General features: G+C 48.4%; 77 protein-coding genes, 2 tRNA genes and 2 pseudogenes. 44 read left to right on the plus strand and 37 right to left on the minus strand.

The window, feature by feature from the left end; translation table 11 throughout:
• On the plus strand, window positions 1–319 hold a 319-nt coding region (locus tag KO512_RS15320; protein WP_215953230.1), incomplete at its 5' end, for a transposase.
• A gap of 272 nt (window positions 320–591) precedes the next feature.
• Here KO512_RS15320 and KO512_RS15325 read toward each other — a convergent pair.
• A complete protein-coding gene (locus KO512_RS15325; protein ID WP_215953231.1) occupies window positions 592–2,568 on the minus strand; it encodes a methyl-accepting chemotaxis protein in 1,977 nt (658 codons plus the stop codon).
• A gap of 274 nt (window positions 2,569–2,842) precedes the next feature.
• On the opposite strand from KO512_RS15325, the gene carA reads away from it, so the two are divergent.
• From carA to greA, 3 genes are all read left to right on the plus strand, one after another.
• Window positions 2,843–3,976 carry a glutamine-hydrolyzing carbamoyl-phosphate synthase small subunit gene (gene carA / locus KO512_RS15330; RefSeq protein WP_215953232.1) on the plus strand — a complete coding sequence of 378 codons (1,134 nt, stop codon included), beginning with the start codon at window positions 2,843–2,845 and terminating at the stop codon, window positions 3,974–3,976.
• A gap of 88 nt (window positions 3,977–4,064) precedes the next feature.
• The gene (gene carB, locus KO512_RS15335) at window positions 4,065–7,271 is read left to right on the plus strand and encodes a carbamoyl-phosphate synthase large subunit (protein ID WP_215953233.1); all 3,207 of its coding nucleotides are present in this window, start codon (window positions 4,065–4,067) and stop codon (window positions 7,269–7,271) included.
• Window positions 7,272–7,282: 11 nt separating this feature from the next.
• Window positions 7,283–7,759, plus strand: coding sequence for a transcription elongation factor GreA (greA, locus tag KO512_RS15340; protein ID WP_215953234.1), 477 nt, complete (start codon window positions 7,283–7,285; stop codon window positions 7,757–7,759).
• Between the two features lie 62 nt (window positions 7,760–7,821).
• On the opposite strand, the gene KO512_RS15345 is transcribed toward greA, so the two are convergent.
• On the minus strand, window positions 7,822–8,124 hold the full coding sequence (locus KO512_RS15345) for a YhbY family RNA-binding protein (protein ID WP_215953235.1): 303 nt from the start codon (window positions 8,122–8,124) through the stop codon (window positions 7,822–7,824).
• 109 nt (window positions 8,125–8,233) lie between these two features.
• Here KO512_RS15345 and rlmE point away from each other — a divergent pair, with 109 nt between their 5' ends.
• From rlmE to KO512_RS15425, 16 genes are all read left to right on the plus strand, one after another.
• Complete coding sequence (gene rlmE, locus KO512_RS15350; protein WP_252735062.1) at window positions 8,234–8,866, plus strand: 23S rRNA (uridine(2552)-2'-O)-methyltransferase RlmE; 633 nt, start codon at window positions 8,234–8,236, stop codon at window positions 8,864–8,866.
• Window positions 8,867–8,955: 89 nt separating this feature from the next.
• Window positions 8,956–10,932 (plus strand): ATP-dependent zinc metalloprotease FtsH, encoded by a 1,977-nt coding sequence (ftsH, locus tag KO512_RS15355; protein WP_215953237.1) that lies wholly within the window; start codon window positions 8,956–8,958, stop codon window positions 10,930–10,932.
• Window positions 10,933–10,997: 65 nt separating this feature from the next.
• A complete protein-coding gene (folP, locus tag KO512_RS15360; protein WP_215953238.1) occupies window positions 10,998–11,882 on the plus strand; it encodes a dihydropteroate synthase in 885 nt (294 codons plus the stop codon).
• Window positions 11,875–13,209 (plus strand): phosphoglucosamine mutase, encoded by a 1,335-nt coding sequence (gene glmM / locus KO512_RS15365; RefSeq protein ID WP_215953239.1) that lies wholly within the window; start codon window positions 11,875–11,877, stop codon window positions 13,207–13,209. Before folP ends, glmM begins: the two co-directional genes overlap by 8 nt.
• A gap of 86 nt (window positions 13,210–13,295) precedes the next feature.
• Complete coding sequence (gene tpiA / locus KO512_RS15370) at window positions 13,296–14,060, plus strand: triose-phosphate isomerase (RefSeq protein ID WP_215953240.1); 765 nt, start codon at window positions 13,296–13,298, stop codon at window positions 14,058–14,060.
• 12 nt (window positions 14,061–14,072) lie between these two features.
• Complete coding sequence (secG, locus tag KO512_RS15375) at window positions 14,073–14,438, plus strand: preprotein translocase subunit SecG (protein ID WP_215953241.1); 366 nt, start codon at window positions 14,073–14,075, stop codon at window positions 14,436–14,438.
• Window positions 14,439–14,450: 12 nt separating this feature from the next.
• Window positions 14,451–14,537, plus strand: a tRNA-Leu gene (locus KO512_RS15380).
• Between the two features lie 628 nt (window positions 14,538–15,165).
• Window positions 15,166–15,242: transfer RNA gene (locus KO512_RS15385), tRNA-Met, on the plus strand.
• A gap of 288 nt (window positions 15,243–15,530) precedes the next feature.
• On the plus strand, window positions 15,531–15,986 hold the full coding sequence (rimP, locus tag KO512_RS15390) for a ribosome maturation factor RimP (RefSeq protein ID WP_215953242.1): 456 nt from the start codon (window positions 15,531–15,533) through the stop codon (window positions 15,984–15,986).
• A gap of 36 nt (window positions 15,987–16,022) precedes the next feature.
• Window positions 16,023–17,510 carry a transcription termination factor NusA gene (nusA, locus tag KO512_RS15395; protein WP_215953243.1) on the plus strand — a complete coding sequence of 496 codons (1,488 nt, stop codon included), beginning with the start codon at window positions 16,023–16,025 and terminating at the stop codon, window positions 17,508–17,510.
• A gap of 23 nt (window positions 17,511–17,533) precedes the next feature.
• Entirely contained in the window at window positions 17,534–20,119 is a 2,586-nt protein-coding gene (infB, locus tag KO512_RS15400) for a translation initiation factor IF-2 (RefSeq protein ID WP_215953244.1), read from the plus strand.
• A gap of 20 nt (window positions 20,120–20,139) precedes the next feature.
• Window positions 20,140–20,535 (plus strand): 30S ribosome-binding factor RbfA, encoded by a 396-nt coding sequence (gene rbfA / locus KO512_RS15405; protein ID WP_215953245.1) that lies wholly within the window; start codon window positions 20,140–20,142, stop codon window positions 20,533–20,535.
• 3 nt (window positions 20,536–20,538) lie between these two features.
• Window positions 20,539–21,495 carry a tRNA pseudouridine(55) synthase TruB gene (truB, locus tag KO512_RS15410; RefSeq protein WP_215953246.1) on the plus strand — a complete coding sequence of 319 codons (957 nt, stop codon included), beginning with the start codon at window positions 20,539–20,541 and terminating at the stop codon, window positions 21,493–21,495.
• 131 nt (window positions 21,496–21,626) lie between these two features.
• Window positions 21,627–21,896 carry a 30S ribosomal protein S15 gene (rpsO, locus tag KO512_RS15415; protein ID WP_126159729.1) on the plus strand — a complete coding sequence of 90 codons (270 nt, stop codon included), beginning with the start codon at window positions 21,627–21,629 and terminating at the stop codon, window positions 21,894–21,896.
• 218 nt (window positions 21,897–22,114) lie between these two features.
• A complete protein-coding gene (pnp, locus tag KO512_RS15420) occupies window positions 22,115–24,217 on the plus strand; it encodes a polyribonucleotide nucleotidyltransferase (RefSeq protein ID WP_215953247.1) in 2,103 nt (700 codons plus the stop codon).
• A gap of 95 nt (window positions 24,218–24,312) precedes the next feature.
• Entirely contained in the window at window positions 24,313–24,780 is a 468-nt protein-coding gene (locus tag KO512_RS15425) for a CreA family protein (protein WP_215953248.1), read from the plus strand.
• A 4-nt stretch (window positions 24,781–24,784) separates the two neighbouring features.
• Here the strand turns inward: KO512_RS15425 and KO512_RS15430 are convergent, their stop codons facing one another.
• Window positions 24,785–25,135: a hypothetical protein gene (locus KO512_RS15430; RefSeq protein WP_215953249.1), complete on the minus strand. Its 351-nt coding sequence runs from the start codon at window positions 25,133–25,135 to the stop codon at window positions 24,785–24,787.
• Window positions 25,136–25,521: 386 nt separating this feature from the next.
• On the opposite strand from KO512_RS15430, the gene KO512_RS15435 reads away from it, so the two are divergent.
• The gene (locus KO512_RS15435) at window positions 25,522–25,905 is read left to right on the plus strand and encodes a nuclear transport factor 2 family protein (RefSeq protein WP_215953250.1); all 384 of its coding nucleotides are present in this window, start codon (window positions 25,522–25,524) and stop codon (window positions 25,903–25,905) included.
• 108 nt (window positions 25,906–26,013) lie between these two features.
• Here the strand turns inward: KO512_RS15435 and KO512_RS15440 are convergent, their stop codons facing one another.
• The 3 genes from KO512_RS15440 to rsuA are packed head-to-tail and all read right to left on the minus strand — an operon-like array spanning window position 26,014 to window position 28,444.
• A complete protein-coding gene (locus KO512_RS15440; protein WP_215953251.1) occupies window positions 26,014–26,691 on the minus strand; it encodes a hypothetical protein in 678 nt (225 codons plus the stop codon).
• 20 nt (window positions 26,692–26,711) lie between these two features.
• Entirely contained in the window at window positions 26,712–27,755 is a 1,044-nt protein-coding gene (locus KO512_RS15445; protein ID WP_215953252.1) for a methyltransferase, read from the minus strand.
• Entirely contained in the window at window positions 27,755–28,444 is a 690-nt protein-coding gene (rsuA, locus tag KO512_RS15450; protein ID WP_215953253.1) for a 16S rRNA pseudouridine(516) synthase RsuA, read from the minus strand. Before rsuA ends, KO512_RS15445 begins: the two co-directional genes overlap by 1 nt.
• Window positions 28,445–28,573: 129 nt before the next feature.
• Here rsuA and KO512_RS15455 point away from each other — a divergent pair, with 129 nt between their 5' ends.
• Entirely contained in the window at window positions 28,574–29,410 is an 837-nt protein-coding gene (locus KO512_RS15455) for a 6-carboxytetrahydropterin synthase (protein ID WP_215953254.1), read from the plus strand.
• Between the two features lie 95 nt (window positions 29,411–29,505).
• On the opposite strand, the gene KO512_RS15460 is transcribed toward KO512_RS15455, so the two are convergent.
• The 10 genes from KO512_RS15460 to dksA form a co-directional block, all read right to left on the minus strand.
• The gene (locus KO512_RS15460) at window positions 29,506–30,687 is read right to left on the minus strand and encodes an acetyl-CoA C-acetyltransferase (protein WP_215953255.1); all 1,182 of its coding nucleotides are present in this window, start codon (window positions 30,685–30,687) and stop codon (window positions 29,506–29,508) included.
• A 323-nt stretch (window positions 30,688–31,010) separates the two neighbouring features.
• Window positions 31,011–31,859, minus strand: coding sequence for a pantoate--beta-alanine ligase (panC, locus tag KO512_RS15465; protein ID WP_215953256.1), 849 nt, complete (start codon window positions 31,857–31,859; stop codon window positions 31,011–31,013).
• A 2-nt stretch (window positions 31,860–31,861) separates the two neighbouring features.
• Window positions 31,862–32,656, minus strand: a complete 795-nt coding sequence (gene panB / locus KO512_RS15470) for a 3-methyl-2-oxobutanoate hydroxymethyltransferase (protein ID WP_215953257.1) — start codon at window positions 32,654–32,656, stop codon at window positions 31,862–31,864.
• A 130-nt stretch (window positions 32,657–32,786) separates the two neighbouring features.
• Window positions 32,787–33,287, minus strand: coding sequence for a 2-amino-4-hydroxy-6-hydroxymethyldihydropteridine diphosphokinase (gene folK, locus KO512_RS15475; RefSeq protein WP_215953258.1), 501 nt, complete (start codon window positions 33,285–33,287; stop codon window positions 32,787–32,789).
• Entirely contained in the window at window positions 33,280–34,692 is a 1,413-nt protein-coding gene (gene pcnB / locus KO512_RS15480; protein ID WP_215953259.1) for a polynucleotide adenylyltransferase PcnB, read from the minus strand. Before pcnB ends, folK begins: the two co-directional genes overlap by 8 nt.
• Window positions 34,693–35,250: 558 nt before the next feature.
• Window positions 35,251–36,642: a sigma-54-dependent transcriptional regulator gene (locus tag KO512_RS15485; RefSeq protein WP_215953260.1), complete on the minus strand. Its 1,392-nt coding sequence runs from the start codon at window positions 36,640–36,642 to the stop codon at window positions 35,251–35,253.
• A gap of 64 nt (window positions 36,643–36,706) precedes the next feature.
• Window positions 36,707–39,604, minus strand: coding sequence for a sensor histidine kinase (locus KO512_RS15490; RefSeq protein WP_215953261.1), 2,898 nt, complete (start codon window positions 39,602–39,604; stop codon window positions 36,707–36,709).
• Window positions 39,594–39,770: a hypothetical protein gene (locus tag KO512_RS15495; protein WP_215953262.1), complete on the minus strand. Its 177-nt coding sequence runs from the start codon at window positions 39,768–39,770 to the stop codon at window positions 39,594–39,596. Before KO512_RS15495 ends, KO512_RS15490 begins: the two co-directional genes overlap by 11 nt.
• Window positions 39,770–40,645 (minus strand): tRNA glutamyl-Q(34) synthetase GluQRS, encoded by an 876-nt coding sequence (gene gluQRS / locus KO512_RS15500; protein WP_215953263.1) that lies wholly within the window; start codon window positions 40,643–40,645, stop codon window positions 39,770–39,772. Before gluQRS ends, KO512_RS15495 begins: the two co-directional genes overlap by 1 nt.
• 36 nt (window positions 40,646–40,681) lie before the next feature.
• Window positions 40,682–41,110 (minus strand): RNA polymerase-binding protein DksA, encoded by a 429-nt coding sequence (gene dksA, locus KO512_RS15505; protein WP_215953264.1) that lies wholly within the window; start codon window positions 41,108–41,110, stop codon window positions 40,682–40,684.
• 367 nt (window positions 41,111–41,477) lie between these two features.
• Here dksA and KO512_RS15510 point away from each other — a divergent pair, with 367 nt between their 5' ends.
• Window positions 41,478–42,635 carry a pyridoxal phosphate-dependent aminotransferase gene (locus KO512_RS15510; protein ID WP_215953265.1) on the plus strand — a complete coding sequence of 386 codons (1,158 nt, stop codon included), beginning with the start codon at window positions 41,478–41,480 and terminating at the stop codon, window positions 42,633–42,635.
• Window positions 42,635–43,339, plus strand: a complete 705-nt coding sequence (gene sfsA, locus KO512_RS15515; RefSeq protein ID WP_215953266.1) for a DNA/RNA nuclease SfsA — start codon at window positions 42,635–42,637, stop codon at window positions 43,337–43,339. The genes KO512_RS15510 and sfsA overlap by 1 nt, the downstream gene beginning before the upstream one ends.
• On the opposite strand, the gene KO512_RS15520 is transcribed toward sfsA, so the two are convergent.
• Entirely contained in the window at window positions 43,340–43,663 is a 324-nt protein-coding gene (locus KO512_RS15520) for a Rieske (2Fe-2S) protein (protein WP_215953267.1), read from the minus strand.
• Between the two features lie 159 nt (window positions 43,664–43,822).
• Here KO512_RS15520 and KO512_RS15525 point away from each other — a divergent pair, with 159 nt between their 5' ends.
• Genes KO512_RS15525 through KO512_RS15535 form a run of 3 tightly spaced genes read left to right on the plus strand, consistent with a single transcriptional unit; the run spans window position 43,823 to window position 46,376 of the window.
• Window positions 43,823–44,629 carry an energy transducer TonB gene (locus KO512_RS15525; protein ID WP_215953268.1) on the plus strand — a complete coding sequence of 269 codons (807 nt, stop codon included), beginning with the start codon at window positions 43,823–43,825 and terminating at the stop codon, window positions 44,627–44,629.
• Window positions 44,629–45,618, plus strand: a complete 990-nt coding sequence (locus KO512_RS15530; protein WP_215953269.1) for a FecCD family ABC transporter permease — start codon at window positions 44,629–44,631, stop codon at window positions 45,616–45,618. The genes KO512_RS15525 and KO512_RS15530 overlap by 1 nt, the downstream gene beginning before the upstream one ends.
• Window positions 45,615–46,376 (plus strand): heme ABC transporter ATP-binding protein, encoded by a 762-nt coding sequence (locus KO512_RS15535; protein WP_436792280.1) that lies wholly within the window; start codon window positions 45,615–45,617, stop codon window positions 46,374–46,376. The genes KO512_RS15530 and KO512_RS15535 overlap by 4 nt, the downstream gene beginning before the upstream one ends.
• Before the next feature lie 18 nt (window positions 46,377–46,394).
• Here the strand turns inward: KO512_RS15535 and KO512_RS15540 are convergent, their stop codons facing one another.
• On the minus strand, window positions 46,395–48,050 hold the full coding sequence (locus tag KO512_RS15540; RefSeq protein WP_303493271.1) for an AAA family ATPase: 1,656 nt from the start codon (window positions 48,048–48,050) through the stop codon (window positions 46,395–46,397).
• A gap of 19 nt (window positions 48,051–48,069) precedes the next feature.
• On the opposite strand from KO512_RS15540, the gene mrcB reads away from it, so the two are divergent.
• From mrcB to KO512_RS15555, 3 genes are all read left to right on the plus strand, one after another.
• Window positions 48,070–50,415 (plus strand): penicillin-binding protein 1B, encoded by a 2,346-nt coding sequence (gene mrcB, locus KO512_RS15545; RefSeq protein ID WP_215953271.1) that lies wholly within the window; start codon window positions 48,070–48,072, stop codon window positions 50,413–50,415.
• 4 nt (window positions 50,416–50,419) lie between these two features.
• On the plus strand, window positions 50,420–51,022 hold the full coding sequence (locus KO512_RS15550) for a tetratricopeptide repeat protein (protein WP_215953272.1): 603 nt from the start codon (window positions 50,420–50,422) through the stop codon (window positions 51,020–51,022).
• A gap of 129 nt (window positions 51,023–51,151) precedes the next feature.
• A complete protein-coding gene (locus KO512_RS15555) occupies window positions 51,152–51,835 on the plus strand; it encodes a Crp/Fnr family transcriptional regulator (protein ID WP_215953273.1) in 684 nt (227 codons plus the stop codon).
• Between the two features lie 79 nt (window positions 51,836–51,914).
• Here the strand turns inward: KO512_RS15555 and KO512_RS15560 are convergent, their stop codons facing one another.
• The 8 genes and pseudogenes from KO512_RS15560 to KO512_RS15590 all read right to left on the minus strand — a co-directional run bounded on the left by KO512_RS15560 (window position 51,915) and on the right by KO512_RS15590 (window position 59,074).
• The gene (locus KO512_RS15560; RefSeq protein ID WP_126159703.1) at window positions 51,915–52,124 is read right to left on the minus strand and encodes a cold-shock protein; all 210 of its coding nucleotides are present in this window, start codon (window positions 52,122–52,124) and stop codon (window positions 51,915–51,917) included.
• Between the two features lie 258 nt (window positions 52,125–52,382).
• Window positions 52,383–53,567: a DUF2157 domain-containing protein gene (locus tag KO512_RS15565; RefSeq protein WP_215953274.1), complete on the minus strand. Its 1,185-nt coding sequence runs from the start codon at window positions 53,565–53,567 to the stop codon at window positions 52,383–52,385.
• Entirely contained in the window at window positions 53,564–54,145 is a 582-nt protein-coding gene (locus KO512_RS15570; protein WP_215953275.1) for a hypothetical protein, read from the minus strand. The genes KO512_RS15565 and KO512_RS15570 overlap by 4 nt, the downstream gene beginning before the upstream one ends.
• A gap of 262 nt (window positions 54,146–54,407) precedes the next feature.
• Window positions 54,408–55,307: a delta-class carbonic anhydrase gene (locus tag KO512_RS15575; RefSeq protein WP_215953276.1), complete on the minus strand. Its 900-nt coding sequence runs from the start codon at window positions 55,305–55,307 to the stop codon at window positions 54,408–54,410.
• A 461-nt stretch (window positions 55,308–55,768) separates the two neighbouring features.
• Window positions 55,769–56,026, minus strand: a pseudogene (locus KO512_RS20230) (transposase); the annotation flags it as partial.
• A gap of 172 nt (window positions 56,027–56,198) precedes the next feature.
• Entirely contained in the window at window positions 56,199–57,506 is a 1,308-nt protein-coding gene (locus KO512_RS15580; protein ID WP_215953277.1) for a TRAP transporter large permease, read from the minus strand.
• Window positions 57,503–57,988, minus strand: a complete 486-nt coding sequence (locus KO512_RS15585; RefSeq protein WP_215953278.1) for a TRAP transporter small permease — start codon at window positions 57,986–57,988, stop codon at window positions 57,503–57,505. Before KO512_RS15585 ends, KO512_RS15580 begins: the two co-directional genes overlap by 4 nt.
• Window positions 57,989–58,069: 81 nt before the next feature.
• Window positions 58,070–59,074, minus strand: coding sequence for a DctP family TRAP transporter solute-binding subunit (locus KO512_RS15590; RefSeq protein ID WP_215953279.1), 1,005 nt, complete (start codon window positions 59,072–59,074; stop codon window positions 58,070–58,072).
• Between the two features lie 260 nt (window positions 59,075–59,334).
• Here KO512_RS15590 and KO512_RS15595 point away from each other — a divergent pair.
• Window positions 59,335–59,891 (plus strand): annotated as a pseudogene (locus tag KO512_RS15595) (IS30 family transposase); the annotation flags it as partial.
• A 31-nt stretch (window positions 59,892–59,922) separates the two neighbouring features.
• Here KO512_RS15595 and KO512_RS15600 read toward each other — a convergent pair.
• The 6 genes from KO512_RS15600 to KO512_RS15625 form a co-directional block, all read right to left on the minus strand.
• Window positions 59,923–60,897, minus strand: coding sequence for a sensor domain-containing diguanylate cyclase (locus KO512_RS15600; protein ID WP_215953281.1), 975 nt, complete (start codon window positions 60,895–60,897; stop codon window positions 59,923–59,925).
• Window positions 60,894–61,871, minus strand: a complete 978-nt coding sequence (locus tag KO512_RS15605) for a response regulator (RefSeq protein WP_215953282.1) — start codon at window positions 61,869–61,871, stop codon at window positions 60,894–60,896. Before KO512_RS15605 ends, KO512_RS15600 begins: the two co-directional genes overlap by 4 nt.
• Window positions 61,872–62,254: 383 nt before the next feature.
• Window positions 62,255–62,869 carry a hypothetical protein gene (locus KO512_RS15610; RefSeq protein WP_215953283.1) on the minus strand — a complete coding sequence of 205 codons (615 nt, stop codon included), beginning with the start codon at window positions 62,867–62,869 and terminating at the stop codon, window positions 62,255–62,257.
• Window positions 62,870–62,872: 3 nt separating this feature from the next.
• Entirely contained in the window at window positions 62,873–64,162 is a 1,290-nt protein-coding gene (gene hemL, locus KO512_RS15615) for a glutamate-1-semialdehyde 2,1-aminomutase (RefSeq protein ID WP_215953284.1), read from the minus strand.
• A gap of 11 nt (window positions 64,163–64,173) precedes the next feature.
• The gene (gene thiE, locus KO512_RS15620; RefSeq protein ID WP_215953285.1) at window positions 64,174–64,824 is read right to left on the minus strand and encodes a thiamine phosphate synthase; all 651 of its coding nucleotides are present in this window, start codon (window positions 64,822–64,824) and stop codon (window positions 64,174–64,176) included.
• 21 nt (window positions 64,825–64,845) lie between these two features.
• The gene (locus KO512_RS15625) at window positions 64,846–66,591 is read right to left on the minus strand and encodes a chloride channel protein (protein WP_215953286.1); all 1,746 of its coding nucleotides are present in this window, start codon (window positions 66,589–66,591) and stop codon (window positions 64,846–64,848) included.
• A gap of 197 nt (window positions 66,592–66,788) precedes the next feature.
• Here KO512_RS15625 and argC point away from each other — a divergent pair, with 197 nt between their 5' ends.
• Window positions 66,789–67,820 carry an N-acetyl-gamma-glutamyl-phosphate reductase gene (gene argC, locus KO512_RS15630; RefSeq protein WP_215953287.1) on the plus strand — a complete coding sequence of 344 codons (1,032 nt, stop codon included), beginning with the start codon at window positions 66,789–66,791 and terminating at the stop codon, window positions 67,818–67,820.
• An 84-nt stretch (window positions 67,821–67,904) separates the two neighbouring features.
• Window positions 67,905–68,255 (plus strand): iron-sulfur cluster insertion protein ErpA, encoded by a 351-nt coding sequence (gene erpA, locus KO512_RS15635; protein ID WP_126159688.1) that lies wholly within the window; start codon window positions 67,905–67,907, stop codon window positions 68,253–68,255.
• A 195-nt stretch (window positions 68,256–68,450) separates the two neighbouring features.
• Here the strand turns inward: erpA and KO512_RS15640 are convergent, their stop codons facing one another.
• On the minus strand, window positions 68,451–68,651 hold the full coding sequence (locus tag KO512_RS15640; protein WP_215953288.1) for a hypothetical protein: 201 nt from the start codon (window positions 68,649–68,651) through the stop codon (window positions 68,451–68,453).
• A gap of 129 nt (window positions 68,652–68,780) precedes the next feature.
• Between KO512_RS15640 and KO512_RS15645 the strand changes: the two genes are divergently transcribed.
• The 3 genes from KO512_RS15645 to KO512_RS15655 all read left to right on the plus strand — a co-directional run bounded on the left by KO512_RS15645 (window position 68,781) and on the right by KO512_RS15655 (window position 71,103).
• Window positions 68,781–69,164: a hemerythrin domain-containing protein gene (locus KO512_RS15645; protein ID WP_215953289.1), complete on the plus strand. Its 384-nt coding sequence runs from the start codon at window positions 68,781–68,783 to the stop codon at window positions 69,162–69,164.
• A gap of 75 nt (window positions 69,165–69,239) precedes the next feature.
• On the plus strand, window positions 69,240–70,445 hold the full coding sequence (hmpA, locus tag KO512_RS15650) for an NO-inducible flavohemoprotein (RefSeq protein ID WP_215953290.1): 1,206 nt from the start codon (window positions 69,240–69,242) through the stop codon (window positions 70,443–70,445).
• Window positions 70,446–70,674: 229 nt separating this feature from the next.
• Entirely contained in the window at window positions 70,675–71,103 is a 429-nt protein-coding gene (locus KO512_RS15655; protein WP_215953291.1) for an Rrf2 family transcriptional regulator, read from the plus strand.
• Window positions 71,104–71,110: 7 nt separating this feature from the next.
• Here KO512_RS15655 and KO512_RS15660 read toward each other — a convergent pair whose 3' ends face one another.
• A complete protein-coding gene (locus tag KO512_RS15660) occupies window positions 71,111–72,220 on the minus strand; it encodes an anhydro-N-acetylmuramic acid kinase (RefSeq protein ID WP_215953292.1) in 1,110 nt (369 codons plus the stop codon).
• A 22-nt stretch (window positions 72,221–72,242) separates the two neighbouring features.
• Window positions 72,243–73,625, minus strand: a complete 1,383-nt coding sequence (locus KO512_RS15665) for an OapA family protein (protein ID WP_215953293.1) — start codon at window positions 73,623–73,625, stop codon at window positions 72,243–72,245.
• A gap of 293 nt (window positions 73,626–73,918) precedes the next feature.
• On the opposite strand from KO512_RS15665, the gene tyrS reads away from it, so the two are divergent.
• Entirely contained in the window at window positions 73,919–75,217 is a 1,299-nt protein-coding gene (gene tyrS / locus KO512_RS15670) for a tyrosine--tRNA ligase (RefSeq protein ID WP_215953294.1), read from the plus strand.
• 154 nt (window positions 75,218–75,371) lie between these two features.
• Complete coding sequence (locus tag KO512_RS15675; protein ID WP_215953295.1) at window positions 75,372–76,901, plus strand: peptidoglycan-binding domain-containing protein; 1,530 nt, start codon at window positions 75,372–75,374, stop codon at window positions 76,899–76,901.
• Window positions 76,902–77,141: 240 nt separating this feature from the next.
• On the opposite strand, the gene KO512_RS15680 is transcribed toward KO512_RS15675, so the two are convergent.
• Window positions 77,142–77,408, minus strand: a complete 267-nt coding sequence (locus tag KO512_RS15680; RefSeq protein WP_126160119.1) for a hypothetical protein — start codon at window positions 77,406–77,408, stop codon at window positions 77,142–77,144.
• Window positions 77,409–77,841: 433 nt separating this feature from the next.
• On the opposite strand from KO512_RS15680, the gene KO512_RS15685 reads away from it, so the two are divergent.
• The 4 genes from KO512_RS15685 (at window position 77,842) to KO512_RS15700 (ending at window position 81,458) form a co-directional block, all read left to right on the plus strand.
• Window positions 77,842–79,563, plus strand: a complete 1,722-nt coding sequence (locus KO512_RS15685; RefSeq protein WP_215953296.1) for an acetolactate synthase 3 large subunit — start codon at window positions 77,842–77,844, stop codon at window positions 79,561–79,563.
• A gap of 2 nt (window positions 79,564–79,565) precedes the next feature.
• Entirely contained in the window at window positions 79,566–80,057 is a 492-nt protein-coding gene (gene ilvN / locus KO512_RS15690) for an acetolactate synthase small subunit (protein ID WP_126160121.1), read from the plus strand.
• A gap of 365 nt (window positions 80,058–80,422) precedes the next feature.
• Window positions 80,423–81,007: a phosphonate metabolism protein/1,5-bisphosphokinase (PRPP-forming) PhnN gene (gene phnN / locus KO512_RS15695; RefSeq protein ID WP_215953297.1), complete on the plus strand. Its 585-nt coding sequence runs from the start codon at window positions 80,423–80,425 to the stop codon at window positions 81,005–81,007.
• Window positions 81,008–81,068: 61 nt separating this feature from the next.
• Window positions 81,069–81,458, plus strand: coding sequence for an acyl-CoA thioesterase (locus KO512_RS15700; protein WP_215953298.1), 390 nt, complete (start codon window positions 81,069–81,071; stop codon window positions 81,456–81,458).
• A gap of 224 nt (window positions 81,459–81,682) precedes the next feature.
• On the opposite strand, the gene ilvY is transcribed toward KO512_RS15700, so the two are convergent.
• The gene (ilvY, locus tag KO512_RS15705) at window positions 81,683–82,555 is read right to left on the minus strand and encodes an HTH-type transcriptional activator IlvY (RefSeq protein WP_215953302.1); all 873 of its coding nucleotides are present in this window, start codon (window positions 82,553–82,555) and stop codon (window positions 81,683–81,685) included.
• Window positions 82,556–82,780: 225 nt separating this feature from the next.
• On the opposite strand from ilvY, the gene ubiM reads away from it, so the two are divergent.
• Together ubiM and pssA are read left to right on the plus strand one after the other, a co-directional pair.
• A complete protein-coding gene (gene ubiM, locus KO512_RS15710) occupies window positions 82,781–83,986 on the plus strand; it encodes a 5-demethoxyubiquinol-8 5-hydroxylase UbiM (protein WP_215953299.1) in 1,206 nt (401 codons plus the stop codon).
• Window positions 83,987–84,164: 178 nt separating this feature from the next.
• Complete coding sequence (gene pssA / locus KO512_RS15715) at window positions 84,165–84,944, plus strand: CDP-diacylglycerol--serine O-phosphatidyltransferase (RefSeq protein ID WP_215953300.1); 780 nt, start codon at window positions 84,165–84,167, stop codon at window positions 84,942–84,944.
• Window positions 84,945–86,091: the final 1,147 nt, after the last annotated feature.

An 86,091-nucleotide genomic window follows, 5' to 3' on the forward strand; every position in this document is an offset into this window, starting at 1 on the left:
TCTATTTGCTGCGAAGCGATTTAAAACGGCAAAACAGGTCGCGGCCTATATGGGGCTAATCCCGAAGCTGAAGGAGTCAGGAAAGATCAAGGGGTATACAGCTTTGAGCAAAACAGGCCCCTCACATCTGAGAGCCAAGCTCTATATGGCGACAGTATCAGCCAAGCAGCATAATCCGGATATTCGAAGGCAATATGAGCGACTACTGGCGGCGGGTAAAGCGAAAATGTCCGCTTTAGGAGCGGCAATGAGAAAGCTGGTTCAGATATGTTTTGGCGTGGTTAAGAACCAAAGTGAATTCCAGGTTCAAACAGCTTAAAAAACTGTTTGAACCCGGTGGTGAGAGATGGTATCTACGGGAGGTCCTGCGGCGATTGGTTAAGAGGCGTATGTTCGACCGCCTTAGTACGGTTGCCAGAGCTGTGGAGTCAGCAATTAATACAGGTGACGTGCAACTAGTCATAGATTGAACTAAGTCGCTGTAAATTGCCACACGTGAGGCCCCGTTAGCAATAAAGACAGTTCTGTCATTGCTTATGCTTTATCAAAAAGTTCTTCTGCATGATCTTAGTAAATATAGTTTAACTGTTACTATTTCTGAGAGAACTGCTGCAGTAGTTGCATCAAGCCATTACTTGTATGGTCAATTTGGTGGGCATGTTGTTTATTATTTTTAGCTTCCAGTGCCGATTCTTGAGAGTAGGCGAGAGTCATGTTGATTACTTCTGAAATTTGATTGGTGACCGCCGATTGTTCTTCTGTTGCTGAGGCGATCATGCTGCTCATGCTATCGATTTCACTAATCGATAAGCGGATCTGCTCAACGCTGTGACGAGCATTTTCAGCGAGTGTCACGGTATTATGTACATGTCCTGCTTGTAGCTCGATTTTCTCGGACATTTGGTCGATGGCGCCATTTAGCTTTTTTATAATTAAACCGATATTGTCTGCTGCCTTTGCCGTGTTGAGTGCAAGGGAGCGTACTTCATCGGCGACAACTGCAAATCCGCGGCCACTATCACCCGCCCGAGCGGCTTCAATGGCAGCGTTCAGGGCGAGTAAGTTGGTTTGTTCGGCAAAGTTTTGGATAACATGCAGCGCCGAGCCAATCTCTTTACCATCATCTTTTAGTTGTTGGAGTGTTATGTTGGTGGCGTCGGTTTCTGCTTCAAGTTGACGGATACTTTCACTGGTATTTTGCATTTCGGTTACGCCGTGAATCGCTGTCTCGGTCGCGCTTCGGGTGGCGGCTGATGTTTTAACTGCGTTTTCGGCAACTTCCTGATATGAGCAACTGAGCTGTTGTATTTGTACCGAGGTTTGTTCCGTTGAATGTTGTTGTTTGGTTACTATGTGGGTGAGTGTGTCAGCACTTTGGTTCAAGTTTTTACCCAGTTGGTCAAGGGTTCTGCTTTCGGTATTGATTTTTTCGATCAAGGTAGTGAAGTAGTTTCGTAGGCTATCGATGGAGTTGTTAAGAATCTCAATTTCGATGATACGGCTTGCTTGGGGGTTGTTGTCAGTTAAGCGTCCCTTAGCCAAGGCGTCCAGTTGTTGGCAGGTTGCGCTAATAACGCGACTAAGCTTGGTGTTAAGAATACTCATTACCAGTCCGATGATCGTGATGAGTGATAGGCTAATAATTAATAAGATATTGACCAGGTGGGCTGTCACGTCATGGTGCTTTTGTAAGCGGTTTTGGTTTTCCTGTAGCCGGTTATTGAGTTGATCAATAAGTGTTGTGGTTGTCTTTATGGTGTCGGCTCTGCGCGCATAGATCTTTTCGATATTGATGAATTCTTTGTTGTAACGTTTAACAAGGGTATTTAGCTCTTGGATATATAGATCGCCAACTTCATCCTTAGGGCGTTCTGTGTCATCTATAGCATTGCCAAGTAATGCGCCAAGCGTATCGTCGTTGTCAGTTGCTTCATAAATGCCAAAGCGAGGGAGCGAGGTTAATTCATCCGCCATCGCGGCTAGTGCAGTTAGACGGTGATCAATGTTCGATTTGTTGGGTTGTGCAGCGGAAAAAAAGTGTTGCCGACTGTGGGCTAGTTCAGCGATAACCGGGTTTATTTTTGCCAAAATTGTTGCGTAGCGTTGCTGCAATACCGCTTGTTGTTGGCCCCCTTCGAGGGCGTAATCGTTCAGTTGGCTGAGGTTGCCGAGTAGTTCACGTTCATTATTAATTAACAGTTCTTGTGGTTGGCGTAGTTTACCGGCGGCGCGTAGTTTGAGAAGAGCGGCTGTTTGTAGCTCTATGAGCGTGTTCTGTACAGCAGGCATCTGCCTATCGGTTAACGCTTTGACTCGTGAATCCTCATGTATTAACCGAGTGAGTGCACTGTCAATCTCGCTTAACAAAGAGGCATCACCTGAACTCAAGTAGGTCAAGGTTGGGCGGGTTACTTGGGTATCTATTTCCTCCTGAAGTTGTTGATAGTTTCGGGTTTGATCGAAACTATTATTTAACCGGTCAAGGGACCAGAGCATTAAGCTAGCCATAACGATAACAACGAGGAGTAGCGTTGCGCCGGCCATTACATTTATCTGAGATATTTTCATCGTTTACAGCATCGAATGTTTAAAGGGGTTATTTATATGTCTTTTTTGTTACAGGCGTGTTTCAGTGTTTTCTGCAGATACTCATAATGGGAGGTCGGGTTACATAGACAAGCTAGACGAGATGGATTAAAATATCGCCGATTTGCATCCTAGATATGCGCAATAAGAATTCTCTATAAAAAAGCGAGGTGGGCATTTTGTTCTACCTCGCTTTTTTGCAACTTACAGTTTATTAATTCTGTTTAGATTTTCGCACGAAGCGGGGAGGTTAATTTTGACAAGACCAGCCATTCTGGCCCTTGAGGACGGCAGTATCTTCCGGGGAGTAGCGATTGGCGCGGATGGCCAGTCCAGCGGAGAAGTCGTATTTAATACTTCCATGACTGGTTATCAGGAGATTCTGACGGATCCATCGTACTGCCGTCAGATTGTGACCCTGACCTATCCACACATCGGTAACGTGGGAACCAATAAAGAGGATGAAGAGTCCTCTCAATCATGGGTTGCAGGTCTTGTGATCCGCGATCTGCCACTAGTAGCCAGCAACTGGCGTAGTGAGCAGAACCTGGATGAATACCTGAAAGCGAATAATATTGTCGGTATTGCGGATATTGATACCCGTCGTCTGACTCGAATTTTACGTGAAAAAGGCTCGCTGAGCGGCTGTGTGATGGCTGGCGATATCGATGAAGATAAAGCACTTGCCGCAGCTAAAGCCTTTCCGGGCTTGAAAGGAATGGATTTGGCAAAAGAGGTTACGACTGACGCCGCCTATCCGTGGACATCAACGACTTGGCACCCTGTTAATGGGCATCAAGAGCGTGCAGAAGCCGAGCTCCCACACCATGTTGTAGCCTACGATTTTGGCGTTAAACGTAATATTCTGCGGATGCTGGTTGAACGTGGCTGTCGCTTGACGGTTGTACCGGCGAAAACCACGGCGGCTGACGTTTTGGCGTTGAATCCTGATGGTGTTTTCCTATCGAACGGCCCTGGGGATCCAGAGCCTTGCGACTATGCTATTGATGCCATTCAAGCGATCTGTAAGACCGATCTGCCTGTGTTTGGGATCTGCTTGGGTCATCAGTTGCTTGCGTTGGCGTCCGGTGCTCAGACGATGAAGATGAAGTTTGGTCATCATGGTGCAAACCACCCAGTACAGGACCTAAACAGTAAGCAGGTTATGATTACCAGCCAAAACCATGGTTTTGCGGTCGATGAAGATACCTTGCCGTCGACGTTACGGGCGACTCATAAATCGTTGTTTGATGGGTCGCTACAGGGTATTGAGCGAACAGATCGCGCGGCCTTTAGTTTTCAGGGACACCCTGAAGCAAGCCCTGGCCCTCGCGACGTTGCGCCACTGTTTGATCGCTTTATTCGCGACATTGAAGCGCGTAAGGCTTAACGGGCCTGATTTAAGATCAATACGTACTGCCCGTGAGATATCTCCGGGTAGTTTTTAAAGAATTAAATTTTCGATCGGTTGTTTACACATGCCAAAACGTACGGACATACAAAGTATTCTGATCCTCGGTGCGGGTCCTATCGTTATCGGTCAGGCCTGCGAGTTTGATTACTCCGGTGCCCAGGCCTGTAAAGCTCTGCGAGAAGAGGGCTATCGCGTCATTCTGGTTAACTCTAATCCAGCCACCATCATGACGGATCCATCGATGGCTGATGCCACTTACATCGAGCCGATTCAGTGGAAAACGGTTGCTAAAATCATTGAGCAGGAGCGCCCTGATGCGCTGCTGCCAACGATGGGTGGCCAGACCGCATTGAACTGCGCCCTCGATCTCGAACGCGAAGGCGTGCTTGAGCAGTTTGGCGTAGAGATGATTGGTGCTAACGCCGATACCATTGATAAAGCGGAAGACCGTGATCGGTTTGATAAGGCGATGAAATCAATCGGCTTGGAATGCCCTCGTGCTGCGATTGCTCACAGCATGGAAGAGGCGTTGCAGGTTCAGTCTCAGCTCGGTTTCCCTTGTATTATTCGCCCCTCTTTCACCATGGGCGGCACCGGCGGCGGTATTGCTTATAACAAAGATGAGTTTATTGAGATTTGCGAACGTGGTCTCGACCTGTCGCCAACCAGTGAGTTGTTGATCGATGAGTCTTTGATCGGTTGGAAAGAGTATGAGATGGAGGTGGTTCGTGACAAAAACGATAACTGCATCATTATCTGCTCAATCGAAAACTTTGATGCGATGGGTGTGCACACTGGTGACTCTATTACGGTGGCTCCAGCACAGACCCTGACCGATAAAGAATATCAGTGGATGCGTGATGCTTCTTTGGCGGTATTGCGTGAAATCGGCGTTGAAACCGGTGGTTCAAACGTACAGTTTGGTCAGTGCCCCGAAACCGGTCGATTTGTCATCATTGAGATGAATCCACGGGTATCTCGTTCATCTGCTTTGGCTTCTAAAGCGACTGGCTTCCCGATTGCTAAAGTCGCAGCGAAGTTGGCGATTGGTTACACCCTTGATGAGTTGCAGAACGACATCACAGGCGGTGCTACACCTGCTTCCTTTGAGCCGGCAATCGACTATGTTGTTACGAAGATTCCACGTTTCACTTTCGAGAAATTCCCGCAAGCGAATGACCGCCTGACCACGCAGATGAAGTCTGTGGGTGAAGTGATGGCGATTGGCCGTACGCAGCAAGAATCTCTGCAGAAAGCGTTGCGTGGCCTCGAGGTCGGTGCGTCTGGACTCGATCCTATCGTCGATCTGAAAAGTGAAGATGCCCGTGCTGAAATCGTCCGTGAGATGAAACAGCCGGGTGCTGAGCGAATTTGGTATCTGGGGGATGGATTCCGCTTGGGGATGTCCGTTGAAGAGCTGTACGAGCTCTCCGGTATTGATCCATGGTTCTTGGTTCAGGTTGAAGATCTGATCAAAGATGAGCTGCGGGTGTCTGAAATGACTCTGTCTGAGTTAGATGCGACCGAACTTTATCGCCTGAAACGCAAGGGCTTTTCTGATACTCGTTTAGCAGTGTTGCTGGGTGTGTCTGAGAAACAGGTGCGCAAGCAGCGTCATAAATTGAATATCCGTCCGGTGTTTAAGCGTGTTGATACCTGTGCGGCTGAATTTTCTACCGATACGGCTTATATGTACTCAACCTACGAGGAAGAGTGCGAGGCGAATCCGTCTGATCGTGAAAAGATTATGGTTATCGGCGGTGGTCCTAACCGTATTGGTCAGGGTATCGAATTTGACTACTGCTGTGTACATGCGGCTTTGGCGGCTCGGGAAGAGGGTTACGAAACCATTATGGTTAACTGTAACCCCGAAACCGTTTCAACCGATTACGATACCTCCGATCGCCTCTATTTTGAGCCGATCACTTTGGAAGATGTGCTGGAAATTGTGCATGTCGAGAAGCCTAAAGGGGTCATCGTTCAGTACGGTGGTCAAACACCATTGAAATTGGCCTTGGCGCTAGAGCAAGCGGGTGTGCCGATTATTGGTACTTCGCCAGAAGCGATCGACCGTGCGGAAGATCGTGAACAGTTCCAGCAGATGCTTAAGCGTCTAGGACTGAAGCAGCCTGAAAACGCTACAGTACGGTCATTGGAAGAAGCGGTGATTGAAGCTGATAAGCTAGGATATCCGCTGGTCGTGCGTCCATCTTATGTCTTGGGTGGTCGGGCGATGGAGATCGTTTATAAAGAGTCTGAACTGCGTCAATACATGACCTCTGCGGTTAAGGTCTCTCACGATGCGCCAGTATTATTGGATCACTTCCTGAATGCTGCGATTGAAGTCGATATTGATGCTGTTTGTGATGGTGAAACCGTGGTTATCGGCGCCATTATGCAGCATATCGAACAAGCCGGTGTTCACTCCGGTGATTCCGCCTGTTCTTTGCCGCCTTACAGCCTGTCAGCTGAGCTGCAGGACAAGATGCGTGACATGGTGCGTAAAATGGCACTGGAGTTGGGTGTAATCGGTCTGATGAATACTCAGCTGGCCTATCAGGACGGTGAAGTGTATGTCATCGAAGTGAACCCGCGTGCTTCTCGTACCGTTCCTTTTGTGTCTAAGTGTATCGGTGTGTCCCTAGCGAAGATTGGTGCACAGGTGATGACTGGCCGAACGCTGAAAGAGATCGGCTTTACCCAAGAGATCGTGCCAACACTGTTTAATGTTAAAGAAGCGGTGTTCCCGTTCAATAAATTCCAGGGAGTTGACCCGATTCTTTCACCAGAAATGAAATCGACTGGTGAAGTGATGGGGGTCGGCGAAACCTTTGGCGAAGCCTTTATGAAAGCTCAGTTGGGTGCCGGTGAAAAAATGCCAGCAACCGGTAAAGCATTTATCTCTGTACGTGATGTTGATAAGCATAATGTGCTGCCAGTTGCCCGTGATCTGGTTGGTCTAGGCTTTACGCTAGTCGCTACCCGTGGCACTGCTGACTTATTGAAACAGGATGGGCTGGATGTCCAGATCGTCAATAAAGTGATGGAAGGTCGGCCAAATGTTGTCGATATGTTGAAAAACGACGAAATTGTTTACGTTATCAACACCACGGAAGGACGTAAGGCGATTGCAGATTCTGCTGAGATTCGTCGATCCGCCCTGCAGCATAAAGTGCCGTATAGCACGACGCTGGCGGGTGCTGAAGCGATGACAAAAGCGATGCAGTATGGCGAAGAGAAAGTTGTCCGCCGTCTGCAAGATCTTCATTAAGGAATAGTATTATGCAAAAGTTTCCAATGACCGTGGGTGGTGAAAAAGCATTGCGGGAAGAACTGGACGATCTGAAAACCGTTCAGCGCCCAACTGTAATTGCTTCTATCGCTGAAGCCCGTGAACATGGCGACCTGAAAGAAAATGCGGAATACCATGCGGCACGTGAGCAGCAGGGGTTTATCGAGGGACGGATTCAGGAGCTGGAAGGCAAACTGGGTTCGGCTCAGGTAATTGATGTCACGCAGATTCCGCACACCGGCAAAGTTATCTTTGGTACTACTGTTGAACTACTCAATCTGGATACCGATGAAACGGTCACTTACCAGATTGTTGGCGATGATGAGGCCAATATTAAAGGTGGAAAAATCTCGATCAGTTCCCCTATTGCCCGCGCATTAATCGGCAAGGAAGAGGGCGATGTGGCGGTTGTTCAGACCCCCGGTGGCGGTGTTGAATATGAAATTGATCGGGTTCATCATATTTGACCCTGTAGGATAAAAAAAACCGCCTTACGGCGGTTTTTTGTTGTTGATCTGTTCCGGCTAGATTAACGTAGCAGGTTAGATAGCTTAGGGTCTGGGGTTTTTGCCGCCCGATAGAGCAGGGCGACATTACCGATCTCTTGAACGATGGTGGCTTCTACGATCTTAGCCATTTCACTGATCAGTTGTTTCTTTGTCTCGCGGTCGCCCACGGCAAATTTAATTTTGATCAGTTCGTGGTCTTCTAAAGCGCGATCAGCTTCCAGGAGAATATTTTCACTCAGGCCATTACCGGCAACAGTGATGATTGGGTTGAGGCCGTGACCGATAGTTCGGAACTGCTTCTTTTGCGTAGGGGTTAAGCTCATACTAAAATACTTGACCTTTGAATTTTGGAGCGGAAGACCCGCTCAGAATCATAATTAACCGATTTTACCTGAGTTAGTGTGCAGAAAGTAGACATTGACTCAAATTCCAATGGGGTTGTTGGTGGCAAGATCAAAAAGCAGCGGTCGTTGGCTGCAAGAACACTTCGACGATCAGTATGTAAAGAAATCCAGAGAACTTGGATATCGCTCCAGAGCAAGTTTTAAGCTGCTGGAATTGAATGAAAAAGATAAACTAATTCTCCCAGGCATGACGTTGATGGATCTTGGTGCTGCGCCTGGAGGGTGGTCTCAGGTGGCGGCAGAACTGGTGGGTGATGAAGGTCGGGTGGTTTCGTCGGACATCCTGCCAATGGATCCATTACCCGGTGTGCAGTTTGTTCAGGGCGATTTTACTGAGGAGTCTGTGCTCAACGAAATCTTAGAAACATTAGGAGATACGTTAGCAGACCTTGTAATTTCCGACATGGCCCCCAATATGAGTGGTATGAATGCTGTTGATCAGCCGGCGGCGATGTATCTTGTAGAGTTGGCGTTGGATATGGCTCGTCAGGTTTTGAAGCCCGGAGGTGATTTTGTCGCCAAAGTTTTTCAGGGTGAAGGATTTGACGAATATATGAACGATATGCGCAGCAGCTTTACTAAGGTATATACCCGTAAGCCGGACTCATCGAGGGCCCGTTCGCGTGAAGTCTATTTGATTGGACGAAATTTTCGTCCTTGATATAGTCAACACGGTATAAGTACTGTAGCTTTGTTTGTTTTCGGACGGACACTAATTTTGAGAAAACAGAGGGTTTTCCTTTGAACGATATGGCAAAGAATTTAGTACTGTGGCTGGTTATCGCAGCAGTGCTGTTAACCGTTTTCAATAATTTTAACAGCGAAGACACCTCGCAGAACCTCAATTACTCTGAGTTTATCAGCGCGGTGAAGAGTGATCAGGTTCGGCGTGTTGTTATTGATGGTTATACTATTGAAGGCGAGCGACTCAACGGCGAGCACTTTTCGACAGTGCGTCCTGCCCTACAGGATCCTAAACTGGTAGATGACCTGTATAACCACAAAGTGGTTATCGAAGGCAAACAGCCTGAAAAGCAGAGTGTCTGGACTCAGTTATTGGTTGCTAGCTTCCCAATCTTGATCATTCTGGCCATCTTTATGTTCTTTATGCGGCAGATGCAAGGTGGTGGGGGCGGTAAAGGCGGCCCGATGTCATTTGGTAAGTCTAAAGCCAGAATGATGAGCGAAGATCAGATTAAAACCACCTTTGATGATGTGGCTGGCGTAGAAGAAGCTAAAGAAGAAGTTAAAGAATTAGTGGATTATCTGCGCGACCCGGGCAAATTCCAGCGGCTAGGTGGGCATATTCCCCGTGGCGTGTTGATGTCTGGTAGCCCAGGTACCGGTAAAACTCTCTTGGCGAAAGCGATTGCGGGTGAAGCAAAAGTGCCGTTCTTCACCATCTCTGGTTCTGATTTTGTGGAGATGTTTGTCGGTGTCGGTGCATCCCGAGTACGGGATATGTTTGAGCAGGCGAAGAAAAATGCGCCTTGTATCATCTTTATTGATGAGATCGATGCCGTAGGTCGTCACCGTGGTGTTGGTATGGGTGGTGGTAATGATGAGCGTGAGCAGACGTTGAACCAGTTGCTGGTTGAGATGGATGGTTTTGAAGGTACGGAGGGCGTTATCGTGATTGCAGCGACTAACCGACCTGATGTACTTGACCCTGCATTGTTGCGTCCGGGCCGTTTTGACCGTCAAGTACATGTTGGCTTGCCTGATATTCGAGGTCGTGAGCAGATCTTGAAAGTGCATATGCGTAAAGTGCCGCTGGGTGATGATGTTAAACCTGATCTCATCTCCCGTGGTACGCCAGGCTTTTCTGGTGCCGATCTAGCTAACTTGGTGAACGAGGCGGCACTGTTTGCTGCTCGCTCCGGTAAGCGGACTGTCGGGATGGAACAGTTTGAGCGCGCTAAAGATAAAATCATGATGGGCGCTGAGCGTAAATCGATGGTTATGTCGTATGAAGAACGCCGGAATACTGCTTACCATGAATCCGGTCATGCGATTGTTGGTCGCTTGATGCCTGAGCATGACCCAGTTTATAAAGTATCGATTATTCCTCGTGGACGGGCGTTGGGTGTCACCATGTTCCTGCCGGAAGAAGATCGTTACAGTCATAGCCGTAAGTTGCTAATCTCCAATATCTGCAGCCTATATGGTGGCCGTATTGCTGAAGAGATGACCTTGGGTAAAGATGGTGTGACCACTGGTGCATCTAACGATATTCAGCGGGCAACTAGCCTGGCACGTAACATGGTGTCTCGCTGGGGCTTGACCGATGAGCTTGGCCCTATCCTGTATGATGATGAAGAACAGGATCCGTTTAACCGGGGTTATGGGCAGCCAAGTAAAGTGATGTCTGAAGAGGTGCAGCGTAAAATCGATGCTGAAACCCGTAAGATTATCGATGAGTGTTACGCTAAAGCTTATAAAATGCTGGAGGATAATCGCGATATTCTTGATGCGATGACTGAAGCGCTGTTGAAGTATGAAACCATCGATAGCAAGCAGTTGGATGAGCTAATGGCGCGTAAGCCAGTTAGCCCGCCAGAAGGCTGGCAGGAATCCGATTCTAAAGCTGCTGAAGAAGAAGCTGCCGCTGCGAAAGAAGAAGAGTTCGAACTCAATGAGGAGCATCAGAATGAGGCTAAAGATGATGACAAGCCGTCATCTGATTCAGATGCTGACACTGATGCGCCGGATCAAACTCCGCGTTGATCCATTGATTTGATGTAATGCCATAAGGCCGGTCTCTGACCGGCTTTTTTAATAATCTGTCTGCGATGGGCTCTGCAGTGATCGATTTATCTAGCTACCGTTTTGGTTCCCATACCCTTGATTTAAGTCGTCCTCAAGTAATGGGGATTGTGAATGTCACTCCCGATTCATTCTCTGATGGCGGCACGCTGTATGAGACTCGTAATCTCTGTGTCGATCAGGCGGTTGAGCGAGCAAGGCAGATGGTTCTTGATGGCGCTGCGATTATTGATATTGGTGGTGAGTCAACTCGTCCAGGTGCGGCTGCGGTCTCGTTGCAGGAGGAGTTGGATCGAGTTCTGCCGGTAGTGGAAAGAATCAATGCAGAGTTGGATGTTATTATCTCGGTGGATACCAGTACGCCAGAAGTTATCACTGAGGCGGCTTTCTTAGGCGCAGGCCTAATTAACGATGTCCGTGCTTTAGGTCGTGAAGGGGCATTAGAGGCAGCCGTAGCGACCGGTTTGCCCGTCTGTCTTATGCATATGCAGGGTAGCCCAGCAACGATGCAGAATGCGCCAGAATATGACGATGTATTGGATGATGTCAGCCACTTTTTGCAACAGCGCATTGAGGCTTGTCACAGCGCGGGTATAACAAGTGATCAGATTATTTTGGATCCAGGTTTCGGTTTTGGTAAAACGGTAGAGCATAATCTGCGTCTGCTTAATAATTTGCGCCAACTGCTTAAGTTTGATCTACCTTTGCTTGTGGGCACGTCGCGTAAAAGTATGCTGGATCATGTACTGAATCGATCAGTGGATCAGCGTTTAGCCGGTGGTTTAGCGACCGTCGCGATCGGCGTGCAGCAGGGCGGCCATATTTTCAGGGTTCATGATGTCAAAGAAACAGTCGACGTGGTGCGGATGACCGAAGCGATCTTGAATGAAAGGAAGGTTGATAATGACTAAGCGGTATTTTGGCACGGATGGTATTCGCGGCAAAGTTGGCACGGCGCCGATCACTCCAGACTTTATGTTGAAGCTGGGTTGGGCGGCAGGGAAAGTCTTTGCTCGGGAAGGGCGTAGTAAGATTATCATTGGTAAAGACACGCGAATCTCTGGCTATATGTTTGAGTCAGCACTGGAGGCGGGGTTATCGGCGGCTGGTGTTGATGTGTTGTTACTTGGACCTATGCCGACACCTGCGATTGCTTATCTAACACGTACCTTTAGGTGTAATGCGGGCATCGTTATCAGTGCATCACACAACCCTTATTACGATAATGGGATTAAGTTTTTCTCTGAGCAGGGTACTAAGCTGCCAGATGCCATTGAGCATGCGATTGAAGCGCAGATGGATATGGCGATGACGACGGTGGATGCCGCTGAGTTGGGTAAGGCGCGAAGAATTGAGGACGCCGCAGGGCGTTATATCGAATTTTGCAAAGGCACGGTCTCGGGTGATCTCAGTCTCAAAGACCTGAAAATTGTAGTCGATTGTGCCAATGGTGCTACCTATCATATAGCGCCTAAAGTGTTTCGTGAGTTGGGCGCGTTAGTGGTTGAGATTGGCTCATCACCCGATGGTATTAATATTAATGAAGCTTGTGGTGCAACCTCGACTGCGTTGCTGCAGCAAACGGCTGTTGAGCAGCAGGCTGATCTGGGGATTGCACTGGATGGAGATGGTGATCGCCTTATTATGGTTGATCACCTAGGCCAGCAAGTCGACGGGGATGAGTTGCTGTTTATCATAGCGATGGCCCAATACAAAAAAAATCAGCTTAATGGTGGTGTGGTAGGCACTCTGATGAGTAACTTCGGCTTAGAGCAGGGGCTGAAACAAGCGGGTGTTCCTTTCATCCGGGCGCAGGTTGGCGATCGCTATGTATTGGAGCAGATGATTGCTAATGATTGGTTTCTCGGCGGCGAATCGTCAGGTCATCTGATCTGTCGTCAGTTGACCTCAACTGGGGATGGTATCGTTGCGGCACTGCAGGTGCTGAAAGCGGTTACCGATGAGGGGAGTTCATTACATGTGCTTAAATCGGCGATGGGTAAAATGCCGCAAACAATGATTAATGTGCGTTTGACTAGCAAAGTCGACGTACTTTCGCTGCCTGACGTGCAATTGGCTGTAACTGATATTGAGTCTCGCTTAGGTGATCGTGGACGGGTATTATTACGTCCTTCGGGCACTGAGCCGTTAGTACGAGTGATGGTGGAAGGGGATGATGAGGCTTGGGTTGAGGCCTTGTGTCAGGAGTTAGCCGAGGTTGTGCGACAAGCACTCTGAATTTTTATCATTTTGTGCGCGCTAGTTGCTTGTAACTTATCAGGAAACTCGTTACTATGTGCGCCGCTTTGCACAGAGGGGAACTCATGCGTAAGACGATAGTCGCCGGAAATTGGAAGATGAACGGAACCAGTGAGTCGATCAAGACGTTGCTGGAAAGCCTCACCGCAGGTGTGCCTGCTGTTGATGGGCTGGTGACATTAGTCTGTCCGCCTGCTGTCTATCTGTCTCAGGTTAAGCAGTTATTGGGTGATGCGCCGATCGCATTGGGTGCGCAAAATGTTTCTTCGCAGCCAGCAGGTGCTTTTACCGGTGAATGTTCGTTGGCGATGCTGCAAGATCTAGGATGTGAGTATGTTATCCTTGGTCATTCTGAGCGGCGTAGCCTGTTTGCTGAGACAAATAGTGATGTGGCCGATAAAGTAGCGGCAACACTAGCGGCAGGATTGATTCCAATACTCTGTGTTGGTGAAACTCTGGAGCAGCGTGAAGCGGGTGAGACGCTAAAGTTGGTTGCTGCGCAGATAGATCCAGTATTGCAGCGAGTGGGTGTTAAAGGTTTTGCCTCTGTGGTAATTGCATACGAACCTGTCTGGGCTATTGGTACAGGTTTGACAGCAACCCCAGAGCAGGCGCAGGAAGTACATGCTGCTATCCGTGCGCAACTTGCTGAACGTGATGCTGACATCGCTGATCAGCTATCAATTTTGTATGGCGGCAGTATGAATGCTGGCAATGCAGCTGAGCTTTTGGCTCAACAGGATATTGATGGTGGTTTGATTGGTGGCGCATCGCTGAAAGCTGACGAATTCCTGACGATCTGCGCTGCGGCGACAGAGAGTCGTAAGTAAGTGGAAAAATAGATGGAAACTCTGGTTCTTGCTGTACATGTTCTGCTGGCTGTTGCCATTATTGCTCTGGTGTTATTGCAGCAGGGTAAAGGCGCTGAAGCCGGTGCTTCGTTTGGTGCAGGTGCATCTCAGACAGTATTTGGTAGTCAGGGATCTGGTTCATTCCTGAGTCGTATGACTGCGATTATTGCAACCGGTTTATTTATTACCAGCTTTGTGTTGGCGGTATATGCAAAAGATAAGGCAGTTTCAGTGAATGATGCAGGTATTCCTTCTGCTGCGCTGATTCAAAGTGCCGCAGAGCAGGTTGATCAAGTGCCTGTTTTGGAAGAGCAAAAGTTACCTACAGGTGATGCGGACGTACCGCCTGCAGAGTAAACCTCGTTTTATGCCGAAGTGGTGGAATTGGTAGACACGCCATCTTGAGGGGGTGGTGACCTAATGGTCGTGCGGGTTCAAGTCCCGCCTTCGGCACCATATTTAAAGAAGCGCTCTATGAGCGCTTTTTTTTCGTCTATGCCTTGGCGGGACTATCGTCCCGCGTTGGTTCATCTGCGATGAAGTCCTTCGGACCGCCGTCGCAGGCTCCTGCGCCCAATGAAGAGCGCATAGTCGGCACCTTGTTTAAAGAAGCGCTCTAGAACGCTTTTTTTCGTCTATGCCTTGGCGGGGCTATGGTCCCGCGTTGGTTCATCTGCGATGAAGTCCTTCGGACCGCCGTCGCAGACTCCTTCGCCCAATGAAGAGCGCATTGTCGGCACACTGTTTAAAGAAAGGCTGTAAGTTTTTTTCGTCTATGCCTTGGCGGGACTATCGTCCCGCGTTGGTTTATCTGCGATGAAGTCCTTCGGGCCGCCGTCGCAGGCTTCTTCGCCCAATGAAGAGCGCATTGTCAGCACCCTGTTTAAAGAAAGGCCGTAAGTGTTTTTTGTTTATGCCTTGGCAGAGTCGTACTTGTTGTTTCTAGCCCTTCCGGTTGGTGTTCGAGTTGGCTGTTGTTCTTTTTTGAGTGGTGATAACGGCTTTTCACTGTTTGTTGGGTAATCAGTACAAGCTGTCCTTGAACTAGAATGGTAGCGGGAGTATAATTCACCCCGATTTCTGATGCGGGGTGGAGCAGCCTGGTAGCTCGTCGGGCTCATAACCCGAAGGTCGTCAGTTCAAATCTGGCCCCCGCTACCATTTTTTAATGGTCAATCAGAAACAAGAGTTTTATTACGAACTCTTGAAGGTTATAAGGAATCTGATCAGGTATAGCTTGCCTGTCAGTCTATATCCTTCGGGAAGGGTTCCCGCTACCAATTTCAGAAGACTGTTCAATCAGTGATGGATCTGAAATTGTCGATCAAGTAGTACGTTGATTGGCCCCTTTTTAGGGGCTTTTTCGTACTTGCGGCCCAGAGGTCGTATGTGGAATGGGTCTTTGACCCATTTTTTGTTTGCCTAAAAAGTAGGTTTAGAGGTTTTTGCGTGTCAGCAAAGTTGAGTGTGTTACAGGAACTGATTGAGCCATCCGTGGTGGCTCTCGGTTATCAGTTATGGGGTATCGAAATGGTATCTCAGGGGCGTCACAGTATGCTGCGGATCTATATCGATGCTGAAAATGGTATCGGTGTCGATGATTGCGCCAATGTGAGTCGTCAGGTGAGCGGTATTCTGGATGTGGAAGATCCGATTAGCGGAGAATATACATTAGAAGTGTCCTCGCCGGGGATGGATCGCCCGCTGTTTACGCTGGAACAGTACAAGGCGTTTGTCGGGCATGTTTTGCAGGTGAAATTGCGAATGCCATTTGATGGTCGCCGCCGGTTTAAAGGCGTCCTGAAAGGCTTTGAGGATGAAGATATTGTGCTGGTTGTCGATCAGGAAGAATACCTGTTACCGATTGACCATATTGAAAAAGCAAACATAGTTCCTCAGTTCTGAGCGTAAAGAATTGAATTTTGAGGTTGGGGCAGTTGTATGAATAAAGAAATTCTACTGGTTGCAGAAGCAGTATCTAACGAGAAAGACGTTTCTAAAGAGGTCATCTTTGAAGCGATTGAATTGGCGTTGGCAACAGCGACAAAGAAGCGCTATGACGAGGAAGCGGATATCCGTGTTGTAATCGACCGAGCTACCGGTGATTACCAAACATTTCGTCGCTGGGCTGTGGTAAGCAATGAAGGTGTTCCTTTGTTGGGTACCGAGCTGACAATGCAAGAGGCTGAAGAGATTGATACCAGCTTGCAGCCAGGCGACATCCATGAAGAAGAGGTTGAATCCGTTAAGTTTGGCCGTATTGCTGCTCAAACCGCTAAACAGGTTATTGTGCAAAAAGTACGGGAAGCGGAACGCGCTAAAGTTGTTGCTCAATACAGCAGCCGTTTAGGCGAACTTATCTCGGGTACCGTCAAGAAAGTGACACGGGACAACATTATTATTGATTTGGGTAATAACGCTGAAGCTGTTTTACCCCGTGATCAGTTGTTGCCGCGGGAAACTTACCGCATGGGCGATCGAGTTCGTGCCGTACTGAATGAAATTCGCACCGAAGGACGTGGCCCACAGCTTGCGATGAGCCGTAGCTGTCCTGAGATGCTGATTGAACTGTTCCGCATTGAAGTGCCTGAAATCTCAGAAGAAGTTATTGAGATTCGTGCGGCATCTCGTGATCCAGGTTCTCGGGCTAAGATCGCTGTTAAAACCAATGATGGTCGTATCGATCCTGTTGGTGCCTGTGTAGGTATGCGTGGCGCACGGGTTCAGGCGGTGTCTAATGAACTGAGTGGCGAACGTGTCGATATCATTCTTTGGGATGATAACCCTGCACAGTTGGTCATCAATGCCATGTCTCCAGCTGAAGTTGCATCGATTGTCGTGGATGAAGATTCCCGTTCGATGGATGTTGCAGTGGCCGAAGAAAACTTGCCAATGGCGATTGGCCGTAGTGGACAGAATGTTCGCCTAGCGTCTGAACTGACGGGCTGGAAACTGAATGTTATGACCGAAGAAGACGCGGCTGAAAAGCAACAGTCTGAAACCGGATCCATCCTTGAGCTGTTTGTTAAGCACTTGGATGTTGATGATGATATTGCTGGAATATTGGTAGACGAAGGCTTTACCTCGCTGGAAGAGGTTGCTTACGTACCGGCAGATGAAATGCTCGAAATCGAAGGTTTCGATGAAGAGATTGTTGATGAACTGCGCACCCGCGCGAAAGATGCTCTGCTCAACCTCGAGCTGGCCAATGAAGAGGCGCTGAATGTTGAGCCTGCTCAAGACCTGCTGGAAATGGATGGTATGGAGCGTCACCTGGCCTATGTTCTGGCTAGTAAAGGTATCGTGACCATGGAAGATCTAGCTGAACAAGCAGTTGAAGACCTGCTTGACGTTAAAGAGCTGGATAAAGACAAGGCTGCAGCGCTAATTATGACTGCGCGCGCCCCATGGTTTGCGGACGAAGAATAAGTCAACGGAGGAGATAAACCCAGATGGCAGAAGTCACAGTAAAACAGCTAGCCGAAGTAGTTGGCGTTCCCGTTGATCGTTTGCTTACGCAGATGAAAGAAGCAGGTATTGCAGGAAAAAATGAAGTTGCTTCCGTAACAGAAGATGAACGTCAAAAGCTGCTAAACCATCTTAAGCGTAGCCACGGTGAAAAATCCGATGGCGAACCTAAGAAGATTACGCTTAAGCGTAAAACAACCAGCCAACTTAAAGTGTCTGGTGCTGCAGGTAAGAAAACTATCAACGTAGAAGTGCGTAAAAAACGCACCTATGTTAAACGTGCGGATGTTGAAGAAACATCCACCGCTAACGCAAAAGTTAACAATCTTCAGGCGGAGCTAGATGTCCAAGCCCGCCGGGATGCTGAACTTCAGGCGGCGCAAGAGAAACAGCGTGAAGAAGCACGTGTGAAAGCTGAACAAGAAGCGAAAGCGAAAGCGGCCCGTGAAACGAGTACAGCTAAGCCGGCTAATTCAGGTAAACCGTCTGAACCAAAAGCGGCCGTATCTAAGCCGTCAATGGCAAAACCTGCAGCGAAAAAAGCAGCGGCACCTCGTTCTGGCGCCGCCCCAGCAAATGCTGCTGCGCCTGCTAATGCTAATCCAAATGCACCGAAGCAGGATCGTAAGCCAGCACGGGAGAAAAACTTCCGTAGCCAGGATAAACCTGCAGCGGGTCGTAAAGGTGGCGATAAGCGCCTGTCCCGTAAACCAGGTGGTCGTGATGGTAATCGTCGCGGTAAGCCAGTTCAACGCGGCATGACCAGCTCAAACGTACAAGCGTTCGAGCGTCCTACTGCGCCGGTTATCCATGAAGTTGGGATTCCTGAATCCATTACCGTGGCTGAATTGGCGAAGAAAATGTCCGTTAAGGCGGCTGATGTGATTAAAGTCATGTTCAAAATGGGGGCGATGGCGACCATCAACTCTGTGATTGATCAGGACACTGCCACTCTGGTTGTTGAAGAGATGGGTCACACCGCTGTTGCGATGCAGGCTAACACCGTTGAAGATCAGTTGATCGAAAGCGCGGGTGCTGCAGAAGAGATTGCTGGTGAACAGGTTGAGCGTGCGCCAGTCGTTACCGTTATGGGTCACGTTGACCACGGTAAAACATCACTGCTGGATTATATTCGTAAAACTCGTGTTGCCGCGGGTGAGTCCGGTGGTATTACCCAGCATATCGGTGCTTATCACGTTGAAACTGGCCATGGTATGGTTAGCTTCTTGGATACACCGGGACACGCAGCCTTTACGGCGATGCGTGCCCGTGGTGCACAGTTGACCGATATCGTTATTCTGGTTGTCGCGGCGGATGACGGTGTTATGCCTCAGACCGAAGAAGCGGTTAACCATGCAAAATCTGCTGGCGTGCCATTGGTTATTGCGGTTAACAAAATCGATAAAGAAGACGCTGATCCAGAACGTGTTAAAAACGAATTGGCGCAGCGGGATGTCTTGCCGGAAGAGTGGGGCGGTGACGTTCAGTTCGTCAACGTTTCAGCTAAAACCGGTGAAGGTATTGATGCGCTGCTTGATGCGGTCTTGATGCAAGCAGAGTTGCTCGAACTAAAAGCGATTCCTGAAGCGCCGGGTCGTGGTGTGGTGGTTGAATCCCGTCTGGATAAAGGGCGTGGTCCTGTGGCAACACTGTTGGTTCAGAATGGTACCTTGAAACAGGGTGATATCGTTCTGGCTGGACTGCAGTATGGCCGTGTGCGGGCGATGCTCGATGAAAACGGTAAGCCGGTTAAAACCGCTGGACCTTCTATTCCGGTCGAGATTCTAGGTTTAGATGGTACGCCGGGTGCAGGTGATGAATTCACTGTTGTCTCTAACGAGAAGAAAGCCCGTGAAGTGGCGTTGTTCCGTCAGGGTAAATACCGTGAAATCAAACTGCAGCGTCAGCAGCAGGCGAAACTTGAGAACTTGTTCGAGAACATGCAAGCGGGCGATGTTAAAACACTTAATATCATCCTTAAAGCGGACGTACGTGGTTCTCTAGAAGCACTCACGAGTTCGTTGATGGACCTGAGCACAGACGAAGTTAAGGTTAATGTAGTCTCCGGCGGTGTCGGTGGTATTGCTGAAACCGATGCTAACTTGGCGGTTGCCTCTAGCTCAATCATGATCGGCTTTAACGTCCGTGCGGATGCGCAGGCGCGTGCTATCGTTGAGCGTGAAGGTATCGAACTTCGTTACTACAGCGTTATCTACGATATCATCGATGATGTTAAGTTGGCGATGACGGGTCTGCTGTCTCCTGAGTTTAAAGAGCAGATTGTTGGTATTGCTGAGGTTCGTGATGTCTTCCGTGCACCGAAGATTGGCGCAGTTGCTGGTTGTATGGTCACTGAAGGATCTGTATTCCGTAACAAACGTATCCGGGTTCTGCGTGAAAACGTGGTTATCTATGAAGGTGAGCTGGAATCTCTGCGTCGCTTTAAAGATAACGTGGCTGAAGTTCGTCAGGGCATGGAATGCGGTATCGGCGTTAAGAACTACAATGATGTGAAGGTCGGCGATCAGATCGAAGTCTTCGATACCATTGAAGTTCAGCGTACCCTTTAAGAGTGTTTTGACAGGCTATTATGGCAAGAGAATTTAGTCGTACACAGCGGATATCTGACCAGGTCCAAAAGGACCTGGCTCAGTTGATCCAGCGTGAAATTAAAGACCCCCGCTTAGGCATGGTGACAATCAGCTACGTCAAGATCGCTAAAGATCTTGGCTATGCTGATATCTACATCACCGTCATGGCGATGGGTGGTAAAGATGAAGCCACTGCAGTGACAGAATCCCTTAAGGTTCTTAACAGTGCATCCGGTTTCCTACGTGGACAGCTGTCCAGCAAGATCAAACTGCGGGTGATGCCGCAATTACGTTTTCACTTTGATGAAAGTGTGGACCGTGGCCGCCGTCTGAACGACCTGATTATTAAAGCGACTCGGGAAGATGGTCAGCACGCTCAGGACGACGAGGAATAACCTTTGGCAAGACGGGCAAAAGGCCGGTCGGTCAATGGTATTTTTCTGCTTGATAAACCGGGTGGAATGTCGTCAAACCGGGCGTTGCAAATTATAAAACGGATCTATGGTGCGGCTAAGGCTGGCCATACCGGGGCATTGGATCCACTGGCGACTGGGATGCTGCCGCTTTGCTTTGGTGAAGCGACTAAGTTTTCCCAGTTCCTGCTGAATGCGGATAAACGCTACATTACCACCGCTAAACTGGGTCAAAGAACCGATACCAGCGATGCGGATGGTGAGGTGGTTGAAGAGCGGCCTCTGCCGGAGAACCTCAGCGCAGCGCAGATTGATGAGCTGTTGCAACGGGAGTTTACCGGCTTAATCACCCAAGTGCCGTCAATGTTTTCGGCGCTTAAGCATAATGGGCAACCGCTCTATAAGCTGGCACGTCAAGGCATTCAGGTTGAAGTTAAAAGTCGCGAAGTAACGGTCTTTAGCATCGAGCTACTGGACTTTCGTGGTGATGAAGTCGATCTGGATATTCGTTGTAGCAAGGGCACCTATATCCGCTCAATTGTTCAGGATATGGGCGAGATGCTAGGCTGCGGTGCACATGTTAAAATGCTCCGCCGGCTTGATTCTGGCCCCTATAAAGCTGAGGCGATGATGCCATTGGCTGAGCTAGAACAAAGGGTGGCTGATCTGGGTAGTGATGCGACTTTAGAAGACATACAAATGTCTTTGGATGCGCTATTATTACCCTCTTGGAGTCCGGTCGCGGATACACCTGAGGTGTTGTTGTCTGATAGCCAAACCCGTGCCCTATGTAATGGTCAACGGGTGATGCTTGAAGCCTTTGATGTAGAGCCTTTGGTGCGCATTCGCGACAGCGCCAGTGATAAATTTCTGGGTATTGGCGAGATCGATGTGTATGGGCAGTTACTGCCTCGTCGCTTGATGAATACTCAGGATATATAATTGATATGTCTGTGCGGCTTCGGCGGCACGGGCGATATGACGTTGAACTGATAATATGCTCGGTACAACGCGACTATTAATCCACCACACTTATATCTGTGGTGTGCATATTAATTTTGGAGTTATTTAAAATGGCATTATCTGTTGAAAAGAAAGCTGAGATCGTTGCTGAATACGCACGCGTTGAAGGCGATACAGGTTCTCCTGAAGTTCAGGTTGCACTGCTGACTCACAACATCGTTGGTCTGCAATCTCACTTTAAAGGTCACATCCATGACCACCATTCTCGTCGCGGTCTGATCCGCATGGTAAACCAGCGTCGTAAGCTGCTGGATTACTTGAAGAAGAAAGATGTAACTCGTTACGCTGATCTGATCAAGCGTCTCGGCCTGCGTCGTTAAGATAATGTTCCGGGGTCATCTTTGATGGCCCCGGTGCTTTTTAAGGTCTGCTAAAATAGAGATCTCTATATGCGTCTGTACTACGTTTTACACCAACCAGCCTGTACTCTGGTGTGTTCTGACTCTATTCAGAGCCCAGCAGAGTACTGGCTATAAAGAGGCCGGTGTGACGTTGCACAGACATTTTTTTGTTTTGCATAAAGATAAGGAATTGTATCGTGCCACAAGCAATTACTAAGACATTCCAATACGGCAAGCATGAAGTCACTCTTGAAACGGGCCGCGTTGCCCGCCAAGCGAGTGGTGCTGTGCTGGTTACCATGGGTGGTGTACAGGTGTTATGTACCGTTGTGGGTGCTAAATCAGCCCGCGAAGGTCAGGATTTCTTCCCACTGTCAGTTCATTATCAAGAAAAATACTACGCTGTCGGCCGTATCCCAGGTGGTTTCTTTAAGCGTGAAGCGCGTCCGTCTGAAAAAGAAACGCTGACGTCTCGCCTGATCGACCGTCCTATCCGCCCGCTGTTCCCTAAGGGCTACATGAATGAAGTACAGGTTATCTGTACGGTTATGTCTGCGGATAAGATCAACGATCCTGATATCGCTGCGATGATCGGTACTTCTGCTGCATTGTCGATCTCTGGAATTCCATTCCAGGGGCCAATCGGTGGCGCACGTGTCGGTTACACCGAAGCGGAAGGTTACTCGCTGAACCCAACTTACGAAGAACTGCAAACCTCTATGCTCGACATGGTGGTTGCGGGTACATCTGATGCAGTTCTGATGGTTGAGTCTGAGGCTCAGGAACTATCTGAAGACGAAATGCTAGGCGCGGTTGTTTTCGCTCATCAGCAGATGCAAGTGGCGATCACTGCGATCAACGAACTGGTTGCTGAAGCCGGTAAGCCTCGTTGGGAATATGCACCAGAAGCGAAGAACGAAGCACTGATCGAACAGGTTCGCGGTGTTGTCGGTGAAGATATCAACGCTGCTTACCAAACGGCTGACAAAATGGAGCGTCAAAACGCTCTGGGTCAAGCACGTAGTAAAGTGATTGAAGCGCTGTGTGGTGAAGAGGGTCAACCTTCTGCCGGTGAAGTCTCTGGTATCTTCAAATCACTGGAAAAAGAGATTGTTCGGGGTCGTATCCTTGATGGTCAGCCACGTATCGATGGCCGTGACAGCAAAACTGTTCGCGGTATTGATGTTGAAGTTGACGTACTGAGCGGTACACACGGTTCTGCACTGTTTACCCGTGGTGAAACTCAGGCGATCGCTACCTGTACGCTGGGTACTGCGCGTGATTCACAAATCATCGATGCGATCGAAGGTGAACGCCGCGATCCATTCATGCTGCACTACAACTTCCCTCCTTACTCTGTAGGTGAAGCGGGCCGTATGGGTTCTACTGGTCGTCGTGAGATTGGTCACGGTCGTCTGGCTCGTCGTAGTGTTGCTGCTGTTCTGCCGACACAGGAAGAGTTCCCGTACACTATCCGTATCGTGTCTGAGATCACTGAATCTAACGGTTCAAGCTCTATGGCGTCTGTTTGTGGTGCGTCTCTGTCTATGATGGATGCTGGTGTTCCATTGAAAGCGCCGGTTGCGGGTATCGCAATGGGTCTGGTTAAGGAAGGCGAGCGTTTCACCGTGCTGACCGATATCCTAGGTGATGAAGATCATCTGGGTGACATGGACTTTAAAGTAGCCGGTACTGAAGCAGGTGTTACTGCATTGCAGATGGATATCAAGATCACCGGTATTACCGAAGAGATCATGGATATCGCGCTTGAGCAGGCTTATGAAGCCCGTGCTCACATCCTGAAAGAGATGGCTAAAGTGATTGGTTATGCACGTCCAGAACTGCCGGACAACGCACCTGCCATGACGCTGTTGGAAATCAATCCTGAGAAGATCCGCGACGTGATCGGTAAGGGTGGTGCAACCATCCGTGCTCTAACTGAGCAGACTGGCGCGACTATCGATATCGAAGATAACGGTACAGTTCGTATCTACGCAGCCGATAAAGCAGCAGCGAAAGCCGCTGTGGATAAAGTACGTGAAATCACTGCTGAAGCTGAAGTAGGTAAAATCTACGAAGGTAAGGTTGTACGTCTGGAAGAGTTCGGCGCGTTTGTAAACATCCTGCCGGGTAAAGATGGTCTGGTTCACATCTCTCAAATTGCTAACAAGCGTATTGAGAAAGTGACCGATTACATCAAGATGGACGACACCGTTAAAGTTAAAGTGATGGAAGTCGATCCACGTGGCCGTATCAAGTTGACCATGCGTGATCTAGAACAAGATGAGTCTGTAGAATAAACACTCATTAAGTGATTGAAAAAGCCCTGCCGATGCAGGGCTTTTTTGTGTCTGCTTGGTTTACATTAGGGCAATCTTTATTGCCGAGGATTAATATGAAAAGATTGATAACGATAGTGTCTGTTTTATGGCTAGCCGGTTGTGGCGGTGATGAGGTTGGCGATGTATCGCTTGGATTACTAACCACTAAAGATATTAAACTGAATGTGCTGGTAGATCCGGTCGTCACCGGTGTTACTTGTCATATTGCCAGCATTGAAGCAGATCTGGATTTTGCGGACCCCAGTGATTCATCGATTGCTTGTCGTCAAACGGGGCCGATTACAGCGCAGATGATTGCCGCCATTGATCGCTCAAAGGATGGCGAGGTGGTGTTTCGAAAATCCAAGAGCGTGCTGTTCAAAACCATGAAAGTACGGCGTATTTTTGATCCACAATCACAGACCTTAATGTATCTTTCATACTCAACCAAAGAGATTAATGGCAGCTTTAAACACAGCCTTTCTACGGTACCGTTATGGGGAACTTCAGCTTATCAACAGCAACAAATCCCCACTCAGTAGAGGATTATACGGCTGATTTGTATTGTTCTAGTCCGGCAATGGATGGTTGATAAGCCCGCTGATCACTTTTGGCTAGCGCACGCAGTAGGCGTCCGGTAATGCAGTTAAAGCACTGTGGCCCATTTTGTTGACAGAGAGAGTTAGCGCAGGCGTTGAGCAGCAGTTCGTGAGCTGCTTGTTGCTGTACGCTACGGGTGTTTGAAAACAGTTCTCGGCAGGTGACTATGCCTAGTTCAAATAGCTCTGTTACTGCGCTGCCGCGCCATTCGGCAATGAGGTGATTAGATACTCCGCTGTGTAGTTTTATCACCGGTTCTTTGCGTTCTAGCCATGCATCAATTCTCAGGCCATTCATTATTAACTCTCCATTTTTTGAATGATAATGATTCTCATTATGATTATTTGAGTTATTAATGCAATAGCTTTATCAGCTTATTTTTTATTGTGTATTTATTACCCCAACGGCTGAAGCCTACGAGGGCTGAGGCTTAGCGTAGTTGTCCCAATGTTATGCACAGGCTTGTGCCGCTAAAGCTGGGGATAACATCAGTGGATAACGTTAATTTATTCGCTTGGTGTAACGCTGTTTTGGCTTTGGCGTGTCAGTCTCCTAATAGGCTTAACTCATAACGCTAATTGTTCATACATCGCTGCTGATTCTGCTTGTCTGTTATTGTATGCGGCTGAAAGCTAGGTCATGCTTGCGACTCCGTATCTATTCAGTTGATTTTGGCGGTTAAAATGATCCAAGATTTAGAGGCAAACAAAGCCAATGCGATAGCCTTCTATCGGACAGCCTATTTAGGTGACCCAAGTGCAGCGGTCGAGACCTATGTTGGTGCGGAATACATCCAACATAACCCAGTTGTTGCGGGTGGTAAGCAAGGGTTTATCGATTATTTTGATGAAATGGCGCGAGACTTTCCTGATAAAACCATCGAGTTTGTGCGTGCGATAGCACAAGAGGGTCTCGTCGCATTACATACCCATCAGATTTGGCCGGGTAATGATCAATATGTAACGATGGATTTTTTTCGCTTTGATCAGCAGGGCAAAATCGTTGAGCATTGGGACTCTATACAGCGTGTTCCCGTTGACACTAAAAATGGTAATCCGATGTATTGATTGACGTGGCGAGGCATACGGAATGTTTGTCGCCTTATTGAGTAAGGGAAGCGAAAGCTTCCCCACTCACGACGAGTCTTCAAGTGATTAGCCAGTGACACGAAGGGCCTAGCTACTTTGCTTTTCCCGCATCACGCAATAGAGGCGAAAGCCATAGATCGTATATAGGCAGTTTAAAAAGCCAAACACGATATCAAATAGGCTGCGCAGTATAAGTGATTCAATGCCCATGGTCTGAAGTAAGGTTTCGATCAGTAGGTTACTGCCGAGGAGTATAACAAACAGCACGGCCAGACCATTAAGCAGCGGCCAGAAGTATTCAGAGGTATCTTGCCAGCTGTTTCTTAACGCGTCGGTGGGGCTCGCTTTTTCGATCACGCTGAAGTATTCGGCAAATCCCCAGCGGGTCATCACATAGACACCGGGAATAAAAAACAGTAATAGGCCGAGGGCGATACCAAAGGCGCCAAGGAGCTTGGTCAGAAAGAGCGGCCCCCAACGTTGTAGACCGATCTTTAGAGCCTCTATGGTACTGATAGGCTCTTTGTTGACCACCGACTCGAGGTAGGCGATCGTTGCGCCAGCATAGAGTGGGAGAAAAACTAGGCTGGCGAGGTAGAACATCAAGATCGAATCGTTCATCTCGGGGTTTTCTGGATCGACCGATTGCATGGCGGTCATGCTAATCAGTGTGATCAGAATAATAAAGGGTAGCTGTATCCGCATAATAGGCTGCATATGGGCGCGGAAGAAGAACCAGGTTTGCTTTAGGTAAGTGGCGATCATGCTGTATTTGTCACTCGTGTTTAGTGCGGTTGGGCCAGTAGTATCAACTTAAAGCTACCGTTGTCGGCGATAACTTCTATGGTTGAGAACAGTTTTTTGGCTTTTCGTTCAAGCGGTATATGTAGATTCACCACAAAGCAGGCGATGCCGTCAGATTGTAGATGTCGGCGTGCTGCATTGAGGAAACGGTCGGTCATATCGCCTTCAACACTGAAGCCTTGATGAAAAGGCGGATTACAGAGTATCAGTGGATAGTGCTGGTCGATCTGTTCGGCGCAATCGGCCACAATCACGTCGCCATTAATGCTGTGCTGACGAAAGTTTTCTTCGCAGGCCAGTAGGGCTCCGGCATTATTGTCGGTCGCCGTGATCTTGCAGCCTAGCGGGGCGCAATTCATCGCCAGATAACCATAGCCACAGCCGAGATCGAGAGCGGTTTCCGGTGGTGTTGCGAGTCGTTCAGTGAATTGCGCGAGTTCTGAAATCAGAAAAGCACTGCCTTTATCGATCTTATTCCAACCATAGACACCAGGCTTACTGCGGTAGTTGAAGTGCTCATCGCTGGCCACTTCACGTAGCTGAGTGTAATCCTGATCGTCCAGTAATTCGCTATCGGCAGCGCCCGGTGATTGCAGAATTCCCATCCAGGTATTTTTGTCTAACTTGGATAGCTCCATCTGCCCAGCGAATAGTTTTTTCGCTTTATCCAGATAGGTTTTAATACCTTCGTTTTTCAATCCCGCGATGCTCAGTGTTCCGCCCGGTTTAAGGATGCGAATCGCTTGATTGATCACATGATGAACCACGGGTTTCTCTTTCGACACTCGGTAGATAATGTTATCCACACTGTGATCCGCATAAGGGCTGAAATCAAAGTCGGAAAATTGGCTATGCCAACCGGCGCTGTCTAGTTGCTGACACAGATCGAAACGGTTACTAATGACAGTGACCGCCGGATTTACCTTGCTGGTTTGATTGAGCAGGTTTTCATCGGCAACCCAAAGGGCTATACCGCTGGCATTATCCAGTTGTGGTTTTAAGAGGGCAAAGGCTGTATCAGTCATCAGAACGATTTCGCTTCGGCTTCAGTGAGAAAACGGTACTCACCCGGTTCTAGGTCATCATCTAAGCGGATCTGACCAATCTGTTCCCGGTGCAAGGCGGTGACTTTGTTACCCATGGCGGCAAACATACGCTTAACTTGATGATAACGGCCTTCATGCAGGGTGACTCTCGCCTGAGTAGCAGACAAAATCTCAAGTTCGGCCGGCAGCGTCGGTTTATCTTCGTTACGCAGGGTAATGCCTGTCGCAAACTGCTCGGCATACTCAGGGGTGATCGGTTCTGCAGTGCTAACGAGATAAACTTTATCGCACTGATGCTTAGGTGATGTAACTCGGTGCGACCATTGGCCATCGTTGGTGATCAATACGAGGCCAGTGGTGTCGATATCTAAGCGTCCAGCGGGATGCAGATCCCGTATGGTAACTTGGTCCAAGAGGTCGATAACAGTAGGGTGATCGCTATCTTCAGTCACGCAGACAGTGCCTTGAGGCTTATTCAGCATCAAATACTTCGGGCCAGGGGCCGCAACCTCATGACCTTCGAGTGTCACCTGATCATCGCTGAGAACTTTGTAGCCGTGATCCTGGCAAGGCTGACCGTTCACCTCGACATTCTTACATTTGATCTGCCGTTTAACTAGGCTGCGGGGTAAACCGGTTGCCTGACTTAGATATTTATCCAGTCGCATTGAATTTCATCTGCCTGTTATCTAAAAAGAGCTAGTATACCGGTACTCGTCAGAATGCAATAGGGCTGGTAATCAGCTAATATACGCCGTTCCGATATCGATCCATTGCCATTAACTGTGTGACTGCCTGTGAAGCTTTTTGTAGATAACCTTACCAATGTTGATTTTTCTTACCTACACCCTCAACGCGGCTTGCTGGGCGAGTCCTGGCTAGTGCAGCTAGTGCTCGATGGTGAGCTGAATGAAGAGGGGATGATTTGCGATTTTGGTATCGTTAAAAAAGCCGTTAAACATTGGTTTGATAATAGTATCGACCATGCGTTAGTGGTGCCGACCGAGATGGCCAACCTACATTCAGAGCAGCTGAATGGCGAAACAACGGTTAATTGGCGCTATCCAACAGGTGGTGAGTTCTACTGTCGTTCGCCGGAACAGGCGATCGTGCTGGTGGATATCGATGAAATTAATGAGCTTAGCTTGGCGGCTTGGTGTAAGGCCCAGCTCTTGGCGCTATTTCCCGATGAGGTGAAAGGGCTCGAGATCAGCTTTGTACCGGAAACGATCAACGGTGCATTTTATCATTACAGCCATGGCCTGCAGCAGCACGATGGCAATTGTCAGCGGATTGCGCACGGTCATCGTTCGCGTATCGAAGTCTTTTTAGATGGACAGCGGGATGCGGCGGTTGAGCAGCAATGGGCTGAAACCTTTAACGATATCTATATCGGTACTCGCGGCCACCTCGTGAGTGCAACCGATGATGAGCATCACTATTGTTATGATGCACCACAGGGAGAGTTTGAAATTCGTTTACCTGCACGTCACTGTTATCTAATTGATACTGAAACAACGGTGGAGCAGATCGCCTGTCACCTTGCAGCGCAGGTTAAGTTGTCTCATCCCGATCGAGAGGTGATGGTCAGAGCATTTGAAGGCGTGGGGAAAGGCGCGATTGCGACGGCCTGATTTGGGCCTAGCTAGTGGTGAATATCTGACGCATAAAAGCCTGAATGGCAGACATAAAAAAACGCGGCGAGCCGCGTTTTTTTTGTTACAACGGTTTAGCTACGTTCGATCGCAAGGGCCGTACCCATACCACCACCGATACACAGCGTTGCCAAGCCTTTCTTAGCATCGCGGCGAGCCATTTCATGCAGCAGTGAAACGAAGATACGGCAGCCTGAAGCACCGATTGGGTGACCCAGTGCAATCGCACCACCGTTAACGTTAACCAGCGTGGTGTCCCAGCCGAGTTCTTTGTTAACAGACAGAGCCTGAGCCGCGAAAGCTTCGTTCGCTTCAACCAGTTCTAGATCATCAACAGTCCAGCCAGCTTTCTCAAGGGCTTTCTGAGTGGCACAGATTGGGCCTGTACCCATGATAGATGGATCAACACCCGCAGAGGCATAAGCTTTGATGGTTGCCAGCACGGGCAGACCCAGTTCAGCGGCTTTCTCTGCAGAGCACAGAATCACGGCCGCAGCACCATCGTTGATGGTAGAAGAGTTACCAGCGGTTACGGTGCCATCTTTTTTGAAGGCTGGACGCAGTTTGCCCAATGCTTCTGCTGTGACGCCAAAACGTGGCTGCTCATCAGTATCAAAGACAATGGGGTCGCCTTTACGCTGCGGAATGACAACCGGAATAATTTCATCTTTGAACTTACCCGATGTAACGGCTGCTTCAGCTTTGTTCTGAGAGGCGGCAGCAAAAACATCCTGTTCTTCACGGGTGAAACCATACTTGTCGACAATGTTTTCAGTGGTGATACCCATGTGATAGTCGTTAAACGCATCCCATAGGCCATCTTTGATCATCGTATCAACCATTTTCCAGTCGCCCATACGGGTACCGTGACGGGAGTTTGGTAGGATATGGCCAGAGATGCTCATATTTTCCTGACCGCCAGCAATGATCATTTCAGCATCGCCACAGCGAATAGCTTGAGTCGCCAGTTGAATAGATTTTAAGCCAGAGCCACAGACCTTGTTAATCGTCATGGCGGGTACTTCAATTGGCAGACCAGCATTGACCGCCGCTTGGCGTGCAGGGTTTTGGCCACAGCCACCTGTCAACACTTGGCCAAGAATGACTTCGTCAATTTGATCAGCCGCAATACCGGATTTTTCCAGCAGGCCTTTGATAACAATCGTGCCGAGCTCGCTGGCAGGAACGGATGACAGAGAACCATTAAAACTACCTACAGCCGTACGGCCAGCAGCTACAATAACAACATCACGCATGATTATTCCTCTTGCTTATAAGATTGCTGCAGAAGTGTAGTCACATAGCGTGACGAATTTATGGCAGGTCAGTCAGTAACCTAACATGGAGTACTCTACAGCTATTTTGGTAATCATTTTTATTTGTGCAGTGCAGTACATCATAGACAAAAGGCTACTGCAATGGGGTTAGCCCTAGGAGGTGACGTGAAACATAAAAATTGCCACCGGCCTGAGAATTTAACAGGAGTTTTACCGATAGCCAAGCAGACTAAAGGTGGAGAAGGTCAGAGAATGGTGTTTTGAAGTTCGAGTGCCGCTTTGACGCGGCACCCGAGAATGGCTCAGAGATCGAGCATCATATTGTCGATCAGGCGAGCCTTACCTAGGTAAGCGGCGGCAATTAATACCAGCTCGGTATCGTCGCTGTCTGCCTGTTGCAGATCATCACGTTTAGAGATGCAATAGTAATCGCGTTTAAAGCCGGCTTGCTCTAGGGCGACCTGAGCTTCTTCCTGTAGATTCAGGTAATCACGTCGCCCCTCCGCTATTTGAGCGATGGTCGCGCGGATGGTCTTATTCAGAACTGGCGCGATAGCCATCTCTTCCGGTGTCAGATAGGCGTTACGAGAACTCAGCGCCAGATTGCTTTGGGCACGGGCAATGGGAGATCCTTGAATCTCAACAGGTAGGAATAGATCTTCCGCCATCCGGCGAATCACGAGTAACTGTTGAAAGTCTTTTTCGCCAAAGATGGCGACATCAGGCTGCACAATGCCGAACAGCTTACAGACCACGGTAGCAACACCGCGAAAATGTCCCGGTCGAGTCGCACCGCAATGAATATCAGAGATGCCCGGCACTTCGATCAGCGTTTGTATTACCTGGCCATTGGGGTACATCTCTTTAATGGTTGGGGCGAACAGATAATCGCAACTGGCCAGTTCGAGTTTCTCTTGGTCGGCTTCGAGTGTCCGTGGGTAAGCATCGAGATCTTCGTTCTCACCAAATTGCAGTGGATTCACAAAGATGCTGGCGACAGTGATGTCGGCATTATTATTCGATTGCTGGATCAATTGGATATGACCCGTATGGAGATTGCCCATCGTTGGGACAAAACCGATTCGTTTGCCCGCACGACGCTCCGCGCCGATAGCTTCACGCAGTTCGGCGATAGAATGGATAGTTTTCATGATTACTTGAATCCGTGTTCCGGTCCGGGGAAGGTGCCCGCTTTAACTTCTTCAGCATAGGCTTTAAAAGCGCCGGCGATATCGTTACTTTGCGCCATAAAGTTTTTCACAAACTTCGGACTGCGCCCCGGAGTAATACCCAGCATATCGTGCATAACGAGCACTTGGGCATCTGTGTCAGCCCCCGCGCCGATACCAATAACCGGAATCTCAACGGCTTGAGTGATTTCGCTGGCTAACAGTGAAGGCACGCATTCGAGCAGCAGCATTGCTGCACCCGCCTGTTCTAGGCGTACGGCGTCTTCAACCATCTGTTTAGCGGCATCATTATCGCGCCCTTGAATTTTATATCCGCCGAGTACGTTAACCGCCTGAGGGGTTAGTCCTAGATGGGCGCAAACGGGAATACCGCGTTGTGCTAGCAGGGCGATGGTCTCGTCCAGCCAAGCGGCGCCTTCTAGTTTGACGATATGGGCGCCCGCTTGCATCAGTGTAGCAGCGCTGTCCATCGCCTGTTCTGGCGTACCATAACTCATGAAGGGTAGATCAGCCATGATCATTGAACCCTGATTGCCGGCCTTTACGGCGGCCGTGTGGTATGCCATCTCTTCGACGGTAACCGGAAGTGTACTATCGTTGCCCTGCAGTACCATGCCCAGGGAGTCGCCCACTAACATCACCTCAACACCCGCGGTGCTGATAAGGTGAGAGAAACAAGCGTCGTATGCGGTTAGAACCGCAAACTTTTCACCGGCCTGTTTCCGCGCCATTAGTGTATGAAGGGTAATGCTGCTCATAAGAGAACCTGCTTATTTATTACTCACACGGGTGGGGATTATACCTAGGCCTTTTCGGATTAACTATTATCTATTGAGCATAGACAGCAAAAACGTTGTAACTGTTTGTTTTGTAATAGAGTTTGTTTGACTAAATTCGTTCGAGAGATCCGCTTTCACAGTTTTTAAGGCAGCTTGCGAGGCTTATTTTATGGGTAATGTGGAGGTCGGGGGCAATTTCAGCCAGAGGGTAAAGCACAAAATTACGTGCTTGAATAAAGGCATGGGGGACGGTTAATCGCTCGTTATTAATCTGCTGATCACCATATAGGAGCAGGTCTAGATCCAGTGTCCGTGGCCCCCAGTGCTGTATTCTGACGCGTTGGTGTTGTTGCTCAATAGCTTGTAGCGCATCCAGCAGCTCTAATGGCAGCAAGGTTGTTTCGACGCTGGCGACGGCGTTGATGTAGTCAGGCTGGCCGGGTGGGCCAACCGGATCGCTACGATACAGGCTGGAATGAACCAGCGCGCGACAGTGGTCTAAACGTTCAAGTTCAAGCAGGGCGGTGGCAACCTGAGTGACGGGGTGCTCTAGATTGCTGCCAAGGCCGATATAGCAGCGGGTCCATGTCACGCAGGATAACTCAGCCATTGTTCTGCTCAGGCTTCTTAGCAGGGCTGCGGCGACGTCTACGACGCTTCGGTGCCTCGTCCTTGGGTACTTCACGGGACATGTGGCTACGGATCTGTGGATTTTGAGTCTGGTAATCCGTCCACCATTTGCCCAAGCCTTCGAGATCTTCGCCGCTGTTTTCGCGTAGCATTAGCAGATCGTAAGCGGCTCTGAAACGTGGGTGCTCCATGAGACGGTCGGCGCGCTTACCTTGGCGGCGCGGTAGACGGAACTGTAACTCCCAGATCTCGCGGATCGGAGTAGAAAAGCGTCGAGGAATAGCAGTTTGTCTAATCTGTTCAGAAATGATCTGATTGGCGGCTTCATGCATCGCCGGAACCGTGTGCATGCCATCATTCTTTTGTAACTGGGCCATCCTTCGCTGCATTGGATACCACAGTAGCGCAGCAAACAGAAAGGCTGGGGTGACGCTCTTGTTCTGCTGTAAGCGTCGATCGGTATTTTGCAAAGCATTGAGTATCAGTTGCTCGACTGGTTGGCCTTGTGGATCATCGAGGCACTCAGCCGTTTGCCGGAAAACGTGCTCTAGTAGGCCGTATTTACGGAACTGATGAAATGACTCGATACCGTGGCCAGACTGAAATATTTTTAGCACTTCATCGAACAAGCGCGCCGGAGCAATATCTTTGAGCAGATAACCCAGTTCATATAGCGGGGCTTCGGTTGCAGGTTCAATGGTAAACCCAAGCTTGGCGGCAAAGCGTGCCGCTCGGAGCATGCGTACTGGGTCTTCACGATAACGTGAATCCGGATCGCCAATCATTCTCAGCGTACGATTCTGTAGGTCGTTAAAACCATTGGTAAAGTCGTAAACACAGTGATCTTTAGGGCAGTAATAGAGCGCATTGACGGTGAAGTCGCGACGCAGCGCATCTTCTTCGATAGTGCCATAAACATTATCGCGCACAATCATGCCGCTATCGTTCTGGCGGCCATGTTCACCATCGCTGTTTTTCGGCTGACTATCATGGCTAGCACGGAAGGTAGCGACTTCGATCATATCTCGACCAAAGCGAACATGCAGCAGCTTAAAGCGTCGACCGATCAGGCGTGAGCGACGAAATATGGCATGGGCCTGTTCGGGGGTGGCATTGGTGGCGACATCAAAGTCTTTGGGTTCTTTATCCATGAGTAGATCACGGATACAGCCACCCACTAGATAGCCTTCATAGCCTTCATCCTGTAAGTGATATGCTGTTTTCATCGCCGCATCGTTTAGCCGCCTGCGGGGAATTCGGTGGATCTCTTCAGGAATAAGCACTGGGCCACTGTTTTGCGGGCTGGCTTTGCCGGCTGATTGCTTTCGATTACTACCGAATAGTTTACGGATAAACGAGCCTATAGGTGATGAGTTTTTGTCCATATCTTACTGAGAAACTTACGCAGAAATAAGAGCGCAGAATAATAGCACAAAATACAATCAAAAAGCGTAGTTAAAGCCGTAGTTTATCTGATCTTTAGTGCCGGATGGCTGAGAGTTTTAGCGGAATGAAAAGGAGATGAGTAAGCTGGTCGCTTTTAGACAACAACTCAGTATTAGCTTGTTGTTTTTGTTTCTAATAGCACTGATTCGGGACCGTTGTATTGGGTGTCAATTCAGCGACCAGCTTGTAGAGCCTCATTTTTATTTTTATTCGAGGCAAGATACTTATCAACTAATAATCTGGGTTTTATTTTTATTATGATTATTGGTAGTAAGTGTTTTTTTTCTTCTTGTCTTAATAGTAGCACTTGCTGTGCCAGTTATTGTAACTATATGTTTTTGTTGGTATTTATTGTTTTTATCTATTATTTGTTACTAAGTGTTACCCCGTGAGGTAACAAAACTTGTTACCTTTCTACACATGCTGCACCTGCTTCATGGGGGATAAGTAACACTTCTGTTTGATCCGTATGCGACGTAGGTCTATTGCCCAATCTGTTACTCTTTCGGTTTGCGCGGAATACCAAGCTTTTGTCGCCGCTCCCATAAACATTTTCGACTGACTCCCAGCTTCTTAGCCAGTTTGGTTTCACTCATATTGTCTTGGTTTTCCAGTACGAAACGCTGAAAATAATCGTCCAAAGAGAGGTTTTGGTCCGCTCGTCGTTCTTTGAATCCGGTGTCGCCAATCAGAGAGTTACCACTGGCAAAGCTTGATTCCAGTTCCGCTAGCGAGTCAGGCTCAATATCTAAGCCAAGCAGATCGGTGGTAATCATATGATCATCAGCCAGAATCACCGCCCGCTCGATGGCGTTCTGTAATTCCCGTACATTGCCCGGCCAGTTATAGCGAATCATGGTGGTGCAGGCATCATCGCTGAATTTCAGTAGAGGAGAGCCCAGCTTGTCACAGCTTCGTTGTAAAAATTGCTGAGCAATTTCGATGATATCCTCACCTCGTTCACGCAGCGGCGGCATCTGTAACTCCATGACATAGAGTCGATAGTAGAGATCCTCGCGAAACTCGCCTGTCTTCGCGAGTGCTTTCAGGTTGCGGTGGGTGGCGGCAATCAGGCGGACGTCGACCTTGATCGATTTCACCGAGCCAACCCGGCGGATCTCGCTCTCTTGTAGGAAGCGTAGCAAGCGGGCCTGCGCTTCAAGCGGGAGTTCACCAATTTCATCGAGAAACAGAGTGCCACCATGGGCGGCTTCTATCAGGCCATTACGGGTTGCATCAGCACCGGTGAAGGCACCTTTTTCGTGACCAAAGAGTTCGGATTCAATCAAACTTTCTGGAATGGAGGCGCAGTTGACTGAGACCATTGGCGAACTGGCACGAGCACTCTGTTGATGAATCGCTCGGGCCGCCAATTCTTTGCCGGTGCCTGACTCACCTTGAATTAGAACAGTGGCATCGGTGCCGGCGACTTTCTGGATCCGACTGAACAGATTTTGCATCGCGGGGCAGTTGCCGACCATTTCATTACTACTATTCGGACGCGCACTATTTTTCGGAGTTGCGGCAGTGTCATCATCACTACGCAGTTTGATGATGTTAGCGATGGTTTCTAGGATTTCATCGTGATCAAAGGGCTTGGCAATATAATCCACGGCCCCCATTTTCATGGCTTCGACAGCGGAGCGCATGCTGGCATAGCTGGTCATAATGACGACCGGCACGGCTTTAGCGAGGTCGATCAGGTCGGTGCCGGGGGCACCGGGTAGACGCAAATCGCTGATGATTAGGTTGTAATCATTGAGATTAAACTGGTTGGTCGCTTCGTCAACAGACCCAGCATCGTCAACAGTATAACTATTTCGCTCCAGCAATCGCCGGAGGGCGGAACGTATAATAGGCTCATCTTCTACGATCAGAATGCGGCTCATTCGGTTTACCTTTGCTTCTTATCCTCGGGTCGCAGGTGTTTGTTATATTACAAACTTAAGCCTGTTAAATGACTGGGAGGGTGATAACCATCTGAGTGCCATTGTTCTGATTTTTATTGGCGGGACTCACTACGTTAATACTACCATAATGCTCCTCGATGATGTTATAGACCAATGACAGTCCCAGACCGGTGCCTTTGCCCGGATCTTTAGTGGTAAAAAATGGTTCGAATAGCTTATTAATGTGTTCTGGTGAGATACCGCTACCTTCATCGTTTATGGTGATGACGACTGAGTTGCTCTCGCGGGTAGCATCAAGCCAGACGGCGCCTTGGTCGGGTGAGGCATCGCAGGCATTATTGATCAGATTGATAAAAACTTGCATCAGTCGTTGAGGGTCGCCGCTGATATAGATTGCGCTATCAATTTTGTTGCTTAGTTGTAGCGCTCGGCCACGACTATCCATCGAGACCAGATGCAGGGCTTCATCGGTGAGTTCTTTCAGATTGATATTTTCTAGGTGTTGCTGCTCATCACTCTGGCCGGAGTGGGCGAAGCGCACCAGTGATTGAACGATACGGGTAATTCTTTGAGTTTGTGTAACGATCTGTTCCGCACTTTCAAGAATATAGGGATCATCGGTTTCATACTTGAGATTCTGCGCTAGGCAGGCAATACCCGTGACAGGGTTGCCTATCTCATGGGCGACTCCGGCTGCGAATCGGCCAATGGATGCCAGTCGTTCGTTATGGGTTAGTCGATTGACCAACAGCTGATTCTCGGTTTCGTTTTCTAGCAAAATCACCATGGACTCGGCGTCATCGGCGAGGCTGGCTTTATGTAAGCTAAGCCAGCAGTTTTCATCGTTAATCAATAAGTGTTGTGACAGTAGATGGCTGTTTTCTTGCCGCGAGAAATTGTTGAGTAATTCGCCCCAAGGCGCTGGCAGACTCAGTAGTTTGCGCGTTAAAACGAAGGATGATTGCAGTCCGGTGAAGTGCTCCATCTCTTCATTCCAGAAAATGATCTGACCCTTCTCATCGAGAGAGCAGGCTCCGAGAGGTAGGCGTTGCAGTGTCATCCGGTGGTGACGGCGCAGATTATCGAGTTCGGCGGCGAGACCGCTCAGGCGTGTTTGATAGGTTTCCAGCTGCGCCTCTAGCAAGTGAATATCTCGCGTACGATATTGGCCGACGGTCTCGGTTTTAATCTGTTGGTTGAGCAGGGTGCTCGCTTCAACCGGTCCAAACAGAGCACTAAGGCGGCTTTCGGTATGAGTTCGGAGTCTAACAAGGTCGATGGCGTTGAGTTCGCCACTGACGAGGTTGAGCTCATGCAGGGCTTGGTCTATTTCCCGTTTTGCAGTGGCTTTTCCCAGCCGAGGGCTGAGGAGCTCGATGAGTTCATCGCTGTGGCTGATATTGAGTTGAGGGCCTACCGGACGTTGCAGGCTGTTGTGTAGGCAGGCACTGGCGCTGGCGATCTCTTCGGGTGAGCTTCGGGTGAGCACTGAGGTGAGCAGAAAAATAATGATATTGGCGGTGAGTGCGTAGATCGCGATCTGATGCCAGTTGTCATAATCCATAATGACAGCGTCGGCACGAATGGTATCGCCACCGAGTAAGCCTGTTAGCATCGAGATAATCCAGATCCCCATACCTGCAATCAGTCCTAGGCAGAAGCCATTGCGGTTTGCGCCGGGCCAAAATAGCGTTGCCAGAATGCCGGGCAAAAACTGCATAAAGGTAATAAAGGCCAGGGTGCCTAGCCAATGCAAGTTGTAGTTAAGCCCGACGGTACTGTAGAACAGATAACTACTGAGCATCATAACGATAATGAGGATGCGTCTTAGCCAGAGCAAGCGGGAATATAAACGATCGGTTGCGAGGGGCGGTGTGAGCGGCAAAATAAGATGATTTTGCAGCATCGAGGCAATGGAAATCGTCGCTACGATGATGATTCCGCTGGCGGCGGTTAGCCCACCGATAAAGGCTAGGGTCGTGAGAAAATTAGAATCAAGCTGTATGCCGAGGTTTAGAATCAGGAAGGCGGGTTGATCGGCGATCCCTAGTTTAATACCAGCCCATAGGATTGGCGGTACCGCGAGTGCCATGATGAGCAGGTACAGTGGCATTCCCCAGCTGGCTTTGTGCAGGCTGTTAGATGATGTGTTTTCGGTAAACATCATATGAAAGGTGTGAGGCATGACAATAATGGCGGAGAAAAAGCCCAGTAACATGGTGCGCCACATGTCGCTGTCGAGTGGCGTGTCGAATATTGCCAACTCCTGTGGGTTTTGTTGCAGCCAGAGCTCTAAGCCACCGGGGCCATCCATCACATTAAATAGTGCATAGAGGGCAATGGTTACCATGGCGAACAGCTTGATCAGTGAGCCAGTGGCCATGGCAACAATAAGGCCGGTGCGGTTATAGCGTAGCGAGGGGTTGCGGGCCCCGACGAGAATGGCGAACAGGGCAATCAAGGTGCAGAAGCCGATGGCGATCTGGTCGGAAGAAAAATCTTGGTTAAGAATATGTAGTGAGTCGGATACCGCCTGAATCTGGATCGAGATTAACGGCAGAATCGCAATCAAGGAAAAGAGCGCGGTTAAGGTGCCTGCTGTCGCTGAGCGGAATCGGAAAGCGAACAGGTCCGCCAGTGAACTGAGTTGATAAGTACGGGTAATGCGTAAAATCGGAATGAGTATCACTGGGGCGAGAAAAAAGGCCCCTGACGCGCCTAAATAGGAGGCGAGGAAGCTATAACCGGACTCTTTTGCCAGCGCGAAGGTGCCGTAAAAAGTCCAGACGCTGGTGAATACGCCGAGCGACAGTACGTAGGTGACCGGATGGTAGATGATGCGTTTTGAAATCCAGCCGCGCTCAGTAATATAGGCGGTGCCAAAGAGCGCGGTCAGATAGGCGATAGCGATGAATATCAGTTCCGTTAGATTAAAATTCATCGCTGCGCCGCCTTCTTTCGAGAATAGCAATAATCAGGATCAGGGCTGCCCAGATAATAAAGGGGCGATACCAGGGGGTAGCCGAGTCGGGCCACCATTGATCGAGTAGGGGTGATAACAGATAGCCACCAATGACCAGCACGATGAGAACGCGGTAAAAATGCATCAGTTGCTCTCCAAAATAATACCCATACGCTTGGGAATAGCGTTGATATCCCAGTGTTCGACAGCCCATGCAAGGCATTCGTCGAGACGACAGTCGCTCAGTTCTGCCACCGGCTGCTGCCCCAGAAAACGTAACGCGCGAATAATCTGTTGGCGTGTCTGATGAGAATCCAGTGCGGGGGCCAGTGTTTGCTTACTGAGTTTTTGGCCTTGGAGGTTAGTAGCAACTGGAATGTGAGCATAGATTGGTTGAGGGTAACCGAGTTGCTGTTGTAGATGTATCTGCTTAGGCGTTGAGTCGAGCAGGTCTGAACCGCGGACAATGTGATTGATCTGTTGCGCGGCATCGTCAACAGTGACGGCCAGTTGGTAGGCAAAAAAACCATCACGGCGAAAGATAACAAAGTCCTCTATTGGATGATTAGCAGTCTGCGGGCCTTGGATAAGATCATCAAAGGAGTAATCCTCTGCGCAGATGCTGCGAATAGCGCAGCCGGTCCTGTGCTTCGGTGGATGGACACGACAATAGCCATCATAACGATTGCTGCCGGTGCGTTGGCGAATTTTCTGTCGCGAGCAACTGCAGGGATAGGCGAGCTGATGGGAGACAAGCTCTGTTAATGCGTCGTTATAGATAGATAGGCGATCACTTTGGTAGATCACTGGCCCATGCCATTCAAAGCCAAACTGTTCTAACGTTTTAAGAATACGGTCAGAGGCGCCTTTGACTACGCGGGGCGTGTCTAGGTCTTCGATGCGAACGAGCCAGCGACCATGATGTGCGCGGGCGTCAAGATAGCTGGCAAGTGCAGCCAAAAGAGAGCCAAAGTGGAGCGGGCCCGTGGGTGAGGGGGCAAAACGACCTGTATAGACCATTGCAAAAGCGGCCGACGATGTGTCAGCCGCGTAGAGTCAAATACCGAGCTGCTTCTCTTTGATCTCAGCCAGTGTTTTGCAATCAATACAAAGGGTTGCAGTTGGACGTGCTTCTAGTCGACGCACACCAATCTCTACACCACAGGCTGCACAGTAACCATAATCATCATCGTCGATGGTTTCCATCGCTTTTGAAATCTTATTGATTAACTTGCGTTCTCGGTCACGGGTCCGCAGTTCGAGGCTGAATTCCTCTTCCTGGCTAGCCCGATCACTAGGGTCAGCAAAGTTGGTTGCTTCTTCCTGCAGGTGATTTACGGTACGGTCGACCTCTTCCATTAGTTCCTGTTTCCAGGCGTTCAGGATGCGACGGAAATGATCTTTTTGAGCATCATTCATGTACTCTTCGCCTTCCTTAATCGGATAGGGCTCAAAGTGGGTGAACTGTGTTTCTTGATTCGGCATAGTTCTGCCTCGCTTCTCTCTCAACAGGTCGGGCAACCGTGCCCGAACGCTTCTACCAACGGCTTTGATGCTGAAGGTTTTTTAAACCATCCATCAGAAGGGAGCTGAAGTTACCAGAACCTTTGGGTTAGCACCAGCCCTCAGATCAAAAAACTATTTTTGTTGTGTTATCTGCCTAATTTATTGATTTTGTCACATGGCTGTGAGCGCTTATCCTCTGAATGCAGCATAATTAATAACTATAGCAGTGATTGTTTGTTATGCCGCATGGGCTTATGGATCAGTTATCTGGGGGATTCTGCGTTACGGTTATGACTAATGTATAATCCTTGCCATTCAAAAATAGCTAATAAAGGAGCCGCCAGTCATGAATAATTGGTCGGATCGGGTCGCTGATATTGAGTCGTTTAAAGTCATGGATCTGCTAAAGCGTGCTAAAGAGCTGGAAACTCAAGGGCATGATGTGGTGCATATGTGTGCGGGTGAACCAGACTTCGCTACACCAGCACCTATTGCTGAGGCCGGTATTGCTGCGATTCAGGATGGACATACACAATATACCCCGGCGGCGGGTATTCCTGCGTTACGAGAGGCGATTGCCGGTTTTTATCAGTACCGCTACGGTCTGGATATTCCCGCTGAGCGGATTATTGTGACGGCAGGAGCCTCCGGCGCATTATTGATGGTGTTTGCGACGCTCGCGAATCCAGGTCAGACCTTTATGATGGCGGATCCGGGTTATCCCTGTAATCCTCGGTTTTTACGTTTATTAGAGGCGCGTGGGCAGTTAGTGCCGGTTGAGGCAGCCGATAACTATCAATTAACACCGGCGTTAATTGAACAGCATTGGCAGGAGAATACGGCTGGCGTTCTATTGGCCTCACCGTCAAACCCCACCGGTAGCGTTGTACCGCGAGAGCAGCTCGAATTGATCGCACAAACGGTGAAAGGCAAGGGAGGTCATCTGGTGGTGGATGAGCTCTACCACGGGCTTACCTATGGTTTTGATGCTACCTCAGTGCTGTCTGTGGATCAGGATGCTTTCGTACTCAATAGTTTCTCCAAGTATTTTGGTATGACCGGCTGGCGATTGGGTTGGACCGTCGTGCCGGAATCGGCGGCTCCCGATATCGAGCGACTGGCGCAGAACCTGTTTATTTCACCGCCGACCATTGCTCAGCATGCGGCGTTGGCGGCATTTCGTCCGGAAACGCTTGAAATTCTTGAGCAGCGTCGGGAGGCTTTTAAGGAACGTCGAGATCTGCTGGTGGATGGTTTGCGGGCGCTAGGGTTTGGAATTCCGCTGATGCCGGAAGGTGCTTTTTATGTCTATGCCGATGCTTCCCGTTTTACCGACAATACCTTCGATTTCTGCTGGGATCTGTTAGAACAGGATAAGGTTGCGGTGACACCCGGTGTTGATTTTGGTGAATATCAGGCAAACCGTTATATCCGTTTCTCCTATACCACCAGTGTGACGCAGATTGAAAAAGCGTTAGCGCGTTTGCGGTTGAGACTGAGCTGATGCAACTTCAAAAGATGCAGTCCGGGCGGCTGATCAAGCGTTATAAGCGCTTTTTGGCAGATATCGTGCTGGATAGTGGTGAGCAACTAACGGTGCACTGCCCTAATACCGGTTCGATGAAAAACTGTGCCGATCCGGACAGTGTGGTGTGGGTTCAAGATTCGGGTAATCTAAAGCGAAAATATCTGTTTGGTTGGGAGTTGGTTCAAGTTGAAGAACGCTTTTGGGCCTGTATTAATACGGGACGAGCGAATGCTTTGATTCGAGAAGCGATTGAAGACGGTATCATCGGTGAGTTACAAGGCTATCAGCAGATTCGTCAGGAAGTGAAATATGGCGATGAGAGTAGTCGTATCGACCTTTTGTTGGAAAGTGCTGATCGACCACTTTGTTATGTCGAGATCAAAAATGTCACGCTGTTAGAGCATGATGGTATCGGGTCTTTTCCCGATGCGGTTACCACTCGGGGTGCTAAACATCTACGAGAATTGATGCTAATGGTGTCCCAGGGGCATCGGGCGGTGTTGATGTTTTGTGTGCCTCATACTGGAATAAAGCAGGTGCGACCGGCGGATCATATCGATCCTGAGTATGGTCGGTTACTGCGTGATGCTGCGGCGGCAGGCGTGGAGGTCTATGCCTATGGTGCCAGCATTACACCGCAGCAGGTGACGATTAGCCACTCGCTGCCGGTGTGTCTCTGATTACGGTATGCAAACCTTGCCCTCTATAATCTCAAAGCTAACCGGTGCTAGTTTGGCGCCGGTGCAGGGGCCCGCAATGCATAAGCCCTGATCAATGGTGAAAAGTGCACCGTGGGTAGAGCACTGAATAAACTGCTTTTCAGCATCAAGGAACGTATCGGGTATCCACTCCAGCGGGATGCCTTTATGCGGACAGCGGTTTTCATATAGATAGATATTACCCTGACGGTTGACGGCAAAGAGCTTTCGCTCACCGAGGTCGACCCCTTTTGCGCTGTTTTCTGGCAGTTCGCTGACTGCAAATAATGGTGTCACTGTAGTCATGCTGAATCCGTTTAATGATCCTATGAGAAAATATCAGACAGGTGTGTCGATACTGCTATTATAATCGCCAACTTTTGTGACTAATTACACCTTTTAAATAAAATGTGATCTGAATCTGTGAACAGCCTGCTGGCCACTTTATTTAAGTGGCGTATTTTGATGATAACCATTGCTGTGTCGGCGGTTGCCCACGCAGCTTTGATCGGCGGCTGGCTGTTATCAACGCAAGCGCCGTATGTCGGAGGACAGATGTTGACTGTCAGTGTCAGTGCAGCGGCTTCAGATAGTCATATAGATGCGGCGAATGCGGTTGTGAATGATCGCCCGATCGAGCCTGCAGATGTCGCTGCAACTCAGAGCGTACCTGATCAACTTGATAATAAACCCTCTGAACAGAGTATCGTTCAGCCCGCTCATGCGGTTACTCAGCCTAAGCTTGAGAGCATCGAGCAGCAAAGCGAGCAGGTAAAGGAACAGCCCCGGCTTAAACCATCAAAGCCTGTACATAGCGCCATACCTGTTTCGGAAAAAGCGACTTTAGATAAAGCGGCATTAGCGCAGCAGGTCATAGAAAAGCCGGTGTCGCAGGCGAAACCGGTTATTAATAATGCGGCGAATCAGGTGAATACTTCAGAAATTAAGCCGGTATCACCCGACGATTTAGGGTCGCAAGGTGCGCCGTTATATCAGTCGCAACCGCAATACCTGACGCCGCCGCAGCCCCCAAAATATCCTCGTTTGGCGCGTAAGCGGGGGATTGAAGGGCGGGTGTTGTTGCACGTTATGATCGACCGACAAGGCGCAGTAACGGCGTTGAGTGTGGAGCGCAGCTCGGGCTCTGCTCTGCTTGATCGGGCCGCGCAGAAAGCGGTTCAGCGCTGGCAGTTTGTGCCGGCACGGCAAAACGGCGTAGCGGTAGCCTCCTATGTGCGTGTGCCCATTGACTTTGTATTGGAGAAACATTGATGAGTCATCGCAAGGTTGTCTTAGGGTTAGCAGGGTTGTTGCCGCTAGTGATGCTGGTTTCACTGCTAACCGGGCCGGTATCCTTGGATTTGACGACGATTTTTGATCAGTCGGTGGCAGCTCAGGTGTTTTGGCAATTGCGGGTGCCCCGTTTACTGCTAACGTTGTTAGCCGGTGGATTGTTAGCTATTACGGGCGCCGCAGCTCAATCGTTGTTCCGTAACCCTTTGGCCGATCCCGGCTTGATTGGTATTTCTGCCGGTGCTGCGCTTAGTGCGGGGGTGATGATGGTGTTGCTGGGCAGTTCAGTGTATCTGTTGGGTGGGCTAATGCTGCCGCTGGCTGCGTTTGTTGGTGGTGTATTAACCACGCTATTGGTCGCAAGGTTATCGGTGACGTTACAGGGGGTGTCTGTGACCAATATGCTGCTCTGTGGGATCGCCATCAATGCGATTGCGCTAGCAGGGCTTGGTGGTTTGAAATATCTGGCGGGCGATCAGCAGCTGCGACAGTTAAGCTTCTGGATGCTGGGCAGTCTGAATCATAGTCGCTGGCAGGATCTGTTGGTGCTGCTGGTGGCTGCCGTGCCGGTGTTATGGCTGTTGCCGCGCTATGGACAGAAACTCAATCTGTTACTCTTAGGGGAGCAGCAGGCGAGTCTACTGGGGCTGGATGTCATACGCTGTAAGCGGGCAATGATACTGTTGATTGCGCTTGGTGTTGGGGCGGTGGTGGCGTTGACCGGTATTATTGGCTTTGTTGGGTTGGTGGTGCCTCATCTTGTGCGGTTGTTAACCGGTCCGGATAATCGTCGTTTGTTGCCGTTGTCTGCGTTGTTGGGGGCTGTTTTGCTAACCTTGGCGGATATTATTTCGCGGTTATTGGTTTCCCCTGCAGAGTTGCCGGTGGGTATTGTCACTGCGCTGGTGGGTGGGCCGTTTTTTTTGCTGTTGTTAACGCGCCGTAAGCGGGAGTTGCGAGTATGTTGAAGGCGTCAGGGATCTGCCTGAAACGTAGCGCTAAAACCTTACTTGAGGATATTAGTTTAGAGCTGCGTCCCGGTGAAATTACCGTGTTGTTAGGGCCGAATGGCGCGGGCAAGTCGACGTTGTTAGGGCTGTTATCAGGACTGCAGTCAGCAGATAGTGGTGCTGTGAGTCTCAATGAACAGTTAGTCAGTGAGATCGACCCTCAGCTGCGAGCGCGCTTTATGGCGATGTATACCCAGCAGCAGCCGCTTAATTTCCCTTTTCGGGTGGAAGAGGTTGTTGCCTTGGGGTGTTATCCGTTGATGCTGCCTTCTGACTTAACCGCTGTTCGCGTCAGCGACTGTTTGGCTCAGTTTGAGTTACAGTCGCTAGCCCTGCGAGACTATACCTCGCTGTCAGGAGGTGAACAGCAGCGGGTGCAAGTGGCTCGTGTATTGGCGCAGGTCGGTGAGGAGTGTCAGGTTTTATTGCTCGATGAGCCGGTGAGTGAGATGGACCTTAAGTATCAACAACTCTTGTTGCAGCGTGTTCGGGCGGTAGCCCAGCGTGGGGTGGCGGTTTGCTGTGTACTGCATGACTTAAATCTTGCCGCGCAGTTGGCTGATCAGGTGGTCTTATTGCAACAGGGGCGGATGTTTGGCGTTGGATCGGTTGCCAAGGTGATGACGGCTATCAACCTGAGTCAGCTCTATGGTGCTGCCGTGACTCAGGTGGTCAGTGATCCCCAGCCGGTGTTTGTCAGTGGTTTAATATCATAAAGTCACTGATTAGGCGGCTCAGGGGATTAGCGGTACATCGATTAGCGGGTCTTGGCTGATGTGATCACATAGCTGGTGGATGGCTTGGTCGCCAAGGGTATTAATCCGGTAGCTGTAAGCGAGCTCATCGTCTTGTAATGACTGTTTACTCTCTTGTTGCTGGCGCATAATAGTGACATCGGCATCGGAGGGGTCAATACCTTCTTCTTGGCGAATCTCTAAGCGCTTTTCCATTGTGTTCTGCTCGCAATAGCAGGCGATAATACGCATCTCAATCCCGAGTTTTTGGGCCATTTTATGGTAGTTGTTACGTGTTCTTTCGCGAATAAAGGTAGCGTCTACGATGACGGTTTCGCCGGCGGTGAGTAGTTTTCGAGTTAGGGCTTTGAGGTGGTTGTAAGTGTGTACATTCATCTCATTACCATACATCTCGAGGTTTTCGCCCTTAAGGTTGAACTCCCGATGCAATCGTTTGCGTTCAACATCTGAACGTATGCGGATGGCGCCACTGCGTTCGAGAAGCTGTTGACTCAAATAACTTTTGCCACTGCCTGATACCCCATGCATTAAAAACAGCACAGGAGAGGGTTTGTTGGCATAGCTTAAGGCAAGTTTGATATAGCGTCGATACTCGGTCAGATCGCGTTCCGCGCCGATCATCGCGACCTTAGCGCGCACCATCGCCCGATAGCCTTTATAGAAATTCAGTAGTTGTGTGCCATCGTAATCACCGGTGATTTCCAGATAGCGGTTAAGGCAACGGTGGGATAGCGCGTGTTGTTCGTTGGCTTCGAGATCCATCAGCAGGAAAGCGAGATCACAGATGGTATCGATCCAGCGAAATTCAAGGTTAAACTCGATACAATCAAACAGCCTAACCTGACCCTCTAGCAGGGTGGTATTCGCTAGATGTAGGTCACCATGGCATTCGCGGATATTTCCTTCGCGTTTGCGCTGCTCAAATTTTGACAAGAGGCTGCGAAACTGTTGGCTGACTTGATAAGCGAGTTGTTGCAGTTCCATCCAGTCATCGAGGGTGTCGAGGTGCTCACTGGTATGGCTAAAATTATCGCTGACCAACTGCCAGATGGTGTCCGGCTCTCCCCAAGGCCCGTCGGTGGTGGCATGAGGCACCCGCAAATGGAAATCTGCAATCTGCTGACTGAGTTCATCAATGTGAGCGGGTAGTAGGGCGTGATTCAGTAGTAATCGATCTAATCGCAAAGAATCATCAAACTGCCGCATTTTTACGGCATACTCAAACGGCACCTCTTGGCTGTCCGTTTGTATGTTGTCTGAGTTGTCATTGATGGCGACTGAAACCGGTTCAGCCGTGGTTAATTGCACATCAATTAGTTTAGGGTTGGTGGGCGTGCCGCAAATAGCGACCACCTGTTGATAGATATCCGGCGCTAAACGCTGATTCAACCGTAGTTCTTCAGAACAATAGTGTTTGCGACTCTCTAGACTGGTAAAATCGAGAAAGCCGAAATTAACCGGTTTTTTGATTTTATAGGCGACTTCCCCCGTCAGGATTACCCAAGAGATATGCGTCTCAATCACCCGTATATCATGGGTCGGATGCGGGTAATGGCTAGAGTTGGACAGGGCGGTGATCAGTTCTTGAGTCATAAAGTCAGTATGCAGTTTCAGTAGGTCATTGCCGGAATTCACAGAGGATTATACGTAGCCCATGGCAAAAAAGAGAGGGGCAGCAGCATCCCGTGCCCAAAAGAGTCGTAAAACGGCGCCGAAAAAGGCGTCTTGGAAGCGTCGGCTGTTGGTATTAATGCTTAAGTTAACCTTGGTAATGACGGTTATTGCTGCCGTTGGGTTAGTTTATCTTGATGCACAGGTACGGGCTAAATTTGAGGGTAAGCGCTGGGCGTTGCCGGCGAAAGTGTACGCTCGGCCATTGGAGCTGTTTCCGGGCCAACCGCTGAGTCGTGATGACCTGAAAATAGAGTTGAAAGGCTTAGGGTATCAATTTACTTCACGCGCGACGCAACCGGGAAGTGCCGAGTGGGCTTCCAGCCGTGTTCGGGTCTTTACGCGGGGTTTTGACTTTCCCGATGGGCAGGAGCGGTCGCGCAAGTTATTGATCGACTTTAATGGTGCTACTGTCAGCCGTATTCGTGATGCGTCTGGCAATTCGTTACCGTTGGCGCGGTTGGAGCCGGTATTGATTGGCGGTATTTACCCCAAAGACAATGAAGATCGTGATCTGATCCAGCTATCGGAAGCACCACCGCATCTTGCGGATGCGTTGATTGCCATCGAAGACCGCAATTATTATAGCCATCATGGTATCTCTCTGCGGGGCATCGCTCGGGCGATGGTGGTTAATATTAAAGCGGGCCGATTTGTGCAGGGTGGCAGCACGCTGACGCAGCAGTTGATTAAAAACTTTTATCTGAGCTCTGAACGCTCTTTAAGCCGAAAATTGGCTGAAATTCCGATGGCGATCTTGCTGGATCTGCATTACAGCAAGGATGAGATTCTGCAAGCGTATCTCAATGAGGTTTATCTGGGGCAGGAGGGATCAAGAGCGATTCATGGTTTTGGTCTAGCCAGTCAGTATCTATTTGCACAGCCGATTCGCGAACTGAAATTACATCAGGTGGCGTTGATGGCGGCAATGGTTAAAGGCCCCTCTTTTTATGATCCTAGACGCCACCCTCAGCGGGCGAAGGAGCGTCGTAATCTAGTGCTTAGGGTGTTGCAAGAACAGGGTAGCATTACCGCAGAAGAGCGAGCTCAGGCGGAACAGCAGCCACTGGGTGTGGTCAAGCAGCAGAGTTTGCAGAAAGGAGCCTATCCGGCTTACTTGGATCTAGTCAAACGGCAGCTGCGGGAAGAGTATCCTGAAGAGGCACTCAATAGTGAAGGTTTACGAGTGTTTACCGCGCTGGATCCGATTGCTCAGATACGAGCAGAGGATAGTTTGGTTGAGGTGACGGCAACGCTGCAGAAGCGCTATGGTGCATCGATCAAGGCGTTGGAAGGCGGCATGGTGGTCAGTAACCCTCTCAGTGGTGAGGTGCTGGCGGTCGTTGGTGGACGTAAAACTCGGTATCAAGGGTTTAATCGGGCGCTGGATGCGAAGCGTCCGATAGGCTCGTTGATAAAGCCTGCGGTCTATCTGGCGGCACTGGAGGAGGGTTATACCCTTGCGTCAATCATAGAAGATAAGCCGATCGCGGTGAAATTGCCTAACGGTGATGTCTGGCGGCCACAAAACTATGGTCGCACTAGTCATGGGCCGGTGCCATTGCACCGTGCATTATCGCACTCTTATAATCAGTCGACCGCCCGGCTAGGGCTTGAGATTGGCACCGCTAAGGTGGTCGATATGCTCAAGCGGCTCGGGCTGCAGCGGGAGATCAAAGAGTATCCTTCGATGTTGTTAGGTTCTACGGCGCTGTCGCCGCTAGAAGTCGCGCAGCTTTATCAGACGATTGCAGGCAATGGCTTTCAGGTGCCGATGCGAGCCATCCGCATGGTGACGGATAGCCGTAATGAAGAGTTGTCTCGCTATCCATTTCATATTCAGCAAACGGTAGGTGCTGGCCCCATGCATCTGATTCAGTATGCGTTGCAGGAGGTGGTCCGCGAGGGGACGGCTCGTTCGGTGTATAGTCGTTTACCGCCAAGCTTAACGGTGGCGGGTAAAACCGGCACCACGAATGACCAGCGGGACAGTTGGTTTGCAGGCTTTGCTGGTGATCGTTTGGCGGTCGTTTGGCTTGGGTTGGATAATAATAAGCCGCTGCCGTTGACGGGTAGCAGTGGTGCGCTGCGTGTTTGGACTGAATTTATGGTTCAGGCTCATCCTCAGCCATTTGTCGCAGAAAGGCCGGAGAATATCCAGTATCATTGGGTCGAGGATGCCACCGGTTTGATGTCAGGCGAAGGCTGTGACGGAGCTCGGCAGTTACCGTTTATTGCAGGTACCGAACCTAAAGAGTCATCGGGCTGCGGTGATAATGTTATCAATAACCCGTTTGATGCTTTCAAACGTTGGTTTAGAGCGGAATAAATAGATGAAAAAAGTAAGAGTAGCGGGCCTTGGGCTGATTTTAGCCTCGTTCTTAGGGGGCTGTACCGGTGGCAATGCTAATATCAATCCAATTGTCGAAGACCGTTCGGATGCTGGGAAAAATGTAGTGGTGGATCAGAATACCGGCGTGCAAAGCGCCGTATCGACCCCCGTCGATACCAGCCAAGGATTTACGGTGGTGACGCCTGCGGTGTCTGGGTCGGTGTCTGAATCAGTGCCTGCAGCGGTACCTATGCCTAATAATCCTGCCTCAGTCGTATCGAATAGCAATCCAGCGGTTGTGGCATTACTTGATGGGGCTAAGCAGCAGCAACAGCAGGGTGAATATCGCACCGCCCAAAGTAGCCTTGAGCGGGCTCAACGGATCGCGCCACGTGATCCGCAGGTGTATTTTCAATTAGCGGATCTACGCCGTCAGCAGGGGCAGTATCTACAGGCAGAACAGTTAGCGCTGAAAGGGTTGACTCTAGCGCGGGGACAAACAGCGCAGGAGCGCAAGTTTTGGATTCTAATCGCCGATATTCGCAGTGAAGGAGGCGATCATCAGGGCGCCGCCGATGCGCGTGCGAAAGCGAACACTTACTGATTGAGTATCTCGTTTTTATTCAATGGAATGGTGAGCCATGATGATAAGCGGTATGGGTACCGCTTAGCGGCTTGCCGTGATCTATTTTTCTTGAACGATATACTGTGAGTCTTTAGTGGCGGGGTGGTAATGTCAGAGTCTAAATTGCAGGTAACGCTGCGAGAACATTTTCTTTTTTCCGCATTGACGGAGGCGGCGCGTGAAGTACTTCAGCAGCGCTGTCGTGTCGTTGAGCTTAAAAATGACGAAACCCTATTTCATCAAGGCGATGTGGCCGCCAGCTTTTATGTCGTTTTGAAAGGCAGTATTAATCTGTTTCGCGTGTCACCGGATGGGCAAACTAAAGTGATCGAGGTGATCAAAACCGGCGGTGCTTTTGCGGAGGCGCTAATGTTTATGGATCAGGTACGTTATCCCCTGAACGCAATGGCGATGGGTGTCTGTGAAGTAATGGTGATTCCGAATAAGCTGTATAAAGAGATGATGCTGGCCGCGCCGCAGAGCGCGCTGAAAGTGATGGGCAGTATGGCGGTTAAGCTACATCGGCGTATCACCGAGATCGAAACCCTGACTCTGCAAAATACCCGTCACCGGCTAGGAAACTATATGTTTGGCTTAGCGCCTGACCCTGCCGAATCGCAGTGTACGATACAGTTGCCGATGGCTAAACAGTTGATCGCATCGCAGTTGGGTATGCAGCCGGAAACGTTTTCCCGCTTGATGAAAGAGATGAAGACGCAAGGGTTGATTGATGTAAAGGGCGCTGATGTGGTGGTGCATGACCTGCAGGGGCTGCGTGAATTTGGTCATTGATGGTTAATGCTTATTATCGTTAGAGCATAAAAAAGGGCAAACCCCGAGAGGTTTGCCCTTTTTTAGTAGCCGCTATTGATTAGATAGCAACGATGTTTTCTGCTTGTGGGCCTTTCTGGCCATTGGTAACAACGAATTCAACACGCTGACCTTCAGTCAGTGTTTTGAAACCATCGCTAACGATAGCGCTGAAGTGAGCGAAAACATCTGGGCCAGATTCTTGTTCAATAAAACCGAAACCTTTAGTTTCGTTGAACCATTTAACTGTACCGGTAGTTGTAGTAGACATAATAGTAGTATCCTGAGATTTATATAAGAGTAGTGCCTTTTATAGGCTTTATGGCATCAAAATATAGACTGAGACTTAGAAACTGCAGGACGTGGTGTTACGAATAAAACAACGAAATGTAGGATGTAAATATGAGAATTCTTTCTAGCTGGTAACCACTATATAGCGTTGTTCTGGGCGTGTCTATCTATTTATTCTTTTGTTTTCATTATCGTTCTTGGTCGTTCGGATCTTTGGCTGCTTTACACGCTAAGTCAGTCAGATACTTCGTTTTAGTTTGATGGCGATGGCGCCAATGCCGAGGAAGATAATGCCAAGCAGCACCAGCGTTGCGGGCCAGCCTAGTGAATTTGCAAAGTATTTTTCTGAGAAATAGACAATAAAGCCGAGCATAGCAATAACGCTCGTTAGCAGCAGCGCCCGACTTTGCAGCACCACCGAGGCATAAAGTCCTGTTGCTGTAATGGCTAAGAAGAGGAGTTCGACAGAGGTGTTCTGTAGCAAGTCGAACAAACCACTATAGGCCATGACTGAGCCTAAGAAATAACCGAGGATGACAAGGCGTGGATAGCGTCCTGACTTATATATGCCATAGGCTGTGGAGATGACGCATCCCCCGACGATTAAACAGGCCCAATTGGTCGCGGTAAACAGGTCGATACGATTAAACAAACCGCTGTTAAGCCAACAAATAGCAATTAATAATGCCGGTTCCGTCAGCGTTTTATGGGATGTTTTTTCTAGTGCGGTGGCAATGATAAAAAGGGAGCTTCCTAGTGCTATGGCAATATAAGCGGTGGTTAAGCCGAGTAGCTCTAAGCCCGCATTTAAACAGCCGTAGCTGAAAAATAGTCCGGTAAATAGCAATACCGTCCGGCGAGACTTATAGAATATTGCCCATTGATGTATGGCCATGACGGCGAACACACAGAGTACCGCTTCACGCCAATTATCGCCTTGAGGATAGAGTTCGTGAATTAGCACAAACCAACCATTGGTCATCATGGCTGCGGAGGCAAGCGTTAGGGGAAGAATAAGCCGTGGGTACTTGCGTTCATAGAGAGCCGATATCAGCACAATTAGCAGAATATAACCGACACCTAGGGTCGTTAAAATTCGCATTGTACTGCCCATGCTATCCCAGAACATGCCAATATAGGTGCTGATGCCGGCGAGAATAAAAATCCCCCCTAAGTAAGCCAGTAGGGTTCGCAGAATATCGCCTTTACTACGGTTATCGGCCGGCACCATGACGTGAGTATCTAATGCTGTGCCAATTTCCTCGGGGCGGATGTCGTAAGTTTTCATGAGCTGGGCTATATGGGTTAGCGCGCCAGCTTTATTGGTCACACTCGCGGCGCCAAATAGCCCGGCTAATAATGGCCACCAGATCGCGCTACCCAGCAGCAGAATAATAATGAGAAATACCAATAACATCATCATGGTAATACCCAACCGATGAAGTGAGTGCGTCCGCGGTAGTATTGATTAGTAATACTTGGCAGGGGAATGTGACGTCCATTTTTACTCAGTGCTGCGCCGTAGCGATAACCCGATGAATAAAAGAGTCCGCCGAACAGGCTAGATGAGGCTCGCTTATTGAGGATAAATTCGTAACCGTCTGACGCAATACTGGATGAATCAACGTTGACCCCTTGTAGATCAGGCAGGTCGATACGTTGGGGTTTGGTGCGAACGGACGGTGTTTTTTTAGAATGAGATCGAGGGAGTACGAAGGCTATCTCCTGCACCGCGCCGGTTTTGGCATCGTAGCGCCAGATTCTAGGTTTGTGATCGTTGGTGCGGCTTCCCTGATCAATCAACTGAACGGAACGGTTGATAACCGCAATTTGCAGACCTCCCTGATCGTTAACGTACTCCGTGGCGAACAGTAAGTCATTTTGGGGTGGCGCAACCAGTAAGGTCGGTAAGCCAGATGCCAGCAGGAACAGTGTCACCAGCAGTAAAGGCAGCCCTAGGCCAAAGGCGATGGTGGGGTTGTCACGTAGAAAGCTCTTCATCCCGAGTGTCCCTTGATGGTGCTGGCGATATTGTTATTACAAGCAGTATATCAGCACAATTGCTTAGGGTGTCGTTAGCGGTCGGTGTTTGTTTTGTGGTTAATGAAGAAGATGTGTTATCTCGCTGGCATGGGCGATAAAGCGAAAGAGAGTCGGGTTGTCACAGAGGCTATCGAGTTTGTCACTGGGTATAGGACACCCTCGGCTAAAAGGTCATCTTCGGCCGAGGGCTTATTAGCTTTGTTTGAAACGCGCTAATAATTTACTGACTGATGGTGGAAAGAAGCGCTGGGTTGGTGACTAAGTTTCTGACACCGTGGGCGTGATCTTCGTCGAAAACATTGCCTTCACACCATTGGCCAACCGTCTCAATATTAACTTTAGCGACTTTAGGTCGTACGCTCCAAGTGACCTGGAGTGGTGAACCTACTTCGTTATAACCCGGACCAGTCGTTGATCCTGCATATTGAACCGGCGTGCCGGTATTGGTTGGGACGTTCATGGCTTGGTTTAAGTTTTGCTTTCTCGCGTATAGGGCCAGATCGGCGAAATCGAGAGCGTTGTCATCATTTACCAGCACATAGACCTGGGTTTCTACCCGTAGCTGAGGGTTTTTAATCGCATCATTCAGGCATGAACCTAAGGTAGGGCCCGGATTAACTTTGGCAGTGGAGTGGACATAATGCACTTCAATGGTATCGCCTGAACTCAGTGCACCGTGTTTGCTTGGGCAGATATCATGTCCGACGGGCTTTAGTTCGGCAGCACTGAGGGTGCCAGAGTATTTGTAGCCGCTTTGGTAGCCATGGCCGTCACCATTGCCTGCATACTGGGTAAATTCGCCACCTTTATGTTCGGCATTCTTATGAAAATGGATGTTACACAGATTCATCTCGGCCGCTGGCGGTGCCGCGCTAAAGGTGCGAGGGTTTTTGCCGGCCATGTCATCAATATCGCGAGGTGATTGAGGGCCAAATCCTTTACCCGCCGTATTTTCTGCAAGTTTCGCCCGTTGTGCTGCGATAACACTGTCAGAGACGGCTGCATGATGATGAGCTGATGCGTGAGAATCCGCATGAGTGTCATGGCTGCTCTCTTTGGCACCGGCATGCATCGGCAATAAAGCCGCGGCGACTAAGATGGTTACTAATTTTATTTTCATTTTTATAATCCCTAGTGTGATAACGGACATCGCTGTTTGTTGTAAGAATCAGGGCCATTGTTTAAAGGCGAGCACTGAATCAGTGGAGGAGGGTAGCATAATTGTTGATTGTATTTGTTAGTTATTAGTCGAAGTTAAAGTTAAATATTTTTATATTGAGTTGCCTTAAAATTCAATAATAGAGGCGAAGTAATACATTTTTATGACATTTTTAGTCAGTGAAAATAATGATTGATTAATATGTATTGGAGCCTAAAGCGCATAGGGATAATGGTTATTGTTCGATGCTATAAAATGGTGAATCGCAAAACGAGGCTGTTCAATATTCTGTGTCAGCTAAGTTTTAGGGAAACTACGATTAAGAAGTCGCAAAACAAACAGTTTCCTTCACTCGGTCAAAAATTGCTATATCACATCTATTTTAGTACTTTTAGCCTCTAAATAAGCTCATTCAGCCTTGTTTAGGTGATTTTGAACGGATCCCTTGCGGTTCGTATCATCTGGTCAATTCTAAACACATTGGCTAAGGCAAACAGCATCGCCAGTTTGTTATCATTTTTCTCTAAGCCGCGATAGATGACCTTTCTAAAGCCAAACTGTCGCTTTATGATCCGAAATGGGTGCGCCACTTTCGCTCGAATGCTGGCTTTTATGTATTCCGTTCGGATAGTTTGCTTGTTTATTCTCGGGTGTTTTTTGAGAAGACACACCTTGTTTGGCGCATTTTTTAATAAGTGGAAGCAATCAGGCCATTCGCTAAGGTAAAGCGCTCTCCATTATGCAGCAGATTTTTTACCTCTGTGATGTGCGTTGGTGTCCGTTGAGCCTAGGCGGCTTTCTTGGTAGCTCACTCGCTTTAGCAGCGAGTGGCTCACGGAGTTGCGACATTTATTACGTTATTGAATACCCTAGGTATTGTGGTAACCATAATGCGATTTGTGGGAAAAATATAATCAATAATAAAGCACTGAACATAGTCACCATAAACAGCAACGCCCAACCAAAGGTCTGCTCTAAGCGTATATTAGCCACTTTCGTAGTTACCATTAAATTAATGGCGACAGGTGGGGTAAATTGACCAATAGCGATATTCATGGCTAATAGGATACCAAACCAAATGGGGTTCCATTCAAAATGACTCATTAGAGGTACTAAGATCGGTGTGAGAATCAAATAGATAGAAATAGCATCCAGTAACATACCTGCTAATAGCACAAGTAGCATAACCAAAAGTAGTAACGTTAATGAGTTATCTGAAACGGAAAGAATGGCCTCAGCTAAACGTGTAAATGTGCCTAAGGTCGTGCCTGCCCAGGCAAAAATTCCAGCTAAAGAAATAATTAGCAATACTATACCTGAAATTTTAACGGCTTCATTAAATATTGATAACAGGCTAGATAGTGTTAGCAAACGGTAAATAAACGCGCCAATAAATAGACCATAGGTTACTGCAACCACGGCAGCTTCTGTTGGTGTAAATAACCCGGAACGTAGTCCCCCTAAAATAATTACGGGTGCTAATAAGGCCGGAATAGCTTTGATAAAACTTTCTTTAATGGAAAGACGTTCGGCATCAGGTTCAGCATCAGGTGCTTCCCAACCATTTATTTTTGATAAAATATAGGCTGGTATTAATAAAGATGCACCGGCTAATAACCCTGGAAATAAACCTGCTGCAAATAAAGCTCGTAAATCCAAACCAGGAATCATTACCGAGTATAAAATTAACGCAATGGAAGGCGGAATAAGAATAGCGGTGGAAGAGGCCGCAGCAATTAAAGACGCTGAAAAAGGGCGGGGATATCCTGCTTTGGTCATACTTGGCAACATTACCATAGCAACAGCTGCCGCATCGGCAGGCCCAGATCCACTCATACCACCCATTATTAAGCAGACTAGAACCGCCACTAAGGACAATCCACCATAGCGACGGCCAATTAATGATTGCGCTAAGTTAACTAAACTTGCTGCAACCCCTGCTCGCTCAAATATAAGCCCCGTTAAAATAAATAACGGAATAGCAATCAGTGGGTATTTAGCTACACTGTTATAAGTATTCGTACCTAAAGTTGCCAACATATCAGGGGATAATCCGGTGATTATACCTGTTGCGCCGCCTAACCCTAATGCAAAAGCGACGGGCATACCTAGGAATAAACACGCCCCGAAAACAACTAACATCCATAAATCAGGGCTCATTGCTGCGCCTCTTCTGAATAATCATCCATCTTTAAGCGGCTGATTAAGTTCTGAGTGCTACGAAAAATAATAGCAACGGAAAGTAACGGTAACCAAATTAAGTAGATCCAAGTAGGGTAACCTAAACCGGGTGACGTTGTTTCCCACGTAAACTCTTGATAAGCTAATAAGCCTCCATACCAAACAATTAAGCTAAGCACGATAAGACTGCCCAGCCACTGTATAACATAGATAATACGTCGACCTGTTAGGCCCAAATGTTTTTCTAATAGAGTAATACGAATATGCTCATTACTTTTTGCAGCAACTGCGGCGCCGGAAAAAGCCAATATAACGATTAGAAATACTGAGAATTCTTCAGTAAAAGCAAAAGAAGCATTTGTTGTATAACGTACTAATACGTTAGCCAAACTGATGACGCAAATAGATGCTAAGGCAATAATGCCTAACCAAGATTCAAGTGAAAAGGTGTTTTTTGACATGATGTATAGCCAGTAATTAAATACTCTAGGTTAAGTATTTAACCTAGAGTGAATTTTTGATCTTTAAGTAGCTATTATTAATTAACGATTGGTAATGGCTGCTTGTGCTGCTTCTACTAAGTCTTCACCAATTTTTGGTATCCACTTTTTGTAAACACCTTGGGTAGCTGTAACAAAAGCTTGGTGTTGCTCAGGCGTAAGAGCTGTCACTTCTACACCACGGTCACGAATAGATTTAAGCGTAGCATCCAGTTCTGCACGTGATTTAGCAATCTCCCACTGACCAGCATCATACGCAGCTTGCTTTAGTAGCTGTTGATCCGCAGTCGATAATTTAGACCAAACACGCTTACTTGCACCAAAGATGAGTGGATCATTCATATAATGCCAGAGTGTTAGGTATTTTTGATTAGCACGATCGGCGCGAGCAACATCAAATACTGATAAAGGGTTTTCTTGACCATCAACAGCGCCAGTCGTTAATGCAGGCAAAGCATCCGTCCAGCTCATTTGAGTAGGGTTAGCACCCAGTGCGTTAAACGTGTCTAAAAACAGTGGTGATCCAACGACGCGTACTTTTAAGCCTTTTAAATCTGCCGGTTGAGTTAAAATGCCGCGCGAGTTAGATAATTCACGAAAACCATTTTCACCCCAGGCCAAGGGAACAATACCACGTTTTTCAATGGCATCAAAAACCATTTGTCCTGCTTTACCTTGGGTAATCGCATCAACGGCTGCGTTGTCAGGCATCAAAAAAGGTAATGAGAAAAGGTTGGCTTCTGGTACTTGAGTTGACCAGTTAATGGTTGAACCAACGGCCATATCAATTAAACCGCTGCGCATAGCAGAAAACTCACGAGTTTGATCGCCGGATACCAATTGTGCGTTGGGATAAACTTTTAGCGTAATACGACCATCCGAACGTTCTTCTACCAATTCAGCCCATTTGCTGGCTGCTTGCCCCCAAGGAAAGGCATCTGATAAAACAGTAGAGACTGAAAATTCACGGGTTTCTTGTGCAAAAACAGGTGCAGCACCTAAGCTTAAGCAGGCAGCACTCAGTGCCAGCCATTTTTTAATGTTCATTATTTGCTCCAATATTATTTTTTTTAAAGTGGCAGATATTAACAGAAGTTCAGTCTAGACTTAACTTTATATTAGAAAGATGGACTACTCTTGAGTGAAAAATTGTTCTTTTAAGCAATTACTCAATAGATAAGCGGGGATTCATGTAATAAGTGCGACACTTTTTGCTAAAGGTGGAGAGGTGGTCAACTGCTGACCGTGGTACGTTTCTTCTCGCTAAAGACAAAGTGTATCACTATGACATATCAACAGTTGACCGAATGACCAAAGGGAAACGATACCAGATATCGATTCTTCTTGCGCAGGGTTATCGGTCTGTTTTTATCGCTAAAACAATCGATGTACATCGTTCAACCGTTTATCGAGAACTCGACCGAAACGGATCAAAGGATGGTTATCATCCTGAACAGGCTCAGCAGAAGACTCAAGAGCGTAAGACTTTGGCAGCTAAATACAAAATTCCAGCGTTAACGGTTGAGTATGTTGAACTTGGTTTGTCACTTCACTGGAGTCCAGAGCAGATTAGCGGTGTTGGGCATTTAATTGATATGCCAGTCAGTCACGAGTGGATCTACCGCTATATCGCTGCAAATAAATCCGCTGGCGGAACGCTTTACAAAGCGCTACGGCAAGGACATAAACGTTATCGACGAGGCGTGAATACAAAGCGTTGTGTAATACCCGATCCTTGTTCGATAGATGAGCGACCTGAGGTGTCGAAAATAAAGAACGCTTTGGCGGTTGGGAAGTCACTGTTCAGGGTAAACAAGGCACTAGGGCACTCGTCACGCTGGCAGAGCGTAAAAGTCGTATGCACCCTAGGGTTATCTGTTTTCTCGGCGGTGTCGTTATTGGCTATCACTGAAAAGAGTGACGCGATTACGTCCACCCTGCTTCGATTGATACAGTGCTTTATCGGCTTCTTCTAGCCATTCAACTTCATTACTTTGTTCGAGTTTAATTTCAGAGATGCCGATACTAATGGTGACTGATATTTTGTGGCCTGCGTATTCGACCACTGATGATTCAACCGCCGCACGCAGCCGCTCAGCAAAGATGATCGCATTTTCACCGCTGGTGTCCACGAGGATGGCGCTATATTCTTCACCGCCATAACGACCGGTAAAGTCTGTTTTGCGGGCTTGTTTTTGCAGAGTGTCCGCAATGGTTTGGATGACAATATCACCGGCTTGGTGACCATAGGTATCATTCACTTTTTTAAAGTGATCGATATCAAACATAATTAACGAAGAGGTCTCTTGTCGACGGCCAAAGCGAGCAAACTCTTTTTCAAGGCACTCCTGCCAATAGGCTCGATTATATAATCCCGTTAGGCCATCTACTCGACTGAGTGATTGTAGTCGCTTATTTGCTGCTTGTAGTTCTTGTTGTGCGATAGCATTATCAGTGGTGTCGTAGATCAAAATACCGATATGATTTACTTGGCCCGTTGGTGAACTCAAGGGGGTCAAAGTGACATTCTGGTACATATAGGGTGAGCTGCCGGTTATCGGGCGGTGACTCTTAAATTGAAATAGGTAGGGTCTTTGTTCCCAGGATATATAAGCCGTGTTACTGAGCAGCAGGACACCTTCCATTTTTTTTCTTAACCAGCGCTCAGGTAATTCCGGGAACAGACTAAAAAGCTGTTGGTTAGCGGCTTTACTCGCCGAAATGCCCGAATGATTTTCCATAAAGCCATTCCATAGACAGATATGGTGATATCGGTCGACAACGATTAGGCCTGCTTCAAAATTCTGTAATAGCCCCAGAATCCAGTGGATATCATCAATATCATGTTCTTGGTGTATGGTGTTATTCATGGAAAATATCTCGCCATCTCTTTTAGTTTAGGCAGTGAATCTTCCGTGAATATGATGAGTAGTTCACAATAAAAATCGTGTGATTTTAATTGATAATCAATGGTTATCATTAAGGTTTTTTGCCACTGAGTATTTTGTTCTGGAAGCTCAGAAAAGTCGCGTAGAATGATCGGTGTTGCTCGACTTAAGGTGATATCAAGTTGCTTCGAAAAACCCGTGGTGAATGCGCCAATAAGAGTGTTGGAGAGGGTCATTTGTAAATCAGCGTCAAGTTGATCCGTTTGTCCCTGCATATCCATTAATTGAGCGATAGTATCGAGATTGTCCCGCTGAATGAGTAATAAGGCCTCACCGGCTAGATTGGGTCCAACGAACCCTTGGCTGACTAAATCAAAATTACGGCTGGTGGCACTGAGCAATATCATTTCAATTTCAGCAGGAGAGGCAAGGCTGACTTTTGGGATCGGCAGAGCAATAAATGTATTTAATAGACGCGCTAATTGATTGCCCGCCTGGCCCATCGCGACATTGGCAACTTCTTGATAATAGTCGGGTAGTTCTAGGACTTCTTCATTGGCTAAATGACTTTCAGAATGTTCAAGTTCTGTGAGTAAGCCGTATTGGTTTAGCACGTCTGCAATAATGTCAGATGAACAAGGTTTTTTAATAAAGGCTAAAGCCCCGAGGGCCATAATCCGCTTTTGTGCTTCAGGCTGAATATCGCCTGAAACGACGACAACCATCGTCGGCAGATCATCGCTACGGATATGTTCCAGCGTCTGATAGCCATCCATCGTAGGCATATTTAGATCGAGAAAGAGGATATCCCCTTTGCCTGTGTGGACGGCTTCTAAGGCTTCAAGGCCGTTTTCGGCAAAGGTAATCTCAACATTCCAACCTCGAAGTGCAGAGGCTATTTGCTTTCGTGCTAGGCGAGAATCATCACAGATAACGATTGGAACGGCTGAGTGCAAGTGCGCTTTCCTTTAGATTCAAAACCTTAAAATGTTTAAACATGATACTCAGATAGCGTATAAAGTCACGCCATCAGCGTTGATTAAATCTGCCTATTTTGAGGATTTTCTTCTCAGTATTGGCGGGATGCTTTTATTATTTAAACCTAACTATTTAATTTAAAACCATTCTTTTTATGATCGAGTGCTCAATTTGATTTAACAATAGGTGAACAATTGCTCAAATAAATTTGGTTATTACGGATTAGCGGAGTTTATTTGACAGCTTGTTAATCCAGATTATTGGGCTGGTATGTGAATGGTGAGAGTGGAAAACCATTATTGTTGTAGAAGAAAAAGCCTGACAGGCCTTATTGAGTGGCACAGTTGTCAGGCGGTGTTATTTACCGAACGCTTTGTTTTATGGCGATAGTCGACAGGGGTAGGGCGCCCGCTAGAAATAATGGGTATAGGAGATCATGATTGAAGAGTTGATTGGCGAGCAATGTGCCGGGGCCCATTAAGAGCAGCGCGATAGCCATATTGACGGTGGCTAGCAGAGTGATTCCTCGTAATCGTTTCTGGTTAGATCCTGCTGCCAAGAACATCGTCGCCGTGACAGCGACAGCGACTACCTGAGTGTAGAGCTCGCCATGCTCCATACGGCGTAATAGTTCAAACAGAGCAAACAATCCGATCAGCCAGCGCCCCCAAGCGGGACGTTGCCAATGACAATGACGTGCGCTAACCAGTAGCGCGGTGGCAAAAAACGGCAGAGCAACAAAGTAAGCGAGATTACTCAAGAGTCGCTGTAGCGTGGCGATATCGGTTCCAGCGATACTATCGGATTTACTGATCAGCTCCGATAGTGCCCAAATGCCGAGAAATACCGCACTTAAGGCTGCGGCTTGTAACGTCGCCTTAGGTTCCTCGCTTAGGGACTGTGCTTTACGTTGCAGTTGCAGTGCTGCGAACAGCGCGCTGATTAACAGCGCCCCGTATGCCAGACTAATCAGCATGGTTTATTCCGCAGCCAATTTAGCAAATACCCGACCTGCCGCTTCGATGGTGGCGTTGATATCGTCTTCGGTATGAGCCTGAGACATAAAACCGGCTTCAAATGCCGACGGTGCTAAGTAGATACCTTCATCTAGCATACCGTGGAAGAAGCGGCCAAATTTTTCGGCATCGCATTGCATCACCTCAGCGAAGCAGGTGACCTGCTCTTGATCGGTAAAGAACAGACCAAACATACCGCCCACCTGAGTGGTGGTGAAGGGAACACCATGACGCAGTGCCATCGCTTCAAAGCCTTGGGTTAGCAGTTCGGTTTTGGCGCTGAGCTTTTCATGAAAACCCTCTTCCTGAAGTGCATTCAGCATTGCCAGCCCTGCAGCCATGGCCAGTGGGTTACCCGACAGTGTACCGGCTTGATAAACCGGTCCGAGTGGCGAGATGTATTCCATGATTTCACGTTTACCACCGAAGGCACCGACCGGCAGACCGCCGCCAATCACTTTACCCATAGTGGTTAGGTCTGGGGTAACACCGTAATAACCTTGAGCACCGGTCAGCGAAACCCGAAAACCAGTCATCACTTCATCGATAATCAAGACCGCGCCGTACTCATCACAAACCTCGCGAAGCCCTTGCAGGAAACCCGGTACCGGTGGGATACAGTTCATGTTGCCAGCGACGGGTTCAACAATAATACAAGCGATCTCATTACCCGCTTCAGCAAATGCTTGACGGACATTGTCGATATCATTGTAGGTTAGCGTGATGGTGTGTTCTGCGAGGCTAGCCGGTACGCCAGGGGAGCTTGGCTCACCAAGGGTCAGCATACCGGAGCCGGCTTTGACTAATAGTGAGTCCGAGTGGCCGTGGTAGCAGCCTTCAAATTTAACAATTTTGTCACGTCCGGTATAACCACGGGCAAGGCGAATCGCGCTCATAGTCGCTTCAGTGCCGGAGCTGACCATTCGTACTAAGTCCATGCCGGGCATAATTTCACAGACTTTATCGGCCATTTCGATTTCGATGGCAGTGGGCGCGCCAAAGCCTAGACCAGAGTCCATGACTTTGCGTACGGCATCCATCACGGTGGGGTGCGAGTGGCCAAGAATCATTGGGCCCCATGAGCCAACATAGTCGATGTAGCGTTTATCATCCTCGTCGAACATATACGCCGCTTCACCCCGTTTAAAAAAGATTGGCGTGCCGCCAACACCTTTAAACGCGCGTACCGGTGAATTAACACCGCCTGGAATATGGGCTTGAGCGGCTTGGAATAAAGACTCTGAACGGGACATGTTGGGCTCTCTTAATTCGTGTCGTGAGCGGAGCAGTTAAACAGGGCGTTAAACTGTCCGGCCTGGGCGCAAATATCATCGTTGGCAAACAGATTGTGGATGACGGCGATCATATCGGCTCCGGCGGAAATAACCTGATCTGCATTATCCATATTAATGCCGCCAATCGCTACTACCGGAACGGGTAGTGTCGCTTTGGCTTCACTGATCAGGCTAATGGAGGCATGGGTGGCGTTAGGTTTAGTGCTAGAGGGAAACACCGCGCCAAAGGCTACATAGTCCGCCGTTTGTTGGCAGGCGGTGCGTGCCAGTTCGAGTGAGTTGTGGCAGGTATTGCCAATAATGGCTGCTGGCCCGAGAAAGCTGCGAGCTTGGCGGATATTACCATCACTTTGGCCGAGATGAACGCCGTCGGCACCGCTGGCTTTGGCTAATTCAACATCATCATTAATGAGTATCGGGCAATGGTATTGCTGGCATAAGTCAACCAAAGCTAAGGCTTGTTGCAGACGGAGCGCCTGATGGGTTGATTTGTCACGGTATTGCAGAATTCGAGCACCGCCGCGCAGGGCTTGTTCTACTTGAAGCAGTAAACTATCAGTATTGGGCATTAGGGTGCTATCGGTAATAGCGTACAGGCCGCGTAACGAAAACTCTGTCATCGGATTACTCAGTCACTCTGATTATGATTCAATTTTTTGGGTATAAAAATGCTCGACCTGTTCCCGGGTCAGTATACCGGCGATCTCTTTGCTATAGTTTTGTATCCATAGCGCATCGACTCGTTGTTGATTCATGCGGTCGAGTGCCTCTTTAAGCGTCGCATTAATGCCGATGGCGACGATATCTTTACGTATTGCAGGGACTTCCGTTAATGTGAGTTCCAGTGAAGGATTGAAACCATTTTGCTCTGTTTCCTGTTCGATAAACTGTTTAAGACTGATGGGGAGCAGGATATAGCGAGGTAGCTCTTTACTGTCTTCGAGAATTAACCATTCGGGCTGTTGTTCCAGTATCTGCACGGCAGATTCACAGTTGATCATAATATCACTGCGGATAAAATGGCTACTCATGACACTGGTAACGCCTTGCCGAGAGAGTGCTTGGGTTAAGGGCTCCTGACGATAATCCAGCCCTTGTGCATTGAGTAGGTTAAGAAAGATCGAAGGTTGTTGAAAGAAAAAGCGTACGGTGGTGCTGGCAACAACGATGGTGATCATGCCGGGAAAGATGATGTTGGGGTTGGCTGTTAGCTCCAATAACGCGATCAGCGCGGCTAGCGGAGCATTCAGTACCGCCGCCATCATGGCTCCCATGCCGAGCATGGCATAGAAACCCACACCAGAATGATTAGCACCGGTTACATAGGCAACGAGTAAGGCAAAGGTGGCACCCGTAACGGCGCCTATATACAGGGTTGGGCCGATTAAGCCACCAGGCACGCCGAGGCCGAGTACCACTGGCGTGAGTAACCCTTTGGCAATTAGCAGCCCAGCTAGTAGAGCCAAGCCCATATGCCCCTGTAGAACCTCCGACAGGGTGTCATAGCCAAGCCCCATCACCTGTGGATAACTGATGGCGACTATGCCTGTTAACACGCCGGCGACTAATAACTTCACGCCTAAAGGCCAAGTAACTGATTTTTGTGTTTGCAGCATAATGCTGATAAATGCCGCGGCGACCAAGGCACATACAACCCCGAGCAGAATCACAAATGGTAGCTCAGCCATTGATTGTATCTGCAGTGCAGGAATAGTGAACGCTGACTCATCACCGTAAACAAAGCGTAATAGTAGTGCTGCGGTGACCGATGCCACGAGCACTGGGGTGAAGCCGATCACCGTATATTCCATCAAAATCACCTCCATCGAGAAGATGACGCCCGCGAGCGGAGTATTGAAGGCGGCCGAAATAGCGGCGGCTACGCCACAACCGACCAGAATGCGCAGGGAATTATTGGGTAGTCGAAGTACCTGTCCGACGAGACTGCCGCAGGCGGCTCCCAAATGAACGGCGGGACCTTCACGCCCGACGGAGTGGCCGGTTAATAACGCGATCGCTCCGCCAAAAAATTGCACCAACATATTTTTTGCCGGCAGATTACCTTGGTGATAGCTGAGCCGTTCCATGACATGGAGCACACCGACTTTTCGGGTGGCGGGTAATAACTTCCAGAACATTAATGCCAGAACCGCCGTACCGGTAATCGGTAACAGTACACGCATCCAGACGGGTAATGCTTCAAAATTCTCACTCTGACCGCCGGGTAGCCAAGCTTCCAGCGGCAGATCAATCAGCAGACGAAAGGCGATAATGACTAAGCCGGATGCCAACCCTGAGAGAATACCCAGTAGGACCAGCTGCGGTAGTGCTTCGACATGAGCGAGTCGATTACGGAAGTGAGCAAATGAGAACGAGTCTTTGAACATCTGAAACGAATCAGCCTTTTTTTAAAAGCATGGAAATGGAAAGAGAAGGGCTGACTCTGAGTGCCAGCGATATAATCTCATGACAAGTAGTGCTGCTTTCATTACCTATTTTAGTCGCATGCAATAGTAATGCCCCTCAAGGGTTTGTATCATACGCAGACTGAATAGAAAACCGTAGAACCAATTGAGAGGTCAAAGTGATCAAAGTAGGTATCGTAGGCGGCACCGGTTATACCGGCGTAGAGCTGCTAAGGCTGTTAGCAAACCATCCTGAAGTATCGGTTGAGGTCATTACTTCCCGATCTGAGGAAGGTATGCGAATCGACGATATGTATCCCAACTTGCGTGGTCACTACGATCTGCAGTTCACGGTACCCGATGTAGACAGACTGGCGCAGTGTGATGCGGTGTTCTTTGCCACGCCGCATGGTGTGGCAATGAAAATGGCGCCTGAACTGGTTGAACGGGGTGTACGGGTGATCGATCTTGGAGCGGATTTCCGGATTAAAGACCTCGAACTCTGGTCTAAATGGTATGGCATGGAGCACACTAGCCCAGAACTGGCGGCGCAAGCGGTCTATGGTCTACCGGAAGTTAACCGAGCAGCGATTAAAGACGCTCGGATGCTTGCTTGTCCGGGCTGTTATCCGACAGCGACTCAACTGGGTTTTCTACCGCTGGTGGAAAATGGCCTGATCGATCACCGTCGTCTCATTGCTGATGTTAAGTCCGGTGTTAGTGGCGCAGGCCGTGGAGCTAATGTCGGCTCGCTGTTGTGTGAAAGCAGCGAAAGCATGAAAGCCTATGGCGTAGCGGGTCATCGTCATCTACCTGAAGTTAAGCAGGGCCTGAGTGAAGCGGCAGGTCGTCCGGTTGGGCTGACCTTTGTACCGCATCTAACGCCGATGATTCGGGGTATTCATGCCACGCTTTACGGTATTCTGAAAGATCCGGTCGATGGCTTGCAAACACTGTTTGAAGAACGCTATGCCGATGAGCCGTTTGTTGATGTGATGCCCGCCGGTAGCCATCCGGAAACCCGCAGTGTTAAAGGCGCGAATGTTTGTCGTATCAGTGTCTTCCGGCCACAGAATGACGATACCGTCGTGGTGCTGTCTGTTATCGATAATCTCGTGAAAGGAGCGGCAGGTCAGGCGATCCAAAATATGAACATTATGTTCGGCTTTGATGAGACTGAAGGGTTGCGACACGCAGGGATGATGCCTTAGTTGAGATTTTCTATACTTGACTAAATTAGTCGGTTAAATAGATAATAGGTCTCTGAATGGGTAAACACGAGTGAGTGAGCAGATATGACAGAGATGACTGACCAGCAGCCGGACATGGTTTTTTCCGATTCCGCAGCGGCGAAGGTAAGGAGTCTGATCGAAGAAGAGCAGAACGATAACCTTAAACTACGGGTATTTATTACCGGTGGAGGTTGTGCGGGTTTCTCTTACGGTTTCACTTTTGATGAAGCGGTTGCTGATGATGACACCGCAATTGAAAATGATGGCGTCACGATGCTGATTGATCCCATGAGCTATCAGTATCTGGTGGGTTCGGTGGTGGATTATAAAGAGGGCCTGCAGGGTTCTCAATTTGTGATTAACAACCCTAATGCAACGACAACCTGTGGCTGTGGTTCCTCTTTTTCGATCTGACCAGTACCAAACGCTCTAACAAGTAAGCGTTAGATAACCCCGTAAAAGCTTATTTACTTTGGTAAATAGTCCTTTTACGGGGTTTTTGTGTTTCTGATCCGGCAGAATTTACCCGTTGCGGCTTGGGTAGCGGGTGAAGTATGAACTTTCCCCATGACTCTTTATAACGCCTGGCGTCGCTCTCTTCCCAAGTGATTAACTCAATACATGGGAGATATAGACCTTAGCCGTTAAGCCAAACAGGGTTAGGCCTGTGAGTAAACCGAGAAAAATAGCTCGCCCCTCCCGATTGGCGCCTGCCTTAAGTGAAATATGCCAGACGCTCCAGAGCTTAAGCACGATCATTACCATAACAGCAACAAAGACGTAGACCTCGCTAGTTGACCAAATAACCATGGTGATGCTCACTTTTAATGTTCATTTGACATGCATGTTATTGTTAAATAATATTCATATCAAATGAATATTTAAATATTATGCTTGCCGCAACCGAGTAGTGACTCGCGGCTAGATAGGAGCAGTTAGGTGAATAGATCAGAGATTCTTAAACCCTTGAGTCGGGAGCACCATACGGCGCTGGTGCATGTGAAGCGGATCTTGGAGCGCGCGACTGAGGGAGCCGAGGCTGTTGTGGACTATTGGCAGCAGGTGGGTGATCAATTTCAGGCAGAGCTTGCCGCGCATTTTTATGAAGAAGAGGTGTTAGTTGAAGGAATTGATGAGCCCCTGTTGCAACGCTTTCGAGATGAGCATCGACAGCTGCGCTCGCTAATGGCGTCACCCGATGCGAAAAATTTAGCAACCTTTGCCAACTTGTTAAAGGCGCATGTTCGTTTTGAGGAGCGGGAGTTGTTCCCCTGTTTAGAAGTGAGTCATTATGATCGGTTGGAACATAACCACACTCACTGATGCGGCTTCATATGCTTAAAGAGTAAAACTAAAAACTAACTATTTAATCGTTCTATGTAATAACTAAGGGTGAATATGAAAACTGAGACAATAACGGTCGTAAAAGCCACCGTGCCTGCTATTCAGGCTTCTGGAGAGGCGATCACACAACACTTTTATCGCCTGCTCTTTGCAGAACATCCTGAACTACAACATGTTTTTAATATGGCGAGTCAGGCGAGTGGACGGCAGCAGTCTACACTGGCAGCGGCTATTCTGGGATATGCGGCCCATATTGATAACCTGAGTGCGCTCGGAGGCACAGTTGAGAAAATTGCCGCGAAGCATTTCAGTCTTGATATCACCCCGGCACAATATGACATTGTTGGTCGTAATCTACTGCGAGCGATTCGTGAGGTACTAGGCGCTGAAGTGGCGACCGATACAGTGTTGACCGCTTGGGCTGAAGCCTATCAGAAGCTCGCGGATATTCTGATTGGTCGCGAAGAACAGTTATATGCCGAGGCAAAGGCTGAGGGCTGGAAAGGTTTTAAAGCGTTTAAGGTTGACCGTATTGTCGATGAGAGTGATGAGATTCGATCTTTTTATCTGCGCCTTCTTGATGGTAAACCCTTGCCTGAGTACCGTCCTGGGCAGTTCCTGAGTATCAAAATAGCGAGTCCCGACTGGCAATATGAAGAGATTCGCCAATATAGTCTTTCTGATTCCCCCCGCGCCGAAGGTTATCGGATTTCGGTGAAGCGTGAACCCGCAGCAGAGGAAGGTGTGCCAGCAGGCCGGGTATCAAATTACCTACATGACCATCTGAAACTAGGCGGTCAGTTGGCGGTACATATGCCCGGTGGAGACTTCTTTTTAAAACACAATGACCGTCCGGTGGTGCTGATTAGCGGCGGGGTGGGTGTTACGCCTATGATAAGTATGTTGAACGATCTGTTATTGAAAAATGACAGCCGAGATATCGTGTGGTTACAGGGAGCCCGCAACCGTCAGTCCCATGCGTTTGCGCAGCATATCGGTTGCCTGAAACAAGATTATCCCAAACTGACAGCGGTCACTTTCTATGACGATCCGTCGGCTGCCAAACAGGGCCGTGATTATGATCATCAAGGCTATATCACCCGTGAATGGCTGGCGCATTACTGTCCTGCTGATGCGGAGTTCTATTTCTGTGGCCCATTGGCATTTATGCGCGCGATCTACCGTCAGTTGAAAGGGTTAGGGGTTGATGACGCACAGTTAAATTATGAGGTCTTTGGCCCGAGTGAAAGTTTGGGCTGACGTTGATAAAGCTTATTTATAAGAGCGTCGCGGTGCCCGGTATTATGTCGCTGTACTTTGGTGACAGCACCGATCAGTTAAGCCTGTGGGCGAGTCTTTATGGTCTTGGCGACGGGTTGTAATCTGTTGTTACGGCGTTTATAGAGATGGCGGCTATTGTGTCGTAATTAAACGGGGTATAGTTATTGGACCCCGTTTTATTAATCTTTTTATCCGTCTTGGAGTGTTCATGAGACTTACGGCTTTCACTGATTTTGGCCTACGCACACTGTTGTATCTTGCCTGCTTGAAAGACGATCAGTTGAGTAGTGTGGCGGAGGTTTCGAGAGTCTACCGCGTGTCTCAGAGCCATATGGTTAAAGTTATCGGCCAATTAGCTAAATCGGGTTATGTGCAAACGATTCGCGGCAAAAATGGTGGTATTCGGTTGGCTGTGAAGCCTGAATTGATCAATATAGGGGATGTGATTGAGCAGCTAGAAAATCATCTTGATGGGGTTGATTGCGCCACTACCGCCTGTCAGTTAGTGCCTTGTTGCGAGTTGAAAAATGCCCTGATGGAAGGGATGCAGGCATATCTCGATACAATGCGAAAATATACTTTAGCGGATTTAATAGTCAATAAACACCAGTTAATTCCGTTAATGACCGCTGTCTAAAATTACGTTATTCCCCCCAGTAAATAGCACCCAATGGGCGATAGCCTGCTGCACCGGTGACGCCGGGCTCATTACCGCTCTGATGGTTAAGGGTGCGGTAGGCTAGCCAAGCAAATGCAGCGGCCTCAACCCAGTCCGGATTAAGGTTCAGGTCGGTAGTAGTGCCTAAATAGTTAGGCGCAAGTAGTGTTGCGAGTCGTGCTTTGAGTTGTTGATTGTAGCTGCCGCCACCACAGAGGAAGACTTGCACGTTGTTTAATTGGTGATTGTTAATGGCATCGGCGATCGAACGAGCCGTTAATTCCAGCAGCGTTGCCTGAACATCCTTCGGCAGAGGTTGTGTCTCCAGTGCTGCAACCTGCTGCTCAATCCAATGATGGTTAAATTGCTCTCGGCCGGTACTTTTAGGCGGTGTTTCGCTGAAATAGGGCAGTGCTAGCATTGTTTGTAAAAGCTGAGGTATCACGGTGCCTGTCGCGGCCCACTGACCATCTCGGTCATAGCTTTTTTGTTGATGCTGCATAATCCAGCTATCCATCAAGACATTGCCAGGTCCTGTGTCATAGCCGAGTACCGGTTTATCTAGATCAGCGTCTAGAATCGTTAGATTGGACATGCCTCCAATATTAACCAGTATCCTATTTTGCTCAGGTTGGCGGAATAGCGCGCTATGGAATGCGGGTACTAAGGGCGCGCCTTGGCCTCCGGCGGCCATATCTCGGCGGCGAAAGTCGGCGACGGTCGTGATGCCAGTGCGTTCAGCAATTAAGTTTGGATCGCCAATCTGGAGGGTAAAATGGGCGTTGGGGCGGTGGCGAATGGTTTGGCCGTGACTGCCAATCGCTGCAATGTTAGAGCGCTTAAGGCTATGTTGCTTGATCAGGTTTTCGACCGCCGTGGCAAAAAGTTCAGCCAGTGCTAGGTCGAGTCTGCCCACGCGTTCAATTTCATTATCGCCGGGGTTAAATAACGCGAGGGTGGCGGCATGAATCGCAGCAGGAATGGGTTCGCTATGACTGGCTATTAGCTCAAAGGTCGGCTCAAAGCGCACCGCGACTGCATCGATACTATCGAGACTGGTGCCGGACATCAGGCCTATAAAGATCGGAGCGTTCATTGCGGTTCTCGATAGTCGGCGGTCACTTAGATGCAGAGGCCAGTTGGGTTGCCTTGTATGACGCCAACTGCGCGAGTGCTTGTTCCGCGACGGCGAAAAATGGAGCTCGTTCAGCTTTGTCTAGAGGAGCGGCATGAGGTAATTTAACCGTTTGAGGGTTTTTGTGGACGCCGTTAACCCTGAACTCATAATGCAAATGGGGGCCTGAGGCGAGTCCTGTCTGGCCGACATAGCCAATAACATCACCCTGTCGGACGCGGCTGCCGTTCTTCTGGCCTTTGCGGTAATTGTTCATATGGCCGTAAAGGGTAGTGATGTTGCCACCATGTTGAACGATAACACAGTTGCCGTAGCCACCTTTTTTGCCGCGCCAGATGATTTTTCCATCTCCTGCCGCTTTAATCGGCGTGCCTGTTCGAGCTGCATAGTCCGTTCCTTTATGGGCACGGGTAAGTCCCAGAATAGGGTGCTTGCGGCGTGTTTTGAAGCTGGAGCTAATCCGTGCAAAATCCACTGGGCTGCGTAAAAAGGCTTTGCGCATACTGTCGCCCTGTGGCGTATAAAAACTGCTATCTCCATTACTGTCGGTATAGCGAATGGCAGTATAGGTCTCTCCTTGGTTAACGAACTGGGCGGAGAGAATATTGCCTTCACCTATCTTTTTACCATCGAGAAATTTTTCTTCGTAGACTAGATTGAAATGATCGCCTTGGCGAAGGTCCAATACGAAGTCGATATCCCAACCGAAGATGGCGGCTAGCTCCATAATCATACGGTCCGATAACCCTGCGCGTGAGGCATCAAGAAACAGGGAGTTTTCAATAGTGCCTTTGACAAAGCGTGGAGTGATATCGGGCTGTTTCTCAATCTCTTTAACGCGGTAACCTTGATCAGTTGCGATGATCATTGAGCTTTCTAGTTGATTACGGATATGTTTCAGCTTGTGTAGCTGATGATCGTTAATAACAAAGCTGAGGGTTTGACCCGGATAGATCCGTTTTAGTGCGTTTGTCTCTTTTACCGCATCACTCACCAAGAAGGCATCTCGGCTGCTAAGACCTGCGCGCTTAAAAATTGAGGTGAGGGTATCACCGTTACGTACGGTAAAGTCCTGCCACTGTTCGATGATTTGTTGTGGTTGTGGTTGTGGTTGTGGCTGGGCAGAGGCTGCTATTGCTGGTTCTGAGACGATCTCAGCCGTCTCGACAGTGTTGCTAGATTCATCGGCGACGATGGGAGTCAGTGGAAGTTGTATGGTTGTCGTGAGGGTCTGGTTAAATACCGATGCTGGGGCTTCTTCCGATGGTATAAGCATGGCGGTTAGACCCACAATGGTCGTGCATATCGTGGCCGCCATTAGGTGGGTAACAGGAATATGCTGTTTTAGTCGCTTGATTAACAACACGTGATACGGCCTCAGAATTTAAACGTTTCGCAAAGTATACCGGAAGCATTTAAATAATCGAAATATTCACACTCTATCGGCGAAAAAGGGTGTATATAGAGAGAAGTTGTCATTATCTGGAGATACAGTTGTCTCTGAATAGCCTCAGTTTTTAGGTTTATAGCGTTAAAAATCGAGTCGTTGTTGTCTTCATACCATTATAAGTATCATGGGTTTGTCGGATTTAATCCGGAAGGGTAGAATACGGCCCATCAATTATGACTACTTATTATGCGAAGGGTTAATAGAAGGCAATGACAGACAAAACACTGCTACAGGATCTTAGTGCGCGCGGTTTGATCGCGCAGATGACCAGTGAAGAAGAACTGGAACAACATCTGGCTGAAGGTTCTGTCACCCTTTATTGTGGTTTTGACCCTACGGCAGACAGTCTTCATATTGGTTCTTTAGTGCCACTGTTAGCGCTCAGACGCTTTCAGCAAGCGGGTCATAAACCACTTGCGCTGGTGGGTGGTGCAACGGGACTGATCGGTGATCCGAGCTTTAAAGCCCAGGAGCGCAAACTGAATGACGATGAAACGGTAGCGGGTTGGGTCGATAAACTCAAAGGCCAGGTCAGCCAATTTATCGATTTTGATTGCGGCACGAATAGCGCGGAAGTGGTCAATAACCTCGATTGGACGCGTGGGATGGATATCCTGACGTTCTTGCGAGATGTCGGCAAGCACTTCTCGGTTAACCAGATGATTGCGAAAGAATCGGTTAAACAGCGAATCGACCGTGAAGGCGAAGGGATCTCTTTTACTGAATTTACCTACATGATTTTGCAATCTTTCGATTATCAGCAGTTGAATGCTAGTCACAACTGTACACTGCAAATTGGCGGTTCTGATCAGTGGGGTAATATTACGGGTGGTACTGAGCTGACACGGCGTATGAACGGTAACAAGGCGTTTGGTTTGACGCTGCCGTTGATCACTAAATCGGACGGTACCAAATTTGGTAAAACAGAATCCGGCACGATCTGGCTATCGCCGGCTAAAACCTCGCCTTATGCGTTTTATCAGTTCTGGCTGCAAACCGCCGATGCTGATGTTTACGCGTTCCTTAAATATTTTACCTTTTTGTCGGTTGATGAGATCGATGCGTTGGAAAAAGCGGATGCTGAGCGCGACGGACGTCCTGAAGCGCAATCGGTATTGGCGCGGGAAGTGACACGTTTGGTCCACGGTGACGAGGGTTTGACCGCAGCGATGCGCATCACTGAAGCACTATTCAGTGGTAACCTGGCTGATCTTAGCGAAGCTGATTTTGAACAATTGCAATTGGATGGCCTACCATCATCATCGTTGTCTGCGGCTGATCTAGCGGAGACGCCGTTGACCACATTGCTAAGCGATGCGGGTTTGGCGGCTTCTGGTAAGCAGATTAAAGATGCGCTGCAACGTAATGCTGTGATCGTCAACGGTGTCGAGAAAGGCATGGACGACAATATGAAAGCCGCCGAGATCTTTACGGCGGCGAATGGCACCTATGGCCGTTTCTTCCTCGTTAAATTAGGTAAGAAAAAGCACCACCTCTTCTCTATCTAGAGATATTGCTTTCAAAAAACGCGCTATTCGCAAGAATCAGCGCGTTTTTTTTATTTTTATTTTCTACGGAACTTAGCCGAATAGCGCATAGATATTCTGAACTTATGATCTATGCTTATAAAAATATTAAATAAATCTCTAATCAGGAGGGTGTATGCAAAATACATCACGTCATGTTTTTCGTATCACCAGTTTAAGCGCAGCGGTTTTTTTAGCCGCGTGTAGTAGTAACGCACCACAATCTACCGTTGCCTTCGATCCTGTTGAGATGGAACAGCGTAATCAGTTATTAGTCGATAAAGAGAAAGAGCTCGCGCTTCGCGAAGCTGTTTTGGCAGATAAAGCCGCGCAGGGGCAAGGATCCGAGCCTTTACTGCCTCCTTCGGCTAAAGCGGGTGAGTGTTATGCCCGAGTTTGGGTCGAGCCTGAGTATCAATCTTATACCGAAACCGTTTTGGTGAAAGAAGCAGGACAGCGGGTTGAAGTTATGCCGGCGCAGTATAAAAAAGTGACTGAACGGCTGATGGTTCAGCCCGCCAGTTTTAAAATGACACCCGTACCTGCTAAGTATGATGTTGTTAGAGAGCAGAAACTTATTCGTGAAGCTGAACAGGTATGGCGTATTGATAAAAGCGTCAAGAGTGCTCCAGCCAGTCAGAATTTGCTAGCGGCAGCCGCTGCGGATGGTATTGATCTAGATGCAGCCACCCCAGGTATGTGTTTTCATGAGCACTATGTGCCGGCTGAGTTTGAGCAGGTTAATGAGTCCGTTTTGACTCGTGAAGCTTACGATAAAGTTAGCGTAGTGCCTGCACAATATCGTTGGGTTGAAAAGCGGGTCATGGTTACAGAAGCCAGCAGCCGTATTGAAGAAGTGCCTGCGCAATATAAAACGGTCACTGAACAAGTTGTTGATGTGCCAGCGCATACTGTATGGAAAAAAGGCACGGGGCCGATTCAAAAAATCGATCAGGCCACCGGCGAAATCATGTGTCTGATTGAAGTACCCGCTAGCTATAAAACAGTCAGCCGAGAAGTGCTAGTGACACCCGCAAGTACTCGTACTGTGGAAATTCCTGCAGAGTATAAGATGGTGAAAGTGCAGGAACTGGTTGCTGAGGCCAAGGAAGAACGTACCGCTGTGCCGGCGGTTTATTCAGATGTGGCACTGACCAAAAAAGTGCATGACTATGAGTTTGATTGGCATGAAGTGCATGACATGACTCATCCGCGCAGTACTCGAACCGGTAATAAAATCTGTCTAACAGAAACGCCGGCCAAGTATGAAACGGTAGAGCGTACGGTTGTTGTACAGCCTGCTGGTTTTGTAAGAACTGATATTCCTGCGAAATATGAAACTGTCGAAGTGACTAAGCTTGCTGCTGCGGCGCAAGAGAAACGCTTCGAAATTCCGGCTGAGTATAAGACAGTAACGCTGAGCAAGTTGAATAAAGAGGGTTATATGGAATGGCGCTCAATTTTGTGCGATACCAATATGACCACCACTAATATTGCGCATATTCAGAAAGCGCTGCTTGCAGGTGGATTTGATCCAGGCCGTATCGATGGTGTTATTGGTCGTGAGACCATGTCGGCGGTTAACGACTTCCAGCGTGCGAATGACCTACCCGTTGATGAATATATCAATATGGCAACAGTCAAAGCACTGGGCGTTAGTTTATAACCTCAGTTAATAGACTCTAGTGTTAAAACGCCCTGGCTTGTCAGGGCGTTTGTGTGTCTGGCGATTGAGTTTGGCATAGTGCTAGACCGTCAGATAAAAGATATGGGGGGTTAGCAGAGATGCTAACGTAATGCGGCTTCAGGGAAGGCTATAACAGTATTGGCGTGGCTAAAGTGAGAGAGGTCAAGGGTTGTGAGAGCGGGGCCTAGTGACCCCGATGTCAGTTTATCTTGCTGGGGCTTAATAAAGCGCTTTTTCGTCACGGACTAGGTCTTTTAACATATCCAGAAACAGAGTATCTGCTTCACTATGTTCTAACGGTATTTTTATGTTGGTCGTTGCGGACAATTCATCGGCAATTTTCACATTGGCGTTTTTTTCATCGATATGTTTACGAGTGATATCTAGAGCGGTTTTACAGATGTCTGGCTCGACCATTATCTTGCGCAATACCAGCACAAATTCATTTAGTGCGCGTTCTTTGTTTTTAATTTCCGCTGTGTTCATGCAACGATCTCCAAATCAAAAAATATCTATGTTTAGCTCATTTTAGCTTTCATTCACTATAGCATTCTCGTTATCGAGTCGGCAGTCCTGTATTGCAGCAAGAGAAGAATATTTATTTTATCAGCGCTGTTTACTTGATCATTTCCTGATCTGCTGTCAGAATAACGCCACAATTTTGATGTTTCTGCACTAAGTAGGTTACCCCGAAGCAGAAACTTGATAAGCACACCCAGCTTATCTTCCCGGGTTTACAGTGTGTACCCACACTTAATCATCGGATGAAGAGTTGCTTTTGCCTTTCTCTGGTCGTACCGACCACCTTCGCAAAAGCCTGCTGGTTGATGTTATTACACACCAGTAGGCGCGTCATAACATCCTCCAGTATCAGATTTTTTTATACATGCCTCTGTGCGTGTAATTTGAGGATACTATTGTGGAACAACTTTCAGGCGGCGAAATGCTAATTCGCGCCCTTAAAGATGAGGGTGTGAAACACATCTACGGTTATCCCGGTGGGGCACTGCTGCATATTTATGATGCACTGTTTCAGCAGGGTGATGTGCAACATGTTCTGGTTCGCCATGAACAGGCTGCCACCCATATGGCCGATGCCTATGCGCGAGCTACCGGTAAAGCCGGTGTGGCGCTGGTGACTTCTGGTCCGGGTGCGACCAATGCGGTTACCGGTATTGCTACGGCATACATGGATTCAATCCCGATGGTGGTGATTACCGGCCAGGTCATGAGTACTCTGATCGGTGAAGATGCGTTCCAAGAAACCGATATGATCGGTGTCTCTCGCCCTGTTGTTAAGCACAGCTTTAGTGTTCAAAATCCTGAAGATATTCCTTCTATTATTAAGAAGGCGTTTCATATTGCAGAAAGTGGTCGTCCTGGACCTGTTGTGGTTGATATCCCTAAGGATATGACCAACCCAACCGATCGCTTTAATTATGAATACCCGAAAAGTATCAAGCTGCGTTCTTATAACCCTGTGAGCCGTGGCCACAGTGGTCAGATCAAAAAGGCCGTCGATATGGTGCTGGGCGCTAAGCGTCTGGTTATCTACGCCGGTGGCGGTGTCATCTTGGGCGGTGCCAGCAAAGAGTTAACCGAATTAGCGCAGCTTCTCAACGCGCCGGTAACTAATACCTTGATGGGATTGGGTGGTTATCCTGGTACTGATCGTCAGTTTATCGGTATGTTGGGGATGCACGGCAGCTATGAAGCGAATATGGCGATGCATCATGCGGATCTGATTCTCGCCGTCGGCGCACGTTTTGATGATCGGGTGACCAACGGTGTGGATAAGTTCTGTCCGACGGCTAAGATCATCCATGTGGATATCGACCCTGCTTCTATCTCTAAAACCATTAAAGCGGACGTGCCAATCGTTGGCCCTGCTAAGCATGTGTTGAATGAGATGGTGACGCTGGTTAAAGATAGTAAGAAGCAGCCAGAGAAAGAAGCTGTCGACTCTTGGTGGAAGCAGATCGATGAGTGGCGCACCCGTCACGGCGGACATTATCGCACCGATGACTCTGAGAAGATGAAGCCTCAGCAGGTTATCGAGATGCTGAGCAAAGTCACTGGCGGTGATGCTTATATTTGTTCTGACGTGGGTCAGCACCAGATGTTTGCGGCCCAGTATTACAAGTTCAATAAACCGAATCGTTGGATCAACTCCGGTGGCTTGGGCACCATGGGCTTTGGCTTGCCTGCAGCCATGGGCGTGAAGATGAACTTCCCCGATGAAGAGGTTGTTTGTGTTACCGGTGAAGGCAGTATTCAGATGAATATTCAGGAACTGTCTACTATTAGCCAGTACAACATCCCACTGAAGGTTATCTGTTTGAATAACCAGTCGCTGGGCATGGTACGTCAGTGGCAGGACATGAACTATGAATCACGTCACTCACATTCCTATATGGAATCGCTGCCTGACTTTATTAAGCTGGCTGAAGCCTATGGTCATGTGGGCATGAAAGTTGATAAATATGAAGATCTGGAAGCGGCGATGACCAAAGCGTTCGCCATGAAAGATCGGATGGTATTTATGGATATCACAGTAGATCCGTTTGAACATGTATACCCGATGCAGGTACCACGTGGTTCTATGCGTGATATGTGGCTGAGTAAGACGGAGAGAACCTGATCATGAGACATATTATTTCTGTGCTGATGGAAAATGAACCGGGCGCGCTGTCTCGGGTTGTGGGTCTGTTCTCCCAGCGGAACTTTAACATCGAGTCACTCACCGTAGCGCCAACGGAAGACTCAACACTATCTCGCCTGACGGTTACGACCATTGGTAGTGATCGGGTTATCGAGCAGATCACGAAACAGCTAAACAAGCTGATTGATGTGGTTAAAGTGGTTGATCTGACGGAAGGCGATCATGTTGAGCGTGAGCTGATGATGATCAAGCTGAAGGCCAGTGGTCAGATGCGGGCCGAGATCAAGCGTACTGCGGATATCTTCCGTGGCCAGATCATCGATGTGACGCCAACCACCTATACGGTTCAGTTGACCGGTGCCAGTGATAAACTGGATGCCTTTATCGAAACCTTGGGTGCGGCACATATTATGGAAGTCGTACGTACGGGTGTTTCGGGTCTGTCCCGTGGTGAGAAAGTTTTGAGTATATAATGACCCTTGATTATTGATCAAAAGCCGCTCACTGAGTGGCTTTTTTTTGCCTAAATTAAGCGATATTTGAGGGATTAGACATAACGGTTGTTTGATCGGGCCTCGGCATGGCCAAGGTCTGCTACTTGTCATGGTTACGTTATTGGAAGTAAGGTGATTTAAGGTCGTCAGCAGGGTATAGGGAAAGATAGGTTTCCTGTTTTGACGGTAAAATAAGGTCTATGTCATTGTCTTTGCAGCGAAGATTATCGTCTGGTTTTTTTACGAGATGGTGATAGGGCTGGGTTAATCAGGGCTGGTGTTTCCAATTTAAGCGTATTACTCTTGAGCTCTCAATAACCGGTATAGTACTCAGAGATCATCCTATGAGTGGAAAACTGCTCTATCTGGTGGGCGCTTCAGGCAGCGGTAAAGATAGTTTGCTTGAAGGGTGTCGTCAGCGTCTGCAGACAAAACATCGTTGTTTTGTTGCCCATCGTTACATTACTCGCGCCCCTAATGTTGGTGGTGAAAACCATATTCATTTATCGCCTGAAGAGTTCGATATGCGGGCAAGTATGGGGATGTTTGCGATGCAATGGTATTCCCATGACTATAGCTATGGCATCGGTGCTGAAATTGATAACTGGCTGGCGAAAGGCGTTAATGTGGTTATCAACGGTTCCCGCGAATACCTGCAAATTGCTTTACATGCTTATCCGAATTTGATTCCAGTATTGGTGCAAGTGGATGAAGAGAGTCTACGTCAGCGATTGATAGATCGAGGTCGTGAGAGCGAAGAAGAGATTGTTAAACGGTTGAATCGACACCGACAATTTGTCGATAGTCTTCCGGATAGTATTCTGTTGGTCGATAATAATGAGAACTTGCAGCAGGGTGTTAATGCCCTGTTGACGATTATCGAATCTTTAGCACCCGATGTGGTTAAATCGGCCCGCTCAACCCATTAGGTTATGATTAATATTCAAGAGGGTGCTATTAAGGCACCCTTTTTTTGTTAGGAGATTTTTAATGTTCAGTATTGAAATGAGTGTTAGGGATTATGAACTGGATATGCAGGGCATTGTGAATAACGGTGTTTATTTCAACTACCTTGAGCATGCGCGCCATGCCTTTTTAAAACAGGGCGGAATAGACTTTGCCGCGCTGACTAAGGCGGGTATTCATCTCGTGGTTATTCGTTCCGAACTTGATTATAAAGCATCGTTAAAAAGCGGAGATCGGTTTCGGGTTGAGGTTGCACTCGAGCGGCTGAGTCGAGTGAAGTTTGGTTTTCGTCAGCAGGTTGTGCGCCTTGAGGATGAAAAGCTTTGCCTTACTGGACTGGTTATCGGAACCGCATTGAATGAACGTGGTCGGCCTTACATCTCGCCGCATTTGGAAGAACTTTTCAATCAATGATTAAGGCCCAGTTTACTGGTTTAGCTTTGAGTTATTGGTTGGCTTTTGCCTATTGTTTACGCTGAATCAGATTAAGTTTGGTTTGAGCGATGTGCCGCTACTGATGTAAGTGAGTTGGTATTCAATAGAGCTTTTTTCTGCGGACTTTATGGGTGATGAGACGAGGCGAGAAAAGATAGCGCTCATGTGATGCAGAATTGCTGAAGTATCGACTAATGACGGCGTCAGCCGATTTGAGACCAGAAGGCTGCAATAAGTGGGCTCTGTAGTTTCTTCTTGAGTGCGATTAGGCCCACATCGTAGGCTTTCAATTCGGGTTGTATCGTTAAAATGCGCACTCGAGTCGCCAGTGGGCTGTTTTCTAAGACGATTTTCGGTACAACGCCAACCCCGAAACCGAGGCTAACCATGCTGACAATCGCTTCATTTCCGGCAACTTGGGCGTAAATTTTAGGTTTAGCTTGGCGCGCCTTAAACCACTGATCTACCCGCTTTCTAGATACGCCATCTTCTGACAAGATCATCGGCACCGCCGACCAGTCGGTGGCACTCCCTAGCATGGAATCCAGTAGGGGGTCTTGCTGTGGTGCTATAAACACCAAGGGTGACGTGGCGATGTGCTTAAAGGCAAGGCTGTTGTGCAATATGTCGGTGCGAGCGGCAATGGTGATATCGTCGGTGCCGCTCACCACTCGTTGAATGGCACTTTCTGGATCGCCGGTATGTAGCTTGATTTCGATTTTGGGATGCTGACGCCGAAATTTATTGAGAATGTCATAGAGAAAGCTATAGCTTGCGGTGACAGAGCAATAGACGCTGATCTCCCCCTGTAATTCTTGTGCTTCTTCGAGGAGCGAGTTGCGGATAACGTCCCACTGTATCAGGGCTTCTCTGGCATAGGTTTGAAAGCGTTCACCTTCACGAGTCAGTCTGACCGTACGATTATCCCGCTCGAACAGCTGTACGCCGAGGGTGCTCTCCATCTGTTTAATGGTTCGGGTAAGGGCCGAAGGGCTGATATGACAAGCCTCACTGGCGCGGCCAAAGTGAAGGGTGTCGCAGAGGCTAATAAAGAACGTAAGAGAGCGGGTATCCATAAATGGGGTCAGCTTATGCATTGCAGTATGTGAAATGTATTTTTGCATATAGGTTTTTTTCTGCAATAACTATTTATTTGGATAGGGGGGATGACTTGTCATTATTGGAGGATATCGTGTTTTCTTAAACCGGTTTGATCTGGGTTAGGGAAATCGATTGTCGTTGCGGGTATGTTTGGCCTCATATTCCGGTTGCAATGGCGCATGATCGCCCCGAGGTTCTGTATGAAGTATGACATTATCATTATTGGCGCAGGCCCAGCAGGGCTGAGTTTTGCACGCTCCTTGGGGGATACTTCATTAAAGATGTTGCTGGTGGACAGGTCATCTTTGAGTGTGCTGCAGAATCCGCCAGAAGATGGGCGTGAAATTGCGTTAACACACCGGTCAATCGCATTGATGAAAACGGCGGGGGCTTGGCAGGAGCTCGCCGCCAATGATGTATCGCCGATCTGTGCGGCGAAAGTGATCGATGGTAACTCTAGCTATACTCTGAACTTTGACAATGATAATGCGGAGCTAGATGCATTAGGCTATTTAGTACCCAACGATAAAATTCGCAAAGCCTATTTTGACGTTGTGCAGGGGGTCGATAATATTGAGTTGTTGACTGAAATGTCGGTTGAAGATGTCGGTAATGATGAGCGCTGTGCCTGGGTGCAGTTGGCGAATGGTGAACGTTTCGAGTGTGATCTGCTCGTCTCGGCGGATAGTCGTTTTTCAGAAACTCGTCGTAAAATGGGCCTACCCGCCAGCATTAAAGATTTCTCCCGTACGGCCATCGTATGTCGAATGGAGCACTCCCTTTCCCATCATCAGACGGCCTTTGAATGTTTTCATTATGGTCGAACGGTGGCAATTTTACCGATGACGGGCAATCTGTCATCCATTGTCGTGACGGTCTCTAGTGCTGAGGCTGACAGTATTTTTAATATGAATGAAGAAGCGTTCGCCGCCGATATTGAACAACGTCTGCAGGGACAGTTAGGTAGTATGAAGCTCTATGGCCGTCGTCATCTCTATCCATTGGTGGCGGTGCATGCGAATAAATTTGTGAGTCGTCGCTACGCGGTGATCGGTGATGCTGCCGTTGGTATGCACCCAGTTACAGCGCATGGCTTTAATTTAGGCTTGAGAAGCCAGGAAAGCCTGACCAAAGAGATTAAGCAGGCCCTTAGCCTTGGTGTCGATATTGGCTCCAGGCGTGTTTTACAGAAATATCAGCGCGGTCATATGTTGGTCACCCGTCCTTTGTATGCGGGAACTAATCTTGTTGTCGGATTATTTACCAATGATAACGTAGCGGCCAAAATTGCCCGTAAGGCGACTTTACGGATCGCCAATAACGTCGCACCGTTAAAACGGGCGATTACTCGGAAATTAACGGAAAAACGTAGTGATACGCTATTCTTTTTGCCAGGTTTAAAATAAACCTCATTAATCAGACTTAATACTTGAGCCGTGGTTGACGATATGGACGAAAAAGACCGTATTCAGAGCCTCTTTGCTTAATTCAGAAACGGAAAGCTTTTGGGTAGCGATAGCTTTCCGTTAGGCGGAAAAGTAGAATGTCTTAACATTTTGTTAATCCATTGGTGTAAATAGCTCTATGAACAACCCACAGGGAAGCAAACCAGAACAACCTGATCAACCCACCCCAGAATCCACAGATCCAAAACCTCGTAATCGAGGCATATATTTACTGCCAAACCTATTCACGACCGGCGCTTTGTTTAGTGGCTTCTATGCCATTGTGGCGGGTATGAATGGTGCGTTTGATAATGCGGCGATTGCGATCTTTGTCTCGATGGTACTGGATGGGCTTGATGGTCGAGTGGCTCGTCTGACCAACACCCAGAGTACTTTTGGCGCGGAATATGACTCGCTGGCGGATATGGTCTCATTTGGGGTCGCACCGGCGTTGGTTACATTTAGCTGGGTCCTGAGTGACGCGGGTAAGTTTGGTTGGTTCTGTGCGTTTATCTATGTGGCTGGCGCGGCTTTACGTTTAGCACGTTTTAATACTCAAATTGGTTCTGTGGATAAGCGTTACTTTATCGGCTTGCCGAGCCCTGCGGCAGCGGCATCGATCGCCGGACTGGTGTGGGCCTGTGTTGAATTTGATATTGATGTTTCGAGCTTTGTCTTTCTCATCGCTATCTATGTCGCTTTGATGGGCGTGTTGATGGTGAGTAATGTGCTTTACTATAGTTTTAAAGATGTGGATCCAAAGGGGAAGATTCCCTTTATGATCTTGCTGGTGATCGTTTTGACCATTGGCGTGATCTCTATTAGCCCAGCTATCTTCCTGTGGTTGTTGCTATTGGGTTATTCATTATCAGGTCCAGTACTGTGGCTGCTGCGTAAACGTAAAACACTCAGTAGCTAAACTACGCAGAACGTTGAGGCGAGGCTGTTTTGAATAGATATAAGCGAGCCAGTGCTTCAACGATCTAGCCCTCCAAGCTTACCCCAGCATCTATTTATCGAAATCGGCGTCGCTTCATGCAAGCGGCGTTGTCGATGACGGGTTATCATCAACGGTAGTGCGGCAATGTATGATACTCCTAGTGATTTGCCGCGCTATGTGCGGCCTCAGCGGTACAGCTAAAGCTGGCAGATATCGCCCGTAACTCAAGTTGTTCAATCGATGAAGCTTGAGTGCTTTATTCTGATGCGATAACCCAGAATAGCTTTTATACGTTTGTACCGATAAGCGTGTCCCGTGCGTAATGCTCAGCGGTTTGTGACCGATCCTTGGATGGTGGAGATCAGGGGTGCGGTTGCAAAACCTAAGTGCTATCCACTGGAAGAGATCCTCGCTCGCTCTGCATTATATGATCGATATGCCGGCTATGTTATGTTGAAGTTCAGTCTGTGGTGATTTCTTGGTTAGGGGTTCCGTTAGTGGATTTGATTAAGTATCCAAGTTTTGTTTAATTCGCTGGTTTCAGCGGACATGATCAAGATTCAGTCAGGCAGCTCTCTCATCTCGCCGTCTGTATAATGATTTCCCTGAATTTAGACAGACTTACCCTGCGCTCTCAGTATCTGATCGACATCGAGTGATGTTGGCTGGCGTGAATAACATAGGCAAGAAGAGTGGCTGATTCATAACTTCCCAAGCCGAAAACCACAAAAACCGCCGTCAGGCGGTTTTTGTGGTTTTGTTGGAGCCTATTCTAGGGGCGATAGGTTATTGCCTTGGTCTTGATTTCTTAACCGCAACAGGTCGTGAAGTGACGGTCTAGCAGCTCATTGTAAAAAGTTAGCTGCTTTTCATTAAATTGACACTTTTTCGTGCTGGCTCTGTTGACTCGCTGGCTGTGCGGTGTAAAATGCGCCTCCTCGCTTGAGACAGCCTCCGAAAACGGTCACTGAAACAAGTTGAGCTGTTCGATTAACCCATTGAAAGCAGGGCGTTTAACGCAAGCTTTTAACAGCGGAAAGTTGAACAGGAAGTCGCCGACTTCATTTGAGAATTTGCTAAAAGTTCTTAAATAAAATGGTTGACTTAATCAGGGTGTTGAGTAAAA

The sequence above is a fragment of the Amphritea atlantica genome (genome assembly GCF_018860855.1).
GTDB classification, from domain to species: Bacteria; Pseudomonadota; Gammaproteobacteria; order Pseudomonadales; family Balneatricaceae; genus Amphritea; species Amphritea atlantica_A.

Coding starts and splice junctions, on each gene's coding strand:
- KO512_RS15325 (WP_215953231.1), bottom strand. CDS start 2,568: ATGAAAATATCTCAGATAAATGTAATGGCCGGCGCAACGCTACTCCTC.
- carB (WP_215953233.1), top strand. CDS start 4,065: ATGCCAAAACGTACGGACATACAAAGTATTCTGATCCTCGGTGCGGGT.
- greA (WP_215953234.1), top strand. CDS start 7,283: ATGCAAAAGTTTCCAATGACCGTGGGTGGTGAAAAAGCATTGCGGGAA.
- KO512_RS15345 (WP_215953235.1), bottom strand. CDS start 8,124: ATGAGCTTAACCCCTACGCAAAAGAAGCAGTTCCGAACTATCGGTCAC.
- rlmE (WP_252735062.1), top strand. CDS start 8,234: ATGGGGTTGTTGGTGGCAAGATCAAAAAGCAGCGGTCGTTGGCTGCAA.
- ftsH (WP_215953237.1), top strand. CDS start 8,956: ATGGCAAAGAATTTAGTACTGTGGCTGGTTATCGCAGCAGTGCTGTTA.
- folP (WP_215953238.1), top strand. CDS start 10,998: ATGGGCTCTGCAGTGATCGATTTATCTAGCTACCGTTTTGGTTCCCAT.
- glmM (WP_215953239.1), top strand. CDS start 11,875: ATGACTAAGCGGTATTTTGGCACGGATGGTATTCGCGGCAAAGTTGGC.
- tpiA (WP_215953240.1), top strand. CDS start 13,296: ATGCGTAAGACGATAGTCGCCGGAAATTGGAAGATGAACGGAACCAGT.
- secG (WP_215953241.1), top strand. CDS start 14,073: ATGGAAACTCTGGTTCTTGCTGTACATGTTCTGCTGGCTGTTGCCATT.
- nusA (WP_215953243.1), top strand. CDS start 16,023: ATGAATAAAGAAATTCTACTGGTTGCAGAAGCAGTATCTAACGAGAAA.
- infB (WP_215953244.1), top strand. CDS start 17,534: ATGGCAGAAGTCACAGTAAAACAGCTAGCCGAAGTAGTTGGCGTTCCC.
- rbfA (WP_215953245.1), top strand. CDS start 20,140: ATGGCAAGAGAATTTAGTCGTACACAGCGGATATCTGACCAGGTCCAA.
- rpsO (WP_126159729.1), top strand. CDS start 21,627: ATGGCATTATCTGTTGAAAAGAAAGCTGAGATCGTTGCTGAATACGCA.
- KO512_RS15425 (WP_215953248.1), top strand. CDS start 24,313: ATGAAAAGATTGATAACGATAGTGTCTGTTTTATGGCTAGCCGGTTGT.
- KO512_RS15430 (WP_215953249.1), bottom strand. CDS start 25,135: ATGAATGGCCTGAGAATTGATGCATGGCTAGAACGCAAAGAACCGGTG.
- KO512_RS15435 (WP_215953250.1), top strand. CDS start 25,522: ATGATCCAAGATTTAGAGGCAAACAAAGCCAATGCGATAGCCTTCTAT.
- KO512_RS15440 (WP_215953251.1), bottom strand. CDS start 26,691: ATGATCGCCACTTACCTAAAGCAAACCTGGTTCTTCTTCCGCGCCCAT.
- KO512_RS15445 (WP_215953252.1), bottom strand. CDS start 27,755: ATGACTGATACAGCCTTTGCCCTCTTAAAACCACAACTGGATAATGCC.
- rsuA (WP_215953253.1), bottom strand. CDS start 28,444: ATGCGACTGGATAAATATCTAAGTCAGGCAACCGGTTTACCCCGCAGC.
- KO512_RS15460 (WP_215953255.1), bottom strand. CDS start 30,687: ATGCGTGATGTTGTTATTGTAGCTGCTGGCCGTACGGCTGTAGGTAGT.
- panC (WP_215953256.1), bottom strand. CDS start 31,859: ATGAAAACTATCCATTCTATCGCCGAACTGCGTGAAGCTATCGGCGCG.
- panB (WP_215953257.1), bottom strand. CDS start 32,656: ATGAGCAGCATTACCCTTCATACACTAATGGCGCGGAAACAGGCCGGT.
- folK (WP_215953258.1), bottom strand. CDS start 33,287: ATGGCTGAGTTATCCTGCGTGACATGGACCCGCTGCTATATCGGCCTT.
- pcnB (WP_215953259.1), bottom strand. CDS start 34,692: ATGGACAAAAACTCATCACCTATAGGCTCGTTTATCCGTAAACTATTC.
- KO512_RS15485 (WP_215953260.1), bottom strand. CDS start 36,642: ATGAGCCGCATTCTGATCGTAGAAGATGAGCCTATTATACGTTCCGCC.
- KO512_RS15490 (WP_215953261.1), bottom strand. CDS start 39,604: ATGAATTTTAATCTAACGGAACTGATATTCATCGCTATCGCCTATCTG.
- KO512_RS15495 (WP_215953262.1), bottom strand. CDS start 39,770: ATGCATTTTTACCGCGTTCTCATCGTGCTGGTCATTGGTGGCTATCTG.
- gluQRS (WP_215953263.1), bottom strand. CDS start 40,645: ATGGTCTATACAGGTCGTTTTGCCCCCTCACCCACGGGCCCGCTCCAC.
- dksA (WP_215953264.1), bottom strand. CDS start 41,110: ATGCCGAATCAAGAAACACAGTTCACCCACTTTGAGCCCTATCCGATT.
- KO512_RS15510 (WP_215953265.1), top strand. CDS start 41,478: ATGAATAATTGGTCGGATCGGGTCGCTGATATTGAGTCGTTTAAAGTC.
- sfsA (WP_215953266.1), top strand. CDS start 42,635: ATGCAACTTCAAAAGATGCAGTCCGGGCGGCTGATCAAGCGTTATAAG.
- KO512_RS15520 (WP_215953267.1), bottom strand. CDS start 43,663: ATGACTACAGTGACACCATTATTTGCAGTCAGCGAACTGCCAGAAAAC.
- KO512_RS15525 (WP_215953268.1), top strand. CDS start 43,823: ATGATAACCATTGCTGTGTCGGCGGTTGCCCACGCAGCTTTGATCGGC.
- KO512_RS15530 (WP_215953269.1), top strand. CDS start 44,629: ATGAGTCATCGCAAGGTTGTCTTAGGGTTAGCAGGGTTGTTGCCGCTA.
- mrcB (WP_215953271.1), top strand. CDS start 48,070: ATGGCAAAAAAGAGAGGGGCAGCAGCATCCCGTGCCCAAAAGAGTCGT.
- KO512_RS15550 (WP_215953272.1), top strand. CDS start 50,420: ATGAAAAAAGTAAGAGTAGCGGGCCTTGGGCTGATTTTAGCCTCGTTC.
- KO512_RS15555 (WP_215953273.1), top strand. CDS start 51,152: ATGTCAGAGTCTAAATTGCAGGTAACGCTGCGAGAACATTTTCTTTTT.
- KO512_RS15560 (WP_126159703.1), bottom strand. CDS start 52,124: ATGTCTACTACAACTACCGGTACAGTTAAATGGTTCAACGAAACTAAA.
- KO512_RS15565 (WP_215953274.1), bottom strand. CDS start 53,567: ATGATGATGTTATTGGTATTTCTCATTATTATTCTGCTGCTGGGTAGC.
- KO512_RS15570 (WP_215953275.1), bottom strand. CDS start 54,145: ATGAAGAGCTTTCTACGTGACAACCCCACCATCGCCTTTGGCCTAGGG.
- KO512_RS15575 (WP_215953276.1), bottom strand. CDS start 55,307: ATGAAAATAAAATTAGTAACCATCTTAGTCGCCGCGGCTTTATTGCCG.
- KO512_RS15580 (WP_215953277.1), bottom strand. CDS start 57,506: ATGAGCCCTGATTTATGGATGTTAGTTGTTTTCGGGGCGTGTTTATTC.
- KO512_RS15585 (WP_215953278.1), bottom strand. CDS start 57,988: ATGTCAAAAAACACCTTTTCACTTGAATCTTGGTTAGGCATTATTGCC.
- KO512_RS15590 (WP_215953279.1), bottom strand. CDS start 59,074: ATGAACATTAAAAAATGGCTGGCACTGAGTGCTGCCTGCTTAAGCTTA.
- KO512_RS15600 (WP_215953281.1), bottom strand. CDS start 60,897: ATGAATAACACCATACACCAAGAACATGATATTGATGATATCCACTGG.
- KO512_RS15610 (WP_215953283.1), bottom strand. CDS start 62,869: ATGCTGATTAGTCTGGCATACGGGGCGCTGTTAATCAGCGCGCTGTTC.
- hemL (WP_215953284.1), bottom strand. CDS start 64,162: ATGTCCCGTTCAGAGTCTTTATTCCAAGCCGCTCAAGCCCATATTCCA.
- thiE (WP_215953285.1), bottom strand. CDS start 64,824: ATGACAGAGTTTTCGTTACGCGGCCTGTACGCTATTACCGATAGCACC.
- KO512_RS15625 (WP_215953286.1), bottom strand. CDS start 66,591: ATGTTCAAAGACTCGTTCTCATTTGCTCACTTCCGTAATCGACTCGCT.
- erpA (WP_126159688.1), top strand. CDS start 67,905: ATGACAGAGATGACTGACCAGCAGCCGGACATGGTTTTTTCCGATTCC.
- KO512_RS15640 (WP_215953288.1), bottom strand. CDS start 68,651: ATGGTTATTTGGTCAACTAGCGAGGTCTACGTCTTTGTTGCTGTTATG.
- hmpA (WP_215953290.1), top strand. CDS start 69,240: ATGAAAACTGAGACAATAACGGTCGTAAAAGCCACCGTGCCTGCTATT.
- KO512_RS15655 (WP_215953291.1), top strand. CDS start 70,675: ATGAGACTTACGGCTTTCACTGATTTTGGCCTACGCACACTGTTGTAT.
- KO512_RS15660 (WP_215953292.1), bottom strand. CDS start 72,220: ATGAACGCTCCGATCTTTATAGGCCTGATGTCCGGCACCAGTCTCGAT.
- tyrS (WP_215953294.1), top strand. CDS start 73,919: ATGACAGACAAAACACTGCTACAGGATCTTAGTGCGCGCGGTTTGATC.
- KO512_RS15675 (WP_215953295.1), top strand. CDS start 75,372: ATGCAAAATACATCACGTCATGTTTTTCGTATCACCAGTTTAAGCGCA.
- KO512_RS15680 (WP_126160119.1), bottom strand. CDS start 77,408: ATGAACACAGCGGAAATTAAAAACAAAGAACGCGCACTAAATGAATTT.
- ilvN (WP_126160121.1), top strand. CDS start 79,566: ATGAGACATATTATTTCTGTGCTGATGGAAAATGAACCGGGCGCGCTG.
- phnN (WP_215953297.1), top strand. CDS start 80,423: ATGAGTGGAAAACTGCTCTATCTGGTGGGCGCTTCAGGCAGCGGTAAA.
- KO512_RS15700 (WP_215953298.1), top strand. CDS start 81,069: ATGTTCAGTATTGAAATGAGTGTTAGGGATTATGAACTGGATATGCAG.
- ilvY (WP_215953302.1), bottom strand. CDS start 82,555: ATGGATACCCGCTCTCTTACGTTCTTTATTAGCCTCTGCGACACCCTT.
- ubiM (WP_215953299.1), top strand. CDS start 82,781: ATGAAGTATGACATTATCATTATTGGCGCAGGCCCAGCAGGGCTGAGT.
- pssA (WP_215953300.1), top strand. CDS start 84,165: ATGAACAACCCACAGGGAAGCAAACCAGAACAACCTGATCAACCCACC.